Source organism: Polynucleobacter sp. VK25 (assembly GCF_018687355.1).
Taxonomy (GTDB): domain Bacteria; phylum Pseudomonadota; class Gammaproteobacteria; order Burkholderiales; family Burkholderiaceae; genus Polynucleobacter.
In genome coordinates this window covers 454,586-567,938 of record NZ_CP061288.1, presented here as the reverse complement: position 1 = coordinate 567,938, position 113,353 = coordinate 454,586, and the positions used below count along the sequence as shown (strand labels likewise).

The 113,353-nt window shown below is 46.3% G+C and carries 106 protein-coding genes, 1 tRNA gene and 1 pseudogene (1 of these 108 only partly in view); 37 read left to right on the top strand and 71 right to left on the bottom strand.

The window, feature by feature from the left end; translation table 11 throughout:
* Both AOC21_RS03045 and AOC21_RS03040 read right to left on the bottom strand, forming a co-directional pair.
* Positions 1 to 950 (bottom strand): alkene reductase (locus AOC21_RS03045; RefSeq protein ID WP_215392323.1); only part of this gene is annotated, 950 nt, incomplete at its 3' end.
* Between the two features lie 83 nt (positions 951 to 1,033).
* A complete protein-coding gene (locus AOC21_RS03040; protein ID WP_215392322.1) occupies positions 1,034 to 1,939 on the bottom strand; it encodes a hydrogen peroxide-inducible genes activator in 906 nt (301 codons plus the stop codon).
* A gap of 144 nt (positions 1,940 to 2,083) precedes the next feature.
* Between AOC21_RS03040 and AOC21_RS03035 the strand changes: the two genes are divergently transcribed.
* From AOC21_RS03035 to AOC21_RS03025, 3 genes are all read left to right on the top strand, one after another.
* Positions 2,084 to 2,569 (top strand): rubrerythrin family protein, encoded by a 486-nt coding sequence (locus tag AOC21_RS03035; protein ID WP_072583180.1) that lies wholly within the window; start codon positions 2,084 to 2,086, stop codon positions 2,567 to 2,569.
* Between the two features lie 61 nt (positions 2,570 to 2,630).
* A complete protein-coding gene (locus AOC21_RS03030) occupies positions 2,631 to 2,798 on the top strand; it encodes a rubredoxin (protein ID WP_068321654.1) in 168 nt (55 codons plus the stop codon).
* Positions 2,799 to 2,859: 61 nt separating this feature from the next.
* The gene (locus AOC21_RS03025) at positions 2,860 to 4,029 is read left to right on the top strand and encodes an NAD(P)/FAD-dependent oxidoreductase (RefSeq protein WP_215392321.1); all 1,170 of its coding nucleotides are present in this window, start codon (positions 2,860 to 2,862) and stop codon (positions 4,027 to 4,029) included.
* A gap of 92 nt (positions 4,030 to 4,121) precedes the next feature.
* On the opposite strand, the gene AOC21_RS03020 is transcribed toward AOC21_RS03025, so the two are convergent.
* The 6 genes from AOC21_RS03020 to AOC21_RS02995 all read right to left on the bottom strand — a co-directional run bounded on the left by AOC21_RS03020 (position 4,122) and on the right by AOC21_RS02995 (position 10,137).
* Positions 4,122 to 4,715 (bottom strand): urate hydroxylase PuuD, encoded by a 594-nt coding sequence (locus tag AOC21_RS03020; protein WP_215392320.1) that lies wholly within the window; start codon positions 4,713 to 4,715, stop codon positions 4,122 to 4,124.
* A gap of 110 nt (positions 4,716 to 4,825) precedes the next feature.
* On the bottom strand, positions 4,826 to 5,602 hold the full coding sequence (locus tag AOC21_RS03015; RefSeq protein WP_215392319.1) for a 3-hydroxybutyrate dehydrogenase: 777 nt from the start codon (positions 5,600 to 5,602) through the stop codon (positions 4,826 to 4,828).
* 133 nt (positions 5,603 to 5,735) lie between these two features.
* Entirely contained in the window at positions 5,736 to 8,132 is a 2,397-nt protein-coding gene (locus AOC21_RS03010) for a xanthine dehydrogenase family protein molybdopterin-binding subunit (RefSeq protein WP_215392318.1), read from the bottom strand.
* A gap of 20 nt (positions 8,133 to 8,152) precedes the next feature.
* On the bottom strand, positions 8,153 to 8,662 hold the full coding sequence (locus AOC21_RS03005) for a (2Fe-2S)-binding protein (protein ID WP_215392317.1): 510 nt from the start codon (positions 8,660 to 8,662) through the stop codon (positions 8,153 to 8,155).
* A gap of 31 nt (positions 8,663 to 8,693) precedes the next feature.
* A complete protein-coding gene (locus AOC21_RS03000; RefSeq protein WP_215392316.1) occupies positions 8,694 to 9,548 on the bottom strand; it encodes a xanthine dehydrogenase family protein subunit M in 855 nt (284 codons plus the stop codon).
* Between the two features lie 112 nt (positions 9,549 to 9,660).
* Complete coding sequence (locus AOC21_RS02995; RefSeq protein ID WP_215392315.1) at positions 9,661 to 10,137, bottom strand: CoxG family protein; 477 nt, start codon at positions 10,135 to 10,137, stop codon at positions 9,661 to 9,663.
* A 112-nt stretch (positions 10,138 to 10,249) separates the two neighbouring features.
* Here AOC21_RS02995 and AOC21_RS02990 point away from each other — a divergent pair, with 112 nt between their 5' ends.
* The 8 genes from AOC21_RS02990 to AOC21_RS02955 all read left to right on the top strand — a co-directional run bounded on the left by AOC21_RS02990 (position 10,250) and on the right by AOC21_RS02955 (position 17,397).
* Entirely contained in the window at positions 10,250 to 10,942 is a 693-nt protein-coding gene (locus AOC21_RS02990) for a TetR/AcrR family transcriptional regulator (protein ID WP_215392314.1), read from the top strand.
* Between the two features lie 14 nt (positions 10,943 to 10,956).
* The gene (locus tag AOC21_RS02985; RefSeq protein ID WP_215392313.1) at positions 10,957 to 11,415 is read left to right on the top strand and encodes a VOC family protein; all 459 of its coding nucleotides are present in this window, start codon (positions 10,957 to 10,959) and stop codon (positions 11,413 to 11,415) included.
* A gap of 9 nt (positions 11,416 to 11,424) precedes the next feature.
* Positions 11,425 to 12,666 (top strand): FAD binding domain-containing protein, encoded by a 1,242-nt coding sequence (locus tag AOC21_RS02980; RefSeq protein ID WP_215392312.1) that lies wholly within the window; start codon positions 11,425 to 11,427, stop codon positions 12,664 to 12,666.
* Positions 12,667 to 12,741: 75 nt separating this feature from the next.
* The gene (locus AOC21_RS02975) at positions 12,742 to 13,977 is read left to right on the top strand and encodes an ABC transporter substrate-binding protein (RefSeq protein ID WP_251367287.1); all 1,236 of its coding nucleotides are present in this window, start codon (positions 12,742 to 12,744) and stop codon (positions 13,975 to 13,977) included.
* Between the two features lie 87 nt (positions 13,978 to 14,064).
* Positions 14,065 to 14,949 (top strand): branched-chain amino acid ABC transporter permease, encoded by an 885-nt coding sequence (locus AOC21_RS02970; RefSeq protein ID WP_215392311.1) that lies wholly within the window; start codon positions 14,065 to 14,067, stop codon positions 14,947 to 14,949.
* A 14-nt stretch (positions 14,950 to 14,963) separates the two neighbouring features.
* On the top strand, positions 14,964 to 15,923 hold the full coding sequence (locus AOC21_RS02965) for a branched-chain amino acid ABC transporter permease (RefSeq protein WP_215392310.1): 960 nt from the start codon (positions 14,964 to 14,966) through the stop codon (positions 15,921 to 15,923).
* Positions 15,923 to 16,678: an ABC transporter ATP-binding protein gene (locus AOC21_RS02960; protein ID WP_215392309.1), complete on the top strand. Its 756-nt coding sequence runs from the start codon at positions 15,923 to 15,925 to the stop codon at positions 16,676 to 16,678. The genes AOC21_RS02965 and AOC21_RS02960 overlap by 1 nt, the downstream gene beginning before the upstream one ends.
* A 14-nt stretch (positions 16,679 to 16,692) precedes the next feature.
* Positions 16,693 to 17,397: an ABC transporter ATP-binding protein gene (locus AOC21_RS02955; RefSeq protein WP_215392308.1), complete on the top strand. Its 705-nt coding sequence runs from the start codon at positions 16,693 to 16,695 to the stop codon at positions 17,395 to 17,397.
* Here AOC21_RS02955 and AOC21_RS02950 read toward each other — a convergent pair.
* A complete protein-coding gene (locus tag AOC21_RS02950; protein ID WP_215392307.1) occupies positions 17,394 to 17,897 on the bottom strand; it encodes a YqaA family protein in 504 nt (167 codons plus the stop codon). The two genes, AOC21_RS02955 and AOC21_RS02950, sit on opposite strands and share 4 nt — an antisense overlap.
* 160 nt (positions 17,898 to 18,057) lie before the next feature.
* Between AOC21_RS02950 and AOC21_RS02945 the strand changes: the two genes are divergently transcribed.
* Positions 18,058 to 19,227 (top strand): acyl-CoA dehydrogenase family protein, encoded by a 1,170-nt coding sequence (locus AOC21_RS02945; protein WP_215392306.1) that lies wholly within the window; start codon positions 18,058 to 18,060, stop codon positions 19,225 to 19,227.
* 9 nt (positions 19,228 to 19,236) lie between these two features.
* Positions 19,237 to 20,421, top strand: coding sequence for a CaiB/BaiF CoA-transferase family protein (locus tag AOC21_RS02940; protein ID WP_215392305.1), 1,185 nt, complete (start codon positions 19,237 to 19,239; stop codon positions 20,419 to 20,421).
* Here the strand turns inward: AOC21_RS02940 and cls are convergent.
* The 3 genes from cls to AOC21_RS02925 are packed head-to-tail and all read right to left on the bottom strand — an operon-like array spanning position 20,418 to position 22,845.
* Positions 20,418 to 21,896, bottom strand: coding sequence for a cardiolipin synthase (cls, locus tag AOC21_RS02935; protein WP_215392304.1), 1,479 nt, complete (start codon positions 21,894 to 21,896; stop codon positions 20,418 to 20,420). The two genes, AOC21_RS02940 and cls, sit on opposite strands and share 4 nt — an antisense overlap.
* On the bottom strand, positions 21,893 to 22,606 hold the full coding sequence (locus tag AOC21_RS02930) for an endonuclease/exonuclease/phosphatase family protein (protein WP_371817797.1): 714 nt from the start codon (positions 22,604 to 22,606) through the stop codon (positions 21,893 to 21,895). The genes cls and AOC21_RS02930 overlap by 4 nt, the downstream gene beginning before the upstream one ends.
* Positions 22,607 to 22,644: 38 nt before the next feature.
* Entirely contained in the window at positions 22,645 to 22,845 is a 201-nt protein-coding gene (locus tag AOC21_RS02925) for a (2Fe-2S)-binding protein (RefSeq protein WP_215392302.1), read from the bottom strand.
* A 60-nt stretch (positions 22,846 to 22,905) separates the two neighbouring features.
* On the opposite strand from AOC21_RS02925, the gene AOC21_RS02920 reads away from it, so the two are divergent.
* Together AOC21_RS02920 and AOC21_RS02915 are read left to right on the top strand one after the other, a co-directional pair.
* Entirely contained in the window at positions 22,906 to 23,607 is a 702-nt protein-coding gene (locus AOC21_RS02920) for an ABC transporter permease (RefSeq protein ID WP_251371558.1), read from the top strand.
* Positions 23,600 to 24,307, top strand: a complete 708-nt coding sequence (locus AOC21_RS02915) for an ATP-binding cassette domain-containing protein (protein ID WP_215392301.1) — start codon at positions 23,600 to 23,602, stop codon at positions 24,305 to 24,307. Before AOC21_RS02920 ends, AOC21_RS02915 begins: the two co-directional genes overlap by 8 nt.
* Here the strand turns inward: AOC21_RS02915 and AOC21_RS02910 are convergent, their stop codons facing one another.
* The 14 genes from AOC21_RS02910 to AOC21_RS02845 all read right to left on the bottom strand — a co-directional run bounded on the left by AOC21_RS02910 (position 24,308) and on the right by AOC21_RS02845 (position 37,036).
* Positions 24,308 to 24,613 carry a hypothetical protein gene (locus tag AOC21_RS02910; RefSeq protein WP_215392300.1) on the bottom strand — a complete coding sequence of 102 codons (306 nt, stop codon included), beginning with the start codon at positions 24,611 to 24,613 and terminating at the stop codon, positions 24,308 to 24,310.
* 3 nt (positions 24,614 to 24,616) lie between these two features.
* Positions 24,617 to 25,678, bottom strand: coding sequence for a formate dehydrogenase subunit gamma (locus AOC21_RS02905; protein ID WP_215392299.1), 1,062 nt, complete (start codon positions 25,676 to 25,678; stop codon positions 24,617 to 24,619).
* Positions 25,679 to 25,725: 47 nt separating this feature from the next.
* Positions 25,726 to 25,962, bottom strand: coding sequence for a hypothetical protein (locus AOC21_RS02900; RefSeq protein ID WP_215392298.1), 237 nt, complete (start codon positions 25,960 to 25,962; stop codon positions 25,726 to 25,728).
* Positions 25,962 to 26,618 (bottom strand): formate dehydrogenase FDH3 subunit beta, encoded by a 657-nt coding sequence (gene fdh3B, locus AOC21_RS02895; RefSeq protein WP_215392297.1) that lies wholly within the window; start codon positions 26,616 to 26,618, stop codon positions 25,962 to 25,964. The genes AOC21_RS02900 and fdh3B overlap by 1 nt, the downstream gene beginning before the upstream one ends.
* A gap of 27 nt (positions 26,619 to 26,645) precedes the next feature.
* Entirely contained in the window at positions 26,646 to 29,624 is a 2,979-nt protein-coding gene (locus AOC21_RS02890; RefSeq protein WP_215392296.1) for a formate dehydrogenase subunit alpha, read from the bottom strand.
* 58 nt (positions 29,625 to 29,682) lie between these two features.
* Positions 29,683 to 29,904: a formate dehydrogenase gene (locus tag AOC21_RS02885; protein ID WP_215392295.1), complete on the bottom strand. Its 222-nt coding sequence runs from the start codon at positions 29,902 to 29,904 to the stop codon at positions 29,683 to 29,685.
* Between the two features lie 115 nt (positions 29,905 to 30,019).
* Entirely contained in the window at positions 30,020 to 30,658 is a 639-nt protein-coding gene (locus tag AOC21_RS02880; protein WP_215392294.1) for a molecular chaperone, read from the bottom strand.
* A complete protein-coding gene (locus tag AOC21_RS02875; RefSeq protein WP_215392293.1) occupies positions 30,655 to 32,745 on the bottom strand; it encodes a 4Fe-4S binding protein in 2,091 nt (696 codons plus the stop codon). Before AOC21_RS02875 ends, AOC21_RS02880 begins: the two co-directional genes overlap by 4 nt.
* Positions 32,746 to 32,756: 11 nt before the next feature.
* Positions 32,757 to 33,341, bottom strand: coding sequence for a DUF3306 domain-containing protein (locus tag AOC21_RS02870; RefSeq protein ID WP_215392292.1), 585 nt, complete (start codon positions 33,339 to 33,341; stop codon positions 32,757 to 32,759).
* Positions 33,341 to 33,856 carry a DUF3305 domain-containing protein gene (locus AOC21_RS02865; protein ID WP_251371557.1) on the bottom strand — a complete coding sequence of 172 codons (516 nt, stop codon included), beginning with the start codon at positions 33,854 to 33,856 and terminating at the stop codon, positions 33,341 to 33,343. The genes AOC21_RS02870 and AOC21_RS02865 overlap by 1 nt, the downstream gene beginning before the upstream one ends.
* Before the next feature lie 32 nt (positions 33,857 to 33,888).
* Positions 33,889 to 34,977, bottom strand: coding sequence for an iron-sulfur cluster carrier protein ApbC (gene apbC / locus AOC21_RS02860; RefSeq protein ID WP_215392290.1), 1,089 nt, complete (start codon positions 34,975 to 34,977; stop codon positions 33,889 to 33,891).
* Between the two features lie 128 nt (positions 34,978 to 35,105).
* Entirely contained in the window at positions 35,106 to 36,047 is a 942-nt protein-coding gene (locus AOC21_RS02855; protein ID WP_371817809.1) for an anion permease, read from the bottom strand.
* An 80-nt stretch (positions 36,048 to 36,127) separates the two neighbouring features.
* The gene (locus tag AOC21_RS02850; RefSeq protein ID WP_215392288.1) at positions 36,128 to 36,775 is read right to left on the bottom strand and encodes a DUF47 domain-containing protein; all 648 of its coding nucleotides are present in this window, start codon (positions 36,773 to 36,775) and stop codon (positions 36,128 to 36,130) included.
* A 69-nt stretch (positions 36,776 to 36,844) separates the two neighbouring features.
* Complete coding sequence (locus AOC21_RS02845) at positions 36,845 to 37,036, bottom strand: heavy-metal-associated domain-containing protein (RefSeq protein ID WP_215392287.1); 192 nt, start codon at positions 37,034 to 37,036, stop codon at positions 36,845 to 36,847.
* A gap of 51 nt (positions 37,037 to 37,087) precedes the next feature.
* On the opposite strand from AOC21_RS02845, the gene AOC21_RS02840 reads away from it, so the two are divergent.
* Positions 37,088 to 39,376 carry a cation-translocating P-type ATPase gene (locus AOC21_RS02840; protein ID WP_215392286.1) on the top strand — a complete coding sequence of 763 codons (2,289 nt, stop codon included), beginning with the start codon at positions 37,088 to 37,090 and terminating at the stop codon, positions 39,374 to 39,376.
* A 39-nt stretch (positions 39,377 to 39,415) separates the two neighbouring features.
* Here the strand turns inward: AOC21_RS02840 and AOC21_RS02835 are convergent, their stop codons facing one another.
* Entirely contained in the window at positions 39,416 to 40,213 is a 798-nt protein-coding gene (locus AOC21_RS02835; RefSeq protein WP_215392285.1) for a DUF3047 domain-containing protein, read from the bottom strand.
* A gap of 47 nt (positions 40,214 to 40,260) precedes the next feature.
* Between AOC21_RS02835 and AOC21_RS02830 the strand changes: the two genes are divergently transcribed.
* Genes AOC21_RS02830 through AOC21_RS02810 form a run of 5 tightly spaced genes read left to right on the top strand, consistent with a single transcriptional unit; the run spans position 40,261 to position 45,823 of the window.
* The gene (locus AOC21_RS02830; RefSeq protein ID WP_215392284.1) at positions 40,261 to 41,757 is read left to right on the top strand and encodes a glycosyltransferase family 39 protein; all 1,497 of its coding nucleotides are present in this window, start codon (positions 40,261 to 40,263) and stop codon (positions 41,755 to 41,757) included.
* A gap of 48 nt (positions 41,758 to 41,805) precedes the next feature.
* Entirely contained in the window at positions 41,806 to 42,855 is a 1,050-nt protein-coding gene (locus tag AOC21_RS02825) for a lysylphosphatidylglycerol synthase transmembrane domain-containing protein (protein WP_215392283.1), read from the top strand.
* Positions 42,856 to 42,872: 17 nt separating this feature from the next.
* A complete protein-coding gene (locus AOC21_RS02820) occupies positions 42,873 to 44,132 on the top strand; it encodes a glycosyltransferase family 9 protein (RefSeq protein WP_215392282.1) in 1,260 nt (419 codons plus the stop codon).
* 5 nt (positions 44,133 to 44,137) lie between these two features.
* On the top strand, positions 44,138 to 44,929 hold the full coding sequence (locus AOC21_RS02815; RefSeq protein ID WP_215392281.1) for a phosphatase PAP2 family protein: 792 nt from the start codon (positions 44,138 to 44,140) through the stop codon (positions 44,927 to 44,929).
* Between the two features lie 6 nt (positions 44,930 to 44,935).
* The gene (locus AOC21_RS02810) at positions 44,936 to 45,823 is read left to right on the top strand and encodes a 23S rRNA (adenine(2030)-N(6))-methyltransferase RlmJ (RefSeq protein WP_215392280.1); all 888 of its coding nucleotides are present in this window, start codon (positions 44,936 to 44,938) and stop codon (positions 45,821 to 45,823) included.
* On the opposite strand, the gene AOC21_RS02805 is transcribed toward AOC21_RS02810, so the two are convergent.
* The 13 genes from AOC21_RS02805 to AOC21_RS02745 form a co-directional block, all read right to left on the bottom strand.
* On the bottom strand, positions 45,820 to 46,386 hold the full coding sequence (locus AOC21_RS02805; RefSeq protein ID WP_215392279.1) for a heme-binding protein: 567 nt from the start codon (positions 46,384 to 46,386) through the stop codon (positions 45,820 to 45,822). The genes AOC21_RS02810 and AOC21_RS02805 overlap by 4 nt on opposite strands.
* An 80-nt stretch (positions 46,387 to 46,466) precedes the next feature.
* On the bottom strand, positions 46,467 to 47,411 hold the full coding sequence (locus tag AOC21_RS02800; RefSeq protein WP_215392278.1) for an LD-carboxypeptidase: 945 nt from the start codon (positions 47,409 to 47,411) through the stop codon (positions 46,467 to 46,469).
* Positions 47,408 to 47,866: a tRNA adenosine(34) deaminase TadA gene (gene tadA / locus AOC21_RS02795; protein WP_215392277.1), complete on the bottom strand. Its 459-nt coding sequence runs from the start codon at positions 47,864 to 47,866 to the stop codon at positions 47,408 to 47,410. Before tadA ends, AOC21_RS02800 begins: the two co-directional genes overlap by 4 nt.
* Positions 47,867 to 48,331 carry a 6-carboxytetrahydropterin synthase QueD gene (queD, locus tag AOC21_RS02790; RefSeq protein WP_215392276.1) on the bottom strand — a complete coding sequence of 155 codons (465 nt, stop codon included), beginning with the start codon at positions 48,329 to 48,331 and terminating at the stop codon, positions 47,867 to 47,869.
* Positions 48,332 to 48,377: 46 nt separating this feature from the next.
* Positions 48,378 to 49,031, bottom strand: coding sequence for a 7-carboxy-7-deazaguanine synthase (queE, locus tag AOC21_RS02785; RefSeq protein WP_215392275.1), 654 nt, complete (start codon positions 49,029 to 49,031; stop codon positions 48,378 to 48,380).
* 28 nt (positions 49,032 to 49,059) lie between these two features.
* The gene (locus AOC21_RS02780) at positions 49,060 to 49,788 is read right to left on the bottom strand and encodes a hypothetical protein (protein ID WP_215392274.1); all 729 of its coding nucleotides are present in this window, start codon (positions 49,786 to 49,788) and stop codon (positions 49,060 to 49,062) included.
* Complete coding sequence (locus AOC21_RS02775) at positions 49,764 to 50,465, bottom strand: hypothetical protein (protein WP_215392273.1); 702 nt, start codon at positions 50,463 to 50,465, stop codon at positions 49,764 to 49,766. Before AOC21_RS02775 ends, AOC21_RS02780 begins: the two co-directional genes overlap by 25 nt.
* 60 nt (positions 50,466 to 50,525) lie before the next feature.
* Complete coding sequence (locus AOC21_RS02770) at positions 50,526 to 52,397, bottom strand: radical SAM protein (RefSeq protein ID WP_215392272.1); 1,872 nt, start codon at positions 52,395 to 52,397, stop codon at positions 50,526 to 50,528.
* A 36-nt stretch (positions 52,398 to 52,433) separates the two neighbouring features.
* The gene (locus tag AOC21_RS02765) at positions 52,434 to 53,231 is read right to left on the bottom strand and encodes a ferritin-like domain-containing protein (protein ID WP_215392271.1); all 798 of its coding nucleotides are present in this window, start codon (positions 53,229 to 53,231) and stop codon (positions 52,434 to 52,436) included.
* Between the two features lie 30 nt (positions 53,232 to 53,261).
* Complete coding sequence (gene guaA, locus AOC21_RS02760) at positions 53,262 to 54,869, bottom strand: glutamine-hydrolyzing GMP synthase (protein WP_215392270.1); 1,608 nt, start codon at positions 54,867 to 54,869, stop codon at positions 53,262 to 53,264.
* 36 nt (positions 54,870 to 54,905) lie between these two features.
* On the bottom strand, positions 54,906 to 56,369 hold the full coding sequence (gene guaB / locus AOC21_RS02755; RefSeq protein WP_215392269.1) for an IMP dehydrogenase: 1,464 nt from the start codon (positions 56,367 to 56,369) through the stop codon (positions 54,906 to 54,908).
* A gap of 26 nt (positions 56,370 to 56,395) precedes the next feature.
* The gene (locus tag AOC21_RS02750; RefSeq protein WP_215392268.1) at positions 56,396 to 56,746 is read right to left on the bottom strand and encodes an RnfH family protein; all 351 of its coding nucleotides are present in this window, start codon (positions 56,744 to 56,746) and stop codon (positions 56,396 to 56,398) included.
* Positions 56,739 to 57,170 carry a type II toxin-antitoxin system RatA family toxin gene (locus AOC21_RS02745; RefSeq protein ID WP_215392267.1) on the bottom strand — a complete coding sequence of 144 codons (432 nt, stop codon included), beginning with the start codon at positions 57,168 to 57,170 and terminating at the stop codon, positions 56,739 to 56,741. The genes AOC21_RS02750 and AOC21_RS02745 overlap by 8 nt, the downstream gene beginning before the upstream one ends.
* Positions 57,171 to 57,195: 25 nt before the next feature.
* Between AOC21_RS02745 and smpB the strand changes: the two genes are divergently transcribed.
* The 5 genes from smpB (at position 57,196) to AOC21_RS02720 (ending at position 61,924) form a co-directional block, all read left to right on the top strand.
* Positions 57,196 to 57,648, top strand: coding sequence for an SsrA-binding protein SmpB (gene smpB / locus AOC21_RS02740; RefSeq protein ID WP_215392266.1), 453 nt, complete (start codon positions 57,196 to 57,198; stop codon positions 57,646 to 57,648).
* 132 nt (positions 57,649 to 57,780) lie between these two features.
* Complete coding sequence (locus AOC21_RS02735; RefSeq protein ID WP_215392733.1) at positions 57,781 to 59,193, top strand: circularly permuted type 2 ATP-grasp protein; 1,413 nt, start codon at positions 57,781 to 57,783, stop codon at positions 59,191 to 59,193.
* Positions 59,194 to 59,210: 17 nt separating this feature from the next.
* Positions 59,211 to 60,188, top strand: coding sequence for an alpha-E domain-containing protein (locus tag AOC21_RS02730; RefSeq protein WP_215392265.1), 978 nt, complete (start codon positions 59,211 to 59,213; stop codon positions 60,186 to 60,188).
* An 18-nt stretch (positions 60,189 to 60,206) separates the two neighbouring features.
* Positions 60,207 to 61,004: a transglutaminase family protein gene (locus AOC21_RS02725; protein ID WP_215392264.1), complete on the top strand. Its 798-nt coding sequence runs from the start codon at positions 60,207 to 60,209 to the stop codon at positions 61,002 to 61,004.
* A gap of 53 nt (positions 61,005 to 61,057) precedes the next feature.
* Positions 61,058 to 61,924: a peptidase gene (locus tag AOC21_RS02720; RefSeq protein WP_215392263.1), complete on the top strand. Its 867-nt coding sequence runs from the start codon at positions 61,058 to 61,060 to the stop codon at positions 61,922 to 61,924.
* An 87-nt stretch (positions 61,925 to 62,011) separates the two neighbouring features.
* Here AOC21_RS02720 and ppsA read toward each other — a convergent pair whose 3' ends face one another.
* Positions 62,012 to 64,417, bottom strand: coding sequence for a phosphoenolpyruvate synthase (ppsA, locus tag AOC21_RS02715; protein WP_251371556.1), 2,406 nt, complete (start codon positions 64,415 to 64,417; stop codon positions 62,012 to 62,014).
* Positions 64,418 to 64,523: 106 nt separating this feature from the next.
* Here ppsA and AOC21_RS02710 point away from each other — a divergent pair, with 106 nt between their 5' ends.
* The gene (locus tag AOC21_RS02710; RefSeq protein ID WP_215392262.1) at positions 64,524 to 65,351 is read left to right on the top strand and encodes a pyruvate, water dikinase regulatory protein; all 828 of its coding nucleotides are present in this window, start codon (positions 64,524 to 64,526) and stop codon (positions 65,349 to 65,351) included.
* A gap of 16 nt (positions 65,352 to 65,367) precedes the next feature.
* Here the strand turns inward: AOC21_RS02710 and AOC21_RS02705 are convergent, their stop codons facing one another.
* The 16 genes from AOC21_RS02705 to rpsB all read right to left on the bottom strand — a co-directional run bounded on the left by AOC21_RS02705 (position 65,368) and on the right by rpsB (position 80,317).
* A complete protein-coding gene (locus tag AOC21_RS02705; protein ID WP_215392261.1) occupies positions 65,368 to 66,192 on the bottom strand; it encodes an RNA methyltransferase in 825 nt (274 codons plus the stop codon).
* A 3-nt stretch (positions 66,193 to 66,195) separates the two neighbouring features.
* Positions 66,196 to 66,789, bottom strand: a complete 594-nt coding sequence (rnhB, locus tag AOC21_RS02700) for a ribonuclease HII (RefSeq protein WP_215392260.1) — start codon at positions 66,787 to 66,789, stop codon at positions 66,196 to 66,198.
* Complete coding sequence (lpxB, locus tag AOC21_RS02695; RefSeq protein WP_215392259.1) at positions 66,786 to 68,042, bottom strand: lipid-A-disaccharide synthase; 1,257 nt, start codon at positions 68,040 to 68,042, stop codon at positions 66,786 to 66,788. Before lpxB ends, rnhB begins: the two co-directional genes overlap by 4 nt.
* Positions 68,002 to 68,799: an acyl-ACP--UDP-N-acetylglucosamine O-acyltransferase gene (gene lpxA, locus AOC21_RS02690; RefSeq protein ID WP_215392258.1), complete on the bottom strand. Its 798-nt coding sequence runs from the start codon at positions 68,797 to 68,799 to the stop codon at positions 68,002 to 68,004. The genes lpxB and lpxA overlap by 41 nt, the downstream gene beginning before the upstream one ends.
* Positions 68,799 to 69,248 (bottom strand): 3-hydroxyacyl-ACP dehydratase FabZ, encoded by a 450-nt coding sequence (gene fabZ / locus AOC21_RS02685; RefSeq protein WP_215392257.1) that lies wholly within the window; start codon positions 69,246 to 69,248, stop codon positions 68,799 to 68,801. The genes lpxA and fabZ overlap by 1 nt, the downstream gene beginning before the upstream one ends.
* Positions 69,249 to 69,293: 45 nt before the next feature.
* Positions 69,294 to 70,361, bottom strand: coding sequence for a UDP-3-O-(3-hydroxymyristoyl)glucosamine N-acyltransferase (gene lpxD, locus AOC21_RS02680; protein ID WP_215392256.1), 1,068 nt, complete (start codon positions 70,359 to 70,361; stop codon positions 69,294 to 69,296).
* A gap of 5 nt (positions 70,362 to 70,366) precedes the next feature.
* A complete protein-coding gene (locus tag AOC21_RS02675; RefSeq protein ID WP_215392255.1) occupies positions 70,367 to 70,894 on the bottom strand; it encodes an OmpH family outer membrane protein in 528 nt (175 codons plus the stop codon).
* A gap of 18 nt (positions 70,895 to 70,912) precedes the next feature.
* Positions 70,913 to 73,210, bottom strand: a complete 2,298-nt coding sequence (bamA, locus tag AOC21_RS02670; protein ID WP_371817808.1) for an outer membrane protein assembly factor BamA — start codon at positions 73,208 to 73,210, stop codon at positions 70,913 to 70,915.
* 38 nt (positions 73,211 to 73,248) lie between these two features.
* On the bottom strand, positions 73,249 to 74,382 hold the full coding sequence (locus AOC21_RS02665; protein WP_215392253.1) for an RIP metalloprotease: 1,134 nt from the start codon (positions 74,380 to 74,382) through the stop codon (positions 73,249 to 73,251).
* A complete protein-coding gene (gene ispC / locus AOC21_RS02660; RefSeq protein WP_215392252.1) occupies positions 74,370 to 75,563 on the bottom strand; it encodes a 1-deoxy-D-xylulose-5-phosphate reductoisomerase in 1,194 nt (397 codons plus the stop codon). The genes AOC21_RS02665 and ispC overlap by 13 nt, the downstream gene beginning before the upstream one ends.
* Positions 75,563 to 76,390: a phosphatidate cytidylyltransferase gene (locus tag AOC21_RS02655; protein WP_215392251.1), complete on the bottom strand. Its 828-nt coding sequence runs from the start codon at positions 76,388 to 76,390 to the stop codon at positions 75,563 to 75,565. Before AOC21_RS02655 ends, ispC begins: the two co-directional genes overlap by 1 nt.
* Positions 76,391 to 76,416: 26 nt before the next feature.
* The gene (gene uppS, locus AOC21_RS02650) at positions 76,417 to 77,190 is read right to left on the bottom strand and encodes a polyprenyl diphosphate synthase (protein ID WP_215392250.1); all 774 of its coding nucleotides are present in this window, start codon (positions 77,188 to 77,190) and stop codon (positions 76,417 to 76,419) included.
* A gap of 25 nt (positions 77,191 to 77,215) precedes the next feature.
* The gene (frr, locus tag AOC21_RS02645) at positions 77,216 to 77,776 is read right to left on the bottom strand and encodes a ribosome recycling factor (RefSeq protein ID WP_215392249.1); all 561 of its coding nucleotides are present in this window, start codon (positions 77,774 to 77,776) and stop codon (positions 77,216 to 77,218) included.
* A gap of 11 nt (positions 77,777 to 77,787) precedes the next feature.
* Positions 77,788 to 78,498: a UMP kinase gene (gene pyrH, locus AOC21_RS02640; RefSeq protein WP_215392248.1), complete on the bottom strand. Its 711-nt coding sequence runs from the start codon at positions 78,496 to 78,498 to the stop codon at positions 77,788 to 77,790.
* A 185-nt stretch (positions 78,499 to 78,683) separates the two neighbouring features.
* Positions 78,684 to 79,568: a translation elongation factor Ts gene (gene tsf / locus AOC21_RS02635; RefSeq protein WP_215392247.1), complete on the bottom strand. Its 885-nt coding sequence runs from the start codon at positions 79,566 to 79,568 to the stop codon at positions 78,684 to 78,686.
* A complete protein-coding gene (gene rpsB, locus AOC21_RS02630) occupies positions 79,568 to 80,317 on the bottom strand; it encodes a 30S ribosomal protein S2 (RefSeq protein ID WP_011903288.1) in 750 nt (249 codons plus the stop codon). The genes tsf and rpsB overlap by 1 nt, the downstream gene beginning before the upstream one ends.
* A 205-nt stretch (positions 80,318 to 80,522) precedes the next feature.
* On the opposite strand from rpsB, the pseudogene map reads away from it, so the two are divergent.
* A pseudogene (map, locus tag AOC21_RS02625) lies at positions 80,523 to 81,422 on the top strand (type I methionyl aminopeptidase); the annotation flags it as partial.
* 4 nt (positions 81,423 to 81,426) lie between these two features.
* Positions 81,427 to 84,024 carry a [protein-PII] uridylyltransferase gene (locus AOC21_RS02620; protein ID WP_215392246.1) on the top strand — a complete coding sequence of 866 codons (2,598 nt, stop codon included), beginning with the start codon at positions 81,427 to 81,429 and terminating at the stop codon, positions 84,022 to 84,024.
* Positions 84,025 to 84,122: 98 nt separating this feature from the next.
* On the opposite strand, the gene AOC21_RS02615 is transcribed toward AOC21_RS02620, so the two are convergent.
* The 4 genes from AOC21_RS02615 to smc all read right to left on the bottom strand — a co-directional run bounded on the left by AOC21_RS02615 (position 84,123) and on the right by smc (position 93,440).
* Positions 84,123 to 86,675, bottom strand: a complete 2,553-nt coding sequence (locus AOC21_RS02615) for a tetratricopeptide repeat protein (protein WP_215392245.1) — start codon at positions 86,673 to 86,675, stop codon at positions 84,123 to 84,125.
* 132 nt (positions 86,676 to 86,807) lie between these two features.
* The gene (gene ligA, locus AOC21_RS02610; RefSeq protein WP_215392244.1) at positions 86,808 to 88,835 is read right to left on the bottom strand and encodes an NAD-dependent DNA ligase LigA; all 2,028 of its coding nucleotides are present in this window, start codon (positions 88,833 to 88,835) and stop codon (positions 86,808 to 86,810) included.
* Between the two features lie 9 nt (positions 88,836 to 88,844).
* Positions 88,845 to 89,918: a cell division protein ZipA C-terminal FtsZ-binding domain-containing protein gene (locus tag AOC21_RS02605; RefSeq protein WP_251371555.1), complete on the bottom strand. Its 1,074-nt coding sequence runs from the start codon at positions 89,916 to 89,918 to the stop codon at positions 88,845 to 88,847.
* Positions 89,919 to 93,440, bottom strand: a complete 3,522-nt coding sequence (gene smc, locus AOC21_RS02600) for a chromosome segregation protein SMC (RefSeq protein ID WP_215392243.1) — start codon at positions 93,438 to 93,440, stop codon at positions 89,919 to 89,921.
* A gap of 174 nt (positions 93,441 to 93,614) precedes the next feature.
* Between smc and dapD the strand changes: the two genes are divergently transcribed.
* From dapD to prmB, 3 genes are read left to right on the top strand one after another with little or no spacing between them, the layout of a single operon-like run.
* Entirely contained in the window at positions 93,615 to 94,442 is an 828-nt protein-coding gene (gene dapD, locus AOC21_RS02595) for a 2,3,4,5-tetrahydropyridine-2,6-dicarboxylate N-succinyltransferase (RefSeq protein WP_215392242.1), read from the top strand.
* Between the two features lie 9 nt (positions 94,443 to 94,451).
* Positions 94,452 to 95,603, top strand: coding sequence for a succinyl-diaminopimelate desuccinylase (gene dapE, locus AOC21_RS02590; RefSeq protein ID WP_215392241.1), 1,152 nt, complete (start codon positions 94,452 to 94,454; stop codon positions 95,601 to 95,603).
* Positions 95,604 to 95,650: 47 nt separating this feature from the next.
* The gene (prmB, locus tag AOC21_RS02585) at positions 95,651 to 96,547 is read left to right on the top strand and encodes a 50S ribosomal protein L3 N(5)-glutamine methyltransferase (RefSeq protein WP_215392240.1); all 897 of its coding nucleotides are present in this window, start codon (positions 95,651 to 95,653) and stop codon (positions 96,545 to 96,547) included.
* Here prmB and radA read toward each other — a convergent pair whose 3' ends face one another.
* The 3 genes from radA to AOC21_RS02570 are packed head-to-tail and all read right to left on the bottom strand — an operon-like array spanning position 96,548 to position 100,401.
* Positions 96,548 to 97,912: a DNA repair protein RadA gene (radA, locus tag AOC21_RS02580; protein ID WP_215392239.1), complete on the bottom strand. Its 1,365-nt coding sequence runs from the start codon at positions 97,910 to 97,912 to the stop codon at positions 96,548 to 96,550.
* Positions 97,913 to 97,951: 39 nt separating this feature from the next.
* Positions 97,952 to 98,461 (bottom strand): hypothetical protein, encoded by a 510-nt coding sequence (locus AOC21_RS02575; protein ID WP_215392238.1) that lies wholly within the window; start codon positions 98,459 to 98,461, stop codon positions 97,952 to 97,954.
* Positions 98,458 to 100,401, bottom strand: coding sequence for a potassium transporter Kup (locus AOC21_RS02570; RefSeq protein ID WP_215392237.1), 1,944 nt, complete (start codon positions 100,399 to 100,401; stop codon positions 98,458 to 98,460). Before AOC21_RS02570 ends, AOC21_RS02575 begins: the two co-directional genes overlap by 4 nt.
* 155 nt (positions 100,402 to 100,556) lie before the next feature.
* Here AOC21_RS02570 and AOC21_RS02565 point away from each other — a divergent pair.
* Positions 100,557 to 100,633, top strand: a tRNA-Met gene (locus AOC21_RS02565).
* 99 nt (positions 100,634 to 100,732) lie between these two features.
* On the opposite strand, the gene AOC21_RS02560 is transcribed toward AOC21_RS02565, so the two are convergent.
* The 5 genes from AOC21_RS02560 to AOC21_RS02540 all read right to left on the bottom strand — a co-directional run bounded on the left by AOC21_RS02560 (position 100,733) and on the right by AOC21_RS02540 (position 106,409).
* Positions 100,733 to 101,104: a glycine zipper family protein gene (locus AOC21_RS02560; protein ID WP_215392236.1), complete on the bottom strand. Its 372-nt coding sequence runs from the start codon at positions 101,102 to 101,104 to the stop codon at positions 100,733 to 100,735.
* Between the two features lie 27 nt (positions 101,105 to 101,131).
* Positions 101,132 to 103,531 carry a DNA internalization-related competence protein ComEC/Rec2 gene (locus AOC21_RS02555; protein ID WP_215392235.1) on the bottom strand — a complete coding sequence of 800 codons (2,400 nt, stop codon included), beginning with the start codon at positions 103,529 to 103,531 and terminating at the stop codon, positions 101,132 to 101,134.
* A gap of 79 nt (positions 103,532 to 103,610) precedes the next feature.
* Complete coding sequence (locus AOC21_RS02550) at positions 103,611 to 104,447, bottom strand: TatD family hydrolase (protein ID WP_215392730.1); 837 nt, start codon at positions 104,445 to 104,447, stop codon at positions 103,611 to 103,613.
* Positions 104,448 to 104,458: 11 nt separating this feature from the next.
* Positions 104,459 to 105,154, bottom strand: coding sequence for an ABC transporter ATP-binding protein (locus tag AOC21_RS02545; RefSeq protein WP_215392234.1), 696 nt, complete (start codon positions 105,152 to 105,154; stop codon positions 104,459 to 104,461).
* Entirely contained in the window at positions 105,147 to 106,409 is a 1,263-nt protein-coding gene (locus tag AOC21_RS02540) for a lipoprotein-releasing ABC transporter permease subunit (protein WP_215392233.1), read from the bottom strand. Before AOC21_RS02540 ends, AOC21_RS02545 begins: the two co-directional genes overlap by 8 nt.
* A gap of 67 nt (positions 106,410 to 106,476) precedes the next feature.
* On the opposite strand from AOC21_RS02540, the gene AOC21_RS02535 reads away from it, so the two are divergent.
* From AOC21_RS02535 to lysS, 4 genes are all read left to right on the top strand, one after another.
* Positions 106,477 to 107,436, top strand: a complete 960-nt coding sequence (locus AOC21_RS02535) for a hypothetical protein (RefSeq protein WP_251371554.1) — start codon at positions 106,477 to 106,479, stop codon at positions 107,434 to 107,436.
* A gap of 18 nt (positions 107,437 to 107,454) precedes the next feature.
* Positions 107,455 to 109,215, top strand: coding sequence for a single-stranded-DNA-specific exonuclease RecJ (gene recJ / locus AOC21_RS02530; RefSeq protein WP_215392231.1), 1,761 nt, complete (start codon positions 107,455 to 107,457; stop codon positions 109,213 to 109,215).
* A gap of 34 nt (positions 109,216 to 109,249) precedes the next feature.
* Positions 109,250 to 110,354 (top strand): peptide chain release factor 2 gene (prfB, locus tag AOC21_RS02525; RefSeq protein WP_215392230.1). Its coding sequence is split into 2 segments (ribosomal slippage): positions 109,250 to 109,321 and positions 109,323 to 110,354, totalling 1,104 coding nucleotides; the frame shifts between segments, so codons are not numbered across the junction.
* Between the two features lie 12 nt (positions 110,355 to 110,366).
* Complete coding sequence (lysS, locus tag AOC21_RS02520; protein WP_215392229.1) at positions 110,367 to 111,911, top strand: lysine--tRNA ligase; 1,545 nt, start codon at positions 110,367 to 110,369, stop codon at positions 111,909 to 111,911.
* A 67-nt stretch (positions 111,912 to 111,978) separates the two neighbouring features.
* Here the strand turns inward: lysS and cysK are convergent, their stop codons facing one another.
* The gene (cysK, locus tag AOC21_RS02515) at positions 111,979 to 112,950 is read right to left on the bottom strand and encodes a cysteine synthase A (RefSeq protein ID WP_215392228.1); all 972 of its coding nucleotides are present in this window, start codon (positions 112,948 to 112,950) and stop codon (positions 111,979 to 111,981) included.
* Positions 112,951 to 113,057: 107 nt separating this feature from the next.
* Positions 113,058 to 113,353, bottom strand: the 3' portion of a protein-coding gene (locus AOC21_RS02510) for a disulfide bond formation protein B (RefSeq protein WP_215392227.1). Its footprint extends 187 nt past the window's final position; 296 of the gene's 483 nt are visible here — the last part of the coding sequence; its start codon lies beyond the right edge, outside the window; the stop codon is at positions 113,058 to 113,060.

Genomic DNA, 113,353 nt, shown 5'->3' with positions numbered 1-113,353 from the left:
TCCTCTTCTAATACTTTCTCGCCCATTGCCTGATCATAGCCACCAGCGGTAATGAACTTTCCTTGGTAAGCAGAACGGAACATTTCAGAGGTGATTGGGGCGTCTTCTAATACTTGGTCGCCACCGCCAGCGCTGGTTGAGCGCGGCTCAATCATGTGCACGTATGCTAAGTGATAGCTATTGAGTTTAGTAATTGCAGCGGTGAATAAAGCAACTGGATCACTATCACCCATATCGTTAAAAGTGCCGTATGGTGAAAGACGAACCCCCACCTTATCACTTGGAAATACCATGCTAACCGCCTCAATGACTTGACCCAATAAGCGCAGGCGGTTCTCAATTGAGCCACCATATTCATCGGTACGTTGATTGGTCTTATCTTGCAAGAACTGATCTAACAAGTAACCATTGGCCGAGTGGATTTCAATTCCATCAAAACCAGCTGTCTTGGCATTTTGCGCAGCTACCTCAAACTCTTTAAGCAAGCGAGCAATGTCTGCTGTTGTCATTGCTGTCGGCGTTTCATAGTTATGCAGCTGCCAATCAGCACCATAGGTTTGACCTGCTGCCGCAATCGCAGAAGGCGCCTCTGGTGCACCCTGCTCTGGATGTAAAGAAGAGTGGGAAATACGGCCAACGTGCCATAACTGCGCAACAATCGAACCGCCCTTAGCATGAACTGCTTGAACGATTTCTTTCCAGGCAGCAGTTTGCTCAGAAGAATAAATTCCTGGTGTTGCAGGGTAGCCTTTACCCAAAGGAGAAATTTGTGTGGCTTCAGTAATAATCAAACCTGCACCAGCGCGCTGTGCGTAATACGTTTTGGCTAAAGGACTTGGTACATCACCCTCAATCGCACGCATCCTGGTAAGCGGCGCCATCACCAATCGGTTTTTTAATTGAATGGATCCGAGACTTATCGGAGTGAACATGATTTCTTTGCCTGACATTTGCTGCCTTTTAGTAAGTAATAAATAAGATGGGTGACTTTAACAAGGATTGATCTATTTTGCAGAGCAAGTAATAGGGGTGTCTAAGCTACCCCAAATTGCTCACGAATACAGTTGGCTAACGCACTAAATTCTTGAGTGTGCGCAGTAGAGGGTCTTGCAACTAATGCGATTACTCTTTTTGGCGCTGGCGCAGCTAACTCTTTCGCTACTAATTCAGAGTTACTTAATAAACTACTTTTGACTGCCATTCCAGGAAGCAATGCAATTCCAAGGCCAGACTCCACCATTTGCAACAAGGTCAGAAGACTAGTAGCTTCCAAACCCTCTGCTTTCCGAATGTCAGCGCGCTTGCAGGCTTGTAAACTATGCTCTCGCAAACAATGTCCCTCTTCCAGCAATAGGAGTCGCTCAGCCATCTTGGCTGGCAAGGTCACCTCTTTCCCCTTTAAAGCAGGATCCCCTTCCTTGGCAACCAACCAAAAATGATCATCAAATAATTCTTGAACCAGTAGACCGTCTACGTCATATGGCAGCGCTATTAAAGCAAAATCCAATTTGTGCTCAGCCAATCTGGAAAGTAAATTTGCTGTGAGATCTTCTCTGAGAGTAATTTTGAGCTCTGGAAAGCGCTTGCGAATATCAGGCAACACTTTAGGCAATAAAAATGGTGCAATGGTTGGAATGACACCTAACCGAATAGTTGCGGTCATGGGTTTGCCGGTAGCGCCAGCATATTCAACCAAATCCTCTGATGCCGCCAAGATTACTTTGGCACGCTCTAACACCTCTAACCCGATTGGAGTAATCGAAACATTCTGGCGATCGCGCTCGACCAAATGAATGCCTAGAGCATCCTCCAACTCTTTTAGTCCGGCACTTAAAGTGGACTGCCCCACGAAACAAGCCTGGGCTGCACGGGTGAAATTGAGCTCTTTTGCCAAAGCAACGAAATACCCCAACTGTCTTAGAGACGGAAGATACGCCATTTTCTCTCCATTATCGAATAATTAGATTAATACTATCATAATGATTCATTGGACTGATAAACAAATAAGGCGCACACTGCATTCATGGTTGAGAAAGCAGTAAATAGGACTCAACAAACCGTATGTCTTAAAAAAGGAATCAAAATGACACGCCCAGAAATCAAAACCATCCAAAACTTAGAGTCTGCCTTTGCAGGCGAATCTATGGCTCATATTAAGTATCGTTATTTTGCAAAATTGGCTCGCGCTGCTGGCGATGAGGAAACAGCAAAGATTTTCGAGGCCACTGCTGATCAGGAAGTGATGCATGCGTTCGGCCACTTAGATTTACTCTACCCTGCTGGCACTATTACCCCAGCGCGTGCTTTGGAGATCGCTATTGAAGGCGAGACTTATGAGTACACTGAAATGTACCCATCATTTCGCAAAACAGCAGTAGAAGAAGGTAATGCTGCTGCAATCCAGGAGATTGATGAGCAAATCGCAGAGTCAAAAGAGCATGCAGAGCAGTTCCAAGCAGTATTAGCTAAAGCAGCAAAACGCTTTGCAGCCTTAGCCAATGTTGAAGAACGACATGCAAACCACTACAAGCAGGCTTTAGAAAAAGCCAAGGTATTTGCAGCTCAATAAGGGCAATGCAGAAAGATTTAGCAATTAAATTTAAAATCAGCAAACTATTTAAGGAATCAAAATGAAAACTTACCAATGTATCGTATGCGGCTATATATATGACGAAGCCAAAGGCATCCCAGAAGATGGCATTCCGGCTGGAACCCTCTGGGCTGATGTACCAGAAGACTGGGAATGTCCTGACTGCGGCGTTGCAAAAGCCGACTTTGAAATGGTTCAGGTAAGCTAAAGCTCATTTAGCACCCCTACTTTTACCCCGCTTACTTTTTTGTTATTTGGAGAGCCCAGTTTTGGATCAAACCACCCCCCAATCCCAATCCGCAATTGTCATCATTGGCAGCGGATTAGCTGGCTACACTCTCATCCGTGAAATCCGCAAGTTAGATAAAACAGTTCCAATTACTTTGGTAACGAGAGAGCCTGGATATTTTTATTCCAAGCCTATGCTCTCTACCGCCCTTGCTAGCAAGAAAGAAGCTGCACAATTAATTTCCACTCCCGTTGATGGTATGGCTGCACAACTGGAGTTGACCGTCATGGGCGAATGTGACGTCAGCGCAATTAATACTGGCGCACAAACAATTCAAACCAGCAAAGGTGAGGTAGCTTATGGAAAGCTTGTCATGGCTTTGGGCGCCGATCAAATTCGTTTACCGCTTCAAGGTAATGCAGCCAACGAAGTTATCACTGTTAATGATCTTGAGGACTATGCCCGTTTTCGGACTGCTATCGCAGGCAAAAAGAAAGTCGCCATTTTGGGTGCCGGCCTGATTGGCTGTGAGTTTGCCAATGATCTAGTGCTGGGCGGATATGAAGTAAATGTGATTGATCTAGCCCCGCAAGCCTTAGGGCGGCTTCTACCCGAAGCTGCAGCACTTGAACTGCAAAGTAAATTAAGTGCAGCTGGCGTGCATTGGCATCTCTCTACAACTGTTCAAGCAATCGATCGTCACAGTGATGCTCTGCAGGTCACACTAGCAAATGGCGACATCATTTCTTGTGATGTCTTTTTATCTGCTGTTGGTCTAAAGCCCAGACTTGAATTAGCCAAAGCTGCGGGTATTCATACCGACATTGGTATCCAGGTAAATCGCGAGCTAGAAACCAATATTAAAAATATCTTTTCTCTTGGAGATTGTGCAGAGGTTGATGGTTTGGTTTTGCCTTACGTCATGCCCATCATGCAAGCAGCAAGAGCTTTAGCTCCAACCTTAACAGGACAAACCACTGCATTGAGCTACCCAGCAATGCCAGTAATGGTAAAAACACCCGCCTTAGCCACGATCGTTTCGCCCCCAGCTAGGGGTGCGGCAGGCAAGTGGACTACAACGCCTGTAGAGGGCGGACTAGAGTCTCGCTTTGAGTCAGCGGATGGTAAGTTATTAGGATTCGTATTAATGGGTGCAGCTACTGCACAACGTGGCGCCCTCACCAAAGAACTACCTGCAATCCTGGCTTAATAAAGCACCCTTCTCTTTCCTCGGCTTTGCTGGGGAAGGGGGAAACAAAAAGGCCCGCAAAGCGGGCCTTTTATTTATGCAGCCGGCAGTGATTAAGAAACGATCACGAACCAAGTAGTGTTGTGTGATTGAGCAACCATCAAGAACAACATTGGCACTGATAACAATGTATTCAGACGGGAAGTCAACATCGCAACGCGAGCAGATTTTGCTTTTACGTCAGCTTCAACAGCAACGATGCCAAGAGCACGTTTTTGATTTGGCCAAATGATGAACCAAACGTTGAAGGCCATTACCAAAGCAATCCACATACCCAAACCGATTGCGCGGAATGGAGCTTGTAATGTGAAGGCTTGATGCAAATAACCACTTAATGCAGCAACGATCAAACCAGTAACTACAGTAAACAATGCTGCGTAGCGGAACCAGAACAATGCTGCAGGAGCAATCACTTTACCAATCGCTGGCTTTTGCTCATCAGGAATCTTTGGCATAGAAGGAATTTGCACAAAGTTAAAGTACCAGAGCAAACCAATCCACATCACACCAAACATCACGTGCAACCAACGGAAAATGAATGGGAGTTCAGCAGAACTAAAGTTGCCGCCCAAAGCGAAAATAATTAGAACGAGAAGAACGAAGCCCGCTAATACGGTACGTCCTAAAGAGGTCAAGATTGATGCCATTAAAGGATCTCCTATGAGTAATGATGGGTCTAACTATAAACGATTCTGATAATTTTGTATGTGCAGCCCAAAATCCAGAATTCTTACTAAAAATAGAGACTTAGGTCAGTTTATTGCGCAGTCCAACCACCATCCATGTTCCAAGCCACGCCACGAACTTCAGAAGCATCTGGGCCACAAAGAAATACTGCCAAGGCTGCTAATTGCTCTGGGGTGACAAACTCTCCAGATGGCTGCTTCTCAGATACCAAGGCAGTCTTTGCCGCTTCAATAGAAATACCTTCGCGCTCTGCGCGAGCATCTACTTGTTTTTGAACTAAGGGGGTTAAAACCCAACCTGGGCAAATTGCATTACAGGTAATACCGGTGCGTGCATTTTCTAGAGCAATTACTTTCGTGAGACCAACGATACCGTGCTTAGCAGCAATATAAGCGGCCTTCTGAGTAGATGCCACCAAACCATGCACTGAAGCGATATTGATGATGCGACCCCAGTTGCGCTTTTTCATTCCAGGCAACGCATGGTGTGTTGTATGAAATGCAGAACTTAAATTAATTGCAATAATCGCGTCCCACTTATCAGCCGGAAAATCTTCAACATTAGCCGTGTACTGAATTCCAGCATTATTGACGAGGATGTCTAATGATCCAAAGCGCTTTTGTGTTTGCTTAATGAGATCTTCGATCTCAGCAGGCTTACTCATATCTGCACCGTGATAATCCACCTCTACTCCGCAGGCTTTAATTTTGGCAATCGCATCGTCTTTTTCGCCAAAGCCATTGACCATAATATTGACGCCTTGCTTTGCCAATGCAATGGCCATTCCCAAGCCGATACCACTAGTGGAGCCGGTGACTAAGGCAGTTTTACCTTTTAATGTGGACATATCTTTTACCGTATCAAGTTAACTAGAGGGCATGCATATCGCTTTGCCCAAAACTTGATGTTACAGGATGAGCTAACCCACCCCAAAAGCAGACGCTCGAGGGTGGGCAAAATCCAATAAAACTCAGATGTAATTAGATTTTCTTGAGAGCCCGCAGGATCTTTTCGCAGGTAATCGGCTGATCAAAGACGGTTGCATTAAATGGCGCCAAGGCATCATTGATTGCGTTTTGAACAGCGCCTGGTGCACCTGCAGTGCCAGCTTCACCTGCTCCTTTGGCACCCAATTTTGAGGACTGGGTCGGAGTCTCTACGTGAGCCACTTCAATATCGGGCATCTCATTAGCCATAGGCACTAAATAATCAGCCATGCTGCCATTACGCAGCAAACCACTTTCATCATAGAGACACTCTTCAAATAGAACGCCACCAATACCCTGAACAATAGCACCGCGTACCTGCTCATTAACCAACATAGGATTGATCACGCGTCCACAGTCTTCCACTGCCCAATGTTTTAATAACTTGACGAAGCCTGTATCTGGATCAACCTCTACATAAGAAGCTTGTACGCCATTCGTAAAGATAAATGGATATTCTTTTTGGGTGTAGTGACGTGTCACCATCAGATCAGCAGAAAAACCTGCTGGCAAAGTATCGGTACGGAAATAACCCACTCTTCCCACTTCACTAAATGGCATCAACTGTTCACCAGTGGCTTTGTCTAAGATATGACCACGTCGCGCAATGAGTTCCGTAACAGGACGATTTAAAATAGTGCCAGCAAGCTTAATAATGTTTTCTTGCAGCGCTTGAGAGGCTAATAGAACTGCTTCGCCGCCTACACCAGCGCCACGTGACGCCCAAGTGCCGCCACCATAAGGTGTGACATCAGTATCGCCAGTCACTACGCGCACTTGATCGATTGAAACTCCAACAGCATCGGCTGCAATTTGAGTGTAGATACCTTCTGTACCCTGGCCCTGCTCACCCACACCAATTAATACAGAGATCACACCGCTTGGGTCCATGCGCACCGTAGCACCATCCTGAGACGCAATGCGAGCACCGCCCACTCCATAAAAAGCGGGACTTGGATTTGTGAGTTCGATTAGGGTCGCAAATCCAATACCGCGATAAATACCCTTCTTACGTAATTCTGCCTGCTCTTTACGTAATGCTGGGTAGTCCATCATTTTTTCAATTGCTCGCAAGCATTGCTCATGCGAAAGCACTTCTAACTTAATGCCAGAAATTCCGGAGCATGGATAAGCATCATCTGGGATGACGTTACGTTTGCGGAACTCAAGTGGATCCATCTGCAATTTTTGCGCAGCTAAATCAACTAAACCCTCGGTAACTGCACAGGCAATTGGATGACCTACCCCACGATATTGACAGGTTGGGGTTTTATTCTGGAAAACGACATTTAATTGAGCGCGATAGTTCTGATGCTTGTATGGGCCACCCACCAAGTTCACCACCTGATTACCCTCAATGGCGCTTGTCCTTGGGAACATCGAGTAAGGGCCGATGGCAGTTAAGTCATCGATTTCAAATGCGAGGATATCGCCTGCTTTGTTAGCGGCAATACGGCCTTTGATACGATGCTCACGTGCATGAATATCACTTGTAAATGATTCCAAGCGATCCGCAACAAACTTCACAGGGCGCTCAAGCATCATTGCGAGACCCACAGTTGCAAAGTCGTCCGGATATGCGTGAACTTTGATGCCAAAGGATCCACCCACATCTTTACAAATCACATGCACATCAGATTCTGAAAGCCCAAACTGACGGCAATATAAATCTTGCATCATGTGTGGTGCTTGTTGAGAGTGATATACCGTCAAGCGACGATCGCCTGGGTTGTAATCTGCAATTTGGCAACGCGGTTCAAGCGTTACGCCAGTGTGACGCCCAAATCCAAAAGTAGCCTCGGCGACGACATCTGCTGTTGCAAACACTTCATCGACATTACCAACATCTAAGGTACGGGTAAAACATAAATTGTCACCAAGCTCTGGATGTATTACAGGAGTATCTGCATCTAGTGCAGTTTCCATAGATACAACGGCTGGCAACTCCTCCCACTCAACATCGACATGCTGCAAGGCATCTTCTGCTTGCGCACGGGTTTCAGCAACTACCGCCACTACTGGCTCGCCCTGCCAACAAGCGCGATCAATTGCCAATGCATGCTGAGGAGCTGACTTCATGCCTGCCAAATGGCCTAAAGTTGCAACCCAAGGCTTACAAATTTTTGCCATTTGTACACCATCAATAACCGCCAGTACACCCGGCATCTTGCTAGCATGCTCTGTATGAATTTTGCCGATCTTCATGTGTGCCACTGGAGAGCGCCAAAACACTACATGGGCCATACGTGGCAACTGAATATCGTCAATGTAAGTGCCCTGACCTTCTAGCAGACGGCGAGCACCATGCCTTGGCTCGCTATGACCGATATAACGTTGATCATTCGTTACCGGATCAAGCACCATTCCTTTTAAATCACTTGGCTTATTCATAATGCGTTTTCCTCAATACCTTAAGCGTTAGCAAGGACAGGTTTAATTTTTTGGCCCTTAGCGCGAGCATCCAATACATCGACAATGGCATCCACAATCGAGTGATAGCCAGTGCAACGACAGTAATTGCCAGAAATCCATTCGCGCACTTCTTCGCGTGTTGCTTTGGGTTGCTTCTCAATTAACTCTGCTGCTGCCAATAACATGCCCGAAGAACAGAAGCCACACTGCATTGCGTTGTGACGCATGAATGATTCTTGTAGATCGGTTAAAACGCCATTTTTAGTGAGACCTTCGACCGTTTCAACCACGGCACCATCGGCCTGAACTGCCAGAAAGAGGCATCCACGAATAATTTGCCCATTTACCCTAACGGTGCAAGCCCCGCATGCACCCTGCTCACAACCTAAATGCGGGCCTTTGAGATACAAGTCTTCACGCAAAAAATCTACCAGATGTCTACGTGGCTCAATCTCTGCATTTACCAGTTGACCATTTACCGTCATTGAAATTTTTTTCTTCAAACTCATTCTGATCTCCGAATTCTTTTATTGATTGAGCTTAAGCAATCATCTGCTTGAGTCCGCGCTCAAGAAGCACACCAATTAAATGTTGTTTCGCTTCTGCGCTATTGGTGATGTCTGCAATGGCTTCGATTTCATTGCGCGCTTCAGTCACTGCTTTAGCGATCACTTCATCGGTTAGCTTTTGACCATTCACCAAGTCTTGAGCTTTTGTTGCCATCACTGGTGTTGCACCAACCGAAAAGAAAGTGAAAGCGCAGCCAGTCAAAATATCGCCCTGCTTTTGTGCAACTGCCGCTAATCCAGCAACCGCATAATCTCCATGACGTCTAGCAAGCTCATGGAAATAGAAGACCTCTTGCTGATTAGCAAGTGGAATCTCAGTAGCTACCAAGATTTCATCAGGCTCTAAGGAAGTTGTATAGAGATCGATGAAAAAATCATTTGCTGAAATTCGACGCTCACCAGCTGGTCCATGAATAATCATCGTCGCCCGCAAGGTCAAGCTGCAGGCGGGCCATTCAGCCGCTGGATCCCCGTAGGCCAAGGAGCCGCCCCAGGTCCCTAGATTACGAATAGCGCGATGCGCAATATGCGGGGCTGCAGCTTTTAAAAGCGGCGCATGCTTTGCCACCAACTCTGAATCTTCAATTTCGGTATGCGTCACTAACGCACCAATGCGCAGACTATTCCCAACAATGGAAATACCTTTTAGCTCGGCAATGTCAGTGATATCAATTAATACGCTAGGTTCAGACAAGCGCATGTTCAATGTGGCTAATAGAGTTTGTCCGCCTGCAATTAAGCGAGCATCGTCGCCACCCTGCTCAAGCAAAGACAAAGCCTCTTGTAATGCCTTAGGCTTTACATAATCAAATGCTGCAGACTTCATTGCGTCTCCTCCACCACGAATGTAATTCGCTTTTTAGCTTTATATTTTTTGTACTGCTTTAGTTGTTTACTGCAACTACTTTTTATAGTTTTAGAGCTTTTTTGCTGCTCCTTTATTTGCTGCCAGCGTCTGACTCCAACGCCACTGTCTCCCCGCCTAATTCTTTTGCAAACTTCTGAAAAAAGTCGTCTGCAATCTTTTTTGCCGATGCGCTAATCAAGCGACCGCCAATTTGACCTAATTTGCCACCAATAGAGGCTTCGGTCGTGTATGTAACCAAAGTGCCTCCTTCAGCCTGCTTCAGCTCAACCCGCGACTTACCCTTGGCAAAACCTGCTGCCCCACCAGACCCCTCAAAGGCCATAGAACAAGACTGGTCTGGAATGATGTCGCTAAGGAGCAATTTCCCCGCAAAACGCGCTCTAACAGGCCCTATCTTGAACATTACCTTGGCATGAATCTCTTCAGGAGAGATGCGACTGATCTCCTCGCAACCCGGAATGGACTTGGCCAGCACGTCGATATCGTTCAAACCCTTCCATACATCAGGGATTGGAGCCGATATGAGTTGCTCGCCATTTAGTTCCATTTGATCTCCTTGGGGTTTGTACGAATAGAGTCTTATCTACCAATTGTTCAACAATGTACCATTATTTAACTTGTGGTCAATAAGTCCAAATTCGGATAAACCCTGAGAATCCATGCGTTTTACTGAAGATAGCGTTACCAGCCCAAATACTGCTGAAATTTCAGAAGGCTCGATGGCGCCCATCCGAAAAAGAATGGGAACGGTTGAGAGAAAACGTCAAATATTGGATAGCGCAATTCAGTTCTTTGCCAGAAATGGCATCGATGGTCAATTGAGAAATTTGTCCAAAGAATTAGGCATTACCCACACCCTGCTCTACCACTACTTCCCAACCAAAGATGCTCTGATTCAAGAGGTTTACAAAGAGGTATTTGAATCTAGATGGAAGCCAGAATGGGAAGAGTTGTTAGATGATGACTCGCTCACTCCAGAAGAAAAATTGAATGCTTTCTATTTGGACTATTCCAACACAGTCTTAACTTATGACTTTGTGCGCATCTTGATTTTCTCTGGCCTAAGTGACCACTCCATCAGCGATCGCTTCTTTGAACTCTTGCGCACCCGCTTATTACCCAGACTCATTCGTGAAACTCGCAAGTATTGCGGTAGAGTAGATACATCAAAACCCACGCAGCGTGAACTTGAATTTCTCATGGGACTGCATGGCGGCGTCTTTTACATTGGCATGAGACGCTGGATCTACGGGCAAGCCATCTATGCCGCTGAGAGCCCCGATACAGAACAAGAAATCATTCGCGATCGGGTGCAGTCCTACCTTCATTCCGCCAAATCACTATTTGCTTAAATCAAAAGGTCACCATGTCTAACTTAAGCCTGAATCACTTCTCTATTCGCAGTCTCGAGATCGAAAAAACTACTGAGTTCTACAGCAAGTTGCTTGGCCTAACAGTCGGCCCAAGGCCAGAGTTTCCGTTTCCAGGAGTATGGCTTTACAACGGTGATGAGAGCAGTTGGGCAAATGCAGTCTTACACCTCATTGCTATCGATAAGAATGATCCAAACGGACTAAAAAAATATTTAGGTGAGCGCGACCCTAGTTCGCTTCATGGATCTGGCGCCGTTGATCACATTGCTTTTTTTGCAAATGGCTTAGAAGAGAAAATTAACCTGTTAAAAGAATTAAAGATTTCCTATCGCGAGCGCACCGTACCAGTAATAGGACTCCATCAAATATTTTTGGATGATCCTAATGGCATTGTTATTGAATTGAACTATCCAGCCTCAGAAAAAACTGCTCTTGATGCGAAAGCAACATAGGAGTCATTGATGGCAAAAATTCTAGTCATTGGCGGCTCTCTTGGTGGCTTGTTCGCAGCAAATATTTTGCTGCGCCAAGGTCATGACGTTACCTTGCTAGAAAAAACCGTTGGATCCATGGACGGTCGCGGTGCCGGAATTGTGACTCATGACGCTCTGGCCCAAGCACTGAGAGCTGCTGGGGTTACCGTTGATGAAACTCTGGGTGTACCCGTAACTAAACGCATTACTTTAGGTGCCGACGGCCAAAGTCTTGGTGAGATCGAGTTACCTCAAGTACTTACCTCCTGGAGTCGTTTGTATCAGATGCTAAAGGAAAGCTTTCCAATTGAACGCTATCTTCAAGGCAAGACAGTGAAGTCAGTTACACAAGATGCGAACGCTGTACGGGTAATGTGTGAGGATGGCAGTCAATATGATGCTGAGCTACTGATTGCATCTGATGGCATTCGTTCTGCCGTAAGAGCTCAAGTTGCGCCGCAGATTCAGCCTGAATATGCTGGCTATATAGCCTGGCGCGGCGTATGTGATGAAGCCTGCCTATCTAATTACACACTCGAGACCCTATTTAATCGCTTTGGCTTTTGCTTACCTAATGGCGAGCAAATGCTAGGGTATCCAGTTGCTGGTTCTGGCAACGATACCCGCCCAGGCAAGCGTCGCTATAACTTTGTTTGGTATCGCCCAGCATCAGAGCATGAAGAGCTAGTTAGCCTCTTAACTGATGACAATGGGCATTACTACCCTACTGGCATTCCTCCACTAAAAGTCTCTTGGAAGCATATTGCTCATATGCGCAAAGTAGCTAGAGAAATTCTGGCCCCTCAATACGCTGAGATTCTTGAAAAAACAGCGGCCCCATTCTTACAAGCAATCTATGACGTTCGCTCCGAGCAAATTGTCTTTGGCAGAATCGCATTGATGGGTGACGCAGCTTTTGTTGGCAGACCACATGTCGGAATGGGAGTTACAAAGGCGGCTGACGAAGCAATAGTGATTGCAAAGCATATTGCTGCACTTGGCGCCTCCCCTGCAGCACTCAGCGCATATGGGGAGGAGCGACTCCAAATGGGTCAGCAGGTAGTGGCCAGAGCTCAATATTTAGGGCGCTATATGCAAGCTCAGGGTAGTAAAGGCAATAGGGATAACGAGAAGCTCAAAAGAAATGCCGATACTGTCATGGCAGAGACCGCGATTGATATCAGCGATCTATTGGCTAAAGGGAAAGCAGTGCCTGAATCCGCCCATTAAAAGGCGCATTCAGTTAAGATTTAAAAAAACAAAAAGTATTCTTATTTAACAAAGTTTTATATGGAGGAGACAACCATGAAACAAAAAGTAACGAATCAAACAAGACGACAGATGTTGATTGGTGGAGCTGCAGCTGCAAGCACCCCACTTTGGCTAAATGTTGCAAACGCTCAAGCTGACACTATTAAGATCGGTTTCCCAACTCCTTTGACAGGTCCTTTTTCTGCTGAGGCACAGGATCAAGTAAAGGCCGCTGAATTAGCCATCAAGGAATTTAACGATGCCGGCGGATTTAATGGTCGCAAAGCGGAACTCTTGGTGCGTGACGACAAACTAAACCCAGGCGAAGCAGCAACCCGTACTTTAGAGTTAATTGAAAAAGATAAAGTCAATTTTGTAGTTGGCTCACTTTCCGCAGCAACTCAACTCTCAATTAATGCCGTATGTAAAGAGCGTAAAGTTTTGTTTAACTCCATCAGCCAATCTGATGCAATTAACGAAGCAAAAGACTGGAGCGTTTACACATTCCACGAAGCATTAAACCCAACAATGACAGCTGGTGCTGTAGCGCGCTACTCTATTCCTCGTTTTGGTAAAAAGATTGTGTTCTTAACAGCCGACTATGCTTACGGCCATGAAATGGTTCGTGCATTTGAGCGTGCCGGCAAAGAAATGGGCGCCACCACCTTGGCTGACATTCGTCACCCATTGGGCGCATCTGATTACTCCGCTTTCTTGCCACGTATCAAAGCTTTGAATCCAGATATTTTGGTTCTCTGTAACTTTGGTCGCGACTTAGTTAATGCGGCAAAACAATGTACCGACTTTGGCCTCAAATCCAGCATGAAGATTGTTACGCCAGTACTTCTCTATACTTCACGCCTTGCAGGTGGGCCAGAGGCCTTTGAAGGCATCATTGGCGGTACATCTTATTACTGGGGTCTAGAAGATCGCATCCCAACTGCAAAAACATTTAATGATGCTTTCCGAAAAATGTATAACGGCTCCGTGCCTTCCGATTACGGCGCACTTGGCTACGCTGGTGTGAAGAGCGTCTTGGCTGGGGTAAAGATTGCAAAATCTACCGATACCCTAAAAGTAGTCGCAGCAATGGAGAATATGAAGTACGACTGGTACAAAGGACCTGAGTACTACCGTAAGTGCGATCATCAAGCCGTACAAACCGTCATCATCGTAGAGTCTAAATCTAAGAATATGAAAGACAAGTATGACGTCTTCAATATTTTGACGATTGAACCTACTACTGAGAAAAATATGCGCTCTTGCGCAGAGCTAGGCCACAAAGCCTAATCCAAAAATTTCAGGGTGGATTACTAATTCACCCTGATCCACTCCCCAACACCAATTGGTAGCGGGGAGTTTTTTCTGAGTACATTTATGACCGGTCTTTCATTTGAACTTCTTTGCATGCAGTTGCTTACAGGCATCGCCTTGGGCAGTATTTATGCACTTTTAGCCCTGGGCTTATGTCTCATTTTTGGCATGCTCAACGTGGTGAACTTCGCTCATGGCGCCTTCTTTATGGTGGGCGCATTTTTAGGGGTGTACTTTTTGGGCGTTACCGGAAGCTTTTGGTTTAGCTTAGTGCTAACTCCATTGCTTACTGGCGGCATAGGTCTTGTTACTGAACGATTCTTGGTAAGACCTCTTTATGGGCGCGGCCTAGATTACCCCCTGCTACTGACCTTTGGCCTCTCTTATGTTTTGATTGAAGTGATGCGCGTTACCTTTGGCATTGAAGGCCTACCTTCAGTTACCCCCGAGGGTCTTGGCGGAACAATGAACGTAGGCATTGGTTATTTCCCTAAATATCGCCTCTTCTTAATTGCTGCTACCGCTGTCATTATTTTGGGCGTCTGGTTCTTTATTCAAAAGACGCGCTATGGCCTGATCATTAAAGCTGGTGCCGCCGATCAAGAGATCGTGAAAGTGCTTGGTGTTGATATTGCCAAGGTTTGGCTATTAGTTTTTGGACTGGGCTGTGCAATTGCTGGTCTGTCTGGAATTCTGGCCTCCCCAACACGCTCAGTAAACCCAGAAATGGGTATCCCCATTTTGGCGGAGTCTTTTGTCGTGACCGTAGTTGGTGGTATGGGCTCACCAGTAGGCGCTGTCGTTGCTGGCTTATTAGTAGGCATTGTCTACAGCATGACTTCCCTCTTCTTCCCTGACTTAGCAGAGCTCTCCATTTTTGTTTTGATGGCAGTAGTACTGTTAATTCGCCCACAAGGTTTATTTGGTAAAGCAGGAGCGATGGGCTAAGGCTCCGTATATTTATGAATTCATTTTTCCAACTCATTGCACGTCATCGCGTCCTAGCCAGTACGCTGTTCTTGGCAATCTTCCCATTCATCATGCCGTACGAAGCGTTGGCGATCAATATTTTGATCTTCGGTTTGTTCGCCATGGGCTTTAACTTACTGTTTGGTTATATGGGCCTTCTATCCTTTGGCCATGCAGCATTTTTAGGCATCGGTAGCTACCTCACCGGTATTGGCATTGTTCATTATGGAATGCCTTGGGGCGCCGCAATTTTGATTGGCATCATTGGCGCCGCTATCGGCGGACTCATCATGGGTTATCTAGCCATTCGCACTCGGGGCATCTACTTCTCCATGGTGACCTTAGCGCTTGGTCAAATTGTGTATTACATATTTTATAAAGCAGAGAGCCTTACCGGCGGCGAGAATGGTTTGCGCGGCGTTCGTGTTGATGAATTTAACGTCTTGGGTATTCCAGTGGACTTTTTAAATCCATTGGTGAAGTACTACATCATTCTCTTTTTTGTAGTGATTGCAATTTGGCTGATCTCTCGCATTCTGAGTTCACCCTTAGGGGCCGTGATGGAAGCGATTCGCGAGAATGAGAAGCGTGCAGCAGCTTGCGGCTTTGATGTGGCTCGCACCAAACTATTGGTATTCGTATTGTCAGCTGCCATTTGCGGTTTAGCAGGCTCATTGCGCGCCCTGCACCTCTCTATTGTGCCAATTGATTCACTGCACTATTTACAGTCTGGCCAAGCAGTGATGATGAGCATCTTGGGTGGCATGGGGACATTCTTTGGTCCGTTCATTGGTGCTGCCGTCATGCTCTATCTAGAGGATGTTGTTACCACCTTTACCAAACACTGGATGGCGGTCGTTGGCTTAGTCTTTATGTTCTTTGTGCTGTTCTTCCCTAAGGGAATCTGGGGAACCATTCTGAGTAAGTTACAAATTAATCAGGATTCGAAATAATGAATAGCGCAACTACCACTCCTATTCTTGAAGCACGTCATGTCAGCAAGAGCTTTGGTAAGTTCAAGGCATTGCAGGATGTATCCACTAGCTTTATGCCTGGAACACTGACTGCAATCATTGGGCCTAATGGCGCAGGTAAAAGTACATTCTTTAATGTCTTGAGTGGTGCCTTCCCTCCTACAAGCGGTCAAATTCTCTTTAATGGCAAAGACATTACCGGAATGCAGCAACACGAGTTTGCTCGCGTTGGTATCTCTAAAAGCTTTCAGATTACAAACGTCTTTAAACAACTCAGCGTTCATGAGAATGTCCGCGTTGCCGCGCAAATGGAAACGGCACGCTATAACTTTCTCCGGAATGCGCAAAGCTACCCAGGCCCTATTGAGCTCGCCGACCAACTGCTCCGCCGAGTCAATCTAGAACACCTACGAAATAAGAAAACGGGTGACCTGGCCCACGGCCAACAGCGTGCACTGGAAATTGCGATGGCTTTAGCCTGTAACCCTAGCCTACTATTACTTGATGAGCCGACTGCCGGCATGTCTCCAGAAGAAACATTGGTCATGATGGAGCTCATTCGTACCCTTGCCAGTGAACGTACGGTGATTCTGGTTGAGCACAAGATGAAACTCATTATGGGCTTATGTAAGCGCATCATAGTTCTGCATCACGGCGAGTTTTTGGCTGAGGGTACGCCAGAGGAAATCCAAAATAATGCTGAGGTACGTCGTGTGTACCTAGGTCAAGGTTAAATAGAAAGCAAATTATGTTGCGTGTAGAAAATTTAAACGCATGGTATGACCGGAGTCACGTTCTGCAAGGTGTTTCACTTGAAGTAAATAGAGGTGAAATTGTGACCTTGATGGGCCGCAATGGTGCTGGTAAAACCACCACCCTACGCTCACTAATGGGCCTCCTTTCTAAGCGCCAAGGTAAAGCCTCTATTGATGGCACGTCATTTTTAGACTTACCCGCTCATGAACGCTTTCACCTGGGCCTTGCGTACGTTCCAGAGGATCGCCGCATTGTTCCAGGACTGACTGTCAAAGAAAACCTTGAGCTTGGAGTAATTGCAAAGAAGAATTCCGGCGACATGAGCGCCTTAGTAGATGAAATCGCTGAAACTTTCCCAAGACTCAAAGAGCGTTTGAATCAAGATGGCACCTCGATGTCCGGTGGTGAGCAGCAAATGCTAGCGATTGCTAGAGCCATGATTGGCAAGCCTAAAGTCATTCTGCTCGACGAACCTTCAGAGGGCATCATGCCGGTCTTGGTTGAAGAGATGTTTGAGTTGTTTGCTAAACTAAAGCAGCAAGGCCTAACTATTCTGCTGGTCGAGCAAAACGTGCAACAAGCTTTGAAAATTTCTGATCGGGCCTATATCTTGGATCAGGGTGAGATTGTGTTTCATGACACTGCCCAGAATCTTTTAAACAACGATGAGATTCAGCAGAAGTATTGCGCGGTTTAAATCAGATGCAGCCAATGTCCCAGCTGATGCCAAAAACTATCGGGGACCAAAGTTAAGAGCCAGGTTAATGCAATAAAGCGGAATAACTTCCCGATAAACATATAAATGAGGCAAGGCTGCCATGGGAGCTTTAACCATCCGGCCGCTAGACACAAAGGATCGCCCAATCCGGGTAGCCAAGATAACAGCAACAACTTGGGACCCCAATTCTCAAGCCAGCGCTTAAGGCGGCTGTTACTCGGCTCATCCATTGTTTTAAAGCTATTACGCGCTATCAAGCCAAGCCACCAATCCACCATCCCGCCCAGGGTATTCCCAACGGTAGCAACCATAATGGCGACCCAAAATAAATGGGGATTCAGAGTGATATAGCCAAACAAGATGGGCTCAGAGCCGGCTGGAATTAATGTCGCCGAAATAAAAGCACTGATAAATACCGCCGGCAACCCAACGGATGGCATTCCAAACCATCCAAAAAAATGCTCGAACATAGAGTCCATCAAGCAACGCCCTCTAAGGCACTGAGATACGGTCGGATTTTTTTGGGCTTCATTAAGCCTATTTTGCCTTGTTTTGGGCAATCTCCATGAATTTCAAATCTTGCTTAAACTAATGCCTGAAATGGCGGATACGCCATAAAACCTATAAATTGAGACTTTCATGAATCACCCTATTCCAAAGCCTGACCAGTACCAAGAAATGCGTGAAGCATTGCGTGACCTTTGTGGATCTTTTGATTCCGCTTATTGGCAAAAGATTGATCACGAGCGTGGCTATCCAGAAGCTTTTGTCGATGCCATGACTAAGGCCGGTTGGTTGGCAGCATTAATTCCGGAAGAATATGGCGGCTCGGGTTTAGGTTTAGCCGAGGCCTCGGTAATCATGGAGGAAATTAATTTTTCGGGCGGCAACTCAGGTTCATGCCACGGGCAAATGTACAACATGGGTACTTTATTGCGTCACGGCTCCGAAGCTCAGAAAAAAATGTATCTCCCAAAAATTGCATCAGGTGAGCTACGCCTCCAAAGTATGGCTGTTACAGAGCCGACTACGGGAACCGACACCACCAAACTTAAAACTACCGCAGTTAAAAAGGGTGACAAATACGTCGTGAATGGTCAAAAGGTTTGGATCTCCAGAATTCAACATTCTGATCTGATGATCTTATTGGCCCGCACTACTCCGCTGAGTGAAGTGCAGCGCAAGTCAGAGGGTATGTCGATCTTTATCGTGAATCTTGCTGATGCCATTGGCAAAGGCATGGAAGTCAGACCAATCGCCAATATGGTCAACCATGAAACCAATGAGGTGTTCTTTGATAATCTTGAGATTCCTGCGGAGAACCTCATCGGCACTGAAGGTCAAGGCTTTAAATACATCCTAGATGGCCTCAATGCAGAACGTGTATTAATCGCAGCTGAATGTATTGGTGATGCCTACTGGTTTATTGATCGCGCTCGTCGCTATGCCAATGACCGTGTTGTATTTGATCGTCCTATTGGTAAAAATCAAGGGATTCAATTTCCGATTGCTGATAGCTATATTGAAACTGAAGCTGCTAACCTCATGCGCTTCAAAGCTTGCGAGTTATTTGACAATCACCAGCCTTGTGGACCAGAAGCCAACATGGCTAAATACCTAGCCGCTAAAGCATCCTGGGAAGCAGCCAATGTCTGCTTACAGACTCATGGAGGATTTGGCTTTGCCAATGAATATGATGTTGAACGCAAGTTTAGGGAAACTCGCCTCTATCAAGTAGCGCCAATTTCAACGAATTTGATTTACTCCTATATTGCCGAGCATGTTCTTGGTCTGCCAAGATCTTTCTAAAGGAACACTATGAGTATTCGTCCTTTAGATGGGATTACCGTTGTCTCCCTAGAGCACGCAATTGCAGCACCTTTTTGTACGCGTCAATTAGCGGATTTAGGTGCGAGGGTGATTAAAGTGGAGCGCCCTGGTGGCGGTGACTTTGCTAGAGGATATGACACGCAAGTGGATGGGCTGAGCTCTCACTTTGTGTGGGTAAATCGCTCTAAAGAAAGCTTGACCTTAGATCTAAAGCAACCGGCGGCCATTGCAACACTCAAGACCTTGTTAAAAACTGCTGATGTCTTGGTGCAAAACCTCGCACCGGGTGCTGCTGCACGTATGGGACTAACTGCGGAGGTCTTACAAAAAGAGAACCCAAAACTCATTCTCTGTGACATCTCAGGTTACGGTAATAATGGCCCCTATCGAGATAAAAAAGCTTACGACCTCTTGATCCAAAGTGAAGCAGGATTCTTATCAGTCACCGGAACTCCCGATACCCCCAGCAAAGCAGGAAATTCTATTGCTGATATTGCTGCAGGTATGTATGCCTATACGAATATATTGGCAGCTCTTTTGCAGAGAGGAAAAACAGGTAAGGGATCGGTTATTGATATCTCCATGCTGGAATCTCTCGGTGAATGGATGAGCTTCCCCATGTATTACGCCTATAAGGGCGCAGAACCACCCCCAAGAAATGGTGCATCTCACGCAACAATCTATCCCTACGGCCCATTCAAGGCTGGTGACGGCAAGACTGTCATGCTGGGGCTTCAAAATGAACGTGAATGGGTGCAATTTTGCGAGACAGTATTAGAGAACTCAGCGTTAGCAAAGGATGAGCGCTTTGATCGCAACTTCAAGCGCAATGAAAAACGGATTGAACTGTTAGAAATTATTGATGCCTGCTTTAGCAAGCTTAGCTCCGAACAACTGATCGCCAGACTTGAGAAAGCGCAAATTGCAAACGCCCACCTCAATGATATGGAAGGCCTTTGGAAACATGAGCAGCTTAAGGCGCGAAATCGCTGGACTGAGGTAGATACTCCCAATGGTGCTATTGCAGCCCTGTTACCTCCAGGCCTCAATGACAGCTATGACTATCGCATGGACCCCATTCCTGCGGTTGGAGAGCACACAGATTCCATTCTGAAAGAGCTTGGCATAGCAGAGGCTGACATTGCAGATATGCGAGCTAGCGGAGCAATTTAAAGTAGCGGTGAGGTTAGATGCGCTGCATTTTCAAGATAGCGATGCCATGTTGGTCTTTTAGCCCAAGCTTGAGGATCAACGTAATCCGACTGCGTCAAATAGGATTGAATTAACGTCTCAAGATTGGCGCAGAAGTCATTGTCGTAAACAATCAAGCTAATTTCAAAGTTCAAACGCAGGCTACGTTGATCAAAATTGACTGAGCCAAAGATGGCAATGCGCCTGTCAATCAATAAGCTCTTAGTATGCAAGAGGCCACCTTTAAATTCTGCGATCTTGACACCAGATATCATTAAATCCTGATAGAAGCTTTTGCTGCTCCAGGCTACTAAAGTCGAATCATTCAGTTTGGGTACGATTAAAGTAACGTTGACACCGCGCCTTGCAGAAGCCATAAGTGCTTGTAGTAGGCCATCATCCGGACCAAAGTAAGGCGTTGTAATAGTCAGCTCTTCACGCGCATCAATAATGGCTGAGAGCATCACTTGATACAAGATGTCATCACGGTATACCGGCCCCGAAGCAAACTCCTGTGCGATAACTCCACCCTCTCTAGGCGCAGGCGCAGGAGAACGGTCATCAAAGTGAGTGATCTTAGGATTATCAACACTCCAATCGAATGAAAACGTGAGTTCAAACTGGGCTGCTACTGGACCCTCGACCCTCACCATGGCATCAACCCACTCGCCAACTCCTGAGTCTTGCTTAAACGTTCGTGGGTCAACTAAATTCATACTGCCAGTCCACACTACAGCGCCATCCACGATGAATATTTTTCGATGCAAGCGTAAATCTGCACGGCGAAACTGAAAGCGGCCAATCTGTATCGGCAGTGCTTCTGTTACTTCTATGCCTGCACTTCGAAAGCGAGCTGGCCATGACGATTTGAACCAATCCTTGCTACCTAGAGAATCCAATAGAACACGACAAGCTACGCCACGTTTTGAAGCAGTAATCACAGCTTCACCCACTCGATCAGCATCTCCCCCCAAGGCCCAGATATAGAACTCCATATTGAGAGTCTTTTGGGCCTGATTAATCTCATCAATAAATAACTGAAGAATATCTAGCGACTTTGTATAAAGTTCAACTTTATTTCCATCTACAACTGGAGTGCCATTCTTTGATTCAGCCAAAATACTTAAAGCCCTAGCTTCAATAGGTAACTTCGCTCTTTCGCTCGAAAATTCTTGGCGTAGTTGCTCTGTAATTTTCGCGTACTCTCGATTCATGCGTTTAATTTTGCGCGTCAAACTACGCCCTACGGGACGCTCACCAATCAATACATATAAACAAATTCCCATCACCGGGAAAGTCATCACAATAAAAATCCAGGCAAAAGCAACTCCCACTGGCCTTCTGACAGAAATGATGACGCCAATAAAGTAGGTGACCATTAAAAAATGAATCAGGAGAAGCCAATTTAAATTTAGCTCAAATGTATTTTTTAAAAACAGGCTTAGTAGATCATTCATTCAAGCTCCAATTCGGCAGTAATGCCTAGATGATCCGATAGTTTTAACCATTCATGCAAAATTTGTGCGGAATGAATTTTTAAACCGCGCACATAAATCCGATCCATAGCGAGTAGCGGCTTGACGCTAGGAAACGTTTTGGCCGGGGAGCCCGTAAGTACCTCAAATACCTCATCGAATCCAGCGGCCTTCATAGGTGCGCTAACTCGATTGCGCCAATCATTAAAGTCGCCCGCCACAATGGTGGGGCCATTTTGAGTTAAATCCTGAATATGGCCAATGATGGCCTCCAGTTGCCGCTCTCGCCCATGCTCGAAGAGCGCCAGATGGACGCAGAAGCAATGAATGGGTTGATCCATGCCATCTAGTTTAGTAACGCTATGTAGCAGCCCGCGACTCTCAAAACGATATGCTGATATATCGTAGTTATTTCCTTTTTGCTGGGGATGCTTGGAGAGGATGGCATTACCATGATGCCCATCGCGATACTCGACATTTTTTCCATAGTGCCAGTCATGCCAAAAATCTTCAGAGAGAAAGTGTGTCAACTCCGTCAGCGGCCATTGACTAAAGCGCCGAATCCTTCCTCGATGCTCTTGCTGTAGTTCTTGTAAAAAAAGGAGGTCTGGATGTTGGCTACGCATTTTTTGACGTAACTGATAAATAGTGGAATGTCTGTGCAAGGGTGATAAGCCTTTATGGACATTCATACTAAGCACCGTGAAACGGGTCGTTTTATTGATGCTCATTAAAACTGTCCCGCTGCACGCTGACGTCGAACACGCGCTAAGTAGATTTCACCTTCGACCAACTCCTGACACTGCATACATTTATTACAAATCGACGCCTGCTCCCGTAACTCATCAATCGAGTCTACTGGGTGGGCATCTAAATACTCACGTAAATCTACGTCGAGGACCTCATTGCAGAGGCAAACTACTTCAGCCATAGGTCAAAAATAGGGTAATCAATCTCATTACAGTCATTTTGCCACTGCCTTGATAGAATCATGCCCATGTTGAAAGCTTTTCAGGATGCCCTGTCTCTTCTTGCCCACCTAGATGGCGGTGTGCTGGGGATCGTATTGGTATCTCTGCAGGTTAGCCTGACCGCGCTTCTAATAGGCACGCTCTTAGGCCTCCCGATCGGCGCCCTGCTGGCAACTGAACGATTTGTAGGCAAAAAGACCATTATTGTGACCCTTAACACTCTAATGGGAGTACCAACAGTCATTGTTGGCGTTTTGGTCTATCTCATGCTGTCTCGCACAGGGCCCCTTGGCATGTGGGGCTGGCTATTTACAGTCAAAGGCATGATCGTTGCTCAAACGTTGCTTACAACCCCGCTAATCGCCGCCCTTAGTCGGCAAATACTGGAAGACTCTTGGAAAATACACCGAGATTCATTTTTAAGCCTCAGGCTGCCACCTTTATCCCGCTTTAAGTGGTTGATATGGGATTGTCGCTTCTCCCTTACGATTGCCGTCCTTGCCGGCCTAGCCAGAGCGATATCGGAGGTTGGAGCAGTCATGATTGTGGGTGGCAATATTGATCACTCCACCAGAACCATGACAACGGCTATTGCATTGGAGACCAGCAAGGGTGATTTACCTTTAGCTCTTGCCCTTGGCATAGTCCTGCTGACTATTGTTTTACTAGCTAACTTATTTACTTTTGCAGTTCGCCAAATTGCGGAGCGTCGCTATGGTTAATACCGCAGATAATTTTGAAAAGTTCATTGAACTTAAAGACATCATCGTCAAAAGTGATGGCAGAACCATTCTGAATATCCCGCACGCTATTATTCCTGCAGACAGAATCACTGCTTGCATTGGGCCGAATGGCGCTGGCAAAACCACGCTTCTAAAGCTTCTCGATGGGCTGATCAAGCCAGATAGTGGGACCGTAAGTTATTCCTTCAAAACAAAGACCGCGTTAGTCTTACATCACACTCCAATGATTAAAGCATCCGCCGCAACCAATCTAGGAATGGTTCGTGACGCAGACTCAAGCATTTCAGAATCCGATATACAAAAGGTAATGAAAGAAGTTGGTCTTGGCAAGCTTGGAAATAGTCCGGCACATAAATTATCCGCAGGTGAAAGACAAAAACTCTGTCTTGGTAGAGCCATCCTTCAAAAACCCAATTTGGTTTTACTAGATGAACCTACCGCCAACTTAGACCCTAGTACCACCGAACAAGTAGAAGAGCTCATCCGTCAATTTGATCGACAAGGGACAAATGTCATTTTTTCATCCCATCAACTGGCCCAAGTGCAAAGAATTGCCGAGCACGTCATCTTTATTGATCAGGGCGAGATAAAAGAAAAGGGGCCCGTAGGCCCCTTCTTTACCAATCCTCAAACGCAAGCTGCAAAACGCTACCTACATCAAGAATTACTCAGCGATTAATTACTTCGCCGCTGGTGCTGCGGGTGCTGCTGGAGCAGCTGGTGCAGCCGCTGCGGCAACCACTGGCGGAACAAATGGTGGAGGCGCCACACATGCAGCAGGAGCAGGAGTGCCAGCTACCTTAAAGCGATCAGCTACACGATTTTGTGCTTGGCACAGTTGAAAAGCGCCAACTCGATCGCCGTAAGCAGCTTTTGCCTTCGTTAGAGCCGCTGCCTCTGCCTGCTCAGGTGTCAACGGCGGCAATGCTGCGAATGCTGAAGATCCAGCGAATGCAAAGAATGTAAAAGCAATGATTTTTTTCATGGCTTATCCCCTTTTATTGAGTTCGTCATACCAGAGCTCATGGTGCTCTTTAGCCCAAGTAGCATCAACATAACCAGTCTTCATGCCATCGATTGAGCCTTGCATGCCAATGGTACCGATATAAATATGACCCATTGCCATTGCAGACATCAAGATCGCAGCACTACTGTGAATGATGTTAGCAATCTGCATGGTGCCGCGGGTGTATTCAATAGTCATGAATGGCACGATCATGTCGAGTACAAATCCTGATGCTGAAATTACCAAGCCCAAGAATGTCATACCAAACCAGAACCAAATCTTTTCACCGCCATTGAAAAAGCCAGCCGGTACATGCTTGCCGCTGAAAATTCCACCAAAGGTTAAATACCACTGTAAATCTCCTTTGCCTGGCAAATTCTTGTGCGCAAAGAGCAAGAAGAAGATCACGATACAAATAGTGAACAAGGGGCCAGTAAAGTTATGGATGTTTTTGCAAACATTCAAGAATGATCCGTAGGCTACCCCACCCATTAACGGCATTGCAAAATACTTGCCGTAAAGAATCAATAAGCCAGTGAAAGCCAATGCTAAAAAGCTGAACGCCATCAACCAGTGAACCAAGCGATCAAATGCACTGAAGCGTTTGATTTTTACGCCAGACATTGGTTCGTGCAGTTTGATTGAACCCTTCACTGTGTACATCGCAATAATGCCGAAGAAGGCAATGGCTAATAACCAGCCACCGTAAACAGTAATCACGCCGTTACGAATTAAACGCCATTCTTGACCGGAACGCTGAATTAAAACACTCGACTCTTTGTCGGGGATGCTGACAAAGTTGTATGGATCGCTATTAGCTGTTGTAAAAATAGAAGGGTTTGCTGGCTGAGATTGTGCTTTAGTGCCATTTGCCAAAGCATTTGGATTTGCCGGAACTGACGAAGGCGGAATATCCACTCCGCTAGCTGATGGCAAAGGCAACATCGGCGCACGCTCTGCGAAACTGATTCCACTTGCAATAGTTAGCGACAAACCAGCAGCCACCACCAAAGTGCGTAGAACTTTAGAAAATGATCGTTTCATACACATGTCCTTAAACGTTTTCGTTTTATTTATTGTTATTTAGTGGATCACTTAACGCGACTGTATTCGTTTTGACCCTGAGTCCGCTTATCAACTGACTCAGTCCAGCTAGCCTGATTGCCTGGCGTCCACCCCTTAGTCACGAACCCATTATTGGCGCCCATGTAAGGAGCTACGTCTGGACGCTTTGCAGCCTTAGCAGCAATTTCCGGTGGCTCAGAGCAAGCAGCCAACAATGTTGCTGCTGCAAAACATAAGCCAAGAGTTTTGAAATTCACTTTCATTATTTAGCTCCTGGAATTTTTGCAGCAGGTGTCGGTGTAGGCGCAGGTGCATCAGGTCCGCCGTAGGCTGTATTCCAACCAAAAGCCTTGGATCCTGGGTACTTACCGTTCTTCTCACGTGTCGCAACACGATTATTAAAGATGCCAGAAATAATATCGCTATCACCGCCGATCAATGCTTTGGTTGAGCACATTTCAGCACAGAGTGGCAACTTGCCTTCTGCCAAGCGATTACGGCCATATTTCTCGAACTCTGCAACGCTGCCATTTTCTTCAGGGCCGCCACTACAGAATGTGCACTTATCCATTTTGCTACGGGAGCCAAAGGCGCCCTTGCTTAGGAACTGTGGTGCGCCAAATGGGCAAGCAAAAGAGCAGTAGCCGCAACCGATACAGATATCTTTATCGTGCAACACAACACCCTCATCTGTACGGTAGAAACAATCTACTGGACATACTGCCATACAAGGAGCGTCGCTACAGTGCATACAAGCAACTGATACTGACTTCTCTTGACCGATGATGCCATCGTTTACCGTAACAACGCGGCGGCGATTAACACCCCAAGGCACTTCGTTATCATTTTTACAGGCCGTGACACAACCGTTGCATTCAATGCATCGCTCTGTGTCGCAAATAAATTTCATTCTTGCCATTGTGTTCTCCTGACTTTATTTTTTGACTTAGGCAAATTTTTCGATTTGACACATAGTGGTTTTAGTCTCTTGCATCATCGTGACTTGGTCGTAACCATACGTTGTTGCAGTGTTGACCGCTTCACCCTGAACTACAGGAGCCGCACCCTCTGGGTAGTATTTGCGAATGTTTTCGCCCTGCCACCAACCAGCAAAGTGGAATGGCACAAAGGCGGTTCCTTGATCAACGCGCTCAGTAACCATTGCGCGTACTTTGATCTTGGCGCCCGTTGGCGACTTCACCCAAACATAATCCCAGTTCTTAATGCCACGATCTGCTGCAGCTTTTGGATTGATCTCTACAAAGTTTTCTTGTTGGAGTTCTGCCAGCCATGGATTGGAGCGAGTCTCATCTCCACCACCCTCGTACTCAACCAAACGACCAGAGGTCAGAATGATTGGGAACTTTTCATATAACTTCTGATTCAAGTTTTGATCTTGAACAGTCTTATAGAGAGTTGGCAAGCGCCAGAAGTTCTTCTTATCAGCAGATGTTGGGTACTTACGCATCATTGGCGCATTTGTACTGTAAAGCGCTTCACGGTGGGTTGGAATTGCATCCGGGAAGTTCCAAACTACGGCACGTGCTTTCGCATTACCAAATGGATGACAGCCGTTCTTCATGACCACGCGCTGAATACCGCCGGATAAGTCAGTCTTCCAGTTCTTGCCTTCAGCGAGTTTTTTCTCGTCGTCGGTTAACTGATCCCACCAACCTAATTTCTTCACTAATACGTGATCGAACTCTGGGTAACCAGTGGTGATCGCTGAACCCTTAGAGTAGGAACCGTCTTCCGCCAACAAGCTCTTACCTTCGCGCTCAACACCGAAGTTGGCGCGGAAGTTACCACCGCCTTCCATGACGCTCTTGCTGGTGTCATAAAGATTTGGTGAGCCCGGATGCTTGATTGCTGCTGTACCGTAGCAAGGCCAAGGCAATCCGTAGTAGTCGCCAGTTGTGTCGTATCCAGTTACTGGGTCAACACCACCACGAGACTTCAGAGTCTTCGGATCAAATGTGGCAACCATTCTCATGTGCGCTTTGAGACGCTCTGGTGTTTGACCTGTGTAACCAATAGTCCAGCATGAGCGATTGATCTCGCGCAAGATGTCTTCAATTTGCGGCTCTTTCCATTGCTTACCAGCAAATTTAGAGCTGAGCATCTTGTAGTTCTTGGAAAGCTCTTCACCGAAACCTAGACGATCAGCAAAAGCTTGCATGATCACGTGGTCAGGAACAGATTCAAACAATGGATCAATTACTTTCTCACGCCACTGCAATGAGCGGTTTGATGCTGTAGCAGAACCGCAGGTCTCAAACTGCGTTGCAGCAGGCAACAAGTAAACATTACGATTCTTGTTAACTACCTGACCTTCTGCAGCAGGCATTGCAGCCATTGCAGCAGTAGCACTTGGGTATGGATCAACAACAACTAAAAGATCCAACTTATCCATCGCACGCTTCATGTCAAGGCCGCGAGTTTGTGAGTTAGGCGCATGACCCCAGAAGAACAAACCTTTGACGTTTGTTTGCTGATCGATCATGTCATTCTTCTCGAGAACAGCATCTACCCAACGAGAAACAGTCGTACCAGACTTCTCCATCATGTCGGGCGCATAACGACCCTTAATCCATTCGTAGTCAACACCCCAAACAGCTGAGAAGTGTTTCCATGAACCAGCAGCCAAGCCATAGTAACCAGGCAATGAGTCTGGGTTAGGACCTACGTCAGTTGCACCTTGAACGTTGTCGTGACCACGGAAAATATTAGTACCGCCACCAGACTTACCTACGTTACCTAATGCCAACTGCAAAATACATGAGGCACGAACCATCGCATTACCAATGGTGTGCTGGGTTTGACCCATACACCAAACAACCGTACTTGGGCGATTCATTGCCATGGTTTTAGCAGCTTGATAAACCTGCGCTTCAGGAACACCACAAGCCTCTTCAACTGCAGCAGGAGTCCACTTTTCCATCACTTCTTTGCGGATCTCTTCCATGCCATAGACGCGGTCGTTGATGTACTTCTTGTCTTCCCAACCATTTTTAAAGATGTGATACAGCAAGCCGAATAAGAACGGAATGTCGGTGCCAGAGCGAATGCGGATGTATTGATCTGACTTAGCAGCAGTGCGGGTGTATCGTGGATCAACAACGATCACCTTGCAACCATTTTCTTTTGCGTGCAAAAGCATCAACATTGAAACAGGGTGAGCCTCAGCAGCATTTGAACCAATGTACAAAGCCGCTTTAGAGTTCATCATGTCGTTATAGCTATTGGTCATCGCACCATAGCCCCAGGTGTTAGCAACACCGGCAACTGTTGTGGAGTGACAAATACGAGCCTGATGGTCTGTATTGTTTGTACCAAAGAAAGAGACCCACTTACGGAGTAAGTAGGCCTGTTCGTTGTTGTGCTTAGAGGAGCCAATGAAGAACATCGCATCCGGAGAATACTTCTCACGAATACCCTTCATCTGTGCAGTAATTTCAGTTAAGGCCTGGTCCCAAGAAATGCGCTGGTACTTTCCATCAACCAACTTCATTGGGTAACGCAAACGATAGTCACCGTGACCGTGCTCACGCAAGGCAGCGCCTTTAGCACAGTGAGCACCCATATTAATTGGGGAATCAAACACAGCATCCTGACGAACCCAAACGCCATTCTCAACCGTGGCATCAACCGCACAGCCTACTGAACAGTGTGTACAGATTGATCTCTTGACTTCAATCTTGCCTTTGCCATCAAGCATGGCCTTGCTTTGCTCGGCTGATGCCTTTTGCACAAAGCTCAATTGACTAGCGGCGATACCGGCCCCTACTCCTACTCCTGAACGCTTGAGGAATGAGCGGCGATCCATCGTTGGTACAGCAGCTTTTAAGCCACGTGACAAGCTGCCAATGAGGCGTGATGTTGAACGACTGCTTTGTGGGGTATTGGATTTACGAGTCAGACTCATATGTTGTCCCTGAGAAAGTTTTTTTATTTATTGGATAACAGTTAAAACAAAAGCAAAATTAAATCAAAGTCGTTTCGTAATACTTGCGCATGTGAGCGGTCATAGTTTGACCAACATCTTTCACTGCTTTGGTGCCAGTCACTTCCTGGATAACAGCCTTACCTACTGGGGTTTGGCTAGCTACAGCGACAGCACCAACGGCGGCACCTGCACCAATAAAGAACTTACGGCGCGATGGCTTGTTTTCCTCGCTTAAAGCAACTGTAGTTTTGGTGCTCATGGCATGCTCCTATGTTGTTATTCTTGATTCCCGTCAAGTTTAATTGTTTATTGCATTTTTGACATATCGTTGTAACAAAATGCATCTAAGGCTTACCCTCTGTTGCACTGCAGCATTAAATCATGTCAAAACCTTGACCCTCAATCGCTAGGAATTCTCGGGTTAGCGAGGCGATTGGGTGGTAAAGATGCATCTCCGGAATGCCTTCTATTGCATCGCACAACTCGTCATACCAGGGTCGAATGTGTTGGTTAAAAAAAACCCTTTGATTTGTAAGGTTTGATATCTCGACATCGTCACCCGCAATCAGATAGCGCATTACCTCAGAAAGAGCGGAAATATGATCCTCGGTTTCGGTTATCTCTTGTGCAGCCTCAAGTCCAAACTCAGCCAAAGCTTTACGAATATTGACCAAAGGCTTCTCATTTAAATGGCCGGCCATATAAAAGGAACCATTGAGAACAACATTAGGCTTGCCAACGCTAATGAAATTTAAATCAAACTCATCGTGCCAGGCCTTGGCGGGGTTATTTTTAGCAACCTCAACTACGTCCATCCAGACTTTAGCTAATGGCGCGTCATCAGTGGCATCGTATTGATCTGCGGTCGCCGCAATTTGATCTAAAAGCCCTTGATCAGGAGGCATCTGAAAAAAACGAGCGATCAAGCCATACAAATCTGCGCGCGCTAGATCCTCTGGTAAGCCAACATCCCCTACTTCTGCAGATAAATTCTCTTTTTCTATTTCACTCATGTTTCTTTTTTCACCATATCCACAACTCGACAATCACCACACATCTTCAATCGATCCATTGCTGCACCTGCAAAGGCACCGTGAGCGCCTAGCTTAGTGAGCATGAGATCAACCATCTTGAGTGTTCCAAAAGGCTTGCCACAACTAATGCAATGGAAAGCCTGGGTTTCATTTAGGGTGGTCCGCTGCTTGCGCTGCTCAACTGTTTGCAAACGTGGGGCAAGAGTCAAAGCCTTCTCTGGGCAGGTTTGAACGCAGATACCGCATTGAACGCACTGCTTTTCAATAAACGAAAGGATGGGCTCATCGGGGTTGTCTAAAAGCGCGCCCTCAGGGCAGCCACTGACACAAGACATGCACAAGGTACAAGCATCTTTGTTCATTGTCAGACCGCCCAATAAGGAAGACTTTGGAAGTACGGCTCCAGCTTCAGGCAACGGGGTCTTAGCTTGTTTTTGCAAATGCTCTAGAGCTGCCTCTAATGTTTCGCGTTTTTGATTCGACAAACCAATGCTTGCAGGCGTGCAAATAGGGGTAAGTGAACCACGCTGACGCAATACGCCCATTGCCTTGGAAACTATTGATAGATCTTCAACGGAATTCGCCAAGATCAGGTGAACGCGCTCATCAAAGCCATATGCCTTCAGAATGCTATTGGCTAAATCTACTTGCTCCTCAAGCGCAGCACGATATGCAGGATCTTCATCACCGCTTAATAACAAGGTCACCTCAGCAAAGCCATATGTCAAAGCACCAAGCCATAAGTCCAAGCCCGTTGAGGCAATATGTTCAATGCCATAAGGTATGACAAACGAAGGAAGACCTTCAAAGCGCTTTGGCATGATGTGTGAAGATCTGCCTAGACCATCAATCATTTGTGTGCCAGCTTTTAAAGTGTGCAAAAGCAAGCTTGGGGCCATTGCTTTATTAATCTTTTGCGCTTCGGCAGTAAAGACACTCGCGACCGTTTTCAGCTCTTTGCCCTGATGAGCAACGCTTGGGTAGTTGTAGCGCATTGCACCGGATGGGCAAGTGGTGGCACAGGCTCCACAACCCATACAAAGATTTGGATTGACCTCTACAGTGCCTTGGCCATTTTTAAAGATTGAACCAATGGCGCCAGTTGAGCAAACATCAATACAAGCATTGCAACCTACTTTGCCATTACGACCATGCGCACAAATTTTTTCGTTATAGACAAAATATTTAGGCTTCTCAAACTCCCCTACCATCTCTGATAATTGATTTACTGCCAGCGCTTGCTCCAAGGGATCTGTACCAGGAGCGAAATAGCCTTTCGGTGTTTGGCTCATACGCATTTTGGGATCTACCCTCAAATCCAAAATGAGATCAAATTCAGAATTACGCTCGCGCTCTTTGCGATCAAAAGAAATAGCGCCAATACCAGCACAAGCTGTTACGCAATCACGATGGGATTTACATTTGCTTAAATCAATCTGAAATGAAAGGTCAATTGCGCCTTCAGGGCACACTTCGACGCAAGCGCCACAGCGAGTGCACATCTCTGGGTCAATCGGATTTTGCAGATCCCAGTCGACTGAAAAATTCCCTAGATAGCCGTCTAGCTTAGTGACTACACCCGTAAAGATTGGATAACTGCGGGTAAGCGGTAGATCGCCAGGCTCAGTACACAGCACTGAAACATCTAAGGAGGGGCTGAGTTTTTCAGCCCAAGGAATAGCTTGGGAGCCAGCGCCGACGATGAGTAACCTTCCTTGGCTTTCATAATTGACCACCGGAACAGGCTCAGCCTCAGGCATGTCAGCTAAAGCTAACAATGCAGCAATTTTCGGACCAGATGTTTTAGCCTCTTGCGTCCAGCCGGCAACTTCTCGAATGTTTACAAAACGCAATGGGGCAACTAAAGGCTTTTCAGCTTGATCAGCCAACTCACTAAACAGTGCGCCCTCTTGCGTGCATGCTATTACCAATGAATCAGAACCATCTAGCGCTTTTAAGAAAGAACCTACTTCCTGTCTGCATAAAGATTGATGAATGGGTACGCCCATTTCTTTTGCATCCAAAGGCATAGTGCCATTGCAGTTACAAACTAATTTTTGACTCATGCGCTATCTTCTTAGGTTTTTTTCTGTTTGGACTGAATGGATGGTTCGTTTAGCACTTCATTCGACACTTCATCCAGTGGAGCTGGTATTTGTTGGGTGGATGTTAAATCACTTTGCTGCTCGGCTGCCAATGTGTCGCCTTCTAGCTGCGGATTAGGCGCCTGGCTAATGCTTTGCTTGGCATCATCAGCAATCTCTTCGCTCGACTTGCTAAACAGATTGAGCATATCGCTCTGAACCATTCTCTCGAGCATTCCAGGGGGCAATGGATCTGGCTTGCTGTAATCATCAATATAGATATCCAATCCATCCATGATGTTGAAGTGAGGATCAGTAAACATTTTCTTTAAGGCCGCTTGCTGTACAGCCGGGTCTACATCTGGCTTCATAAAAGCAGAAAAATCTGGATCAAGACGATCGATCTTGGCTACGTCTTCCAAGGTAGCAGGCGGTGGGGCCTCTTCTGGAGAGACCTGAACAGGTGATGCCTGCGAAGATTCATTGGGGATATCTAATTTTTTTTCTGGCGGATCAACTTCGTTGACTTCCTTACCCGCCTTACGCTTAGACCAACGACCTAAAAATCCCTCGGCCATCACTCCTCCCTTGGGCGTTCAGCACCCTTGAATGAGGCAGGCTTATGACGCTTTTTGGGTTCAGGCCGATAGTTTTCATTGACGTACTCTTGCAACCAAGCGGCGTGCTCCTCAATCATCGGAACGGTATCCACTGACTCGCCGCCATCAAGCAAGCGCGCAGCCTCGTTATAGCTGACGCAAATACGGTGTGGAACAGCAAACGTTGTCTCGGCCTTAGCCAAGGCAATAGATTGCTCATCAATATAGCGCTCAACATCTTCCTCTAGGCGCCACATCACAAACCAACTTGGAGATTTAGCGGAAACATTCAGGTAGTAGCCCTCAGCCTCATCCGGAAAAAGGTCAAGCTCATATCCTGTAAATAACCAGGATTCACCATCCGCATCTGCTCCCAAAAATTGGCCCCAGATGGAATTGCTTTGATTGCTATGGAATTCCCCAAAATCAGGTAGCACTTCCGCAGGCGCCCAGCGGTACGAGACCCATGGGTTGTCAATTTTTTGCTTACGCATTAACACTGCAAAGCGCATAAATATTCAGGGCCTTAAGTGTTTTGAACCACAATGCTCGGAAATTTACTGCTCATATCTTTTGATAGAGTAGCAACACGAATAGCAACCTGTCTAGCAATGCCTTTATATATCGCGCTAATAGCGCCATCAGGGTCAGCTACTACCGTTGGACGACCTGCGTCGGCCTGTTCACGGATCGAAAGATTGAGCGGTAAAGAGCCCAAGAAATCCACCGCATATTCTTTACACATTTTCTCACCGCCGCCAGTACCAAACACATGTTCTTCATGTCCGCATTTTGTACAAACGTAAGTACTCATGTTTTCAATAATGCCAATGATAGGCACGCCTACCTTCTCAAACATCTTCAGGCCTTTGCGTGCATCTAATAAAGCAATATCCTGTGGCGTAGTAACAATGACTGATCCAGTCACAGGAACCTTTTGCGCCAAAGTGAGCTGAATGTCACCCGTACCAGGCGGCATATCCACAATCAAGTAATCCAAATCACGCCAACGGGTTTGACGGAGTAATTGCTCAAGAGCAGAGGTGACCATCGGACCACGCCAAACCATTGGGGCATCATCATCGATCAAGAAACCAATCGAGCTTGCCTGTAAACCATAGGCTTCCATTGGTTCAATTGTATTTTCTTCAATAGAGTCCGGTCTACCAGTGATGCCCAACATCATAGGCTGGCTGGGTCCATAGATATCCGCATCTAAAATTCCGACCTGCGCACCCTCGGCTGCAAGTGCTAGTGCCAAGTTCACTGCTGTTGTGGACTTCCCTACTCCACCCTTGCCACTCGCAACTGCAATAATATTTTTTACGCCTGGTAATAATTTGACACCACGTTGTACTGCATGCGCAACGATTTGACTGGATATATTGGCGCTCACATTCTTTACGCCAGGTAACTCACGCAAAGCATTGATCACTGACTTACGAATTGAATCAAACTGGCTCTTAGCTGGATAGCCCAGCACGATATCCAAAGAAACGTTGCCGTCTTCTACGCGGAGATTTTTAATATTCTTTGCAGTGACAAAATCAACCTTGGTATTAGGGTCGACTAAGTTTTTGAGTGCTGCCTGTACTGACTCTGCTGTAACTGACACTACCTTCTCCTAATATGAATAAACCTAGAATGTATCTAGGTTTCAAGTATTTTCTTAAATTAGCGCTAGCTTACTCGTAGCTGCAAATAATTGCTGAAAGTGACATTAATCACTTACTTTTTAACGTCTCAAAAAATCATCAGACTCAAGTAGTAAACCGCCATTGACATCAAAGCAGTGGCTGGGATAGTGAAGATCCAAGCCCAAACGATGTTTCCAGCAACTCCCCAGCGAACCGCGCTAGCGCGTTGAGTTGATCCAACACCAACAATAGCCCCAGTAATTGTGTGGGTAGTGGAAACGGGAATACCAATTGCTGTCGCTGCAAATAAGGTGATTGCACCGCCAGTTTCTGCGCAGAAACCACCTACTGGTTTTAGTTTAGTGAGCTTCTGCCCCATAGTTTTCACAATTCGCCAACCGCCAAACATCGTGCCCATTGCAATCGCGATATAACAAGAAATAATTGTCCAAGTTGGCGGCATCTTGGCGCTAGCTTCGGCGTACCCAGTGATGATGAGTAAGAGCCAAATAATGCCGATCGTTTTTTGAGCATCATTACCACCGTGACCCAAACTGTAGGCGCTTGCAGATACCAATTGCAAACGACGGAACCAACGGTCTGTTTTAGCTAAGTTAGCATTTCTACAAACCCAAGCTACTAGCAACATCATCAAAGAACCAAGTAGGAAGCCAACCAAAGGGGAAATAAAAATAAAGGAAACCGTTTTGATGACTCCGGACCAAACTAAGCCATCCATGCCCGCCTTAGGCAATGCCGCTCCGACCAAGCCACCGATCAAAGCATGAGATGAGCTAGATGGAATGCCGTAATACCAAGTAATCACGTTCCAGATAATCGCGCCTACTAGGGCACCAAATATGACATGCAAATCAACCGCTGCAGGATGAACAATTCCCTTGCCTACAGTTGCAGCTACGCTTAGATGAAAAATGAAGATTGCAAGAAAGTTAAAGAAGGCTGCAAAGACAACTGCTTGCTGTGGCTTTAAAACCCCGGTTGAAACAACCGTCGCAATAGAGTTGGCCGCATCATGAAATCCATTCATGAAATCGAACGCAAGAGCAAGCGCCACTAAGAGCGCTACAACCCAAAAAGCTACTTCTGTCGCTGGCAACTTAATTCGCCTTAAGAGTTTTCAAGAACGATGCCTTCAACTAAATTGGCAACATCCTCACATTTATCGGTAACTTCCTCAAGCAACTCGTAAATACGCTGGCATTTAATTAGCTCGCGCACCTCGATATCTTCACGGAAAAGTCTAGTAATAGCAGTAGATAAAAGGCGGTCAGCCCCAGACTCTAGGTGGTCAATCTCATCGCAAGTCTTTAATGCGGCTTTAGCCACTTCTGGATCGGAAATATCTTTCAATGTCGCAACAGCATTCTTCATGCTGATGCAGCACTGATTACAAAGCTCTGCCATCTGCAACATCTCTGGCGTCATTTGCTTTACGTTATACAAATGCATTGCTTCTGTACCGTTTTGCAATAAGTCAGCCACATCATCCATCGTATTGATGAGTGAAAAAATTTGATCGCGATCGATGGGCGTAATAAAAGTTTTGTGCAAACGACGGTGTACCTCTTTCACCACATCATCACAAGCGTGCTCTGCTTTATCAACGTCTTGGGTGTACTTGGCACGTAGGGCGTCATCGCCGTAATGCTCGACAAACTTTAAAAAAGATTCGGAGGCTGCAACGATATTGCTTGCATGCTCATTGAATAGCTCGAAGAAATTACCATCGTGAGGCATTAACTTACTGAAGAACATAAATCACGATCCTTTGGGTACAAAAACTACGGGTTTTGTTAGGTTTGCCGACATTCTAAACAATTGCTATTAAGCTACTGGAAAGCCCGCATCTGTTATTAACTGGCTTGCCTGAGCGGGGGATAAGGTTGTCTCAAGCGTGACCGTCTGACTCGCCAAATCTGCCTGCACTTTTGCTTGCGGGTCCTCAGCCTGAATTGCCCGAGTAACGGCATTAATACAGCCTCCACAAGTCATTCCGGATACTTTCAAACTCAACATATAGGCCCTTTAGAGGTGAATACGGCTTGCATGGAGTAGATTATCTTCTATATGAGACCCCAAAAAGACACCAATCCAGAGCTTTTTACTCTCGATATCGGCGGCATGACCTGCGCCTCCTGTGTTGGCAGGGTTGAGAAGGCTTTAGACAAGATTCCCGGGGTTGAGGCTGCTAGCGTGAATTTGGCCACCGAACAAGCCAAAATTCGCCTAAAAGCAGATTCTGGGGTCAAAATTGATGAAATCATCGCTTTAGTACAAAAAACAGGCTATTCAGCCAAAATCAGCAGCCCCCACGCAACTCCAGAGTTGGCGCCCTCTAGATTATTCTGGGGTGCAGATGGCCTAGGCCGCGTTATTTTGGGCTTCGCACTCTCTGCCCCACTCTTTTTGCCCATGTTCCTCATGCCATTTGGCATTCATTGGTCTTTGTCACCACAGTGGCAGTTGTTACTCGCAACTCCAGTGCAATTCTTCTTAGGTTGGCGCTTTTATAAAGCAGGCTTCAAATCTCTGATGGCAGGTGTTGGCAATATGGATTTGTTGGTAGCACTGGGTACGAGTGCAGCATACGGACTGAGTGTCTACCAAATGATTGCATCACCTCATGCAAGTCACGAACTTTACTTCGAGGGATCCGCAGTCATCATCTGCATGGTCATACTTGGTAAATGGTTAGAAGCGCGAGCCAAACAACAAACTAGTGAAGCAATACGTGCTTTACAAAAACTATGGCCAGAGCACGCTAAAGTCATTGAGCGCAATATCGTCATCTCCGAAAACTCTGCATTAGACCAATATCGTGATCTCCCACTAGATCAAGTATTTCCAAATGACCGCGTATTGGTATTGCCTGGTGAGCGCATTCCTGTCGATGGAGTGATCTTACTTGGCAAGAGCCATGTTGATGAATCTCTACTCACCGGAGAAAGCGATCCCGTTAAAAAACATATTGACGAAAAAGTGATCGGCGGCTCACTCAACGGCGAAGGCTTATTGGTTATTCAAGCCCAAGCAGTGGGGGTCGAGAGCGTACTCTCCAAAATCATCTCCATGGTAGAAGATGCGCAGACGCAAAAAGCGCCCATACAAAAATTGGTTGATCAAGTCAGCGCTATATTTGTACCAAGCGTCATTGTGATTGCATTGATCACTGGATTGGCGAACTGGTTTTATTTAGACTCTGCATCGATTGCCATTTTGCGAGCGGTCTCCGTTCTTGTAATTGCATGTCCATGTGCTCTAGGTCTTGCAACACCCGCAGCCATCATGGCAGGAACTGGCGTAGCAGCACGCTATGGCATCCTTATTAAGGACCCTCAAGTTCTAGAGTTAGCACATCGCTTGAATGTGGTTGCCTTTGATAAAACGGGTACGCTCACAATTGGTAAACCGAGACTGCTAGAAATCATTCCACTATCAAGCGCTTATGCCAATGATGACATCTTGGAAACTGCCGCAGGCCTGCAACTAGGAAGCGAGCATCCTCTGGCAAAGGCCCTACTAGATGCTACTAAGCAAAAGGGATTGAGCCCCATTACCCCAGCCGATAGCAAAGCCATGCCTGGTATTGGTATCAGCGGCAAACCCAGTTCAGGCGCTTTTATAGGTCAGAGCCTGAGCCTACAAAGCATTGCATCCCTAAAGGGCAATGGTCATCACACTGTAATACTGGAAAAAGCGCAGGCCTGTTTTGATGCCGGTCAAACAGTGAGTGTGTTGATGGCTAATGAATCATCTACATCAGCCCAAGCACTCTCGACACCAATTGCCATTCTCGCTTTTGGAGATGAGCTTAAAGATAATGCTAAAGAGGCCATAAGCTCTTTGCATCACCTCGGTATATGTGCGGTAATGCTTTCTGGCGACAATATCGCTGCTGCTAATCGCGTTGCAAAAACGATCGGCATTAAAGAAGTATTTGCGCAAATTATGCCGAGCGATAAAGCGGAGATCATTCGCAAACTCCAGTTGCAAGATGGTGCACGTCAATACGTCGCGATGGTGGGTGATGGCGTAAACGATGCCCCTGCTCTAGCGACTGCAGATGTGGGTATGGCAATGTCTACGGGTACTGACGTAGCAATGCAGGCGGCCGGCATCACCCTAATGAGAGGTGACCCTAATTTAGTAGCAAATGCAATTGATATTTCTAAGCGGACATGGAAAAAGATTCAGCAAAATTTATTCTGGGCATTTATCTTTAATGCCACCGGCATCCCCTTGGCCGCATTGGGCTATCTCTCACCCATGCTTGCTGGAAGCGCCATGGCGCTATCAAGCTTCTGTGTTCTCAGCAATGCACTGCTGCTGAAACGTTGGCGCCCTGCCCAACAATAAAAAACAAAGAACAAAGAACAAAAATTTTTAATACTCTGTTTATTTTGAATTCTTGCGAAGCAATTCAATATCGCCGTAGAAAGCACGTGTTTCTGATTTGGTGTTATCAGTATCAGTAAGCAAGGCAATACCAATGACTTCACCTGGCGCTTCGCCATAAGCACGCCTATAGTCGGCCGCTAAATCGCGTTGATGCTTATGCCACTGACCTAAATTATCCCAACCAGAATCCACCACAATCATTTTGACTCGAGAAGTATGGGCATTAGTAATGATGGTATCGACAGGGGATTTTCCAGACCAGATATACATCAAGGTTGCATAAGGCATCTCTTGCCCACTAATAAGATTGGCCATCTCAAAGGTCATTTTTTCTTTTAAGGGTAACTTAGATTTGTTGCCATCAAATGCAACTAATATGCGTAGTGGTGCATCATCGGTATAGCCATCCGCATTATCAGCATTGGCAATTGGGCTAAGCGCCTTCCACTCCCACTGCAGAAATAAGTTCGCTGCCTGGCGCGGGCGTAACTTCACAGCCAATCCAGAAGCGGATGTCTTCGAGTTTGCGCTAAGCACCGTTTTGCCTTGGTAGTTTTCAAGGCGATACACCGTATTCTTTTTAAATGGCGCTATGCGATAAAAATTCCAACCATTGGGCATGCCATCACGTGCAGTCTCGGCCGAGAATTTAGGCAAATCCTCTTGGGCTGGCAATTGATCTGCATTAAATGGCTGTCCAGCTTCGTTTTGTACAGAATCGCCGCCCAATCCAGCGCATCCAGCCAACAATAATGCTGTGCTGATGACTAAAAGTAATAGACCTTTCTTGAACATGTCTCAATTGTCCCAAAGAATCACCTCCGTGAGTCTAAAATCATCCTATGCGCCATCAATCACCTTCCAGCTGGGCTGCAATCTGCATCTTGATTGCCGCAGTAGTGCATCTGGTCTTAGGCTTTTCAATTGAGTTCTCAGTTGATGAGGCTCACTATGCCCTGTATGCCCAACATTTAGCCTGGAGCTATTTTGATCATCCACCTTTGGTGGGTTGGATTCAGTGGCCCCTGGTGGCACTCACCTCTTCAGAGGGAATCATTCGTTTAATCCCAGAACTTCTTTGGGCTCTTTCCGCTTACTTGGTCTATAAAGTAACGGTCGAAATACATCACTTGATTCGCGGACGTAATGCGGGCTATCTAACAAGTGCACTTCCATCCGCAAATTTATGCGGCCTGTTAGCAGTCTTGGTTGTGATTGCTGCGCCCATGTTGCATATTTTGGCAATTGGTTTGCTACCAGATACTTTATTAGCACCCTTAAGTCTTGGTCTGATGTTGATGGCGCTACGTTGGTTGAGTAAAGATCAATTTGAAATTAGTGACTGGATTATTACTGGTGTCTTATTGGGTCTAGCGGGCCTCAGTAAATATACGGCGGCTTTTACTGCATTTGCACTGTTATTTGTTTTCCTGAGCGCACCAAGAAAACCATGGATTACCAAGGTCGGTTTTTGGCTAGCAGTGATTGTTGCCTTGCTACTCATCAGCCCTGTTCTATATTGGAATTGGGCAAACGATTGGATTTCGTTTAAATATCAACTGGCTCATGGAGGTGGTGGCGAGTGGCTCTGGCGCAGACTCGGCGCTTACATTGGGATTCAGATACTGGTATTTGGCCCTTTATTTATCTTAGGGTCTTTTATATTTTTAAAAGACTGCATGCACGCAACAAAAATATCATTGCTTGCGCTCCTCGGGTTCTTTTTCATTCCCTTTGCAATCTTTGTAAGCCTCTCTGGCGGGGGTGGACTTCCTCATTGGACTTCACCAGCATGGTTTTGTCTGGCGCCATTTGCCGGAATTGGTTTAGCAAAAGCCTGGGCCACACAGCATCGCCAATGGATACGTATTTTATTTTTCATCCAAATAATCTTGTGTTGCATTGGCTTTGGGTATGTTTTCTCTGGCGGGATTAGCTCAGCATCAATCAAATCCAATCCAATTGCAGATTTATATGGCTGGAAAGTGGCAGGTCAAAAAGCAGCAGAGTTAGCGAAAGCAACTAAAGCAAATGGCATTGCTGTGCAAAACTGGACTTTAGGTAGCCGTGCTGCGTGGTACGCATCTCCCACCCCGGTATTTGTTTTAGATCAGAGACAGGATCAGTTTGATCTATGGTTTGGGAATTTACCAACGGGGGCAAATGTACTGCTGATTAACTGGTCAGGCATGCCTCACCCTATACCAGTAGGCGATAAATCTGCTTTTGAGGTATGTGAGCCCTTGGACAGCCTGGAAATTGAGCGATTTGGCCGAGTTTTGTCAAAATTTGACTTCAGTCTTTGCAGGAATTGGCAGACACCTAGCCGCAAGGAGTAATACCCCCAAATTCAAGACCTTAGGCGTCTTAGGCATTATCCTTACGTTATGAGTTCACCAGCCAAGCTGACCCCCCATCCCAGCACCCAATCGGGGTGGAAATCCATTCTCAAGCGTGCTTGGCCCACAATACGTGTCCTGCTCTCCATTGCTCTCCTCTGGAAAGCAACCAGCGGAATTAATTGGCACTCTCTATTTGATACTCACATTCAGATGCAACCTCTATGGTTTTTGGCTGCACTAGCCAGCATGATGTGTGCCTTTGTTTGCGGCGGATACCGCTGGGGATTATTTATGCAAGCCGTGGGATTTCCACGCCGCATTCGCTCCTACATCGGCCTCTACTTTGCGGGCGGTTTGATTAACCAAGGCTTGCCGAGCACTTTGGGCGGCGATAGCTATCGCGCAATTACAGCGACACATTTAACTAGTGCCGGCAATCTCACCGAAACCAAAGAATTAGACGCCGAACTTCATCACTCGGTAGATCTGGAACACGCTACCCCGAAGTTGCGCCTAAGTTTTGCAATGGTATTAGTCGATCGCTTATTGGGATTGGCTGGCAATAATTTACTTGGCGGTATTGGTTTGATATTAGGCGGAGCAACATTAGCGGCCTGGGGTCAGGACCTGGGTTATGCAGTGATGGCAGTGATGCTATTAGCAGGTATTGCTATTGCTCTGATCTTGGCCTGGGGTCCTAGCAAGCAACTTCTGCAAAAATTCTTGGATCGCTTCAATATGAACAACGCAATGCCTGGCATCCAGCTTGCGTTTGCTTGGCCAAATAATATTGCGCAAGCTTTTTTAGCGATTGGCATTCACTTCCTTACCATTTTGACCTTGCTGTTTTGCCTCAAGGCTTATGGAGTAGACGCACCTATTGAAGGCCTCATGATTGGCTTGCCCGCCCTCAGTTTGTTGCTGATGCTTCCTATTAGTATTTCTGGATGGGGTTTACGTGAGGCAACGCTATCATCCGTCTTGGCCTTGTGGGGCGTTAATCCCTCATTGACTGTTTTGGCCTCCATTAGCTACGGAGCAATTACTGTCTTATCAGTTTTGCCCGGCGCCTATTTTTTATTAAAACGAAAATAATTTTTTAGAGCAAAACTATGACTATTAGTGTCAACACGATGCGCGCCATTGATCATTGGGTCGGAGTACCGCTTTGCGCAATGGTGAGCCCATTGATTGCCCTCACTGATGCCATAAAAAATATCTTCAGTCGCGGTCCAGAAACCCCTAAGAAATTACTCTTCATTGAACTCTCTGAAATGGGCAGCGCCATTTTGGTAGATCCGGCGATGCGCAATGCAAAAGCACGTGGTGCTGAGTTATATTTCTTAATCTTCAAAAGCAATCGCGCCAGCCTGACATTACTCAATACTGTTAAGCCAGAGAATATCTTTACGATCGACTCATCAAGCTTGGGTGGCTTAATCAAGGACACATTGCGCTTTCTGATTCTTGCTCGTAAGCACCGCATTGATACCGTCATCGACTTAGAACTATTCTCTCGTTTTACCGCCCTACTAACCGGCATGTGTGGTGCACGTCGCCGCGTGGGTTACCACATCTTCCATGGTGAAGGATTGTGGCGTGGATTTATGCTGACCCGCAAAGTGCATTACAACCCGCATATTCACATTACGAAGAATTTTCTATCTTTAATTCATGCAGCTTTTGCCCAAAAAATAGAAGTTCCATTTAGCAAGATTGAGATCCCTGATTCTGAAGTGCGCTTAGAGCAAGCAATCATCGATCCAAGCGCTTTAGAAAAAGTGCGTACACGTATTGAAAAGTTGGCAAATGAGGCCAATATCAATTACACCCCTGGTAAAGAGCGTCTCATCCTGATTAATCCGAATGCAAGCGACCTACTGCCGCAGCGTCGTTGGGCGCAGCAGCGTTTCTCTGAATTAATTCAAGCAACACACCAACAATACCCAAATGACCTCATACTGATTACTGGCTCGCCAGCTGAGTTTGATTATGTAGAGAAGGTTCGCGCCGTGGCTAATGTTAAAAATGCATTGAACTTTGCCGGACAGGTTAGTTTTGCTGAATTGCCACCCCTCTATACCTTGTCAGATGTCATGGTGACCAACGATTCTGGACCGGGTCATTTTTCTGCTGTAACGCCATTGAGAACAGTAGTTCTCTTTGGGCCGGAAACTCCAGCCTTGTATGGCTCAGTTGGAAACTCAATCGCAATTACTGCAAACCTGGCTTGCTCTCCCTGCGTCAGCGCCGCTAATCACCGAAAAACTCCTTGTCATGACAATGTCTGCATGCAAGCCATCACCGTGCCGCAAGTGTTGGATAAAGTGATGAAGCAATTACAAGATGCCGATAAGGCGAAAGCCCACTAATCTGAATGAGCAATAAGGCAATTCCGCATTTTGCTTGGTTCATTCCATTGGCTCCACTTGCACTGGCTGGCGTAATTTATTTTGGTGAGTTGCAAAGTAGTAGCTTTTTATTCATTAATCGATTTACGCAATTACTCCCAGATACACTTTGGGCATGGCTTACTTTTTTAGGTAATGGCTGGGGCATTTTTGCACTCACCTTTCCCTTATTGCTGCTAGCGCCAAGATTACTCACTGCCGGTATTTTTTCTGGCGCAATAGCCGCATTAGCTAGCTCAATTTTAAAGGGCCTGTTTGATCTACCAAGACCCGCGGGATTACTGACTGAGGGAAGTTTTTATCGCATCGGTGAAGCACTTCTCCACAGAGCTTTTCCTTCCGGTCATACGCTGACTGCATTTGCTATTGCAAGCGCCTTTTATTTTTCTGCAGATAAAAATAAACGTACTCCACTATTACTCTTGTTTTTACTCGCGGCACTAGTTGGTCTATCACGGAGTGCTGTAGGGGCTCACTGGCTCACCGATGTTTTGGGAGGCGCAGGTTTTGGTATTTGGTGCGGCATGTTCGGAGCTCTACTAGCCAATTATTTTCCAGAGAACCAATTGGGCCCTCGAAAAATATGGGCACATCTGATTGCGCTGGGAGGCGTTATAGCAATGTATATCCACCTCACCCAAATCATGGATTTAGAGCTCAATCTTCCTTTGCAGTATTTATCTATTGCTATTGTGGCTGCTACCCTCGTCTTTTATATCAAGGCGCAATTTACCCAGATACCTGGCAAGGCAAAATAACCGAAGATGTTTAGTTATCGACACGCATTTCATGCTGGAAGTCATGCAGACATCCTGAAGCATCTCACCCTAATTCACTTGGTTAACTACCTACAAGAGAAGCCTGGTGCACTCACAATGGTAGATACTCATGCGGGGGCTGGCATCTATAGTCTGCAAGATGGATTCTCCACCGTGAGCAAGGAAGCTGATGGTGGCATTTTTCGCTTGATGCAATATGTGGATGCCTACAAGCATGCAAACACCTCAATTCCAGAGAGCATTCAAGAGTATCTGAAATACATTGAGGCTGAGAATGTCGAAGGTCAGCTCACCACCTACCCTGGCTCACCATTTATTCTGGCACGTCTGTTGCGCTCACAAGACCGCCTTAAGTTATTTGAGCTTCATCCTAAAGAGATTGATATTCTGCGCCACAATATTGGCCAACTAAAGCAGTCTAAACAGATTGATATTTATGCTGAAGATAGTTTTGCACGACTTAAGGGTTTAGTACCGCCCCCAAGTCGACGCGGCATAGTGCTGATTGATCCGTCTTATGAAGATAAGCAAGACTATCGCTATCTTGAAGTTGCCATAGAAGAAGCTCTGCAACGTTTTGCCACGGGCTGCTATGCAATTTGGTACCCCGTACTCCCTAGAAGAGAATCAGCAGCATTACCAGATCGCCTGAAAAAGATTGCAGCGGTCCATAAGCGCTCTTGGCTACATACAGAATTACGTGTTGAAAATGCGCCAGGGGAACGGCGCCTGCAAGCAAGCGGTATGTTCATCATTAATCCGCCATGGACTCTAGAAAAACATCTCGCGCAGGCTCTGCCGATATTGACAAAGGTCCTGGGCATCAATGGTGGCGGCCAATTTTTACTGAAGAGCTTTGAAGCCAAAAACTAGTCGCGCAGGTTAATCATGACCTCATTACGCCGCATGAAGGGTAAGGTCCAGGGCGGGTTGTACCGTGAAAAATTGGGGGCTCCAGTAGCTTGCAGATTTCGGGCCTTCATCCACTGCTCTAGTTCCAAGGTTTTCTCAGCAACTTTTTGCTGATTATAAAAACCGGTAAAGCTGATTACCGCTTTTTTTACTCCGGGAATTTGACGTAACTGAACTTGCGGATTGATCGGCTTGGGAATGGTTTCCATGGTGTACTCCGCAGGCATTACAAACGATACAGTCCACTTACCAGCGTTGGATTCAATCCCAACTGGAGCAGTCATCGCGATCTTTGCGCTCTTTTGCTTTTGATCTTCAACCATTACAGGGGCTGTCATGGCAATTTTTTCGCTCACTTGATTCTGACCAAAAATATAGGCCGCAATCAAACGAAAACCCTGGCTTGATGCTTCATCTAAATCGCCATCAACCTGCGCTTCAGCAACAATCATTGGCGCATAGGATCGGACTTCAAAAGGAGGTTCTTTTTCAAGTACGGAATATTTCGGCTCTTCAGTTGCCATTGATGCCCCTGCGAATGTGAGCGCAATTGATATGAGCGCGCCCTTCAAAAAAGAATGGCTTAAACGATTGCGGTTACTAATTACCACTGCGCTTTAATTTCAAATCCGTTTGAATTGAAATTTAAATAAGCCTGTGCACCAACAGGTAGAGTCAATTTATTTGCTTGGTGACCGAATGGTAAACCAGTCAGAATTGCGATTTCTTGCGGTACTCGTTTACGAATGACTTCGATAGCACGCTCCAGTGAATAGCCTTTGTCATTATCGTAAAGGCGATAAGCAGAAAAACCACCTAACAATATTGCGCTCTGATTAGAAAGAATGCCTGCATCCAAAAGCTGCATCATCATTCTTTCAATGCGATAAGGATGCTCATTGACATCCTCCAAGAACAAGATACCGCCATGCGTTTGCTTGGCAGAAGGAAGATATGGCGTACCAACCAAACCAGCCAATACTGTTAAATTGCCACCCCACAACAAACCCTTGAGAGATCGTGAACTTTCTTTACCTAAGAAAGATTGGGGAGCTAAGACCTGACAATCGAGCTTTCGATCAAGAACTGCAGCCTGGAAATGCTTCCACATGAATTCATCTGGGACCACTGGTGCGCCATTATCAGCCAGACGGCCAAAGTCATAATTCAACATTGGGCCAGCTAAAGTAAGGGCGCCAGTCTTTGCTAACAAACCCAACTGAAAGACGGTGAAATCACTATGTCCACATATTTGCAAACCGTTGTTAGCGGCCTTTGCAATTGCATCCCACTCAATTCCAGGAAGCAAGCGATGGAGACCGTAGCCCCCACGCATAGACATGACCAAGGTCTTTGGATCCAACTCGGAGATGCTGTTTAATTCTGCAAGACGCTTTTCATCACTACCTGCAAAGCGCTCATACACTCGCTGAACGCAGTCCGTATTCTGGACAGCAATCGCCTGTCGCTCCAACCAGTTAATCCCAGCTAGAGGGCTTTTATCATCTAAGCTTGCTCCCGATGGAGCAATGAGGTGAATGGATTTCAACGTCGCCCCTTAAAAAAATCCCGTAGCAATTGGCCGCACTCTTCGCCCATGATGCCACCATCAACGCTAGTCTGATGATTTATCTGCTTTGAAGAAAATAAATCCAGCACGCTACCAGCAGCACCCGTCTTTGGATCTGGCGCGCCATAAACCACTCGGTCAATCCTAGCATGGAGCATAGCACCAGAGCACATGGCACAGGGCTCAAGAGTCACATATAAGGTACTACCAGGAATGCGATAGTTCTCTGCCGCCAAAGCAGCTTCTCGTAAGGCCAACATTTCAGCATGAGCGCTGGGATCGTGATTGGCAATTGGCTTATTAAATGCCTTGGAGATAACCCGACCATCTTTGACTAAAACAGCGCCTACAGGAACCTCGCCTGATTGGGCAGCCAACTGAGCCTGCTCAATTGCCAGGCGCATAAATTGCTGGTCAAGCTCTGTTTGCGTCATTTAGGCAGGATGAACATCAGCCCAGCAATTGGGCGTCTCATAAAGACGAATAGAAGAAAGTTCCAAGCGACCGCTAAATGCTTTACTAAACACTGGCTGCAAAATGGCAAAGGCAGCATTCGCCAAATTTTCTACGGTAGGTACATGCTCCATGATGACTGTCTTATGGTTAGGCAAGCTCGCCAAGAAAGCCACTAAGCCTTCATCTTCTTTAGCCACCAAAAATGCATGGTCCCAAAGATCAACAACATATTGATTGGTTAAGCGCTTGATATCGCCAAAGTCGAGCACCATGCCATCGTCCGCTTTACCAGGATGATCTGCCACCTCACCAGTCAGAGTCACCTCAATGGCATAACGATGTCCGTGCAGATGACGACATTGTCCATCATGATTTGGAATGCGGTGCCCTGAGTCAAACTCTAGACGACGAGTAATGGAGATGGCTGGTTGTTTATTTGTCATTGAGTACTTATTTAATATATTGGCGCTTAGCTCACGCTGATCTAATTTACCGAATTCCGATGAGTTTATGAGATTGCAGACTTAAGCGCCATAAAGGACGCTTTTGACACAAGCTTACCGCTAGTTCGGTATTGCTTTTGAGGTTTTGTCCATCCATGGGCTGCAAGAAACGATTGCGGTAATCCATTCCCTCAAAGCGGGCCATCAACTTTTCTAATTGCTGATGACTCGCTTGTGGAATCACCAGCTTTAACTCATCTGATTGAAGAACAATCAAATCAGATCCGGCCTTAGGGCTGACGCAAACCCAATCAACTCCTTTAGGAACCTTAATAGTGCCGTTTGTTTCGATTGCAACCTCAAAACCTTTTTGGTGAAGCGCTGTAATTAATTCTTCATCCAATTGCAGGAGAGGCTCTCCACCAGTGAAAACCACATAACGCTGCTGCGGACCAGCTGAGGTACTGCGCCATGAAGCTTCGATTGCGTCTGCAAGAGCGGAGGCGGTTTCAAACTTGCCGCCCCCAAAACCATCGCTACCGACAAAATCAGTATCGCAAAATTGACAAACGGCAGTGGCACGATCTTCTTCACGCCCACTCCAAAGATTACATCCGGCAAAGCGGCAAAATACTGCCGCCCTACCAGTGTGGGTACCTTCGCCTTGAAGCGTGGGGAATAGTTCTTTTACGGTATACATAGCAATGCGTCTATTTTAAGCGCTTTGCTTATTTCCAGGAGATTAACTCCCACTCCAGGTAATCCTCCCAAAAAGCATTAGCCCAGTAGACACCTGGGGTGACGTAGCGACCCGAACTCCTGCGAATGACCCACCGCCCCACTTCAGGCGCAAACCATAAGTCTTCTTGGCGCTCATTGCCAACTCTAAAGAGGTCATTACTAACAAAATTAGGTGCCGTGTTATGAACTTGCAACACTAAAAACTCTCCAGCAGGAGTTTTTATGCGCTCCCACTGCGAAGCCGTCATACCAAGACCCCAGTAATAATTTCCATCAGGATGCGCTGGATCTTGATACTGAGATGTAAAGAATCCATTCCAGCCGACCTGTAATTGCAAGGGCCACATAGGAATGGGTTTGAGGAATTTCTGGGTTGGCTTCCAATGAGGATCTTGAACCACAAATCCCCAGGGTGATTGAATTTCATCGGGAAGCGGTCCTGATTTAACTCCAGATCGGGCAATGCGTACCTCGCTGCCAACCGAAACTACTTTCTCAGTGACAGTATCAATAATCTCTTGATTAAAGACATTTCTAATTTGATAAACCCATTCTTGACCAACTTGAGGCGCTCTAACCGCAGGAGTGGGTGCAGGCTGAGGCACAATCTGCCCTTTAGGAAATGGCTGAGATGAAATACAAGCCGCCAGGATGGCGGGCAATAACAAGACAGTAAGACGGCGCAAGCTATTTATTTGTAAGCAGTGAGTTGCCATTGAAATTTATCCTCCAAGATGGGCATGCCCCCTTGACCAACAATAATATATGAGCCAGAAGACTCACGCGCTACCCAGCGACCTATGCTGGGCGCAAACCAAATACTCTCCTTACGTATGCAATCAGTCTTGTTGTCATCATTACTCTCGTAATTAATGAGATTGTCATAACGTAAGGTTAAAAAAGTGCCAGCAGGTACGGTAATCTGCTCCCATCCGTGCGCACTCATATATTCCTGCCAACCATAAGAATTTTCGGAGTATCCGCCTAAACTATATTTGACATCAAACTGCTTGCTCCACTTCGAAGTTAACTCTAGAGGCCACAAAGGTAGCGGAGGATTGAAACTTAATAAGCGCGGCCAAGATGTGCTTGTCTGGACCATACCCCAAGGACCCTGAATTTCACTAGGGAGTCCGCCACCATTCTCATCCCAACGATCAATCACAATAGTTTGACCAACACTAGAAACGCGTTCGGTAATAAGGCCACGAATTTTTCCATCGAAAACATCACGCTTAACGTATGTCCACTCTTGCCCCACTTGAGGCGCTCTTACAGTTGGAATTGGCTTGGGTTGAGCAACAGGAGTTCCTCGCTGATACGACAATGGCACTCCACAGGCTACTGGAGCCAAGGCGGCAGAAGCAATGAAAGTGCGGCGCGATAGATTCATTTAATCCCCTGGAGTATTTAAAGCATTAAAACTATAGTAAACCCAATTTGCATAAATGCACTATCGATACAAGGCATTCTCGATGAAATTTTTGGGAATGGTCGTATTAGGAACATTTACCCCTAGCCCCTCAAACCAAGTTTTAGCCTTGATATCAAAACCAACGCCATGCATATAGTTATAAATAGCCTTCTTTAGGCCCTGCCCTAGCGCCTCATGATCAACGCCGGTAGGATCAATAAAGAGCACATCATTTTTAGCAAAAGTGATTTCAGGCAATGGAATGAGCTCAATTCCATATTCTTGAGGATTCATGCCTACGGGGGAGTGCACGGTACAAGTAAAGCGGTGAAAGAAGCCACTTTGTATGCAGCCATACTCAAAAAGTTGTCTTACATACTCCAAGGCATCGACTGTTTCTTGTACTGTTTGCGTTGGAAAACCATACATTAAATAAGCGTGTACCAAGATACCAGCATCTGAGAATCCTTTGGTGACCTGGGCTACTTGCTCAACAGACACGCCCTTCTTCATGAGATTAAGCAAGCGATCAGAGGCTACTTCAAGACCACCAGACATAGCAATGCAGCCACTTTTTGCCAGGAGCTCAGCCAAGTCAGGGGTAAAGGTTTTCTCAAAACGAATATTGCCCCACCATGAGATCAGAACCTTGCGATGAATGAGCTCCTCGGCCAAAGCTTTTAATATTTTTGGAGGTGCAGCCTCATCCACAAAATGAAAACCTGTCTGTCCGGTCTCAGCAACAATCTGCTCAATGCGATCCACTAACAAACTTGCAGAAGCTGTTTCATAGCGGGAAATGTAGTCAAGCGATACATCACAGAAGCTACATTTCTTCCAATAGCAGCCGTGCGCAACAGTCAACTTATTCCAACGACCATCGCTCCATAATCGATGCATTGGGTTCAACATATCGAGAAGCGATAGATAAGAATCTAACGGCAGGCCATCCCAAGTTGCCGTCCCCACCTCTTCAAAAGGGACATCCGGTTCTTGCCAATTTAGGTATTGCACTTGCTTACCCGAGTTACGAATAAACGTGCGAATCAATCTCTCGGCTGAACGCTTGCCATTGAGATGCTCAAGCAAGGCGAGCAAAGGCCTCTCTCCTGAGTCTAGCGTGATGAAGTCAACATAATCAAATATGCGGGCATCAGATAACTCCCGTAGCTCGGTATTGACATAGCCTCCACCTAAAGCGATCTTAATATCTGGATGAGTATCTTTAATTACCTGAGCGATGCGTAAAGCCGCATACATTGCACCGGGAAATGGGACTGATAAAAGTACTAGGTTCGGCCGATGGCGCTCAATCGCTTTGCTGGCTAACCCTTGTAAATGTAGATCCATCAGCGTCGGTTTTGCACTCAGTGCATCTGCTAGCGGCGTAAAAGTGGGCTGACTGCTTGCCAAGGATTCGGCATAGCGCACGAATTCAAAACGATCATCAACCGCATCACGTAATACATCGGATAAATCATTGAGATAAAGAGTGGCTAAATGGCGCGCTCTGTCTTGCGATCCCAAAGCGCCGAAGGCCCAAGCCAAAGGATCAGTAGACTCTTCTTCATCAAATGCATCAAGCGAAGCGAAGCGCGGCCCCTCAGGCAAAAACTCTCGAGTATTAATGCGATGACTTAGAGTGCTATCACGACCTTGCAAAAAAGTGATGACAGGTGCGATTGTGGATTGATAAGCATCAAAATAATCTAAGAAAAAATTGACACTTGCGGTGCGATTCTCTTCAGGGGTATTCAGCGCTTCTGCGCGAATCTCAGCCATCCCGTCGGGGGTAAAAAAGCTCAGTACGAGAGCTAGAGCAAGATCTTCTTGAGCCGCATCAATGCCGCGCGACCTTAAAAATCCAGTGAGATAAGCTGTAGAAGGATACGGCGTATTCAGCTGGGTCATTGGTGGGATGAGGCTTAATACCTTGATACTCATTGACTATGCCCCAAGAAGATTTAACTCTTCACTTGTAAAGCCTGCTTGCTTGCGAGCCTCTATATTGAATGGCCCCTTGAGAACGGGTGCCCGATATTGAGCAGCCAACTCTCGATAAGCAGAAATCGGGGAAAGCTTGTCTTTACTGCATAAGAAATTAAACCAGCGGTTACCAATCAAAACGTGGCCGATCTCATCATTCAGAATGATCTCCAGAATCTCAACCGCACGAACTTCTTTTATTTGCTTAAAACGATCCCGAATTGAAGGTACTGCATCCAACCCTCTCGCTTCCATTGTTCTTGGAACTAGTGCCATGCGAGCAATGACTGAATCGGTAGTTCTTTCAACCATCTCCCACAAACTATTGTGAGCAGGAAAATCTCCGTAGGTAAACCCAAGCGAATGCAAATGCTCGTTTACTAAACTGAAGTGGTAAGCCTCTTCTTTAGCAACCTTAAGCCAATCCTCATAGTATTCCTTGGGCATTTCCGGAAAGCGCCAGATTGCATCTAATGCAAGATTCATGGCATTAAATTCAATATGCGCCAGAGAGTGCAATAAGCCCGCTCTACCCTCAAGCGTATCCATTCTTCTTTTGGGAACGAGCTTTGGAAGGACGAGCTCCGGCTTTACTGGGCGACCAGGAAGAGCGAGATTTTGAGAATCAAGTTTAAGAGAAACATCCAGGGTTACTCGTTGCTCTTGATATTCAGTAAACAGCTTTAGCAACTGACTTACTTTGGTTTGTGCATCCGTACTTGCTAGGATTGCGAGTGAAGCTTCTCGTAACTCAAGCATAGGAAATAGTAGGCTGGTGTAGCCCGCCCCTTATTCCCACTCGATTGTTGCTGGCGGTTTTCCGCTGATGTCGTATACAACTCGATTGATACCACGTACCTCATTGATGATGCGGTTAGATACTTTACCAAGCAGGTCATGTGGCAGATGAGCCCAATGCGCAGTCATAAAGTCTTGAGTTTGTACCGCTCTAAGAGCAACAACGTATTCGTATGTTCTGCCATCGCCCATCACGCCAACAGATTTCACTGGGAGGAATACAGCAAAGGCTTGACTAGTAAGGTCATACCAAGACTTCTGACTTGCCTCATCAATCGTATTGCGCAACTCTTCGATAAAAATTGCGTCGGCACGTTGTAACAAGCTGGCAAATTCTGCTTTAACTTCACCTAAGATGCGAACACCAAGCCCGGGGCCTGGGAATGGATGGCGATATACCATCTCGCGCGGCAAACCTAGCGCAACACCAAGCTCACGCACCTCATCCTTAAAGAGCTCACGTAATGGCTCCAATAATTTGAGATGCATATCTTCAGGCAGGCCACCAACGTTATGGTGACTCTTAATTGTATGCGCGCCCTTCTTACCCTTACCTGCAGACTCAATCACGTCTGGGTAAATTGTTCCTTGAGCAAGCCATTTGGCATTCTGAATCTTTCCGGATTCAGCCTGGAATATTTCTACAAATTCTTTACCGATGATCTTGCGCTTGGCTTCCGGGTCGGCAACACCAGCCAACTCACCCATGAATTTCTCTTTAGCATCAACCCGAATTACCTTTACACCCAGGTTACGTGCGAACATCTCCATGACCATGTCGCCTTCATTCAGACGAAGCAGGCCATGATCAACAAACACGCAAGTGAGTTGATCGCCAATTGCACGATGAATTAAGGCTGCGGCAACGCTAGAGTCAACTCCACCAGATAAGCCAAGAATGACTTCCTCGTCGCCAACTTGTTTACGAATGCTCTCAACAGCTTCAGCAATGTAATCGCCCATGACCCAGTCAGGTTTACATTGGCAAATCTCGTGCACAAAGCGCTCAATGATGGCAGTGCCTTGAATAGTATGAGTTACCTCAGGATGAAATTGGAAGGCATAGAAGCGACGCGCTTCATCGGCCATACCAGCAATTGGGCAGGACTCGGTTGAAGCCATTAACTTAAATGATGGTGGCAATGCAGTGACTGAGTCACCATGACTCATCCACACCTTCAAAATGCCATGACCTTCACTAGTTGAAAAGTCCTGAATGCCTTTGAGCAAATTAGTGTGGCCATGTGCACGCACTTCTGAATAACCAAATTCACGAGCCTTACCCAATGACTCTGCAGAAGCAACTGCGCCACCCAATTGGGTAGCCATGGTTTGCATGCCGTAGCAAATTCCTAAAACAGGGACGCCAAGCTCGAAAACGATCTGTGGCGCACGTGGACTACCCTCTTCAGTTACAGAGCTAGGACCGCCAGAAAGGATGATGCCCTTGCCACCCTGTTCTTGAATGAACTTACGAATAAATTCTGGATCGCAGTCGTACGGATGAATTTCTGAATACACGCGCCCATCGCGCACGCGCCGAGCAATCAGTTGAGTTACTTGTGAACCAAAGTCGAGAATCAGTATTTTGTCGTGCACGAAAAGATCAGCCTTTATTTCAGCTTTTTATAGTTGTTAATCAATATGGTAATTAGGTGCTTCTTTGGTGATCTTCACATCATGAACGTGGGATTCACGCACACCAGCTGAAGTGATCTCAACAAAGTTAGCTTTTTCATGGAGCTCATCAATAGTTTTGCAACCTAGGTAACCCATTGAGGAACGAATACCGCCAGTGAGCTGATGCAAGATTGCTAAAACGCTGCCTTTGTACGGCACTTGACCTTCAATACCCTCTGGCACCAATTTTTCTGCATTCGCAACGATGTCGCTTTGGAAATAACGATCAGCAGAACCATCTGCCATTGCGCCCAAAGAACCCATACCGCGATAACTCTTATATGAACGACCTTGATAGAGGAACACTTCGCCCGGAGCCTCTTCAGTTCCAGCAAACATGCCGCCCATCATCACAGAGCTTGCACCTGCAGCCAATGCTTTTGCAACGTCACCAGAGTAACGTACGCCGCCATCAGCAATCAATGGAATACCAGTTCCTTTAAGTGCGGTCGCCACATTCACAATCGCCGTGATTTGTGGAACACCAACACCAGCAACAATACGCGTAGTACAAATAGAACCTGGGCCAATACCTACTTTCACGCCATCGGCACCATGATCAGCTAATGCCTTAGCAGCATCACCAGTAGCAATATTGCCGCCAATCACTTGCACGTGTGGGTAGGTCTTCTTAACCCACTTCACACGATCTAATACACCTTGGCTATGGCCGTGTGCGGTATCTACTACGATGACATCAACACCAGCGCGCACTAACAGCTCAATACGCTCATCGTTATCAGGACCGACGCCTACCGCCGCGCCCACTCGTAGCTTGCCTTCGCCATCTTTACAAGCATTCGGATGCTCAGTGGCCTTCAGAATATCCTTAACTGTAATTAAGCCCCGCAATTCAAACTTGTCGTTCACAACGAGAACACGCTCTAAACGATGCTGACTCATCAAGCGCTTTGCTTCATCTAAGGAGCAACCTTCTTTCACAGTAATCAATCGCTCACGTGGAGTCATTTTGGTTTTTACTGGCGCATCTAAGTCTTCTTCGAAACGCAAATCACGATTGGTAATAATGCCGACAACTTCTTTACCAACCAAAACAGGGAAGCCGGAGAAGCCATGTTCACGAGAAAGCTGAATCACTTGACGTAAGGTCACGTCCGGACCAATCGTGATCGGATCACGCAGTACACCGGATTCATAACGCTTCACTTTGGCCACTTCGCGCGCTTGCTCAGCAGGTTTTAAGTTTTTATGAATGATGCCAATGCCACCTTCGCTGGCCATAGCAATTGCTAATCGACCTTCGGTAACGGTATCCATCGCAGCGGACACCAATGGTGTATTGAGTGAAATTTCTCGAGTTAACTTACTTGCCAAGCTGGCATCTCGAGGGAGTACCGATGAATATGCCGGTACGAGGAGCACATCGTCAAAAGTGAGTGCTTTTTGAATGAGTCGCATGCAAAACCCCTAGTCGCAAAAACAGATTATAGCCTCCTAGCCTTTCTTTTAGCTGCGGCAGCCTGGAATTTGGCATCCTGGTTCTGATTAGCCTTCTTGCGTCTAACCGTCTTAGGGTCAATTAATAGCGGTGAATAAAGCTCTAAGCGGTCTCCAGCATAAATCGGGCTATCCCAATCCTTGCGCTTGCCAAAGACCCCAAAGCAGCCTTTTCTGGCTAAAACAGGGTCTTCTTGACCAAAGGCGATACCAGCCCGCATCAGGGCTAAGCCAACTGTTGCAGTCTCTTCAGAGCCCAAAATGAGTTTGAATGGCCTTAGTTCTGGCTCCCCCTGCCTGGCATCACAGAGAATCAGGTCTAGCGAGCGCTCAGCCATAGAGGTCCTCGGCACGCCTTACAAAGCAATCGACGAATGTACCTGCAATGTGGCCAAAAACTGGGCCAATGATCTTGTCGAGGATGACGCTCTTAAACTCCCAGTGAAGCTTAAATTCCACCTTACAAGCATCCTCCCGCAAGGGGATAAAGTTCCACTGCCCAGAAAAATGCTTAAACGGGCCGTCTACAAACACCATATCAATGGTTTCAGGGCGATGATTGACATTTCGCGTGTGGAAATACTGGGTAATGCCCTTGAAATTGATGTTGATTTTGGCGTCGAGCACGGTCTCGGTCTGCTCAAAAATTTCTACCCCGCCACACCAAGGCAGGAACTCGGGATAGCGGGCAACATCAGTCACCAAACCGTACATGCGGTCGGCTGATTGGCCAATTAAAACGGTCTTGTAGACGTCTGCCATAATCGTTCTTGAGAGCTAAATAAATATGAGTATCGTCGATAACAAAAAAGCCTTCTTCGATTATTTTGTCGAGGAACGTTTTGAGGCAGGGCTTGTACTGGAAGGCTGGGAAGTAAAAGCCATCCGCGCAGGTCGCGTGCACATTAAAGAAGCGTATGTCGTCATTCGCAAGGCGGAGCTATTTTTGATTGGCTGCCATATCACCCCGCTACTCTCAGCCTCTACCCATATCCTGCCAGATAACACGCGCACCAGAAAGCTCCTTCTGAACGCCATTGAAATTCGCAAACTCATTGGCAAGGTAGAGCAAAAGGGCTACACCCTAGTTCCTCTCAACCTGCATTTCTCCAAAGGCAATGTCAAATGTGAGATTGGCCTGGCTAGAGGCAAAAAGCAACATGACAAACGCGCCGCAACCAAAGAACGTGAGTGGGAAGTCCAAAAAGGACGTATTGCTAGAGGCGATCTAAACGCCTAATCAGCGAAATACTAGGGTAGACTGCCCTCAGGGCGAATATCTGAGCATTTATGCACTTTTATGGTGCAATTTAGCACCAAGCCGCTACAAATCATTCATTCCAGCTTTTATAAAGGCATTAGTTTAGTAACTATGAAATTGCCTTTTGATGAAATGCTCGACGCCTCAGGCAAAGCGCGCCCCCACTACGAAATTTTTCACAATTGGCTGAAGCAGCAGAGTGACACCCTCATGGGTCTCAAGCGCGCCGAAGCCGATCTGATCTTCAGACGAGTGGGCATTACCTTTGCCGTCTATGGTGATGATCTAGGCTCTGAAAGAACCATCCCTTTCGATCAAGTGCCTCGCATTTTTACTGCCAAAGAATGGGAACAACTTGAAGCTGGATTGCGTCAGCGCGTAAAGGCACTAAATCGCTTTATCTATGACGTATATCACGACGAAGAAATTATTAAAGCAGGCATTGTTCCGGCTGAACAGATTTACAACAACGCACAGTATCGTCCTGAGATGCGTAACGTCAGCGTGCCGCGTGACATCTATGCGCAAATTGCCGGTATCGATATCGTACGCGCTGGCGAAGGTGAGTTCTACGTATTAGAAGATAATTTGCGCGTTCCTTCTGGTGTGTCTTACATGGTTGAAGACCGCAAGATGATGATGCGACTCTTTCCCGATCTCTTCCAAAAATATCGCATCGCCCCTGTAGAGCATTACCCAGATCTTTTATTGGAATGCCTAAAGTCCGTTAAGCCGGATGACGTTAAAAAACCCAATGTGGTTGTATTGACACCAGGTATGTACAACTCGGCGTACTTCGAGCACAGCTATCTTGCACAGCAGATGGGTGTTGAGCTTGTAGAAGGCAAGGACTTATTTGTTAAGAACGAACAAGTCTTTATGCGCACCACTCAAGGCCCTGAGCGAGTAGACGTGATCTACCGTCGTGTCGATGATGATTTCTTAGACCCATTAGCGTTCCGCTCAGATTCCACGCTGGGAGTTGCTGGTTTATTGTCAGCCCATCGTGCTGGTAATGTGACATTAGCCAATGCAATTGGCACAGGCATTGCTGATGACAAATCTATTTATCCGTATGTTCCCGAGATGATTGAGTTTTATCTAGGCGAGAAACCGATCCTCAATAACGTACCCACATTCCAATGTCGCAAGACGGATGACTTAGCCTATACCCTAGCAAACCTAGATAAACTAGTAGTCAAACTGACACATGGTGCTGGCGGCTACGGTATGTTGGTTGGTCCCGCATCCACCAAAGCAGAGATTGAAGAATTTAGAACCCATCTCATTGCTAATCCAGATAAATATATTGCTCAACCTACTTTAGCGCTATCTACCTGTCCTACTTTTGTAGAGTCAGGCGTTGCGCCAAGACATATTGATTTAAGACCCTTTGTCCTCTCAGGAAAAACCATCAAGATGGTTCCCGGTGGATTGACTAGGGTTGCACTCAAAGAAGGCTCTTTAGTAGTGAATTCCTCCCAAGGCGGCGGAACTAAAGACACCTGGGTGCTGGAAAAGTAAGGGAAATAAGGAAACACATGCTAAGTCGTACCGCTGATTGTCTTTACTGGATGGCCCGTTATACCGAGCGTGCAGAGAATACCGCCCGCATGCTCGATGTAAATCATCAAACCTCCCTTCTTCCGCAGCCTGCTGAGTTTTTAGAGCAAAGTTGGAAAAAATTACTGACGATTTCTAAACTAGAAGAAGCCTTTCTCAGTAAATATGATGTGGTTAACCGCGAGAATGTATTGGATTTCATGATTTATGAAACCAGCAATCCCTCCAGCATCGTCTCCTGTTTATTTGCTGCACGCGAAAATGCTCGCGTCATCCGCGGCAAGATAACCTCCGAGGTTTGGGAAACTCAAAATACTACCTGGTTGGAACTGCAGCGCATCCTGGAGGCAAGGCATCAAGCTGATCCGAGTCGCCTGCTGGAATGGGTAAAGCACCGCTGCCATCTATTTAGAGGCGTTCTCTATGGCACGATGCTCAAGAACGAAGCCTTTTATTTTATTAGCGTAGGAACGCTGCTTGAGCGCGCCGATAACACTGCACGTATTCTTGAAAACAAATATGAAGATCAGGCCGCAATCAAAGTGTTGAACCCCGCCAAGGGTTCTGACGAAGGCTCAGATGGGAACTTCTTTGACTTCTATCACTGGGCAGCTTTACTGCGCTCAGTCTCAGCATTTGAGATCTATCGCCAAATCTACTCAGATCAAGTAACCCCTAAGCAGGTAGCTCAGCTCTTGATCTTCAATAAACAAATGCCGCGCTCCTTAGTTTGCTGCGTCAACGAACTAATCCCCCTCATCTCCGAGGTAAAGAATCAACAATCAAAAGAAATTGAGCGCTTACTCGGCAAACTTAAAGCAAGCCTAGACTACTCCGATATTGATGAGGTATTTGAGCAAGGCCTAGAAGAGTTTATTGAAGCCTTCTTAGAGCGCATCAATCACGTAGCCGATGAGTTTAGTAATGCATACCTCATCCCACTTGCGGTTGCTTAAGACTTTATAAAAGAATATATGCACCTAAAGATTCGTCACCGCACTGAATATCGCTATGAAACACCAGTGCGCTACTCCATTCAAGAATTACGTTTGACTCCACCAACTATTGCAGGTCAACAGGTAGATAGGTGGAAGATTAGCACTCCAATTAAGGCATCCAACTCTATCGATACTTTTGGAAATGCCTGCAGCGTATTTGTGCAAGAGAGTCCCTACACCTCAATGATGATTGAGGCTGAAGGCGAAGTGCATACCCAAGATGCATTTGAATTCATCGACGATGCCAAAGCAGTATCACCTTATTACCTGTTACAACAAACCAATTTGACAGAGCCAACCGAGGAAATGTTGAAATATTTTTCCTATAGTATTCCCAAGAAAAATTCGGTTGATCAAGTACTTAAACTCGCTGAAGCAGTTCAGGGTTTAATTGTGTACACCCCTGGACAGACTAACTTTGCTACCACTGCAGCCCAATCATTTGCTATGAAATCGGGTGTTTGCCAAGATCATGCCCACATTATGCTGAGCCTATGCCGTGCCTCTGGAATCCCAGCTCGATATGTCAGCGGATATTTCTTTGCCGAAGAATCGCCTAATTTAGCTAGCCATGCCTGGATCGACTTTTGTAGTGACATCGAAAAAGGGATCTGGATTAGCGTAGATATCACCCACGCTTGCTTGATCGATTCACGCCATATCAGGCTAGCTATTGGACGCGACTACTACTCTGCCGCCCCTGTTAAGGGTGTTCGTACCGGTGGCGGCGGTGAAGAGCTCAGCGCCAATATCTCTATCCAACAGCTTACTTAGATCTGCCTGTCTTTTAAGAGATAATCTCAAGAAATAATGAAGAGGGTTTAGGTATGACGTATTGCATTGGGCTTTGCCTTAACGATGGTCTTGTATTTTTATCAGATACGCGCACTAATGCTGGCGTAGACCAAATAGGCACCTTTAGAAAAATGACCTTGTTTCAAAACAAGGATCGCTTCTTTACATTAATGAGTGCCGGCAATCTCGCTATTACTCAGTCCGTTAAAGAAATTCTGCTTCAAGGACAGCTCGTTAAAGGCAAGAACCTTTGGACAGCTAAAAATTCTTACGAAGCTGTGGTCGTTGTGGGTGATGCGATCAAACAAGTTTATGAACGCGATCATGTAGCCCTTGAAAAGGCTGGGCTCGAATTTAATTGCAATATGATTTTTGGTGGCCAAGTGAAAGGTGAAAAACCTCGCTTATTCAATGTTTACTCGGCAGGAAACTTTATTGAAGCCACCCCGGAGACCTGTTACTTCCAGATTGGTGAATCCAAGTATGGAAAGCCAATCTTGGACCGCGTGCTGAATTTCAACACGCCACTGAACCTGGCAACCAAGTGTGCCCTCATCTCCATGGACTCCACTCTGAAAAGTAATATTTCTGTTGGGTTGCCTCTAGACATGCTGGTTTATGAAAAAAATTCTCTGAAAGCCACTAAGCTAGTTACTCTAGATGATGCAAACCCTTATTTCGCAATGATTCATCAAGCGTGGGGCGAGAAGCTACGTGAGGCATTTAACTCCATCGCGGAACCAAGTTGGAGTGGTGCGAATAAATCGCGGGACATTTCCACTCCCGCTAAAAAAATGGGTATTGTTCCGATCAATCATCCCCCATCAAAAGGAAGAGCACCGAAGGCAGCTCCTGCAAAGAAAGTTGCAATGAAGAAGGTGGTTACTAAGAAAAAGTAAGTCTCCAGCAAACGTGCGTTGGGTGCATCCATAAACAAAAAGGCCTAGAAGAATCTAGGCCTTTTGCTTTGGTGCTTGCGATGTTGATTAAGCTTTTAAGTTCTTACCTAGCATCTCCCAAGTAGCAACAACGCTATCTGGATTCAATGAGATAGAAGTAATCCCTTTCTCAACTAGCCAACGGGCAAAGTCTGGATGGTCTGATGGACCCTGTCCGCAAATACCGACATACTTGTTTTGCTTACGGCAAGCATCAATTGAACGAGCAATCATGAACTCCACCGCTGGATCACGTTCATCAAAGTCAATTGCCAACAATTCCATGCCGGAGTCGCGATCTAGACCAAGCGTTAACTGGGTCATATCGTTTGAGCCGATAGAGAAGCCATCAAAGTACTCAAGGAACTGATCCGCCAAGATTGCATTAGAAGGAATCTCGCACATCATAATGAGACGCAAGCCATTAACGCCACGCTTGAGGCCAAACTTCTCCATCATATCAATGACGCGCTTAGCCTGATTAATGGTGCGCACGAATGGAACCATGATCTCAACGTTATCCAAGCCCATGTCTTCACGCACACGCTTCATTGCCGCGCACTCGAGGGCAAACGCCTCACCGAAATCTTCAGATACATAACGGGATGCGCCACGGAAACCTAACATTGGATTTTCTTCATCCGGCTCGTAACGTGATCCACCAATCAATTTCTTATATTCATTGGATTTGAAGTCTGATAAACGAACAATCACTGGCTTTGGATAGAAAGCAGCTGCAATAGTTGCCACACCTTCAACCAACTTGTCTTCGTAGAACTGACGTGGACTAGCGTAGCCACGGGCAACACTCTCTACAGCACGCTTGAGATCGGGATCAATGTTTGGATATTCCAATACGGCACGTGGATGCACGCCAATGTAGTTATTGATAATGAACTCGAGACGAGCCAAGCCAACACCTGCATTGGGGATTTGGCAGAAATCAAACGCCAACTGAGGATTACCAATATTCATGGTGATCTTCACTGGAATCTCAGGCAATACACCGCGAGATACCTCAGTGACTTCAGTTTCGATTAAGCCGTCATAGATATGACCTTCATCACCTTCGGCACAAGATACCGTAACCATCATGCCGTCTTGCAAATGCTCAGTCGCATCGCCGCAACCAACGACTGCTGGCACGCCTAGCTCACGAGCAATAATGGCGGCGTGGCAAGTGCGGCCGCCACGATTAGTAACAATCGCGGAAGCACGCTTCATCACTGGTTCCCAGTTTGGATCAGTCATGTCAGCAACCAATACGTCGCCTGGCTGTACACGATCCATCTCGCTTGGGTCACGAATAATGCGCACAGGGCCTGCACCGATCTTTTGACCGATTGCGCGACCTTTTGCTAATACCTTAGAGCTGCCTTTGAGCTTGTAGCGCATTTCTACTTGGCCAGCTGCCTGACTCTTTACAGTCTCAGGACGCGCCTGGAGAATGTAGATGCGACCATCTTGACCATCTTTACCCCACTCGATGTCCATTGGACGACCGTAGTGTTTCTCAATAATCACTGCGTACTTAGCCAACTCAGTGATATCTGCATCTTCCAAAGAGAAACGATTCCGCTTTTCTGGAGATACATCTACTGTCTGGACTTTTTCTGCAGAGCCCTTAGGAGCAAATTGCATCTGAATTAACTTAGAACCCAAGGAGCGGCGAATGATTGCCTTCTTATCCTGGGCTAACGTAGTTTTGAATACATAAAACTCATCTGGATTCACTGCACCCTGCACCACTGTTTCACCCAAACCATAGCTTGAGGTAATGAACACCACATCCTCAAAACCAGACTCGGTATCCAAGGTAAACATCACGCCAGCAGCACCTAAGTCAGAACGCACCATCCGCTGAATACCAGCAGATAAGGCTACTTCAGCATGGGCAAAGCCCTTGTGAACGCGGTAAGAAATGGCGCGGTCGTTATACAGCGAGGCAAATACTTCACGAATCTTCTTCAGAACATCATCAATGCCTTCGACGTTCAAGAAAGTCTCTTGCTGACCAGCAAAAGAGGCATCAGGCAAGTCTTCAGCGGTGGCAGAAGAACGCACAGCAAATGAGCCTTTACCAGAATCATCCAAAACCGCAAATGCTTTACGAATCTCTTCATCCAATTTTGGCTGAAAAGGTGCCGTTTCAATCCAGTTGCGAATTTCTGCACCCGCTTGCGCTAAGGCACGCACATCATCGATATTCAAACCTTCTAAACGCTGTTGAATGCGCTCAGTCAGATTGTTGTGTTTCAGAAAATCACGGAAGGCCAATGCAGTGGTTGCAAAACCCGTTGGAACACGAACCCCAGTAGAAGCTAACTGAGAAATCATCTCCCCTAATGAAGCGTTCTTACCGCCGACGGATTCGACATCAGTCATGCGAAGCTGCTCAAAAGGCAAAACATAGGCATCAGCCATACTGCTATTTTGTTGCTGTTGGTTGGACATAAAATACTCTCTAAGGATAAGGAAACTGGTGTAGCGGCCACCCTAATCGGGGCATGCTTTAATATGATTCTATTGTAGTGCTGACCCTGACTTTTAAGCCAAATCCATGTCCAACGAAACCCGCATTGTTTTTATTGTCTCTGACGGCACCGGCATTACCGCCGAGAACTTCAGTCAGTCAATTTTGGCCCAATTTGAGGCCACTTTTAAGCATATTCGGGTGCCTTTTGTGGATAGCGTCGATAAGGCCCATGACGCCGTTAGCAGCATTAACCAGGCAGCTAATAAATACGGGGTACAGCCGATCGTTTTCACCACTTTGGTGAATTCTGAGCTTAACGCCATTGTCGGGAAGGCAAACGGCCTAATCCTGGATATGTTCCAGACTTTCGTAGCACCTTTAGAGGCAGCTTTGAGCATGAAATCGACCCATGCCATGAACCGCCTCCACCACAATGCCGATACCGAGGCCTATAAGAACCGTATTGAGGCAATTAACTATTCTTTAGCCCACGACGATGGTCAATCGAATCAAAACTTGGCCGAAGCCGATGTAATCCTCATTGGCATCTCCCGAGTGGGCAAAACACCGACCAGTCTTTATCTAGCGATGCAATATGGACTCAAGGCAGCGAACTACCCACTCATTCCGGAAGACTTTGAACGAGGACAACTTCCTAAGGACTTAGTGCCTTATCGCCAGAAGATCTTTGGTCTCATGATTGATGCTGAACGCTTGTCAGAGATTCGTAATGAGCGCAGACCTGGTAGTAACTATGCCAAGCTTGAAAACTGTCGTTATGAAATCAACGAAGCAACAGCGATGATGAAAAAACAATCCATTCCTTGGGTACTCACCACCAGCAAGTCCATTGAAGAAATTGCTACCACGGTGCTGCAGGCAATTAAGTCGGATAAAACAATACTAGGGTAAGTTTTAAACCAGAGACTTAAGCACGCCTTACGCGCATAGTCTCAAATAGACATACTGCTGCCGCAGTAGAGACATTTAACGATTCCACTCTTGGATCAATCGGAATAGAAACCCCTTTAGCTTGAGCAAGCAAATCATCTGATACGCCCTGCCCTTCACTACCCATTACCCAAGCAACAGGATGCAGTAGCTCTTTTTTTAGAGAGTAAAGATCTTGCTCTGCATCTGCTGTGGTTGCCAATAGCTGCGCGGTGACTGCGCTCAACACCTGTTGATTGGACCAACCTTCGTATAAATCTAAAAGCTTGTGAGCGCCCATACCTGCACGCAACACTTTTGTTGACCATAAATGGGCGCATCCCGATAAAGCAATCACCTGAGTAAATCCAGCAGCAGCTGCAGTGCGCAAGATAGAACCCACATTACCCGCATCCTGCACACGATCCAATATCACCACATCACCTTCTAGTGTTGCAATGGATTGTGGTGTAGCTATAGTAGATTTTGGTAAATCCAGTAAGCCAGCAATATGTGGCGCATTAACTAAATCAGAGAGAAGATCCCATAGAGCACTATCCAATTGAAATGCTTTGGTGTCTGGACAAATCTCGAGATGCTCATAAACGGCTTGAGAGATTTCTGTATTCTGTAAACCAATTTCTGATGTGAGCAGAGTCTTTAATGCTGGATCACCCACCCAGGTTTGTACTAGATGAATACCTTCTAGTAAGGCTTGGCCACTTGCTAATCTAGCCTTCTGCCCTTTAGATCCCGTAGCCTGTAGGTTACGAATCTCTTTAAACAGGGGATTCTCTTTGGAGGTGATGAGATCAAAGTTCATGGCTTAGTGGTTTTGGTTTTCTAGGACTTTGCGCACCGGCGAAAAACTTCTTCTATGTTGATCGCATGCGCCGTATTGTTTTAAGGCTGCAAAATGGGCTTCAGTCGGATAGCCCATATGTTGTGCAAAACCATATTCTGGATGACGCTCATGCAAGAGTTGCATCTGGCGATCACGCGTGACTTTAGCAATGATCGATGCCGCTGAAATTGCAGGCTCTTTAGAGTCACCCTTCACGATTGCTTCTGCAGAGATTGGCAACTCTGGGCAACGATTGCCATCGATCAATGCTTTATCTGGCCAATTGCCTAAGCGAGTGGCCAGATCTTCAATTGCACGGCGCATTGCTAACATTGTGGCTTGCAAAATATTGATGTCATCAATCTCAGCTGGACTGGCTTCACCTACTCCCCAGGCCTTGGCTTTTTCCATGATTTGCTCATAGAGATATTCACGACGAATAGCAGTTAATTTCTTGGAATCCTTGAGACCCTCAATCGGATTATTGGGATCGAGCACTACGGCACCAGCAACGACCGCTCCAACCAATGGGCCACGCCCTGCTTCATCTACACCACAGATCCAAATGAGACTCATACGCTTGTTTTGTTCTTGCGTTGATTGGCAATCGTTTGAGCTACTGCTTGCGCAACCAATAAGCCGGTAGGACGACGCAGGGTTTCGTGCATTTGTGCAAAACGTTCTTTGAGCTTGGCAACTTTAGCTGGATGTTCTATCCAATCTTGCACGGCATTGGCTAGATTCTCAGGAGTCGCATCATTTTGTAGAAGCTCGGGAACAACAAACTCACCGCAGAGAATATTTGGCAAACCTACATATGGCAAGTAACCCTGACGCTTCATAATCTGCGCAGTTAGCCAAGGCACCTTATAAGAAATCACCATCGGCTTTTTCCATAGAGCTGCCTGTAGAGTGGCCGTGCCGCTGGCGATCAACACTACATCGGATGCCTCCAATACTTCATCTGCCATACCATCTAGTAAATGAATCTGAATATCTGAATTGCTATTTTTTGCATTGAGCAAAAGCCGCTCAAGAGGCTCGCGCAACCTTGGAGTAGCCACCGGAATAAAGAAGTGAAGCTTTTGACCTTTTAGCCTATTGCTCAATAGCTGCATCGTTTCAAAAAAGACTGGGGCTATGAGCTCAATCTCGGAACCACGGCTTCCGGGCAGGACAGCTATTACCAGCCCATCCAAGGATGTCGCAGGAATGTTGAGTTGCTGACTTAATTTTTCTCTTGCTTGATGGGTATTGGGCTCAAGTGAAATCTCACTAGCCAAGGGGTGCCCTACATAAGTCGATGCCACACCAGCCTTGCCGTAGATCTCTGTCTCAAAGGGGAAGATACAGAGCATGCGCTCTACTGCTTGAGAAATCTTCTTGATGCGCCCTGCTCGCCAAGCCCAGATCGATGGGGATACAAAATGCAAGGTTGGTATGCCTGCCTTACGTAACTCCAACTCAACGCCTAAATTAAAGTCAGGCGCATCAATTCCCAAGAAGACGTCTGGGCGATCTTCATTGAGGAGATTTTGAATAAGCTCTTTACGCAACTTGAGAATAGCCGGAAGTTGTTTGATTGCCTCTACATAACCGCGGACACTTAAAGTTTCCATAGGCCAATCGGAGCGCATACCTTCGGCCTGCATGCGGGGGCCACCAATGCCGTATACCTCTAGACCAGACATATCTGGTATTTGATTTAACGCACTCAGAACTGGTGCCGCCAACAGATCACCAGAAGGCTCGCCAGCTACACAAGCTAACTTTGGCAAAGTAATTCCGTTACCGAATAATGCCGCGCGTAGAGGCGGCAATGAAATCATGGAACTGAGCTAGCTTTTCAGCAGTAGCGGCATCGGCTGCAGATGCAACTACCATCTTCTGAAGCTCTACCTTGGCTTCTTCAAAGCTTAGGCCATCTTTATAGAGCACCTTATAGGCTTGACGCAAAGCAGAAATTGTCTCGCTTGAGAAACCACGACGCTTTAAGCCCTCAACGTTAATACCATGAGGAGAAGCCTTGTCTCCAGCAGCAATCACGAATGGCGGGATATCTTGCACTAGCGCAGAAGCGCCACCCAGCATCGCATGCTGACCAATACGAACAAACTGATGCACGCCTGACATGCCGCCCATAATGGCCCAGTCATCTACTTGCACGTGCCCAGCAATTTGCGCATTGCTTGAGAAGATTGTGTGATTGCCAACCTGACAGTCGTGAGCAATATGAACGTAGGCCATGATCCAATTGTCGTTCCCGATGCGGGTAATACCCTCATCCTGTGAAGTGCCCGTATGAATCGTCGTGAACTCACGAACAGTGTTGCGATCGCCAATAATTAATTGAGTAGGTTCACCACGGTACTTCATATCCTGTGGGGGGCCACCAATGGCTGCAAAGTGGGCAAAGGTATTTTCTTTACCAATAGTCGTGTAACCCTCGATCACCGTATGGGAGCCTACTTTAGTGCCAGCACCAATCTTGACGTTGGGGCCAATGACGGAATAGGGGCCTACCTCAACATCGCTTGCCAGCTCAGCTTTGCTATCAACTACGGCAGATGCATGAATCCGAGTCATTACGCGCCTTTCGTACGTACCGCACAGGTGATGTTTGCCTCTGCAGCAATCTCGCCATCCACGGTTGCCTTAACGGCAAACTTGTAAATACCAGCACGACCACGCTCTAATGTGGCAGTCATGATGAGTTGGTCCCCAGGTAATACAGGCTTTTTAAAACGTGCGCCATCAATACCAGCAAAGTAATAAATTGCATCTTCTGCGCGCTCTTCAGAGAAAGTGAGCAACGCAGCAGTCTGGGCCAATGCCTCAATAATCAATACACCAGGCATTACCGGAAAATCTGGGAAATGGCCCTGAAAGAATGGCTCATTCATAGTGACATTTTTTAATGCAGTAATACTTTCGCGCGGCGTAATTTCTAAGACACGATCGACCAACAAAAATGGGTAGCGATGCGGTAGCAATTTCAGAATCTTATTGATATCGATTGCGATTGGTGTGCTCATAAATAACCTACTGAAAAGTGAATATTTGTTTTAGATTACAGAATCTTATGACTCTGTGGTTTTGTTTTTATCCAATAAGCGCAAGCGCTGACGTATTTTATCTAGGCCCCGCAAAATAGCAGCGTTCTTCTCCCAGGCACTGTGAAGCATTGATGGATACACGCCCGTGAAATGCTGGCCTGGCTCTGTAATAGAGCGAATAATGGAGGTATTACCAGAAACTGTTGTTCTATCGGCAATGGTGAGATGGCCTGCAAAGTTTGCCGCGCCACCGATGATGCAGAAGTTACCAATCTTGGTACTTCCAGAGATTGCTGCGCAACCAGCAATGACACAGCAGCTACCAACAATCACGTTATGGGCAATTTGCACCTGATTATCAATCTTGGTTCCAGCGCCAATCACCGTATCGCTCATTGCACCACGATCAATCGTAGTCGAGGCACCAATTTCAACATCATTACCAATCACTACGCGACCGGTTTGTGGAATCTTGACCCATTCCCCGCCTGTGGCAGAAAAGTCGGGGGCAAAACCAAAGCCATCCGCACCAATCACTACACCACTATGAATAATGCAGCGCTCACCAATTTGAGTGTTGTAATAGATCGAAACAGACGGATAGATCAAGGTGTCACTTGCTATAACACTATCTCTAGCAACACTTGAGTTACCCAAAATAGAAACACGCTCACCCAATTTGACGCCAGCACCAATTTGCACAAATGGCCCGATGTGGCATGAAGCTGGCACGATTGCAGTGGCGTCAATTACTGCACTTGGATGAATTCCAGATGGATAGTCAGGGCTACTTGCTTTAGCAAAGTGCTGAGCCATTCTGGCAAAAGTTGCGTAAGGATTTTTAGAAACAAAGTACACCCGCTTTGCCGAATTTGCACTGGGATTGGCTTGCAAAAACTCTAGATCAGATTGGCTAACAATCAATGCGCCAGCAGCACTATCACTAGCCTGCTGTCTGTAAAGGGGATTAGAAAGGAAGGATATTTGATTTGACTGTGCTCGCTCCAAAGGAGCGAGACCAGTAAATCCATGGGAAGCCTCTCCCACTAAGCTTGATTGAAATTGTTCGGCCAGCTCAATGGCGGTTGGCATAAAGCTTACTTCTGGCTATTTAAAGCCTTGATGATGTCATCCGTAACATCAATCTTAGGATTCGCATAAGGAGGGTCCTGAACGATGATGTCTAATTTTTTTTGCTCAGCAACCTGCTTCAAAGCGATATTCGCTTTCTCAGCAATCTTAGCGCGATCTTCAAAATTTCTTTGGTTTAGGTCTTCGGTAAATTCACGCTGCTTGCGCTGTAATTCTCTGTCTTGCTCAGCCAACTCGCGTTGACGACGCACACGCTCCGCCTCGTTTATCACGGGAGCATCACGCTCTAATTTTTCAGCTGCAGCTTTAATTTTTCCTGCTGACTCTCTAATATCATTTTGACGCTTAGAAAAGTCTTTTTCAATTCTGGCTTGGCTTTGTTTGGCGAGATTGGACTCATTGAACAGCTTGTCAACATTGACAGAACCAATTCTTGCTCCTGCATCTTGAGCAAACGCTTGAGGGGCCGCTAAAACTGTTGCAGCAGCAATCAAACCCACTTGAATCCATTTTGAAGATTTATAAAGCTTCATAAAACTTTCCTTAAACAATTAAAACGCTGTACCCACTTGGAACTGTAAACGCTGGATGTTATCCGTTGGTGACGATTTATACGGAATACCGTAGCTGAATTTCAATGGTCCTAGTGGTGATATCCATGATAAACCCATTCCATAGGAGTATTTCAGAACTAAATTGATGTTTTCGCCGAAGGCATTACCACCGTCCACGAAGGTAAATAGGCGCAGGGTTTTATCAACGCCCGAACCAGGAACCGGGAAGGTATATTCCACGTTTGTAACAATCTTAGACTGTCCACCCGTTGGTTGGTAGGCGCCAACAAGCGAGTTAAAGTACTGAGGCCCCAAAGATCCAGGAGCATAACCACGAACAGAACCAATACCGCCTACAAAGTAGTTTTTAGTAATCGGGAATGGCTTATTGCCATAGGCCTCGCCATAACCAACTTCACCATTAAAGGACAGGATATTGCCCTTTGAGAACGAGTGGTACTTCTGATACTGGCCATATAAACGATAAAAAGTAAGATCTCCAACCGGAGTACCTACTTCAGCAGACAATTGCTGCAATGAACCATCAGACGGAATTAATGTGCTGTCACGACCATCACGTGACCAACCTACTGTTATAGGAACGTTATAAGTCTGTAGACGACCAGGTACGGTTCCACCATAACTAGTCACATATTGTTGGTATGGGATCGGTGTATTAGTGGTGGCATAAATACTGAAAACCTCAATACCCGTTCCAAAGAAAACGCGGTCAACCTCAGTGTATGGAACACCAAACTTGATATTGGAACCGACAGACTTAATTTGGTAATCAGGATCACCAGCGTAGTACAAAGGCTTGCTTGAACGATAGTACAAATCTGTATAGCGACTAATACCATCTTCTGTAAAGTACGGGTCGTAATTTGACAGCGTTAAGTTTTGAGTAATCTTACCGAGAGATGCATTAAGACCAATCGCCGTACCAGTACCAAACGCATTATCTTGATTAATGCCTGCAGATAAGATCAATTTCTCGGTTGAAGAGAAGCCCGCACCAAGAGTAACGGCTCCTGTTGGTTTCTCGGTAACCTTGACATTGACGTCAACCTGATCAGGGGAGCCCGGTACATCCTCTGATGAAATATCGGTTTCCGTAAAGTAGCCCAGACGCCCCAAGCGCTTTTTGGATAAATCAATCTTGTCACTATCAAACCATGAGCTCTCAAACTGACGCATCTCACGGCGAATAACCATATCGCGAGTTTTGGCGTTGCCAGAAATAGCCACCTGACGAACATAAATTCGGCGTCCCGGATCAACCACTAAGGTAAGGTCAACCTCCGCTACTTCACGACGAATATCTGGCTGCGGATTGATGGTTGCAAAGGCATAACCATAAGAACCCAAGATCTCCGCAATGGCTTTAGTGCTGTCTGTTAATTTGGCTGATGAGAAAGTATCTCCAGGCTTTAAAACAATTAACTGCATTAACTCAGCTTCTTTGCCCAAGGTTTCACCAGCCAAGCGCACATCTTTGACAGTGAACTTTTTACCCTCGCGAATACTGATGGTAAGGAAGATACCTTTTTTATCTGGAGTAATAGATACCTGAGTGGACTCAATCACAAACTCAAGGTAACCACGATTTAGGTAATACGAACGAATGGTTTCCAAGTCAGCGGTTAATTTTTGCTTGGAGTAAAGATTATCCTTGCTATACCAAGACAACCAACCACCCGTTTTCAGTTGCATCTCACTTTTGAGCGTGCTCTCACTAAACACTTCGTTGCCAATAAAGCTAATTTCTTGAATCTTGGCAATAGGACCTTCATCAATATTGAAGTAAACAGCCACTTGATTGCGCTCAACAGGGGTTACTGTTGCAACCACTTCTGCGGCATACATGCCCTTACCAACATATTGACGCTTTAATTCTTGCTCGGCTTTATCGATCAGGGCTTTATCGTAGAAACGCGCTTCTGCCACGCCAACTGTTTTCAAAGACTTGCGCACGATCTCGGTATCAAACTCTTTCATTCCCGTAAATTCAATTCGAGAAATTGTCGGACGCTCCTCAACAATCACAATCAGAACATTGCCCTGAGCCTGAATCTGCACATCTCTAAAGAAGCCAGTGCTGTAGAGAACTTTAATTGCCTCGGCACCTTTTTCTTCCGTAAAGGTATCCCCCACCTGGACTGGCAAATAGCTGAACACGGTACCCGGCTCTACGCGCTGCAAACCTTCAACGCGGATATCTTTCACTACAAAAGAATCGGCTGCAGAAGCATTCAAGCTCAACCCTAGCGCAGAAAACACCAAGATTTGGGCAATGCAGCGAGCAAAAATACGGAAAGAATGTGTCAGAGAATTCAAGGCGAAATATAGCGTTGTAAATCGTTAAACAAGGCTAGTAATGACATAGAAATCAGCAAGATAAAGCCCATTTTTTGAAGCTGCTCTTGCATTGAAGTCGAAATACGCTTACCAGCAACTAACTCCCATGCATCATACAGTAGCTGACCCCCATCAAGCATCGGAAAAGGGAGCAAATTCAGCAAACCAATGCTAATACTCATAAGAGCTAAAAACGCTAAAAATGGCTGCCAACCTACCTGCGCTGTCTTACCCGCCATGTCCGCAATACTGAGTGGTCCGCCCAACTGTTTTAAAGAGGTGTTTCCGGTAAACAATCCAGCCATTAGCCGGGCAGAAACCTTGGTAATCACCCAGACTCTTTGGGACGCAAAAGAGATCGCATCTACCGGCCCCAATTTCAGGTCCTGCCACTGTGCCAAAGGTGTTAATGCCGGCAGAATACCAAGAGCAAGCATTGGATCTTTGTCCGGGCTGATTTTGGGTAAATCCTTGGCGTAAAAGGTCTTGATAGAGCTCCCACCAGTAGGATTTTGCAGCTCGAGAGCAAATCCGTTCTCACCTGTAAGCGCATCCATCAAACTCCAGCGCAAGGCATTCCAGCTCGGAACAGGGTCAAAATCCCCAAAAAGGGGCACGCTATCAGCCTGACTACCCAAGTCCTGCCAGCCAACGACCCGATCACCCTCGCCCACCCCCAATTTAGCAGCCACAGAATTTTCAGGAGGGCTCTGCAAAACCGCCGGCAATTGAGGGGCGCCAGATACATAGATAAGAGCAAAAAAGATAATCGCTAGAAAAAAATTGGCAAATGGGCCTGCTGCGACGATCAGGGATCGCTGCCAAAGAGGCTTCCGATCAAAAGCCTGGGATTGGTCTGCGGGTGAAATAGTTTGTTGTGAATCTCGACCATCAAGTAACTTGACGTAACCGCCCAAAGGAATGGAAGCCAACACCCACTCTGTTTTATTTTTTGCATGAAAAGTAAACAAAGGTTTACCAAAACCTATTGCAAAGCGAAGTACTCGAACACCACAGCAACGAGCCGCTAAAAAATGTCCGAACTCATGAAAGCTGACCAACACTCCCAAAGTTAACAAAAATGCAGCAAGAGTAATTAAGGCTTGCAAAGAATATTCCTCACGACTAGTTGCGCCGCTTGACGAGCACGCAGATCAATATCAAGAATTAATTCTATTGAGTCCGCATTCACAGGGGGGATAGTGTTCAATACTTTTTCCACCACTACTGGAATCTGTAAATACGGCAAACCTTCATCTAAGAATGCGGCAACTGCAATCTCATTGGCAGCATTCAGAACTGTTGGCGCAGTACCGCCTACCTTAGCGGCAGCAAACGCTAATGAAAGACAAGGGAAGCGTTCTAACTCTGGTTCAGCAAAACTCAAGGCCGCCAACTGGGTCAAGCTCAATGGGGCCACGCCCGCATCAATCCGCTCTGGCCATGCCAACCCATAAGCAATTGGAGTGCGCATATCAGGCTGACCTAATTGCGCCAATACCGAACCATCGCGATAACGAACCATCGAATGCACCACGCTTTGCGGATGAATGAGTACTTTAATTTTTTCTAAGGGCAAACCAAATAACCAAAACGCCTCAATCACTTCAAGGCCTTTATTCATCATCGTCGCAGAATCTACAGAAATCTTTCTGCCCATCACCCAATTAGGATGCGCGCAAGCTTGCTCTGGAGTAATGCTAGCAAGTTGATCAAGTGGCGTATTTCTGAATGGACCACCTGAAGCTGTCAGCCAAAGCTCTTCAACTCCGAGGCTAGATCCCGAGTCTCTTGAAAATGAATTTGGTAAACATTGGAAGATGGCATTGTGTTCGCTATCAATTGGCAATAACTCGCCACCACCTGTTTTCATTGCCTGCATGAATAAATCACCGGACATTACCAAGGCTTCTTTATTCGCAAGCAATACTCTTTTACCTGCTTTAGCAGCAGCCAATGCAGGCACCAGTCCTGCCGCGCCGACGATGGCAGCCATCACGGTATCGCAATAGGATTGAGTAACGGCGCTCACCAATGCTTCTGGTCCATATAAAACTTGAGTATTGATTTTCTTCTCAAGCAAAAGCTTGCTTAAGCGATCCGCCCGATCAGCATCTGCCACAACAGCAATTGCTGGTTTAAATTCAGCGCATTGCTGAGCAAGGAGATCGACTTGTTTAGCCGCAGTAAGCGCAACGACCTTAAAACGGTCTGGATGCGCACGAATGACATCGAGCGTATTGACACCAATAGAGCCGGTAGAGCCTAGGATAGCAACCTGCTTTGACATCACACCAATCCTGCCAACAGGGCTGCGATAGGCATTGCTGGAATTAAGGCATCTACGCGATCCAGCACGCCACCGTGACCCGGCAATAAATGGCTAGAGTCTTTTACTCCCGCCAAGCGTTTGAGTTGAGACTCAAATAAGTCTCCAAAAATACTGAAGGCTGTTAATACCGTCACCATTAGGAACATTGGAATCCAACCAAAACGGATTGCCCAAGCGCCAAACAAAGTAGATTCAAAGGATAAAAAGTAAACGCATGCAAATGCGTAAACATAACAAAGCAACAAGCCGCCAATGGCGCCCTCAATGGATTTTCCAGGACTAATTTGCACTGCAAGCTTGTGCTTACCAAAGGCCTTACCAACAAAGTAAGCGCCAATATCCGCAACCCACACTAGGGCCATAGTGCTGAGCAAAAAGACAAGGCCCAATTCACGCAAGAATACCAATGCGAACCAAGTTGCTGGCAAGATAATGAGACCCAGCACCACATAAAAAGGTCGCAGCTTTGCAAGCGAGAGATTCATGCCTTTCGCCAAGATGAATGGCGCCACAAAAAACCAAAATATCACTGCTAAAAGTAATAAAGCAAATTGCCATGAGGCATTTTGCATGCCTATTAGAAACAAAATAATAGTTAGGCAAAATAATGCATAGATCCAAGCAGCGCGTCCCGCCTCAGGTGCAAGCAAGCGACTCCACTCCCAAGCTGCAGCCAATAAAGCCACTAAGAAGAAAGCGCCAATATAAATTTGGGGGAGTAAAAACAGTATGGGCAGCAATACCGCCAATAGAACAAGGGCAGTAATAACTCGGGTTTTTAGCATGGGTATGTACTTAGTAATGAACTACATCAAACTGCGTCGCTCATTGCTTGCGAGGCAAGCTGAGCACTAGTACGACCGAAGCGGCGCTCGCGCTGGCTAAACCAGTCAAACGCTTTATGTAATTCTGCTTCATCAAAGTCAGGCCACAAGATGTCCGTGAAATACAACTCGGTATAAGCCAATTGCCATAACAAGAAATTGCTTACGCGCTGCTCACCGCCAGTACGAATAAATAAATCCGGCTCTGGAGCGTAAGCCATAGAGAGATGAGGTTGAAGTAATTCCTCAGTAACCTGCTCTGGCTTTAAATTGGGATTGGCAGCAAGACATTGACGCATCGCTTGCAAAATATCCCAGCGACCACCGTAGTTGGCGGCAATCGTAAATGTCAAACTTTTACAGCCGGCAGTCTTTTTCTCGGAAAATTCAACCATTTCTTGGATGGCTGAATCAAAGCGACTTAGGTCGCCAATTAAACGCAAAGCTATATCGTTTTCTGCTAAACGTGTAACTTCGCCCTTGAGCGACTTCAGAAATAGTTTCATTAAGAAGCCCACTTCTTCAGGTGGGCGACGCCAGTTCTCAGAGCTAAATGCAAATACTGTTAAGTACTCAACGCCAAGTTTGCGGCATTCTTGAACAATCTTACGAACAGCACTCAAACCCTCCGAGTGCCCTGCAACGCGAGGCATCATCCGCTTACTAGCCCAGCGCCCGTTGCCATCCATGATGATCGCCACATGGCGTGGTACAGCACTGACCTCTGGGATAGCTAGGGTTGAACTGGAGTGTTGGGTCATCAGAAACTAAAAATCAATCAGGTACTTAAACCGTCATGATCTCTTTTTCTTTTTCGGAAACGATCTTATCAACATCGATCACTGCTTTATCAGTCATCTTCTGAATTTCATCCGTAGCACGACGCTCTTCATCCTCGGAAATTTCTTTATCCTTAGTCAGGCGCTTTAAATGCTCATTCGCGTCGCGACGCAAATTACGCACGGCAATCTTCGTTTCTTCGCCCTCATTCCTCACAACCTTAGTGAGGTCGCGGCGGCGCTCTTCAGTCAAAGCTGGCATTGGCACGCGAATTACGGTGCCCTGAGATGCTGGGTTTAAGCCTAAATCAGAATCACGAATTGCTTTTTCAATCACGGCAACCATGGTCTTTTCAAATGGCTGAACATTAATCGTGCGGGCATCCGCTAAACCTAGGCTAGCAACCTGACTTAATGGAGTCGGATTACCGTAGTAGTCCACCTGAATGTGCTCCAAAATTCCTGGGTTAGCACGGCCAGAGCGAATCTTTGCCAAATTGGTTTTCAAAGCCTCAAGAGACTTTTGCATCTTTTGATCGGTATTGGTTTTAATTTCTGTTGCAGACATCAGGCCTCCTATTAAACGTGAACCAAAGTACCTTCAGGTTCACCTTGCACTACACGCATCAATGCGCCTGGCTTGAGAATTGAAAATACTTTGATTGGTAATTTGCGATCACGACACAATGCAAATGCAGTTGCGTCCATAACTTGTAGATTCTTGATTAATGCTTCGTCAAACGTAATCGTTTTATATAAAGTTGCTGACGGGTCTTTTACTGGATCAGCACTATAGATGCCATCCACCTTAGTCGCCTTGAGCATGATCTCAACACCCATCTCAGCCCCACGCAGAGCAGCTGCAGTGTCAGTAGTGAAGAATGGATTGCCAGTGCCAGCAGCAAAAATAACAACCTTGCCTTCACCCATCGCACGAATTGCACGTGGACGAATATAAGGCTCAACAACTTGGTCCATACGTAGCGCAGATTGCACGCGCGCCTCAACACCTTTTTGACGCAATGCATCTTGCAACGCTAAGGAATTCATCATGGTTGCCAACATACCCATGTAATCGGCAGTTGCGCGATCCATACCAGCTGCGCCACCTGCAACACCACGGAAAATATTTCCGCCGCCAATCACAATCGCTAGCTCCACTCCGATATTCACAATATCCGCGATTTCTTTAACCATGGAATCGATAGTGACTGGATTGATGCCGAAAGCATCATCGCCCATAAGGGCTTCACCAGATAGTTTTAGGAGGACTCGTTTGTAGGCTGGCATGTTTTTTATTTTCCGTAATTTGCCAAGTAATTAACTTACTTAGCTTATTGATCTTTAAGCACTTTTTAATATCTCCGCCAAATTATAAAGGGCTTATAAGGGATCAAAGAAAAGGGCACAGAAACTAAGGTTTCTATGCCCTTTTGGGTATTACTAAGCAGCGGGGCAAGCCCCAAACCAGCTAATTAAGCAGTTGCTTTAGAGGCGGCAGCCACTTGCGCAGCTACTTCAGCCGCAAAGTCGTCTTGACGCTTCTCAATGCCCTCGCCTACAACAAACATGGTGAAACCCTTGATTGTTGTGTTTGCAGCTTTGAGCATTTGCTCTACAGATTGCTTATCGTTCTTCACGAAAGTCTGGTTCAACAAAGAAACCTCTTTGAGGTACTTCTGAATTGAACCTTCAACCATCTTTTCAACGATTTCTGGTGGTTTGCCTGATTCAGCAGCTTTTTGAACGGCAACACTACGCTCTACAGCAATTGCTTCTGCAGGAACGTCAGCCATCGACAGAGCCACTGGCTTCATCGCAGCAATATGCATTGCTACATCTTTAGCAGCAGTTTCGTCACCTTCGAACTCCACCATTACACCGATACGAGTGCCGTGGAGATAAGAAACCAACTTGTTGCTACCAGCGAAACGCTTGAAGCGACGTGGCATGATGTTCTCACCGATCTTACCGATCAATGCGCTACGAACTTCATCAACAGTTTGACCATTCAATGGCAATGCTAATAATGCAGCAACGTCAGCTGGGTTCTTTTCAGCAACCAACTTCACGCAGTCATTTACAAACGCCAAGAAGTCGTCATTCTTAGAAACGAAATCGGTTTCGCAGTTCACTTCCAACAAAGCACCAGTAGTGCCATTGATAGAAGTAGCAACAATACCTTCAGCCGTTACACGGGAAGCTGCTTTACCAGCCTTGCTACCCAGCTTAACGCGCAGAATCTCTTCTGCACGAGCCATATCACCATCAGCCTCAGTTAAAGCCTTTTTGCACTCCATCATCGGAGCATCAGTTTTGGCGCGTAACTCGCCAACCATTGCAGCGGTAATAGCGGCCATTATTCAGCTTTCCCTTCTTCAACAAATTCTTCTTCGCCTTCTTTAACTGCTGTCAAGATTTCTTGAACAGAGTTAGCTTTGCCTTCGAGGATTGCATCAGCAATGCCACGTGCATAAAGGAGAACAGCTTTGCTGGAGTCATCGTTACCAGGGATGATGTAATCAACACCTTCTGGTGAGTGGTTGGTATCCACAACAGCGATTACTGGAATACCAAGCTTGTTAGCTTCAGTAATAGCAATCTTGTGATAGCCAACGTCCACTACGAAAATCGCATCAGGAACGCCATTCAAATCTTGAATACCGCCAAGTGCTTTTTGCAATTTGTCGAGATCACGGTCGTTAGTCAAAGCTTCTTTCTTAGACAGCTTTTCCCAGTCGCCAGCTTCTTTAGCAACCGCCATGTCTTTCAAACGCTTGAGGGAACCTTTAACAGTTTTGAAGTTGGTGAGTGTGCCACCCAACCAACGGCTGTCGATGTAAGGCATACCAGCACGAGCAGCTTCTTCAGCAATGATCTCGCGTGATTGACGCTTAGTACCAACAAATAAAATAGTGCCACGATTAGAAGCAACTTGTTTTGCAAATTTCAGGGCGTCCTGAAACATTGGCAATGTTTTTTCCAAGTTGATGATGTGGATTTTGTTGCGATGACCGAAAATAAAAGGGGCCATCTTTGGGGACCAGAAGCGAGTTTGGTGACCAAAATGGCAACCGGCTTCCAGCATTTGACGCATAGTTACTGACATAACTTCTCCTAAGGGTTGTTTCTAAAGTTGAGTCCTAGCTGCGCTAAAAAACGCCACCCTGGAAGGCTCAACTCGCGATTTCAAGTCCAAAATAGACCTGAGACCGAAATTATAGCTTAAATATCAATGCCCTAGCCACCTTCACCCCCGGGCAATAGAGGGGGTCAATTCTCAAAATCGGCCCTAGAAGCCCCAAAAATGGGATTTTTGCCTAAATTTTAGGCAATCTGACCAAACCAAAACAATCCAAGTCGTTGATAATCAAGGCATGAATAGTGTATTTACCGCAGAAAAAGACATCCTCGGGATGCGCGAGGCTGGCCGCTTAGCTAGTGAAGTGATTGATCATGTGGCGCCCCACGTTAAAGCCGGTGTGACTACAGGCGAACTCGATCGGATTTGCCATGAATATATGCGTGACGTCCAAAAAACGATTCCAGCCCCATTGAACTATCAGCCACCTGGCTACCCGCCCTTTCCGGCATCGATCTGCACTTCAGTAAATGATGTGATCTGCCATGGCATACCGGGTGACAAGATTCTAAAGACCGGTGATGTTGTGAACTTAGACATTACCGTGATTACTCCTGATGGCTACTACGGCGATACCAGTCGTATGTTTATGGTGGGCGAAGTGTCAGTCATGGCAAAGCGCCTCACTCAAATTACTTTTGAGTGTATGTGGCTTGGCATTGCACAAGTAAAGCCAGGCGCTTCACTTGGCGACATCGGTCACGTCATTCAGACTCATGCAGAAAAAGCAGGCTACTCAGTAGTGCGGGAATACTGTGGTCACGGTATTGGAAAAGTGTTTCATCAAGACCCACAAATTCTTCACTATGGCCGTCCAGGCACAGGTGAAAAACTAGAAGCTGGCATGACCTTCACAATCGAGCCAATGATTAATGCTGGTAAACGCGATATTCGCACCATGCCTGATCAGTGGACCGTAAAGACAAAGGATCGCAGCCTGTCAGCCCAGTGGGAGCATACCTTGCTAGTGACACAGACTGGCGTTGAAGTACTTACCTGGTCGGAAGGTAGCAACCCGCCGCCAGATTGCGTTAAAGGCCTGTCTTTTAGACCAACTCTAGCAAGCGCATAAATTCATGAGCAAGCCTCAGGCAGCCGGCAATATCACTGATGCAGCTAGTCTGCGTGCTGCTCGCGAAATTGCTTACGACGAGTTCAAGAAAACACAGTCGGTAGGAAAATTAACTAAACAACTTTCCAAGTTGAGTGACAAGCTCCTTAGCCACTTATGGATTCATTGCGGCTTAAATAATGAGGCCGCCTTAGTTGCGGTGGGTGGCTTTGGTAGAGGCGCTTTATTTCCTTACTCAGATATTGATATTCTGATTCTGCTACCGGCCGATGAAGAAAAAGCCAGGGCTCTATCAAAACAAGTTGAGCAATTTGTTGCAAGCTGTTGGGATACAGGATTAGAAATTGGCTCTTCAGTCAGAAGTGTTGCTGAATGCATATCAGAATCTGAGCAAGATATTACTGTGCGCACATCCCTTTTAGAGGCGCGACTCCTTTGCGGCAAGAAGCAACTCTTTAAAGACTTTGCCAAAGCTTTTGAAGCGGCAATGGATCCAAAGGCCTTCTTTCAAGCCAAGCAAGCCGAACAAATTCAGCGTCACTACAAGTATCAGAATACCCCCTACTCTTTAGAGCCCAATTGCAAAGAGAGTCCTGGTGGATTACGTGATTTACAGGTGATTTCTTGGGTGAGTAAGGCCGCCTTATTAGGCGACACCTTTAAGGACCTCAATGAAGCCGGTCTGGTCACGCAGCGCGAACTGACAGAACTCAACCGTAATCAACGCTTCCTAGAAACCTTACGTGCTAATTTGCATTTATTGGCAGGCCGTAGGCAAGATGTATTGGCCTTTGACTTGCAGGCAGCATTGGCAGAATCCATGGGGATTACAGAAGAATCCTCACGCAGAGCTAGTGAAGCCATTATGCGCCGCTACTACTGGGCCGCTAAAGCCGTTACTCAGTTGAATGATGTTCTGCTGCAAAACATTGAGGCACTTCTCTTTCCGCAAGAATCTAAAACTACGCATCCGATTCCTGGAGAGGGCAACGAATACTTTATTGAGCGCCAAGGAGTATTGGATATTACCGATCCGGAACTCTTCCAAAAACATCCAGAACAAATTCTGAGAACTTTCTTAGTATTTGCCCAAACATCCAATGTAAAGAGTCTGTCTGCAACGATTTTTAGAGCGCTCTATAACGCTCGCCAGAAAATGGACAGCAAGTGGCGCACCAACCCAATCAATCGGGCACTCTTTATTGAGATCCTGAAACAACCTGAAGGCGTAAGCCGCGCGTTTCACCTTATGAATCGCAGTAGCGTTCTTGGCCGCTACCTTCCAGCCTTCCGCAAGATTGTTGGGCAGATGCAGCATGACTTATTTCACGTGTACACCGTTGATCAACATATCTTGATGGTGTTACGTAACGTACGTCGCTTCATGGTGGTTGAACATACCCATGAGTTCCCATACTGTAGTAGCCTCATTGCCCACTTTGAAAAACCTTGGTTACTTGTGATTGCCGCACTCTTCCATGACATTGCCAAAGGGCGTGGGGGCGATCATTCGCAACTCGGCAGAGCAGACATGCGTAAGTTTGCTAAAGAGCATGGTCTGGACAAGAAAGATACTGAGCTATTAGTTTGGCTAGTCGCTGAGCATCTCAATATGAGTCAAACTGCTCAGAAACAAGATATCACCGACCCCGATGTTGTGAAAGCATTTGCCAAAAAAGTAGGTGATGAACGTCATCTCACCGCACTCTATCTACTAACCGTTGCTGACGTACGCGGCACCAGCCCTAAAGTGTGGAACGCCTGGAAAGGCAAGCTCTTAGAAGATCTGTATCGTTCAACACTCAGAGTATTGGGTGGAGCAAAACCAGATGCCTTATCCGAATTGGCGCAACACCAAGAAGAATCCAAAGCTAAATTGCGTCTGTATGGCATTAATGACGAATCATATGAAGATCTATGGAAGCAGTTAGATGTAGCCTTCTTCCTAAGACAGGACTCATCAGACATTGCGTGGCTCACACGTCATCTGTACAACAAGGTCAATAGCGATCAACCTATTGTGAGAGCAAGACTGTCCCCTATTGGCGAGGGCTTGCAAGTTGCCGTTTACGTTAAAGACCAAGAAGATCTGTTTGCCAGAATTTGCGCTTACTTTGAAAAGCATGGTTTCTCTATTTGGGACGCCCGCATTCATACAACACGTCATGGATATGCTCTAGATACCTTCCAAATCTCCGGCAGTAATTTGGTAGATGAAGGGGGCAGCTATCGCGACATCATTCAGCTGGTAGAGTTTGAACTTGCGGCCGCACTAACTAATAGCGAACCGTTACCCAATCCAAGCATGGGCCGCCTCTCTCGACAATCACGTACATTCCCAATTCAGCCACGCGTGCACATGGTTCCAGATGATCGTGGTCGCTATTACACGCTAGCACTCTCTGCAAGTGACCGTACCGGCCTGCTCTATACGATCTCTAGAGTATTAGCGAAACATCAAGTATCGATTCATACTGCCCGGATTAATACGCTGGGAGAGCGAGTTGAGGACGTGTTGCTCTTAGATGCCGCTAACTTGGGCAAGAATCCCAAGCTACAAATTCAGCTGGAAACAGAGTTGCTAGAAGCGCTGGGTGCTTAAACCAACCAGGCATATTTGAGCCCCTCCCACCAAGGGAGATAGGACACTATCAATCAATGTGGAATATTGATGAGCAAGCTCAAGTCAGCAAATAAAACTCATATATAAATATTTTCAGGCTTTAAACCAGCCTGATATCTATCGTACATTTTGAGATAAGCAGTCTCAAGGTTTTTAGCAAAGAGTGGCGTATTAAACAAAGGAGCCGTTAAACGGTTTTTCGCAAGCCTTGATTTAATTTCCAAAAGTTTATAGGGATTCAATGCCAATTCAATTGCTAAAGCCTCATATTCATCCTGAGAATGAGCAATAAGCTCCGGCATATCAATGGCACTTAAAAGGCTGGATGCTACACGACTAGCAAAAGACATTTTCATTGCCGTCAAAACCGGCAATCCCACCCACAAGGCATCGCTAGCAGTAGTGTGAGCGTTATACGGTAACGTATCAAGAAATAGGTCCGCCTGAGGAAGGCGAGCTAAATGTTCTGATAGCGGCACCCTGTCCGCAAAGACTAATCTGCTTTCATCAACACCCTGCTGCCGAGCTTCTTTTTTAAGATTTTCAACTGCCCAATCATTGTCCTGAAGCAGCCATAAAACGCTGCCCTCAACTGCTTTTAATATGCGCATCCACCCAGCAAAAGTCGCAGGCAAAATCTTGAAATTATTATTGAAACAACAAAAAACAAATCCGCTCTCAGGCAATCCTAGCTCCTGCCTGGTAAATTGCTTATGTGAAATTACGCGCTTCGTATCGTTGACTTGATAGCTACCAGGCAAATAAATCACTCTTTCAGCATAAAACTGCTGCATCTGATCTGGGATTAATGTTTTATCAGCGATGATGTAATCCATATAATCAGCCCCCATAGTGCCGGGATAGCCCAAATAATTCACTTGAATTGGTGCCGCACGATATGCAAAAATCCCAGTCCTCCCGCCTAGAGTAAATCCTGATAAATCAATTGCTATGTCAATTTCAAGCTCTCTAGAAAGCTGTGCGATCGCAACATCGGACATTCGCTCCACATCAATAAAATGGTCAAACGCCTTATGGAGGCGATCCCTCATCTCATCACTCGCCCTCTCCAAGGAAAAAGCGTATATCTCAAAACGACTCCTGTCATGAATCTCAAAAAGCTCTGCAATCAGAAAAGCGACGGGATGATTTTTCAAATCAGCCGAAAAATAGCCAACTCTGATTTTTTTATTTTTTGGTCGATGAGGAATAGCCCCTAAGAAATAATTTTGTGGGTACTTATCTTCTACAAATATTTCAGCGCATTTTTTATGTAATAAAGCATCATCGTTCAAAGCAAGCAATGGGAAGGGTGGCAGGATCCTCTCGTTTGCCATGACTCTCTTAGAAATATCTTGCAGTGAATTTTCGAGGCCTGACCAACTGCACAACTTCATCTTTGCGTGAACCAAATAACCTGGAGCAAATTCAATATCAGCTTTTAGGCTAAGCGCTTTGTCGTAATGAACAATTGCCTCATCACAACGCTTTAAAGTATCTAGGGTCATACCTTTATTGAGCCAAGCTTCGTGATAATCAGGCTTTAAGCTAAGCGCTTTATCGTAATGGACAATTGCTTCGTCATAACGTTTTAATGTCTCTAAGGCCACACCTTTATTGAGCCAAGCTTCGTGATAGCCCTGCTTTAGGCTAAGCGATTTATCGTAATGAGTAATTGCCTCATCACAACGCTTTAACGCATACAGTGACACACCTTTATTTAGCCAAGCTTCGTGATAGTCAGGCTTTAGGCTAAGCGCTTTATCGTAATGGACAATTGCTTCGTCATAACGTTTTAATGTATCTAAGGTCGCACCTTTACTTAGCCATGCTTCGTGATAGTCAGGCTTTAGGCTAAGCGCTTTATCGTAATGAGTAATTGCCTCGTCATAACGTCTTAATGCATCTAGAGTCATACCCTTATTAAGCCAAGCTTCGTGATAGTCAGACTTTAGGCTAAGCGCTTTATCGTAATGGACAATTGCTTCGTCATAACGTTTCAGATCATTTAATACATTTCCTTTGTTATAAAAAGCTTCAGCGTAATTGGGATTTAGATTTAATGCTTGATCACATGCCTCCAAAGCATCTTCGAAACGCTTTAATTTATGAAGTGGCACGCATTTATTTGACCAAAACTCAAAATAACCCGAATTAAGATCAATGGCTTTATCGTATGCATTTAATGAGTCTTGATATAAATGCAAATTATTTAAAGCAATACCTTTATTTGACCAAGCTTCTGGAATATCGGGCCTTATTTTAATTGCGCTCTCCAGAACCTCTAATGCCAAAGCATAATTTTTTATATCGATATAAATGGAGCTCTTATTAATTAACGCATCAACGTTATCAGGCTGAATCTTTAGAGCCAAATCATAGGCCTCTATTGCGAGAAGATAATTACCTTGTAGCGAATGAATAAGTCCCAGGTTATAAAATATCCTTGCATCATTCACCCGATGCCGTTGCAAACAAGCAAGGACAAATAATGCCTCTTCAAGCCTATTGGCTTTGGCATAAGCAATGCCCAATTCAAAAATACTCTCAGCACTATTAATATCGGCTTGAAGAGCCCCACTCAAGATTAAATTGGCGTCATCAGAATCCCCCTTTTGCAGGGCTTGCATAGTCTTCTGAAGCATCAATTGAAGGTCGGGATTCATATCAATGATTCTATTTTATTTGGGATGATATTGAGCAAGTCTAAAAAGATGTGAGACTGGAGCTAGCTGATAACAGACTTTTGCAGTTTCAATTGGCTATGCCAACTTTTCATTCAATAAATCCAGCATCTCTACCTCATCAATCACCGGCACACCTAATTCTTCAGCTTTGGTAAGTTTGCTACCAGCGTCAGTGCCAGCAACTACGTAATCGGTTTTCTTGGAGACTGACCCAGCCACCTTTGCACCCGCCTTTTCTAGAAGATCCTTTGCTTGATCTCTTGTAAGGGTCGGGAATGTGCCTGTGAGTACAAATGTTTTTCCTGCAACGGCAGCGCTAATGACTTTTTCTTCTACAGAGAGCTGCATTCCAGAAGCTAATAGTTGCTCAATCACTTCTCGGTTATGTGCTTCTTGCATAAAGCTGGTGATGGAATCCGCAACCACGGGGCCAACATCCTTTACCGTGAGAAGATCTTCGATATTTGCATCCATGAGAGCATGCATCGATTGATAATGATTGGCCAAATCCTTGGCCGTGGTCTCACCTACGTGACGAATGCCTAAAGCAAATATAAATCTGGCTAAGGTGGTGCTTCTGGATTGGTTAATCGCCTGAATAAGGTTGTCGGCAGACTTCTCACCCATACGCTCTAAATTGGCTAGTGCTGTGAAGCCTAGCCTGTAGAGATCGGCAGGGGTTCTAACGAGATTATGATCCACCAATTGATCAACGATCTTCTCACCTAGACCTTCAATATCTAACGCTCTTCTATGGGCAAAGTGAATTAAGGCCTGCTTGCGCTGCGCACCGCAGAAAAGTCCGCCACTACAACGCGCTACCGCCTCATCTGCCAAACGCTCAATATGTGAATCACATACCGGGCAATTAGTGGGCATTAAAAATTCTGCTGCATCGGCTGGGCGTCGATCCTTAATCACTGAAACCACTTCAGGAATCACATCACCTGCTCTTCGCACTGAAACGGTATCGCCAATACGTACGTCCTTGCGTTTAACTTCATCTTCATTGTGTAGCGTGGCATTAGTAACGGTAACGCCACCAACTTCCACGGGAGCAAGTCTTGCTACCGGTGTAATCGCGCCTGTGCGCCCTACTTGCACATCAATGCCCAATACGGTTGTGAGCGCTTCTTGGGCTGGATACTTATGCGCAAGCGCAAATCTAGGAGCCCTTGAAACAAAGCCTAACTTTGCTTGCTCAGCAAATGAGTTCACCTTATAGACCACACCATCAATGTCATACGGCAATGCATCTCTTTTTGCGCCTATCTCGTTATAGAAGGCCAAGATCTCTTCCACCGAATGCAAAACCTTACGCTCAGAGCAAACCGGTAAGCCTAGCTCAGCATAAGCATTGAGTAATTCTTCATGGGTTTTAGGTAGCCATGACTGAGGCTCTAGGGCGCCCAAGCCATAAGCAAAGAAAGATAGTGGTCTTTTTGCCGTGATCTTAGAATCTAACTGACGCAAACTGCCTGCTGCAGCATTGCGGGGGTTAGCAAATTCTTTCTCGCCCAATTCTGCCGCTTGTCGATTCATTTTCTCGAAGTCTTTGAGGTACATAAAGACCTCACCGCGCACTTCTAGAACCTTTGGAATATTTTTGCCAGTGAGTTTGAGAGGAATAGCGCGAATCGTTTTGATATTGGCAGTAACATCCTCACCACTGGCGCCATCACCACGCGTTGCCGCAGTTACCAGTGAGCCATTTTCATAACGCAGGGAGATTGCTAGACCATCAAACTTGAGTTCACCTGCATAGGTCACGCGATCTGTATGCAAAGTCTCACGACAGCGACGATCAAAAGCAATCAGCTCGGCATCTTCAAATGCGTTGTTTAAAGATAGCATCGGCACAGCATGAGTAACTGAATCAAACTCCTTTAGCGCTGCTCCACCCACGCGCTGGGACAAAGACTCTGGGGTAACCCATTCTGGATGAGCGGCTTCAATCTCGAGCAATTCTCTATAGAGGCGATCGTATTCAATATCTGGGAGTAGTGGATTATCCAGAACGTAGTAAGCATGCTCTAAGCGAGCAAGCTCCGCCTGTAAGAATGCGTAACGCTCCGCTAAATTTGTCGGACTAGAGGACGACAAAGTGATTTCCTAGCTAAATAGTCTGCTAGCTGTAGAAGATCCAGCAGAAACACCAGATTTCTCAAGATTGGCATAGAGAACATCGAGGTGCTGACGAATGCTGATGACCGCAGCCTCACTCAAATTGATGCCATTGTCATCTACCAAGCGACCATGGGCAGCTTGTGCGATTTCAACACCTTCAGATAACATTCTTTCAAATGCACGCTCTTCTTGCAGAACCAAAGGAACCTCTAAGAGCAAAGTAACTTGGGTAACGGAACGATTGGGATCCAAATCATTGCTATTGAAAAGCGTTATGCCTTTACTGAGATATTCATATTGACGTCCGTTACGTGATAACTTGAAACCACGTTGACGCATCAGAGCGTCGAAGTTACCCCAAGGACAAGGCTCATCAAATAGAACATTGATACTCAATTGAATATCACTCTCAGCAGCCATTACATCTAATTCTTTAGCGCTTTCCAGCATTGTGCTAACGCTTGGCATGTCAATTTGTGACCCTAAGGTCTCAGCCAGCGCTTGAGCGCGAGAGCAAAAGTCAGACAACTCCAAAACACCAATAGGTCCTTTGCGACTAGCCAACTGAATTGCCAATTGCAACTCTGAATAGGAACCCTCAGGATTTAATTCTTCCCAGTCCTCAGCAGCATCAATGTCAGCATTTAATCCCTCGCACATCCAGCGAGCAGTCGACTGTGCCTCTAGATCGTTCCAGGCGTTAATTTCATCCAAAATTTCTACGCCGCTAATGCTTTCATCAAAACGTAATGTGATGACGCAATCAATCCGTGGATCAATGGCAAACTTTTCTGGAGCTGAGATCGTGGTGAGCGCATCGCTAAAACTGGGTTCGATACGAGATGATGTATCGCCATCAGCAAAGCCCTGACCAAAGCTGGGCTCACGCGCAAAACGATCATCCAAGGCATATTCGCGTTGCTCTTTTGCCTTACGACGAGCACGAGCGTACTTAATATTTAGGATGGCTACCGTTATCAGAATCAATAAACCAATAACGGCTAAAGCCAATTGCAAATCAGACAAACCCAACATCGTCATGATTTGTTCTACGTACACTTAAGCAGCCTCCACCATTGAAACAGCAGAAGAAATATCTACCGCAACAATACGGGATACACCCTGCTCTTGCATCGTGACACCAATCAGTTGATGGGCGATTTCCATAGTGATCTTGTTATGTGAGATAAACAAAAACTGTGTCTTATCAGACATTTTGGCTACTAGCTGTGCATAACGCAAGGTATTTGCATCATCTAATGGAGCGTCCACCTCATCGAGCAAGCAGAATGGGGCTGGGTTCAAAAGGAAAAGCGAGAACACCAAAGCAATCGCAGTCAATGCCTTTTCTCCACCAGAGAGGAGATAAATAGAACTGTTTTTCTTGCCAGGAGGCTGGGCCATTACTTGTACGCCAGAATCCAGAATCTCTTCACCAGTCATTACCAATTCAGCATGGCCGCCACCGAATAACTCTGGGAAGAGTTTTCCAAAGTGACTATTCACCTGATCAAAGGTTCCCTGCAAGAGATCGCGTGTTTCGGCATCAATCTTAGCAATCGCATCTGTCAAAGTCTGCATCGCTTCATTCAAGTCGGCGGATTGCGCGTCCAAGAACTGCTTACGCTCGCGTGAACTAGATAACTCATCCAGGGCAGCCATATTGACTGGGCCTAATGATTGAATCTCGGCGTTCAAGCTATTAACTTCACTCTGCAAAGCACCAACCTTCAGGTCTGTACTGAAATTCGCCTCAAGTGCAGTGAGATCAGCCTCAGCATCTGACAACAAGGTAGCAAATTGTTCATAGTTCAAACGTGCAGCCTGTTCACGCAACTGCAAATCTACAACTTTATCGCGCATTGGTTGCAAGCTACGCTCGACTTGCATGCGCGACTCATCCGCCTCACGCAATTGATGCAATAAAGCGTCTTGCTCGGTACGCGCATTTGCCAAAGCAGCCTCGCGAGCACTTCGTGCCAGTAATAAGCCCTGTAATTTATCTTGCGCTTCTTCATCACTTAAGGTTTCGAGTTCTTGAGCGGCAGCATCATGCTTATCCTGAATCTCCATGATCTGAGTACGTGCAGTACTTTGATCACGCTGTAAGTCAGCAATACGTTGCTGCAGAGAACGAGTAGCAAAAGCTGCCTCTTGAGCAGCCATCTCGGCAGCACGAAGGGACTCACGCAAACGATCGCGTTCCTCAGTGGAACGCTCTAACTTTTCTTGCGCAACTTGTAATGCTTCTTGCAAGCCTTGCTTAGATTCTTCTGACTCAAGCAATTCAGCAGCAGACTGCTCTTGAGTCTGACTCACTTGATCCATCTGTTGACGCAATTCACTTAATTCGCCCTGAATCTGCGCCGCACGTTGACTATATTGCTCTTCAGCTTGGGTCAACTGCATTCTCTCTACTTCAAAGCCATGCGATTCTTGAACAGCATGCTCAGCATTTTCGCGGGCCTGCTCTGCCGCTTGATGGGCTGCTTGATAGTTAGCTACACACTGATCCAACTCGCCCTTGAGCTCGCTTTGCATCAGTTGTTGCGCACGTAATTGCTTCTCTAGACTTTCCATCTCTTGAGCGCGCGCCAACATACCGGCTTGCTCAGAATCTGCTGCGTAAAGTTGTACACCAACGCGACTCACCAAGTGTCCTTGCTGAGTAACAAATGCGCCACCAGCAGGTAATTTTTCACGGCGATGCAAAGCATCTTCAAGGCTGCTAGCAATATAGATATTGTCTAACCACTCTTGTAATACAGAGGTGAGTCTTGCTGCACCAGCACTTTGTACGCGACTCAACAATGGAGTGAAGTCCGCTGGAGCCGAGGTGTGTGCCGGAGTAATTTCTTCGGTTAGCAAAATAGCCAAACGACTTGGAGGCGCATCATTAGCCAGAGCCAATGTTTCTTGCACACTCTTTGCGGTAACCGCAGCCAAACGCTCACGCAATACAGACTCGAGCGCAGCTTCCCAGCCAGTTTCAACTTTGAGCTCCTGCCAAAGACGCTTACTTTCTTTCAACCCCTTGCTTTCTAGCCAAGGCCCAATCTTGCCTTGGGCCTGAACGCTAGCCTGCAAGGCAGTCAAAGCAGTCAATTTAGCTTCTGTCTGTGCCAAATCTTGATTAGCTACCTGAATCTGTTGCTGCGCAGTATTACGGGCTTCGTCTGCAGCAGGAACGCGTTGCTGGGTTTCAACAGCGCGCTGCTTAGCCTCTTCCACTTTACGAGCTGCCATTACCTGGCGATCTATCGCAGTCTGTAACGCTTCAGCATCCGGACGACGTAAACCATCGAATTCACTAACAAGGCGAGTCTCGCGCCCTTTTAATTCATCTGACTGAGCAGACATCGAGCGAAGACGCTCGCCCAAACTTGCCAAGCGCTGCTCAATAGAAGCCAGCGAATCACGCGCACTATTGAGTTCACGTGATGCATTTTGGTAAGCCTCTTCACGACTTGGCATTTGCTCTTGCAGCCCATTTAAATCTGCCAAGAGAGTTTGTTCTTTTTCAGCAGCTAAAGACAGCTCATGCTCAGTAGTACGCTGTGCTTGTGCCGCATCTGTTTCTTGCACAGTCCAGCGCTGTAACTGCGCTTGCAAATCTTGAGTTTGCTGCTGCAAACGTTGACGCGCTTCTTGAACGTAAAGAATCTGTGACTCAACCTGACTAACATCAGAATTGGTTTGATATAAATCGCCTTGTGCTTGAGAAACCTTGTCTTGTAATGCGTACTGTTCTGTGCGCATTGTCTCTAGCTCAGCTTCGACGTGGCGTAGCTTGGCGGTCTGTTCCTCTAGGCCAACTTGCGTATCACGAATACCATTAGCGTGACGCTCTTGCTCTTTACCAGCCTCGGTCTGACGCACGAACCACAGCAGTTGTTGCTGAGATTTCATTTGGGCAGAAAGCTCTGCGTGACGCTCAGCAACAGTCGCTTGTTTTTCTAAGCGGGTTAACTGTTGATCGAGTTCGCGCAAAATATCTTCAACACGCGTTAAATTTTCTACTGTGTCCTCTAAGCGTGAAGCAGTTTCTTTGCGACGCTCTTTATATTTTGAAACACCAGCGGCTTCCTCCAAGAACACGCGCAACTCTTCTGGCTTTGCTTCTAGAATTCGGTTGATTGTGCCCTGTCCAATAATTGCGTAACCTCTTGGACCCATACCGGTGCCCAAGAAAATATCTTGAATATCTTTACGGCGCACTACTTGATTATTTACGTAGTAGCTAGAATTTCCATCGCGAGTTAAAACGCGCTTAATACCCAATTCTGTAAAAGCACTCCACTGACCTTGAGCACGACCTTCAGTGTTATCAAAAATGAGTTCCACGCTGGCACGGCCAGATGGTTTGCGTAAACCAGAGCCATTAAAAATAACGTCTTGCATGGATTCACCACGCAATTCACTGGCACGGGATTCACCCAAAACCCAACGTACGGCGTCAATAATGTTCGACTTTCCGCAACCGTTAGGACCCACAACGCCAATTAATTGGCCAGGCATTTCAAAATGGGTTGGGTCTACGAAAGACTTAAAGCCGGAAAGTTTGATGGATTTCAGTTGCACGGCGTACTTTGCAGGGAAAAAAGAGGTTCAAATAAAGGGGTAAAAATTAAAGCTAAAGTGGGAAGATGATAGCAAGCTCTTGCCTGCTTGGACGCGTTTTTGCCCCATCTATATAATGATAAATCTACCCTCAGGGACAAAATCCCTTAACAATCTGATAGTTAACTAAAAAGCATGAGCCAATCACCACAAAACATCATTGAACAAGCCTGGGAAAACCGCGCAAACCTCTCTCCAGACAGCGCCCCTGGGGATGTCCGTAATGCCGTAAATGCGGTCCTAGAAGGCCTTAATGCGGGCACTATTCGCGTTGCAGAACGCCGCGATGTAGGCAAATGGGAAGTTAATCAGTGGGTTAAGAAGGCTGTTCTGCTCTCTTTCCGCCTAGAAGACAACAAACCAATGGGCGCTGGCGGCTATACCCAGTTCTATGACAAGGTTCCTAGTAAATTTGAAAACTACACCGCTGCTGACTTTGCTGCCGGCGGCTTCCGGGTAGTGCCCCCTGCAATGGCCCGCCGTGGCTCATTTATCGGCAAAAATGCCGTTTTAATGCCTTCCTACGTCAATATTGGCGCTTATGTCGGCGAAGGCACAATGGTAGATACCTGGGCAACCGTAGGTTCTTGCGCCCAAATCGGTAAAAACGTTCACCTTTCTGGCGGTGTTGGTATTGGTGGCGTTCTTGAGCCTATCCAAGCTGGCCCAGTCATTATTGAAGATAACTGCTTTATCGGCGCCCGCTCTGAAGTGGTTGAAGGCGTAGTGATTGAAGAAAACGCCGTTTTATCCATGGGCGTCTACATTGGCCAAAGCACCAAGATCTACGATCGCGAAACAGGTGAAGTGCACTATGGCCGAGTTCCAGCTGGATCAGTAGTTGTGCCAGGCTCACTTCCTTCTGCTTGTGGCAAGTACAGCTTGTACGCAGCAATCATCGTAAAGAAGGTTGATGCTCAAACTAGAGCAAAGACTGCCATCAACGAATTACTCCGCGACTAAGTTCAATCTATGAGCGCCACACTTGAGCTCACCGAAGCTCTCATCTCCTGCCATTCCGTAACCCCAGCTGATGGTGGCTGCCAAGATTTAATTGCTAAACGTCTGCAAGCAATCGGCTTTCATACAGAGAGCGTTGTGAGTGGTCCTGAAAATTTTCAGGTCACGAATTTGTGGGCCATTAAAAAAGGTCAAGCCGGTGATCAGGGCAAGGTCTTAGTATTTGCCGGCCATACTGATGTGGTACCTACTGGTCCATTGGAGAAGTGGACAAACAATCCCTTTACCCCAACTATTCGTGACGGCATGCTCTATGGTCGTGGCGCTGCGGATATGAAAACCTCCCTCGCAGGTTTTGTTGTTGCTACAGAAGAATTTGTAGCCGCACATCCAGATCATGAAGGCTCTATTGCTTTCTTAATCACCAGCGATGAAGAAGGTCCAGCTAATGATGGCACGGTCATCATGTGCGAGCGCCTACAAAAACAGGGTCAACGTTTGGATTATTGCGTGATTGGTGAACCCACCTCAGTAGACAAGCTCGGTGACATGATTAAGAATGGTCGTCGCGGCTCTTTGTCAGGCAAGCTAAAGGTGAAGGGTATTCAGGCGCATATTGCCTACCCTCACTTAGGCAAAAACCCAATTCACCTTTCTGCACCAGCAATTTCTGCATTAGTAGAAACTGAGTGGGATAAAGGTAACCAATATTTCCAGCCAACTAGTTTTCAGATCTCGAATGTGCATGCTGGCACTGGCGCCAATAACGTTATCCCAGGCGAGCTCGTCATCGACTTTAATTTCCGCTTCTCGACCGAGAGTAAGCCAGAGCAACTGCGCGAACGGCTAGAAAAGATTTTGAAGGATGCAGGTTTGGATTTTGAGATTGATTGGGTCTTAGGTGGTAGCCCCTTCATTACTGGTGATGGCGACTTGGCTGGCGCATTACGCAAAGCCATCAAAGCTGAAACCAATATAGAGACTGAACTCTCCACAACTGGTGGCACGAGCGATGGCCGCTTTATTGCCAAGATTTGTAAAGAGGTTGTGGAATTTGGTCCTTTGAATGCAACTAGCCACAAAATTGATGAGTGTGTCATCGTTGATGATGTAGTGCCACTCAAAAATATCTATCGCAAAACTCTCGAACAATTAATCGCTTGATCGATAAATTAGGCACCTGCCTTTTCTTCTAAAGAAACTCCTCCATCATGGACCCTGAGCCTCAGCAACAACTTACCGTGAACCAGTGCATCGAGCAGATTGCACAAAAACTCGAAGCTGAAAACTTGCATTTTGGCCATGGGGCAATTGATGCGCAAAGCGAAGCTCTGTGGATTGTGAGCAAACAACTTCATCTGAGTCCAGCAGAAGCGCTGGATCATTTGGATGATGCGATCACCGAAGAGCAACAGCAAAATGCATCCGCTATTGCTGATACCAGAATTTCTACTCGTAAACCACTTGCCTACATACTGGGTGAAGCTTGGCTGATGGGTGTGCCGTTCTTTTGCAGCGAGCAAAGTATTGTTCCGCGTTCTTGGATTGCCGAGCTGATTGTTGATGGTTCACTAGAACCTTGGTTACCCGCAGACGGCAAAGCGCTTGATCTCTGCACGGGCAATGGCTCACTGGCAATTCTTCTGGCTTTATCTTGCCCTGACATTCATGTAAGCGCTTGCGATATCAGCATGCCCGCACTTTCTGTAGCAGCTCGCAACGTTGATCGTCATAGCTTGAACACTCAAGTAGAGTTATTGGATGGCGATCTTTGGGATGCATTACCAGAGCCGAATGAAGATAATCTCTTCGATCTTATTATTTGCAATCCGCCTTATGTCAATGCTGCCTCTATGAGTGCGCTTCCCACTGAATATCATGCTGAGCCAGAATTAGCTTTGGCTGGCGGTGATGATGGCATGGATATCATCAGGCGCATCATTGCGTCAGCGCCAGATTACTTGTCAGAGCGTGGCGCCCTCTTGCTTGAGATTGGCAATGAGTATGAGCACTTCAAAAAGGCATTTCCACAAATACCAGCCATCTGGATGGAAGTGTCTGCAGGCGAAGAGCAAGTCTTACTGATTCAAGCAGAAGACTTACGCTAGTTAACTCAGTTCGGCCGCAGCTGCAATTGCCTGATCAATTCGTTCCACTGGAATCACCTTCAGCCCTGGAATCTTGGTCTTAGGCATATTGGCCTTAGGAATGATGGCCACAGTAAAACCTAACTTAGCCGCCTCTTTCAAGCGCTCCTGACCACGTGGGCAAGGACGAATCTCACCGGCCAAGCCAACCTCACCAAATACGATCAACTCTTTTGGTAATGCCTTATTACGAATCGATGATTGAATAGCAAGGAGCACCGCCAAATCTGCAGCTGGCTCAGAAATCTTGACGCCACCTACCGCATTTAAGAAAACATCTTGATCAAAGCAAGCTACACCAGCATGCCGGTGCAATACTGCCAAAAGCATTGCAAGACGCGCCTGCTCTAAGCCAACCGCTAGGCGCCGAGGATTTGGTACATGCGCTGTATCCACTAAAGCCTGAATTTCCACCAACAAAGGTCTGCTGCCTTCTTGCGTAACCAGTACACATGCACCAGGAACCATTTGTTCGTGTTGTGATAAGAAGATTGCTGATGGATTAGTAACGCCACGAAGACCTTTTTCAGTCATCGCGAATACACCTAGCTCATTAACGGCGCCAAAACGATTCTTGATAGAGCGCACTAAGCGGAAGGAGGAATGGGTGTCACCTTCAAAATACAAGACAGTATCCACAATATGCTCAAGAACTCGAGGGCCCGCAAGATGACCATCCTTGGTGACGTGACCCACCATCAAGACACAGATACCGCTAGATTTCGCTGCCCTGGTTAATTGTGCTGCACACTCTCGTACCTGGGCTACAGAGCCAGGAGCAGAACTTAATACTTCTGAATAGAGGGTCTGAATCGAATCCACCACCAAGACCTGCGGCTTTACTGTGTCCATTATGGAAATCAGTTTTTCCAACTGAATCTCCGCGAGGACTTCTAATTGAGGCGCATCTAATGCAATGCGTTTTGCACGCAAGGCAATCTGCGCCGCGGATTCTTCACCACTGCTGTAGAGCACATTCATGCCCGCAGCACTCATCTCTGCAAGCGCTTGTAATAGCAAGGTAGATTTACCAATGCCAGGATCGCCACCTAAGAGGACCACACCGCCTGGAACTAAGCCACCGCCCAATACACGATCAAACTCTTCGACACCAGTACTAAATCTCGGTAAGTCTTCAGCGGAAATGGCCGATAACTTTTGTCGTGGCAGCGATTGTGCCAAACCCTGAAAACGAGCATTAGAAGTTGTCTCAGGTACGCCTTCCTCTAGAGTATTCCAAGCCTGACAAGACGGGCACTGACCCTGCCATTTGGCAGAAGTTCCACCACAAGACTGGCAGATATAAACCGATTTAACTTTAGCCAAGAGTTGCCTAATGAAATGTAAATGTAATTTAAGAAGAAATTAATCGAGCTGAGTGCCCGCTTTATTTTCTTTTGCACGCTTAGGGGCATCTTTGCGACGTTGCTCTAAATCTGCCGCCCTAGCTGCTGCATCTTTTTGCTTTTGCTCATACTCGGCTTGGTTAGCAGCTCGTTCGGCCGCCTTTTCTGGCGATGCCCGCTCAGCAGCACGCTTGATATCTTCCTGATTCTTCAGGCTTTCACGCAGCTTACGTTGCACTTCATGCAAAGCGACTTCTTGCTCTCGAATCGGGTCAATTTCTTTGCGATAGATTGCTCGCGCATCTCGCAGGCAAGAATTTACCCAATACTTTTGATAGCACTCTGAGGAAGCCTTACCCCAGCGATACTTAGCCCACTCGCGCTGAAGCTCCAACTCTTGCTCAATCTTATCTAACTGCTCGAGCTGGGCCTCTTCCGCAGGGGTGGCCAGTACAACGCCACTGAGTGCAGTAGCCAGCAAAAATATTGAAATGAATATTTTTGATTGGAGTAGAAGATTTTTTCTCAAATCTCTACCTTTGCACCCAACTCAACCAAGCGATTTGCCGGAATTTTAAAGAAGTCTGACTGGCGGCCTGCATTTTGATACATCCAGCAGAATAATTTTTCACGCCAGATAGCCATTCCTGGGATTTCAGTAGAAACAATAGTGTCGCGTGACAAGAAGAATGAAGTATTCATCAAATCAAACTTTAAATCGGATGACTTCTCGATCAATTCAATGATGAGGCCCATATCTGGGGTCTCATTAAATCCATACACAGCACGAACCACATAAATACCATTACCAAGATCGCGCAAAGTAATGCGCTCATTATCTTTTACATAAGGCACATCCCAAATACTGACCTTTAAGAAAAATACTCTTTCATGGAGCACATGGTTATGTTTTAAGTTGTGCAGGAATGAGACCGGCAAATAGTCTACGTGTGCAGTTAAGAATATGGCTGTTCCCTCTACGCGATGCGGAGGGTGCATCATCAATGAATCGATAAAGCTCTTTAGTTCAATACCATTGTTCATCGCATTTTGACGCAATATCTTGCGACCCTGGAACCAGGTCATTAAGAACATAAAGCAAACGGCACCCAAGAGTAATGGGAACCAACCACCTTCCATGATCTTTAAAAGATTAGCAGTTAAGAAAGCAAGGTCCACAATCAAGAATGCGCTTATTACCAAGGTTACAAAAAGAGTATTCCAGCGCCACACCACACGCATCACGATTGCCGCCAAAAATGTAGTCACAATCATTGTGGTGGTAACTGCGATGCCATAAGCAGCTGCTAAGTTTTCAGACTTTTTAAATGCAAGAACAACAGCAATTACAAGTATTAACAACACCCAATTCACAAGCGGCATGTAAATCTGGCCAATTTCTCTATCAGATGTATGGCGAATCTTCATGCGCGGTACAAAGCCCAATAAAATGGCCTGGCTCGTCATAGAAAAAGCGCCCGATATCACCGCCTGAGAGGCAATAACAGTTGCAGCAGTGGCCAATATCACCAGTGGGAAAACTAAGCCATCGGGAACCATTAAGAAAAATGGATTTGTAATGGTCTCAGGATTATTTAAGAACATTGCACCTTGACCGAAGTAGTTCAAGAGTAAGCAAGGCATCACAATGAAGAACCAGCCCATGCGTATCGGCTTAAGTCCAAAGTGACCCATATCGGCATACAGCGCCTCAGCACCAGTCAATACCAAGAAGACTGCACCCAAAACAATAAAGCCTTGCAATGAGTGCTCGATCAGAAAACGAATAGCGTATAGCGGATTAATAGCTGCAAAAATAGCGGGGTTCTGGATCACTTGATAAACACCCATGAGTCCGATAGCAATAAACCAGACCATCATGATTGGCCCGAAAAGCTTACCAACAACATCAGTGCCAGTCTTCTGAATGAAAAAGAGAAGGACTAAGATAAAAATAGTAATCGGCATCACATAGCGCGTGAGGTCGCTGGAGATAACTTCTAGACCTTCAACCGCAGAGAGCACAGAAATCGCCGGTGTAATGATTGCATCACCATAAAACATGCAGGCGCCAAATACACCAGCCATGATGATGAGAAGCGATCGTTTTGAATTGGTAGGCGCCGTTCTTAGCGCTAATGCCATTAGAGCCAGGATGCCGCCTTCGCCATGATTGTTTGCACGCATCACAAATAAGACGTACTTTAATGACACAACAATCGCAAAAGCCCAGAAAACCATCGAGATGACGCCATAGACTGCATCTGGAGAAAATGGAATGCCGTGCTCAGGGCTAAAACATTCCTTCAAGGCATAGAGTGGGCTCGTACCAATGTCGCCGAAGACCACACCAATGGCCGCAAACATGAGAGAGATGGAAGCACCCTTCTTATGCGGATGGTCCTCTCGAGAAATATCTACAGGCCTTAATAGGGATGACTCTGAAAACTCTGGATTGCTAACTGACATTAATAAGCCTTAACGTGATGTTGCGTGGCAATATGTTACTCCTTGCCGGCACTCATTAAAACGAGAATTTCTTCAATAAAACGCGTTATTTATGCGTTATTTGCAGGAATGCCTCGACAGGGATACCCAAAAAATGGTAGAATCTCAGCTTCAGACGCGGGGTGGAGCAGTCTGGCAGCTCGTCGGGCTCATAACCCGAAGGTCGTAGGTTCAAATCCTGCCCCCGCAACCAAGAATTACGTACTAAGCCCTTAATTTTTAAGGGCTTTTTGCTTTTTTGGGCATTAAAAAAGCCCGATTTCTCGGGCTTTAGGGCTTCTTAAGGGTAGATTTAGTTCAAGACCTTGTAACCGCGCCCACTTAGACACCGTTTCACAACCGCTTCCTGACCCTGATTGCCTGTAAATGCGCCGCCAGCACCACCAATCACCGCTCCAGCACCAGCCGCCTGCACAATCCCCGTCGCATTACCACCAGTAACGAGGCCCAATAAGCCGCCCACCACAGCGCCAGCGCCAGCGCCCTTAGCTGCAGTCTGACCCATACCTGACTGTTGTTGAGCATAGTTTTGACAATCCTTTAGATCGTTCTCATAGGTGGCTTCATTAACACCCTTCATATCCACTAGGGGGCGTACGTTTGCGCCGGCACAACCTACTGTCACAGCAATTACTAGAGAACTTAAAGCAAGCAGCTTATTCATATGCAAGTCCTTTCAATCAGTTCACATCTATCGATGCCATACTCGTTTTATATCACGCCTCCAAAATTGTGTCGAAGACTTTGCATTATTTTTAAATAGCCAAGTCTGCGCCCCTGTTTGCGGCGTTTGATAAAAAGGAATCTCCAAACTTTGGTAGCGCGCCCTCACATCTGGGTGTGGGTGCCCGTATCGATTGCGATAACCATTTTGCGCAAAAGCTTGATCGGGCTCCAATCTTTTTAGAAGATCTAAAGATGAGGACGTTTTACTGCCATGATGCGGAGCCATGAAGATCAATTCTCGATCGCCAATCTCTTGCAGCATTGCTGGATCTAAACGCTCAGTAATTTCAGCTTCACCTTGCTTTTCAACATCACCCGTTAACCAAAGTGACCCCTTCTGATTGCGTACCTCAAGTACGCAGCTCATCTCATTTGGCTTGCTGGGATATTGCTCCAAAAATACCGTCTCTTCGTGAGGATGCCAAACCAAAAATTCAACACCATCCCATGTCCAGCGTTGGCCAAAGCGGCATGGGATAGCTGGTATTTTTCTATTTTTCAAATTTTGAAGCAAAGGATTTGCGCTTGGTAAAGATCCCAACATGGAATCAAACTGAATATGTTTTAGTAGTGTTGCAGCGCCTCCAACATGATCACTGTCACTGTGACTAATAACCATGCGATCAATGTGATCGATTCCTCGCCCTCGTAGATAAGGCAGAATAATTCTCTGTCCTGCATCATCTTTCTTACCTTGAATAGGTCCTGTGTCATACAACAGTCTCCTGTTAGCAGTTTCGATCAGCACTGCAGTGCCCTGACCAATATCAAGAGCACTTGCCTCAAATTCTCCTTGGGCAAGCTTCGCATTCCCCAAAAATGGGGTTGGCGAAATAAATAACAACATAGAAATTGAAACGCCAATCACCCTCCACTTCCATGTTTCAATAATGGGGCCTGGATGAATTGAATAAATGATGCCAAGTCCAGAGATGAGCAAGATCCACCGCTCTGGTTGTCTTGACCAAACAACAGACCAACTCCAGCTAGCCATCCACTCCAAAATGATTGCAAGATATTCCATGGATGCATGGGCCGGCAATAGGAGCCAGCGACCGATAAATTCGGGAAGCAGAGCTCCAATGATTGCCAATGGGGTCACGATATAACTTACTAGCGGTATTGCAAATGCATTAGCCAGCGGCGAAACAATTGAAACCTGATAAAACCAATACAAAGTAAAAGGCAGGAGCGCAAGCGTCACAACAGCTTGTACTCGACATGCTTCGCTCAGGGCTTGGAGCATACGATGCTTCCAGTGTGTTTCTAGCTCTTTTCCGGTAGGAATACCTATCAAGCCTGAGGAATCGCCCATGGCATACAAGATGGCAGCCACTGCGCCAAAAGACAACCAAAAGCCAGGTGTATAGGGCGCCATGGGATCGATAAGCAAAACAAATGCGAGAGCCCACCACCAAATATCAAACGACCGAGGATTTCTGCCGGTCCATAAAGCAAATGCCACCACCCCAACCATATACATCGTTCTTTGTGCAGGGATCTGAAAGCCGGCTAACCACGCATAGACGAACGCAGTCAAAAATCCAGAAACTGCCGCCACCTTACTAACAGGGGCAATCAGAGGTAATGTATGCCGACGCCAAATAAATGTAGCAATTGAAGCACCAACACCTGCCAACATCGTGACATGAAGTCCTGAGATTGAAATGAGATGACCAATACCTGTTGCATTAAATACTTGCCAATCATCTTGATTGATGGCATTTTGATCACCCATCACTAATGCAATTAATACACCTGCATACCTTGCATCATCTGGCAACATAGATCTTATCTTTTCACGTAAGAGCCAACGAGCTAGCTCCATGCGTAACTCAAACTCAGTCCAGGCAATATCTTTATCTATCAACAATTCCCCATTTCTGACTGAACCACTAGCACCAAAGTCTTGATGAAAAGACCAACGCTCAAAATCAAATGTATGGGGATTTAAGGAGCCATAAGGACGCTTAAGCTTAGCCTTGAACTTCCAACGCTGGCCAGGTATGACTTGGGGAATTGATTGAGGATTTCTCCAGGCAGGCTGCCAGCTTAAGTAGATGCGCCTCGGAAAGTGCTCAAGATTTTCTTTTCCCGAGCTGGCGCTATCGACTTCAAATGCAAATTTTGCGCCCGATGAATTACTTTGAGGTAATGCCGCCACCCTACCCTCAAGCACCAACTCCTTACCCTCCAGCTCCACTGCAAGAATATTTTCCAAGCGATTTTCAGCATATCGAGCATTCCAGGCAAGCCCCATTGCAAATAACAAACCAATTACTGCAAATTTTTTAAAGGGGGATTTATGGGGAATAAACCAGATTACTATTAAAGATGAGATTCCGATAAGACTGCAAATAAGCAACCAATATTCTGGAACGTGCGGCAAAAGGAGAAGGAGCGATCCCCCGGCGATAAACGCCGTAATAGCTAAGCGCAACTATTTAGGGTGCTAACTGAAGATTAGGAGCGCTGGCACAAAGAGCTGACCAACGTGGCAGTACTTGCATTGCATTTTTCCAAACTGCAGATGCGAACTCAGCTTCATCCACCCCTCGAATGGAGGCTAATTCTTTTGCAATCCGTGCAAGGAAAGCAGGCTCATTGAAAGCAAGACCCTCTTCTCTGAGCCATGCTGGCGGAATATCTGGTGCATCAGTTTCCGTCACGATGCTATCTAGCGGTAACTCCTTTAAAAGTCTGCGAATTTGCAGAGCCCTTGTATAAGTAGCGGCACCACCAAAGCCCAACTTAAACCCAAGTTCGATAAATTGCTCCGCCTGCTGGAAGCTTCCATTGAATGCATGCGCTATGCCGCCAGTAATATTGCGACGGCGTAAAGCTTTCAGAATGGCATCTTGTGAGCGTCGGACATGGAGAATCACGGGTAGTTGATACTTCTGCGCTAAATCCAATTGCGCATTGAAAAAGAATTCCTGTTTATGAGGATCCAAATCTTCTACAAAATAATCTAAGCCAATCTCACCCACACCTACAAAGCGAGAATCGGAAAGAGACTCAACAATTCTTTTCTCAAGCGTTTCAATATCACTCTCTTGCGCTTGATTGGTATAGAGTGGATGAATCCCAAGGGTGTAAACCAAACCAGGGATTTGCTGGCTGTATTGATAGGCTAAATCTTTTACATTGAAAAAATCAGCAGCCCTGACTGCAGGCAACAGAATCGCCTTGACGTTTTTTTCAGCAGCCGCATGAATAACTACACCAAGAGAATCCGCAAACTCAGGAGCATCCAGATGGCAATGGGTATCTATCCACATGGGATGTCCACTCATGCGGTAAATGGCTTTAATACTCCACGCTCTAAATGCAAGATTCGATCACAGCGTTTAGCGCGTACTGGGTCATGCGTCACGATCACAAAGGCTGTACCCTGATCGCGAGCAATATCTAACATCAAATCAAATACCCCATCAGCTGTCTCGGTATCCAGATTACCTGTTGGCTCATCCGCTAGAACACAGGCAGGATTGCCTACTAAGGCACGCGCTACAGCAACACGCTGACGCTCCCCACCCGATAACTCTCCAGGCGTATGAAGTTCACGCGCAGCCAAGCCTACTGCTTTGAGCATCTTGCTGGCACGTTCCATAGACTCATCATTACCCAAGCCACGAATACGCAAAGGTAAGGCTACGTTTTCTGCAGCACTAAATTCATCTAAGAGATGATGGAACTGATAAATAAAGCCGAGGCTATGGTTGCGGAGCTGATCTAATTTCTTGACTGACAAGTTGCTCAAATTAGAGCCCGCCAAAATGACAGAGCCAGCACTTGGACTATCTAAACCGCCCAAGAGGTGTAGCAAAGTGCTCTTGCCGGATCCAGAAGAGCCGACAATAGCTACTTTCTCCGACGGGGAAATATCCAAATCAATCGCCTTCAGAACCTCTACTGCAGTAGGGCCTTGACCATAGGTCTTGGCTAAGCCCCTGGCTTTAAGAACCAGCTTGTCTACATTACTCATAGCGCAGAGCCTCCGCAGGTTGCACTTTGGCAGCACGACGACTTGGGTAGAGTGTTGCTAATACTGAGAGACCAAACGCCATCAAGCCAACAGTGAGTACATCGCTAGCTCTGACATCAGAAGGCAGTTCACTAATGAAGTACACCTCACGCGGCAAGAACTGCACGCGGAAGATAGCCTCAATTACCGGCACGATCACATCAATATTTAGCGCAATCAATAGACCTAAAGCAACACCAACTAAGGAACCCAGTAGTCCAATTGCTAATCCTTGAATTAAAAATATCCTCTGTATTAATCCAGGGCTTGCACCCATGGTTCTCAGTATCGCAATATCAGGCTGCTTCTCATTCACTGTCATCACTAGAGTGGAGACTAAATTAAATGCAGCCACGGCAATAATCAACGTCAGAATGATGAACATCATTTTTCTTTCAGTCTGAACTGCTGCAAACCAATTACGGTTTGATCTTGACCAATCAGTAACCCAAAGCGCCTGCGGAACAATAGCTGCCAGCTCATTAGCGATCTCAGGAGCGCGCTGCATATCATCCACCTTGACACGTAAACCAGACGGATCACGCAAGCGCAATAAGGCAGCAGCATCTTTCCAGTGCATGATGGCCAATGAACTGTCGTACTCGTAATGGCCGCTATCAACAATACCCACGACCTGCAGAGTTCGCATGCGTGGCATTGCGCCTGCTGGAGTTAAATCACTTTCGGGAACAATTAAATTAATACGATCACCGACATGCGCACCAACAATCGCTGCAAGTTGTGCACCTAAAGCAACGTTAAAGGTCCCTGGCTTGAGATCGTCAATATTGCCCGCAACAAATTGTTTTGGTAAATCAGAAACCTTACCTTCTTCACTAGGCAAGATGCCGCGAATAGCTACACCACGCATCATGCCTTCACGACTTAATAATCCTTGCGAGCTCACCATCGGCGCTACCCCAACTACGTGAGGTTGAGCTGCAACCTTCAGTGCCAGCGGCTCCCAATTTGCCAAACCATCAGGAGCAGTGATCTCTACATGGGACAGTACTGACAGCATGCGATCACGTACTTCCTTCTGAAAACCATTCATGACAGACAGAACCACAATTAGCGCGGCAACCCCTAAAGCGATACCAGCGGTAGAAATTCCGGAAATGAAGGATAAGAAGCCGTCACGCTTCCCCACCGTCTTGCGACGCTTGGATCGGGTGTAGCGCAGGCCAATTTCTAGCTCAATAGGAAGTCTCAACATAGCCACAGTTTAGTGAATCGCGCGGACAAACCGATGGAATATCTAAATGCCACCTAAAATCAGGGAAATGACTGAAAATTCCACCCCCTCTAAAGCCGCGCTAAGACGCTTTACCCTGATGCTCTCAGGGGAAGATGCCCTGGACGGGCTTGATGGTAGGGATGGTCCAAGCCAAGGACTGCCGCATGAACGCTTTTTGCTCGGAGAGCTAATACCTCTTGCCCCAGTCTTGCTCTTGGGGCAATCCAACCAAATAGTCGATCCAGCACAAGTCATTGCCTGCCTACAGCCAGTTCATTTTCATGCCACACGTGATCACCTCATCTTAATGGGACAAAACCAGATTGATCTGACAGCAGAAGAATCTGCCCAACTGCTAAAAGCTGCGCTTCCATTTATAGAGGAGGATTTTCAGAGCTCAGTCCTTTTTGAAAATAAACATTACTGGTTTATTCCTGCCGGGCCATTTGCTAGCCTAGTAAGTTACAGCGTAGATCAAGCTCACGGTCGCAATATTGATTGGTGGATGCCACGTGATACTCATGAGGATGGTATCGCTAAACGTTGGCGCAAACTCCAAAATGAAATTCAGATGCTCTGGCACATTGGTTCTGTTAATGAAGAACGGGCACAACGTGGGATGCCCAGTATTAATTCTGTTTGGATTAGCGGCATTGGCAAACTCAACGATGTTCAAACTCCTGACGTACTAAAGAATTCGCAGCGCTTGGTTGGTCAACACCCAATACTGGCCGGACTGGCAAGGCTGCTGGGGATTTCACATCGAGCTACCATGGATGAGAAAAATTTAGCTGGCACTTTCGCATGGCTTGAACAACCTCAATCAATATGGCCACAATTAAGCACAGCATTACTGGATAAACAATTAGATCAAGTAGCAATTATTGACTTTCCAAAAGGAAAGTTTCGGGAGCGCATCTTCACTGCCAAAGACCTCAAGAAAACATCCTGGGCTTTCTGGAAAAAGGCAGAGCCACTTACTTGGAAAGAAATTAGTCAGACATGAGTTACGCATGAGCTTTGTATGAGTCTATTTTCTCAACGACCCTTCTCAGAACGTACTGCTACTTGGCTGGCACAAGGTGGCTTACATCCATTGCTAGCTCGACTCTATGCTGCAAGAGGTCTGCAATCCCCCGAAGAACTCTCGCTGGACTTAAAGCAACTGATTTCACCAGTAGAGCTAAAGAATTGCATTAGTACTGCAAGCTTACTGGCAGACATTCTGGAGAAAAATGAGCCAATGCTCATCGTTGCAGACTATGACTGTGACGGCGCTACAGCTTGTGCCGTCGGTCTTCGAGGCTTACGCATGCTGGGTGGACCAGACACCCCGATTCAATTTCTAGTCCCCAATCGTTTCACGATGGGTTATGGCTTAACGCCTGAAGTAGTTGATTTGGCAGCACAGCAAACGCCGAAACCAAAATATCTCATCACCGTAGATAACGGTATTGCCAGTGAAGCTGGTGTTGATCGCGCCCGTGAACTAGGCATGGAAGTCATTGTGACCGACCATCACCTTCCTGGAGATCATTTACCAAAGGCTCTAGCGATCGTTAATCCCAATCAACCAGGCTGCACTTTTCCAAGTAAAGCGCTTGCTGGAGTTGGTGTGATGTTTTATTTATTGGTTGCTCTACGTGCTGAACTGCGCAAGCGTGGAAAATTTACCAATGAAACTCAACCTAAGGTAGAGAATCTTTTAGATCTCGTTGCCTTAGGAACAGTTGCAGACGTCGCGCAACTCGATCGTAATAATAGGGTGTTGGTTTCTAATGGCTTGAAGCGCATTCGTGCGGGAATATCGCAACCAGGCATTCAGGCACTGTTTCAGGCCGCAAACCGTGATCCACGAAAAGCCAACACCTTTGATCTTGGCTTTGCTATCGGTCCTAGACTCAATGCAGCCGGGCGTCTAGCGGATATGACTTTGGGCATTCGCTTACTCCTCACCGATAACGCTGATGAGGCCATGACACTGGCACAGGAGCTTGATCGTATTAATCGCGAACGAAGAGTAATAGAAACCGGCATGCAAGAAACTGCCCTCTCTCACCTTGCTGACGACCAGCTTGACGGCACCATGTCCGAGCGCAATAGTATTTGCTTGTGGAATCCAGAGTGGCATCAAGGTGTAGTTGGTATTGTTGCTTCACGCTTAAAAGAACGCTTCAATCGCCCCGCCATTGTGTTTGCTCCCGCCGATGGCAACACGGGTGAAGAATTGCGCGGTTCAGGCCGCTCACTGACAGGCTTCCATTTAAGAGATGCCCTGGATCTGGTTTCTAAACGCGAGCCTGGGCTCATTTTGAAGTTTGGTGGTCATGCGATGGCTGCTGGCTTAACTATTCGTAAAAGTGATTTTGAAAAGTTTGATGCCTGCTTTCAGGAAGTAGCCAGCAGCTTGTTAACGGATGAATTGCTAGAGCGTCGCCATCCCCATGATGGCGCTCTAGAGCTTTCTGAATTTACCCCTGAAATTGGGGATCTCTTGGCAGAAGAGATTTGGGGGCAAGGCTTCCCTCAACCCGTTTTCTACGGGGAATTTGAGATTACCCAGCAAAGCCTCATGAAAGAAAAGCATTTACGCCTGATGGTTCGCCCCGTTGGAGGCTCTGAACTTAAGGCAACCGACAAACCACTCACCGCCGTTTGGTTTAACCGAACCCAAAGCCTACCCGCCAAAGCCAGACTGGCCTACCGACTCGTGACTGACCGCTACCAAGGCCAAGCCCGTGTGCAGTTGATGATTGAAGCCCATGATGAGGCAGCTGCCACCTAAGGGTCTGCCGCAATAACCCCCTTATAATTAGGGGATGGAAGCTGAACAACTAAATACTATTTCGAATACCTTGTCCGACCTGCTCACCCGTGAGCAAGCTCTTCGGGGGTATCTTTGACTTCGAAGTAAAGTCACGTCGCCTTACTGAAGTTAATTCAATTCTGGAAGATCCCACCATCTGGGATGATCAAAAGAAAGCACAAGCACTAGGCAAAGAAAAGAAATTGCTCGATGGTGTAGTTGCAACGCTTACTGATCTCAATACCAACATTACTAGCGCTCTTGAGCTATTCGACATGGCTAAAGAGGAAAGTGATTTTGAAACGATCGCTGCTATTGAGCAAGATGTTGAGGGCTATAGCAAGATTGTTGGCGACCTTGAATTCCGTCGCATGTTCCACAATGAAATGGATTCTTGCAATTGCTTTATCGACATTCAAGCTGGTGCTGGTGGCACTGAAGCCTGCGACTGGGCAAGCATGCTCTATCGCCAATATCTCAAGTATTGCGAGCGAAAAGGCTACAAAACAGAAATCCTCGAAGAATCTGATGGCGACGTTGCTGGTATCAAGAGCGCGACCATTAAGGTCGATGGTGAATATGCCTACGGTCACCTACGTTCCGAAACTGGGGTACATCGTTTAGTGCGCAAGTCGCCCTTTGACTCATCGAATGGTCGCCACACCTCATTTGCCTCTATCTATGTATACCCAGAGATCGATGACTCTATTGAGATCGACGTTAATCCTGCTGACATTCGTACGGATACCTACCGCGCCTCCGGCGCCGGTGGCCAGCACATTAACAAAACAGACTCAGCCGTTCGTTTGACCCATATTCCCACCGGGATTGTGGTGCAGTGTCAGAACGACCGAAGCCAACACCGTAACCGCGCTGAAGCGATGAGCATGCTCAAGTCTCGCCTATATGAGCATGAGATGCAAAAGCGCCGTGCTGAGCAAGATAAATTAGAGGCTAGCAAGACAGATGTGGGCTGGGGTCATCAGATCCGCTCATACGTCTTAGATCAAAGCCGCATCAAAGACTTACGCACTAACGTTGAAATCTCTAATACTCAAAAAGTATTGGACGGAGATCTCGATGCCTTTATTGAAGCCAGCCTGAAGCAAGGCGTTTAATTAATCACGAATATGAACGATAAAACGAATTTACCTCCCGCCACTGAAGTAGTAGATGAAAATCACATCATCGCGGAGCGCCGTGAAAAACTTGCTAAGCTTCGCGCTGGTGGCGTTGCATTTCCGAACGATTTTGTTCCAACGCATTTAGCAGTAGATTTGCATGCTCACTACGACAGCCTAACCAAAGAAGAGTTGGCTGAAAAGAAGGTACACGTCAAAGTTGCTGGCCGCATGGTACTGAAGCGTGTGATGGGTAAAGCGAGCTTTGCCACCATTCAGGATCGTAGCGGACAAATTCAGTTCTATATCAACGATGAACTCAGTGGTGCTGATGTTCATGGTGCCTTCAAGCATTGGGATATGGGTGACTTCATCTCTGCTGAAGGCAATCTCTTCAAAACCAATAAAGGTGAGTTATCTGTTGAGTGCAGTAATTTACGCCTGCTCAGCAAATCATTACGTCCACTACCGGATAAATTCCATGGCCTCTCAGACCTTGAGACTAAATACCGTCAGCGTTATGTAGACCTGATTGTTAATCCAGAAAGTCGCAACACATTTAAAGCGCGTAGCAATGCCATTGCTTCACTACGCCGCCATATGTTGGATGCCGACTTTATGGAAGTAGAAACACCGATGCTCCACCCGATTCCTGGTGGCGCAACAGCCAAACCATTTATTACTCATCACAATGCACTCGACATGCAAATGTTCTTGCGTATTGCTCCAGAGCTCTACCTTAAGCGTTTGGTAGTCGGTGGTTTTGAACGTGTCTTTGAAATCAATCGCAACTTCCGTAACGAAGGTGTCAGCCCACGTCACAACCCAGAATTCACCATGATGGAATTCTATGCAGCATATACAGACTATCGTTGGCTGATGGATTTCACGGAAGGTTTGATTCGTGCGGCAGCAATGGATGCACAAGGTACTGCTGTATTAACTCACCAAGGTCGTGAGCTTGATCTGAGCAAGCCATTCCAACGCTTAACTATTACTGAGGCTATCCTCAAGTACTGTGGTCAGTCAGGCAAGAGCTATGAAGCAGCCCAACTTGATGACATCAACTTCATTCGCACTGAATTGAAAAAGGGTGGCGAGAATCCAGATGCCCCAACCCTTAAGAATGCCGGTATTGGCGCACTTCAACTCGCACTCTTTGAATTGGTAGCTGAAGAACACCTCTGGGAACCTACTTACATCATTGATTACCCAATTGAAGTGAGCCCACTTGCAAGAGAGTCCGATACACGTCCAGGCATTACTGAGCGCTTTGAGCTCTTTATTACTGGTCGTGAAATTGCTAACGGATTCTCTGAGTTAAACGATGCTGAAGATCAAGCCAATCGCTTCCGCAAACAAGTTGAGCAAAAAGAAGCTGGCGACGAAGAGGCAATGTATTTTGACCATGACTTCATCCGCGCCCTCGAGTACGGCATGCCTCCAACTGGTGGTTGCGGTATCGGTATCGATCGTTTGGTGATGTTACTTACTGATGCGCCAAATATTCGCGATGTGATTCTATTTCCGCACTTACGTCGTGAAGAAGAGTAATCATTCTCGGTATAAACAAAAGGCACCCTAGGGTGCCTTTTTTATTACCAACTTCATTAAAGATTTCTTATGCTGGCAAACCTTTTTCATCGAACACGCCTTCGAATAAGGCAGAGCTTAAGTAACGCTCAGCGGCATCTGGCAGAACTACCACGATGGTTTTACCAGCGTATTCAGGCTTCTTGGCTAAACGAACTGCTACAGCAGCAGCCGCACCACAGGAGATTCCGACCAAAATACCCTCTTCTTTGGCGATACGGCGGGCAAACTCAATAGCTTCTTCATTGGAAACTTGCTCAACCTTATCCACCACTGATAAATCTAAGTTATCCGGGATAAATCCAGCGCCAATACCCTGAATCTTATGCGGTGCCGGTTTAATTTCTTCACCATTCAGCTTTTGGGTAATGACTGGACTTGTAGTTGGCTCAACCGCAACTACTTCAATATTCTTTTTCTGAACATTCTTGATATAGCGCCCCACGCCAGAGATTGTTCCGCCGGTACCAACGCCCGCTACAAACACATCGATCTTGCCATCAGTGTCTTCCCAAATTTCTGGGCCGGTAGTCTTTTCATGAATTGCAGGATTGGATGGATTGCTAAATTGCTGCAGCAACACGTATTTAGAGTCAGACTCAGCAATCTCCTTAGCTTTAGCAACTGCGCCGTTCATGCCCTTAGGGCCTTCGGTCAAGACAATCTTGGCACCCAAAGCAGTCAGCAACTTGCGACGCTCAATACTCATGGTCTCAGGCATCGTCAATGTAAGAGGAATACCGCGAGCAGCCGCTACGAAGGCTAAAGCGATACCGGTATTCCCGCTAGTAGGTTCCACGAGCTCCTTACCTGGGCCTAGTAAGCCTTTTTCTTGAGCGTCATTAATCATTGCAACGCCAATACGACACTTAACAGAGTAAGCAGGATTACGACCTTCAATCTTAGCCAGAACGGTCGCCTTTGCACCATCAGTCACACGGTTGAGTCGAACCAATGGTGTCCTACCAATGGTTTGTGAGTTGTCAGAAAAATAAGCCATGAATATTCCTTAGTGCAAAAAAATAGGTTTAGTAAAGATCATATGATTTAAGACAAAACTTGTAAAAGATGTAATTGTTATTTGCTCACAATTAAAGCTTCTAAGGATTAGGACTTAGATTTTCTAAAAAAGGTAATTAGCAATATCAAGCAGAGAGCCGAAAACCATAACAAGGACCACTCCGGAACTTGCAGACCCAAAATGGCTGGGAGCTTTGCAGAACACAATCCATCTGCTTTGAATAGCCAGGGAAGATAATTCGCTAACTGAAACTGATTAATCCAAGTCTCCAAAGGATCTATTCCACAAGATTCACTTGGATGAAATAAAAGCCAAACATGGTGCCCGGCCACCGCAACTCCATATCCAGCAGCCAACAGCGCCAAGCCATGAAATAACCTTC

What these genes read in the sequence shown, in the direction of transcription:
- AOC21_RS03040 (WP_215392322.1), bottom strand. Translation starts at nt 1,939, where the DNA reads ATGGCGTATCTTCCGTCTCTAAGACAGTTGGGGTATTTCGTTGCTTTG.
- AOC21_RS03035 (WP_072583180.1), top strand. Translation starts at nt 2,084, where the DNA reads ATGACACGCCCAGAAATCAAAACCATCCAAAACTTAGAGTCTGCCTTT.
- AOC21_RS03030 (WP_068321654.1), top strand. Translation starts at nt 2,631, where the DNA reads ATGAAAACTTACCAATGTATCGTATGCGGCTATATATATGACGAAGCC.
- AOC21_RS03020 (WP_215392320.1), bottom strand. Translation starts at nt 4,715, where the DNA reads ATGGCATCAATCTTGACCTCTTTAGGACGTACCGTATTAGCGGGCTTC.
- AOC21_RS03015 (WP_215392319.1), bottom strand. Translation starts at nt 5,602, where the DNA reads ATGTCCACATTAAAAGGTAAAACTGCCTTAGTCACCGGCTCCACTAGT.
- AOC21_RS03010 (WP_215392318.1), bottom strand. Translation starts at nt 8,132, where the DNA reads ATGAATAAGCCAAGTGATTTAAAAGGAATGGTGCTTGATCCGGTAACG.
- AOC21_RS03005 (WP_215392317.1), bottom strand. Translation starts at nt 8,662, where the DNA reads ATGAGTTTGAAGAAAAAAATTTCAATGACGGTAAATGGTCAACTGGTA.
- AOC21_RS03000 (WP_215392316.1), bottom strand. Translation starts at nt 9,548, where the DNA reads ATGAAGTCTGCAGCATTTGATTATGTAAAGCCTAAGGCATTACAAGAG.
- AOC21_RS02995 (WP_215392315.1), bottom strand. Translation starts at nt 10,137, where the DNA reads ATGGAACTAAATGGCGAGCAACTCATATCGGCTCCAATCCCTGATGTA.
- AOC21_RS02990 (WP_215392314.1), top strand. Translation starts at nt 10,250, where the DNA reads ATGCGTTTTACTGAAGATAGCGTTACCAGCCCAAATACTGCTGAAATT.
- AOC21_RS02985 (WP_215392313.1), top strand. Translation starts at nt 10,957, where the DNA reads ATGTCTAACTTAAGCCTGAATCACTTCTCTATTCGCAGTCTCGAGATC.
- AOC21_RS02980 (WP_215392312.1), top strand. Translation starts at nt 11,425, where the DNA reads ATGGCAAAAATTCTAGTCATTGGCGGCTCTCTTGGTGGCTTGTTCGCA.
- AOC21_RS02975 (WP_251367287.1), top strand. Translation starts at nt 12,742, where the DNA reads ATGAAACAAAAAGTAACGAATCAAACAAGACGACAGATGTTGATTGGT.
- AOC21_RS02970 (WP_215392311.1), top strand. Translation starts at nt 14,065, where the DNA reads ATGACCGGTCTTTCATTTGAACTTCTTTGCATGCAGTTGCTTACAGGC.
- AOC21_RS02965 (WP_215392310.1), top strand. Translation starts at nt 14,964, where the DNA reads ATGAATTCATTTTTCCAACTCATTGCACGTCATCGCGTCCTAGCCAGT.
- AOC21_RS02960 (WP_215392309.1), top strand. Translation starts at nt 15,923, where the DNA reads ATGAATAGCGCAACTACCACTCCTATTCTTGAAGCACGTCATGTCAGC.
- AOC21_RS02955 (WP_215392308.1), top strand. Translation starts at nt 16,693, where the DNA reads ATGTTGCGTGTAGAAAATTTAAACGCATGGTATGACCGGAGTCACGTT.
- AOC21_RS02950 (WP_215392307.1), bottom strand. Translation starts at nt 17,897, where the DNA reads ATGGACTCTATGTTCGAGCATTTTTTTGGATGGTTTGGAATGCCATCC.
- AOC21_RS02945 (WP_215392306.1), top strand. Translation starts at nt 18,058, where the DNA reads ATGAATCACCCTATTCCAAAGCCTGACCAGTACCAAGAAATGCGTGAA.
- AOC21_RS02940 (WP_215392305.1), top strand. Translation starts at nt 19,237, where the DNA reads ATGAGTATTCGTCCTTTAGATGGGATTACCGTTGTCTCCCTAGAGCAC.
- cls (WP_215392304.1), bottom strand. Translation starts at nt 21,896, where the DNA reads ATGAATGATCTACTAAGCCTGTTTTTAAAAAATACATTTGAGCTAAAT.
- AOC21_RS02930 (WP_371817797.1), bottom strand. Translation starts at nt 22,606, where the DNA reads ATGAATGTCCATAAAGGCTTATCACCCTTGCACAGACATTCCACTATT.
- AOC21_RS02925 (WP_215392302.1), bottom strand. Translation starts at nt 22,845, where the DNA reads ATGGCTGAAGTAGTTTGCCTCTGCAATGAGGTCCTCGACGTAGATTTA.
- AOC21_RS02920 (WP_251371558.1), top strand. Translation starts at nt 22,906, where the DNA reads ATGCCCATGTTGAAAGCTTTTCAGGATGCCCTGTCTCTTCTTGCCCAC.
- AOC21_RS02915 (WP_215392301.1), top strand. Translation starts at nt 23,600, where the DNA reads ATGGTTAATACCGCAGATAATTTTGAAAAGTTCATTGAACTTAAAGAC.
- AOC21_RS02910 (WP_215392300.1), bottom strand. Translation starts at nt 24,613, where the DNA reads ATGAAAAAAATCATTGCTTTTACATTCTTTGCATTCGCTGGATCTTCA.
- AOC21_RS02905 (WP_215392299.1), bottom strand. Translation starts at nt 25,678, where the DNA reads ATGAAACGATCATTTTCTAAAGTTCTACGCACTTTGGTGGTGGCTGCT.
- AOC21_RS02900 (WP_215392298.1), bottom strand. Translation starts at nt 25,962, where the DNA reads ATGAAAGTGAATTTCAAAACTCTTGGCTTATGTTTTGCAGCAGCAACA.
- fdh3B (WP_215392297.1), bottom strand. Translation starts at nt 26,618, where the DNA reads ATGGCAAGAATGAAATTTATTTGCGACACAGAGCGATGCATTGAATGC.
- AOC21_RS02890 (WP_215392296.1), bottom strand. Translation starts at nt 29,624, where the DNA reads ATGAGTCTGACTCGTAAATCCAATACCCCACAAAGCAGTCGTTCAACA.
- AOC21_RS02885 (WP_215392295.1), bottom strand. Translation starts at nt 29,904, where the DNA reads ATGAGCACCAAAACTACAGTTGCTTTAAGCGAGGAAAACAAGCCATCG.
- AOC21_RS02880 (WP_215392294.1), bottom strand. Translation starts at nt 30,658, where the DNA reads ATGAGTGAAATAGAAAAAGAGAATTTATCTGCAGAAGTAGGGGATGTT.
- AOC21_RS02875 (WP_215392293.1), bottom strand. Translation starts at nt 32,745, where the DNA reads ATGAGTCAAAAATTAGTTTGTAACTGCAATGGCACTATGCCTTTGGAT.
- AOC21_RS02870 (WP_215392292.1), bottom strand. Translation starts at nt 33,341, where the DNA reads ATGGCCGAGGGATTTTTAGGTCGTTGGTCTAAGCGTAAGGCGGGTAAG.
- AOC21_RS02865 (WP_251371557.1), bottom strand. Translation starts at nt 33,856, where the DNA reads ATGCGTAAGCAAAAAATTGACAACCCATGGGTCTCGTACCGCTGGGCG.
- AOC21_RS02855 (WP_371817809.1), bottom strand. Translation starts at nt 36,047, where the DNA reads ATGAATGGATTTCATGATGCGGCCAACTCTATTGCGACGGTTGTTTCA.
- AOC21_RS02850 (WP_215392288.1), bottom strand. Translation starts at nt 36,775, where the DNA reads ATGTTCTTCAGTAAGTTAATGCCTCACGATGGTAATTTCTTCGAGCTA.
- AOC21_RS02845 (WP_215392287.1), bottom strand. Translation starts at nt 37,036, where the DNA reads ATGTTGAGTTTGAAAGTATCCGGAATGACTTGTGGAGGCTGTATTAAT.
- AOC21_RS02840 (WP_215392286.1), top strand. Translation starts at nt 37,088, where the DNA reads ATGAGACCCCAAAAAGACACCAATCCAGAGCTTTTTACTCTCGATATC.
- AOC21_RS02835 (WP_215392285.1), bottom strand. Translation starts at nt 40,213, where the DNA reads ATGTTCAAGAAAGGTCTATTACTTTTAGTCATCAGCACAGCATTATTG.
- AOC21_RS02830 (WP_215392284.1), top strand. Translation starts at nt 40,261, where the DNA reads ATGCGCCATCAATCACCTTCCAGCTGGGCTGCAATCTGCATCTTGATT.
- AOC21_RS02825 (WP_215392283.1), top strand. Translation starts at nt 41,806, where the DNA reads ATGAGTTCACCAGCCAAGCTGACCCCCCATCCCAGCACCCAATCGGGG.
- AOC21_RS02820 (WP_215392282.1), top strand. Translation starts at nt 42,873, where the DNA reads ATGACTATTAGTGTCAACACGATGCGCGCCATTGATCATTGGGTCGGA.
- AOC21_RS02815 (WP_215392281.1), top strand. Translation starts at nt 44,138, where the DNA reads ATGAGCAATAAGGCAATTCCGCATTTTGCTTGGTTCATTCCATTGGCT.
- AOC21_RS02810 (WP_215392280.1), top strand. Translation starts at nt 44,936, where the DNA reads ATGTTTAGTTATCGACACGCATTTCATGCTGGAAGTCATGCAGACATC.
- AOC21_RS02805 (WP_215392279.1), bottom strand. Translation starts at nt 46,386, where the DNA reads ATGGCAACTGAAGAGCCGAAATATTCCGTACTTGAAAAAGAACCTCCT.
- tadA (WP_215392277.1), bottom strand. Translation starts at nt 47,866, where the DNA reads ATGACGCAAACAGAGCTTGACCAGCAATTTATGCGCCTGGCAATTGAG.
- queD (WP_215392276.1), bottom strand. Translation starts at nt 48,331, where the DNA reads ATGACAAATAAACAACCAGCCATCTCCATTACTCGTCGTCTAGAGTTT.
- queE (WP_215392275.1), bottom strand. Translation starts at nt 49,031, where the DNA reads ATGTATACCGTAAAAGAACTATTCCCCACGCTTCAAGGCGAAGGTACC.
- AOC21_RS02780 (WP_215392274.1), bottom strand. Translation starts at nt 49,788, where the DNA reads ATGGCAACTCACTGCTTACAAATAAATAGCTTGCGCCGTCTTACTGTC.
- AOC21_RS02775 (WP_215392273.1), bottom strand. Translation starts at nt 50,465, where the DNA reads ATGAATCTATCGCGCCGCACTTTCATTGCTTCTGCCGCCTTGGCTCCA.
- AOC21_RS02770 (WP_215392272.1), bottom strand. Translation starts at nt 52,397, where the DNA reads ATGACCCAGCTGAATACGCCGTATCCTTCTACAGCTTATCTCACTGGA.
- AOC21_RS02765 (WP_215392271.1), bottom strand. Translation starts at nt 53,231, where the DNA reads ATGCTTGAGTTACGAGAAGCTTCACTCGCAATCCTAGCAAGTACGGAT.
- guaB (WP_215392269.1), bottom strand. Translation starts at nt 56,369, where the DNA reads ATGCGACTCATTCAAAAAGCACTCACTTTTGACGATGTGCTCCTCGTA.
- AOC21_RS02750 (WP_215392268.1), bottom strand. Translation starts at nt 56,746, where the DNA reads ATGGCTGAGCGCTCGCTAGACCTGATTCTCTGTGATGCCAGGCAGGGG.
- AOC21_RS02745 (WP_215392267.1), bottom strand. Translation starts at nt 57,170, where the DNA reads ATGGCAGACGTCTACAAGACCGTTTTAATTGGCCAATCAGCCGACCGC.
- smpB (WP_215392266.1), top strand. Translation starts at nt 57,196, where the DNA reads ATGAGTATCGTCGATAACAAAAAAGCCTTCTTCGATTATTTTGTCGAG.
- AOC21_RS02735 (WP_215392733.1), top strand. Translation starts at nt 57,781, where the DNA reads ATGAAATTGCCTTTTGATGAAATGCTCGACGCCTCAGGCAAAGCGCGC.
- AOC21_RS02730 (WP_215392265.1), top strand. Translation starts at nt 59,211, where the DNA reads ATGCTAAGTCGTACCGCTGATTGTCTTTACTGGATGGCCCGTTATACC.
- AOC21_RS02725 (WP_215392264.1), top strand. Translation starts at nt 60,207, where the DNA reads ATGCACCTAAAGATTCGTCACCGCACTGAATATCGCTATGAAACACCA.
- AOC21_RS02720 (WP_215392263.1), top strand. Translation starts at nt 61,058, where the DNA reads ATGACGTATTGCATTGGGCTTTGCCTTAACGATGGTCTTGTATTTTTA.
- ppsA (WP_251371556.1), bottom strand. Translation starts at nt 64,417, where the DNA reads ATGTCCAACCAACAGCAACAAAATAGCAGTATGGCTGATGCCTATGTT.
- AOC21_RS02710 (WP_215392262.1), top strand. Translation starts at nt 64,524, where the DNA reads ATGTCCAACGAAACCCGCATTGTTTTTATTGTCTCTGACGGCACCGGC.
- AOC21_RS02705 (WP_215392261.1), bottom strand. Translation starts at nt 66,192, where the DNA reads ATGAACTTTGATCTCATCACCTCCAAAGAGAATCCCCTGTTTAAAGAG.
- rnhB (WP_215392260.1), bottom strand. Translation starts at nt 66,789, where the DNA reads ATGAGTCTCATTTGGATCTGTGGTGTAGATGAAGCAGGGCGTGGCCCA.
- lpxB (WP_215392259.1), bottom strand. Translation starts at nt 68,042, where the DNA reads ATGATTTCATTGCCGCCTCTACGCGCGGCATTATTCGGTAACGGAATT.
- lpxA (WP_215392258.1), bottom strand. Translation starts at nt 68,799, where the DNA reads ATGACTCGGATTCATGCATCTGCCGTAGTTGATAGCAAAGCTGAGCTG.
- fabZ (WP_215392257.1), bottom strand. Translation starts at nt 69,248, where the DNA reads ATGAGCACACCAATCGCAATCGATATCAATAAGATTCTGAAATTGCTA.
- lpxD (WP_215392256.1), bottom strand. Translation starts at nt 70,361, where the DNA reads ATGCCAACCGCCATTGAGCTGGCCGAACAATTTCAATCAAGCTTAGTG.
- AOC21_RS02675 (WP_215392255.1), bottom strand. Translation starts at nt 70,894, where the DNA reads ATGAAGCTTTATAAATCTTCAAAATGGATTCAAGTGGGTTTGATTGCT.
- ispC (WP_215392252.1), bottom strand. Translation starts at nt 75,563, where the DNA reads ATGTCAAAGCAGGTTGCTATCCTAGGCTCTACCGGCTCTATTGGTGTC.
- AOC21_RS02655 (WP_215392251.1), bottom strand. Translation starts at nt 76,390, where the DNA reads ATGCTAAAAACCCGAGTTATTACTGCCCTTGTTCTATTGGCGGTATTG.
- uppS (WP_215392250.1), bottom strand. Translation starts at nt 77,190, where the DNA reads ATGACCCAACACTCCAGTTCAACCCTAGCTATCCCAGAGGTCAGTGCT.
- frr (WP_215392249.1), bottom strand. Translation starts at nt 77,776, where the DNA reads ATGTCTGCAACAGAAATTAAAACCAATACCGATCAAAAGATGCAAAAG.
- pyrH (WP_215392248.1), bottom strand. Translation starts at nt 78,498, where the DNA reads ATGCCAGCCTACAAACGAGTCCTCCTAAAACTATCTGGTGAAGCCCTT.
- tsf (WP_215392247.1), bottom strand. Translation starts at nt 79,568, where the DNA reads ATGGCCGCTATTACCGCTGCAATGGTTGGCGAGTTACGCGCCAAAACT.
- rpsB (WP_011903288.1), bottom strand. Translation starts at nt 80,317, where the DNA reads ATGTCAGTAACTATGCGTCAAATGCTGGAAGCCGGTTGCCATTTTGGT.
- AOC21_RS02620 (WP_215392246.1), top strand. Translation starts at nt 81,427, where the DNA reads ATGAGCAAGCCTCAGGCAGCCGGCAATATCACTGATGCAGCTAGTCTG.
- AOC21_RS02615 (WP_215392245.1), bottom strand. Translation starts at nt 86,675, where the DNA reads ATGCAAGCCCTGCAAAAGGGGGATTCTGATGACGCCAATTTAATCTTG.
- dapD (WP_215392242.1), top strand. Translation starts at nt 93,615, where the DNA reads ATGAGCCAATCACCACAAAACATCATTGAACAAGCCTGGGAAAACCGC.
- dapE (WP_215392241.1), top strand. Translation starts at nt 94,452, where the DNA reads ATGAGCGCCACACTTGAGCTCACCGAAGCTCTCATCTCCTGCCATTCC.
- prmB (WP_215392240.1), top strand. Translation starts at nt 95,651, where the DNA reads ATGGACCCTGAGCCTCAGCAACAACTTACCGTGAACCAGTGCATCGAG.
- AOC21_RS02570 (WP_215392237.1), bottom strand. Translation starts at nt 100,401, where the DNA reads ATGTCAGTTAGCAATCCAGAGTTTTCAGAGTCATCCCTATTAAGGCCT.
- AOC21_RS02560 (WP_215392236.1), bottom strand. Translation starts at nt 101,104, where the DNA reads ATGAATAAGCTGCTTGCTTTAAGTTCTCTAGTAATTGCTGTGACAGTA.
- AOC21_RS02550 (WP_215392730.1), bottom strand. Translation starts at nt 104,447, where the DNA reads ATGTGGATAGATACCCATTGCCATCTGGATGCTCCTGAGTTTGCGGAT.
- AOC21_RS02545 (WP_215392234.1), bottom strand. Translation starts at nt 105,154, where the DNA reads ATGAGTAATGTAGACAAGCTGGTTCTTAAAGCCAGGGGCTTAGCCAAG.
- AOC21_RS02540 (WP_215392233.1), bottom strand. Translation starts at nt 106,409, where the DNA reads ATGTTGAGACTTCCTATTGAGCTAGAAATTGGCCTGCGCTACACCCGA.
- AOC21_RS02535 (WP_251371554.1), top strand. Translation starts at nt 106,477, where the DNA reads ATGACTGAAAATTCCACCCCCTCTAAAGCCGCGCTAAGACGCTTTACC.
- recJ (WP_215392231.1), top strand. Translation starts at nt 107,455, where the DNA reads ATGAGTCTATTTTCTCAACGACCCTTCTCAGAACGTACTGCTACTTGG.
- lysS (WP_215392229.1), top strand. Translation starts at nt 110,367, where the DNA reads ATGAACGATAAAACGAATTTACCTCCCGCCACTGAAGTAGTAGATGAA.
- cysK (WP_215392228.1), bottom strand. Translation starts at nt 112,950, where the DNA reads ATGGCTTATTTTTCTGACAACTCACAAACCATTGGTAGGACACCATTG.